We start from the raw sequence: 113,716 nt of genomic DNA on the forward strand, positions 1-113,716 counted from the left end.
AAGCGACACCGCGCTGTTGCACGCTTACGTCAGATCGACCTGCATGGCCTTGCCGGTGATTCTGTTGCTGGTCGGCTTTGGCGTCTGGTGGGTGGTGCGTCGCGGGCTCAGGCCGCTGCGGGCATTCAGGAAAGTCACCGCGCTGATCTCGGCCCGCGACCTGTCTCATCGCATGAAAGTGAAGGGCCTGCCTGACGAGTTGCGCGACCTGGCACATGCCGTCAACTTCATGCTGCACAGGCTGGACGGCGATGTGCAGCAATTGGCGCAGTTCTCGGACGACCTCGCGCATGAGCTGCGCTCGCCGATGAACAACCTGATGGGTCGGGCGCAGGTCACGCTGTCCAGACCGCGCCCGTCGGAGGAATACAAACAGGCGCTGGAATCCTGCAGCGAAGAGCTGGAGCGCATGTCGCGCATGATCAGTCAGATGCTGTTTCTGGCCAGCGTCAGCCAGCCCTCAGCGCCATTGCCGGTCGAGGTCATCGACCTTCGCGAGGAGGCAGACAAGGTCGCCGAACTGTTCTCCTCCTCGGCGGAGGATCGCGACATCACCCTGCAGGTTCATGGGCACGCCAGGGCGACCGGGGACAGGCTGATGATTCAGCGAGCGATTTCCAATCTGCTGTCCAACGCCATTCGCCATGGTCTGTCCGGCAGCGTCATTACCCTTACGCTTGCCACGCACGAAGATGAAGTGTCACTGGCGGTGCGCAATGCGGGGGATGGCATTGATGCCGAATACCTGCCGCGCCTGTTCGATCGTTTCTATCGGGTGCATGTCAGCCGCGCGCGACAGCAGGGCGGGACCGGGCTTGGGCTGGCGATTGTGCGCTCCATCATGAGCCTGCATGAAGGGCAGGTGACGGTGCAGAGCGAGCCGGGCCAATTCACCACGTTCAGCCTGATCTTTCCTAAACTGGTGTAATGCGTCAGGTTGGTGGTCGTTCTTCAAGAACCTTTCGCTGACCCCCTGCTCATAGTGTGTGAGCGGGTATTGCCCGGATGCTTCAGATGAAGCTGAACCTATAAGGATGGACGTATGACAGTTGCTTTCTGGTGCGTGCTGGTCGCGATCCTGCTGCCGATTATGTGTGCCGGTATCGCCAAGTTCGGCAGCGGCAAATTCGGCAGTGGGCATAATCATGATCCGCGTGCCTTTCTCGACAAGCTGGAGGGGTTCCCGCGCCGCGCGCATGCTGCCCAGTTGAACAGCTTTGAAGTGACCCCGGCGTTTGCCGCAGCGGTGATCATTGCGCACATTGCCGGTAACGCGCAGTTGGTGACCATTGATGTGCTGGCGGTACTGTTTATCACCAGTCGCCTGCTGTACATCATTTTCTACCTGGCCGATCTGGCCGCACTGCGCTCGCTTGTCTGGCTGGTGGGCATGGGCCTGATCATCGCGTTGTTCGGGGTATCGGCTTTCCCGGCCGTGTCCTGACAGGCTGTTCGCGACGCTGCCGATCATGCGCAGCGTCGCGACCTGATCAATCGTCTGGCTGGACTTTCTCGAGTTCGGTCTGCGCTTCCTGCAATTCCTTGCGCGAATCGGCGAGCTTGTCCTTGCGCTTGTTGATCTTCTCCGGATCGCCCTTTTCCATGGCCTTGTTCAGGTCGGTCTGACGGCGACTGACTTCCTGCTTGGCGTCGAGCACCTTTTGCTTGCGCTGTTTGATCAATGACGTTTCGGTGCAGTTGGCGTTGACCTCGGCGAGTGCCTTTTCAAGGCCGGCCTGTTCTGCCTTGTTGCCCTCGGTCTTGGCATCCTGAATCTTGCTGCTGATTTCCTGGCTTTTGATCTGGCATTCGGACGGCACCGGGGCCTGAGCGTCTGCGAACACGGTTGTGGCGAGCAGCGTGCAACTGGTGAAAAGAATCAGTGGTGATAAAAACTGCATATGAACTCCGTTTGAATACGGACAGAAAAATGAACGTCCGCTACTTAAAACCTGAAATGCTCTGTGCCTGCAATTGCTGGCTCAGTGCCTGTACCTGCGGGTCCTGAAAAAAAGCCCTGAGCCTGGTTGCGCGACCAGGACCGATGCCTGGCTCTGCTTGCCATTGCTCCACACTGCGTTCAGCCAGCTCGTGCCAGTTGTCGGGCAGTCTGGCGCCTCCGGTGGGCGGCAGTCCGATGGCCTTGAGCCATGTCTGAAACGGCCGTTCGCGTGCGGTCTGCAGGCTGTTGAGCAGTTTAGCGCTACTGCGTTCAGCGAAGCCGGGAATGTTAGCAAGCTCAGCATGATTCAGGGTCATCCAATCGAGTAAGCCCATGATTTGGCCGTTCTCGATAAGCGTGTTCCAGGTCCCTGGACCCACGCCGGGCAACGCCAGGCCTTTCTTGCCGCTGAGCCATGCCAGTCTGGCGCGGAACTGGCTTTCACAGCCCGGTGTGGCTTGCCAGCAGCTCAGTTCATGAAAGTCTTCGGCTCGCGGAATGATTATGTCGGCTCGTTCGGCAGCACGGGTCACCACCCCGTCGAGTCGTGGGATCGTCAACCCGGCCAGGCTCACGGCGATCTGATCGCCAGGCCTGATATCCAGTGTTTGCCAGCGCTGCAGCGAGCCCGTGCTGATGCGGCTGACGGTACGGTCGTCGAGGCGTACCGGGGTCAGCTCCAGCACCGGCGTAATTCTGCCGCTGCGGCCGATCTTGAAGTTGACCTTGCGCACCTCGGCCAGTGCCTGGGCGTAGGGATGTTTCCAGGCGGCGATCCAGTAAGGCGCACTGGCTTGCCAGCGTTGCGCGGGTGGACGTTGGCTTTGACGCATGATCACGCCATCGGTGGCGAACGGCAGGGGATTGCGATACCAATGCTCGCGCCAGCGTGCGGCCTTGGCGTAGTTTTCCAGTGGGTGCGAATAGGCCGCGCTGTCCTCAAAACCCATGGCTTGCAGGCCTGCGAGACGTTGCGCCATATCGCCAGGCCCGTTCGGCCAGTCCCAGACGAATAGCTCGATGGCGTCGGCCTGCTGCGGGCTGATCGTCTGCCGCGCCAGCAATCCCGCGACCTTGCTGCGCGCGTTGACGCTGCCGGATGCTGACTGAATATGGTCGTCCAGACGCCAGTACAGCTCGCCTTGCAATATTGCGGATTCAGGCTGGGGCAGTTGTTGAGGAATGGCCTTGATCAGTCGCGCCTGCGAGGTCCAGTCCTGCCCCTTGCGCCCATCACCACGACTGATCGCCTGCACAAGCTGGCCGTTTTCGTAGACCAGGGTGACGGCTACGCCATCGACCTTGGGTTGAATCCACAGATCGTTGCGGTCCTTGAGCCAGTCCTTGACGCTGCTTTCGTCGGCCAGCTTGTTGACGCCCGTGTGCGCCACGGGATGAGGCAACGGGCCGACTGCTGTCTTTAGCGGATCGGCCTCGGGGGTGGAAACGGCAAAGCACGAGCGCCACAGGTTCAGCTTCTGCCGCGCCTGATCGTAAAGCTCGTCCGGAATGGGTGAAATGCCCTGGCGGTGGTAGCTGTCGTCCCACGCAGCCATCTGCTGTTGCAAGTTTGTGACCTCGCTGCGCGCCTTGGCTGCAGGCCAGTCAGGGCATTGACTGGCATTGCCGAAGCCGGGCAGAAGAAACACAAGAGCGAACGTCATCAGGCGAATGGTGGGCAGCATCGAAGCATCCTTGCTTTAGGAATGGGCTCGATGAGGCTAGTCGTTGTCGCGTGGTGATGGGGCAGGGCTTGGTTACCGGGTTTTGCGATGGAGCAGGGCGGCATGTCCACGCAGAGTGCTCAGTGACTGCACCGGCGTCTTCGTGAGCAAGCTCACACGCCCTTCAGGCAGAAGCGCAGAGCATCGGGCACGATAGTTGATGTTATCGTTCCTCGCGCTCCCGCGTGGGAACGCAGTTCTCGACGCTCTGCGTCGTCAAGAGGACGCGGAGCATCCAGAAAGGCATGCGACGCAGAGCGCCGCACGATAGTCGGGCCTGCACCTGCCCTTCGTGAGCAAGCTCACTCCCACGCCCTTCGGGCAGAAGCGCAGAGCATCGGGCACGCACGATAGTTGAGGTTATCGTTCCTCACGCTCCAGCGTGGGAATGCAGTTCTCGACGCTCTGCGTCGTCAAGAGGACGCGGAGCGTCCAGAAAGGCATGCGACGCAGAGCGCCGCACGATAGTCGCGCCTGCACCTGCCCTTCGTGAGCAAGCTCACTCCCACGCCCTTCGGGCAGAAGCGCGGAGCATCGGGCACGATAGTTGAGATGATCGTTCCTCACGCTCCAGCGTGGGAATGCCTTGGGTGACGCTCTGCGTCACAAGTCTGCGGCGCGCCGCATTTTCTTGATCGGACTCGGACCGTCCATATCTCCAGACGAAAAAAAGCCCCGAAACGACCAGGTCGTCCGGGGCTTTTTTCTGGGTTTTTACAGGCCGGCAGCTGCGCGCAGGGCGTCGGCGCGGTCGGTTTTTTCCCAAGTGAAGGCGGTGAAGGTGTCATCGCCAACGGTCATTTCGACCGGGATACGACCGAAGTGGCCGTAGGCTGCAGTGGCCTGGTACATCGGGTGCAGCAGGTCGAGCATGGTGGTGATTGCGTAAGGACGCAGGTCGAAGTTGTCGCGGACCAGCTTGATGATCTTGTCATCGGACAGCTTGCCGGTGCCGAACGTGTTCAGCGAGATCGAAGTCGGTTGAGCGACGCCGATGGCGTAGGACACCTGGATCTCGCAACGCTCGGCCAGGCCGGCAGCGACGATGTTCTTGGCCACGTAACGACCGGCGTAGGCGGCCGAGCGGTCAACCTTCGATGGGTCCTTGCCGGAGAAAGCGCCGCCGCCGTGACGGGCCATGCCGCCGTAGGTGTCGACGATGATCTTGCGGCCGGTCAGGCCACAGTCGCCTACCGGGCCACCGATGATGAAGTTGCCGGTCGGGTTGATGTGGAACTGGGTGTCCTTGTGCAGCAGGTGCGCAGGGATGACGTGTTTGACGATCAGTTCCATCACGCCTTCGCGCAGGTCCTTGTACGACACATCCGGGTTGTGCTGGGTCGACAACACGATAGCGTCAACGCCGACCACCTTGCCGTTTTCGTAACGGCAGGTAACCTGGGATTTGGCATCCGGGCGCAGCCACGGCAGCAGGCCGGATTTACGCGCTTCGGCCTGACGCTGCACCAACTGGTGGGAGAAGGTGATCGGCGCTGGCATCAGCACGTCGGTCTCGTTGCTGGCGTAGCCGAACATCAGGCCCTGGTCGCCAGCGCCCTGATCTTCAGGTTTGCTGCGGTCAACGCCCTGGGCGATGTCTACCGACTGCTTGCCGATGATGTTCATCACGCCGCAGGTCGCGCCGTCGAAACCGACGTCGGAGCTGTTGTAGCCGATGTCGAGGATGACGTTACGCACGATGTCTTCCAGATCGACCCAGGCCGAAGTCGACACTTCGCCAGCGATGATCGCCACACCGGTCTTGACCAGTGTTTCGCACGCTACACGGGCGTATTTGTCTTCAGCGATGATGGCGTCCAGAACCGCGTCGGAAATCTGGTCGGCGATCTTGTCCGGATGCCCTTCGGACACGGACTCGGAGGTGAAAAGTGAGTATTCGCTCATCTCTACGGGTTTCCTTCATTTTACCGATGGTGAGTGTCGCCAGCCGGTCGCTGAAAATGGCGAACCTGGATCTGGAAACCATTACGTAAGCCTACATAGAGGCTTTCCCCGGGAACTAGCCCCGCAGCGATGGCCCAACGGGCCAGGTCTTCCTGCTCGAAACCTAACCAGAGATCGCCACAGGCCTCCCTGGCCCAACTCTGGTCATGACTACACAATTCTGTTACCAGCAGGCTACCGCCGGGTTTTACATGTTCGGCCAGTTGCCTCAAGGCTTCGGCCGGTACCGCGAAATGATGCAGCACCATGTTGAGGACGACGCAATCGGCACTGACTTTAGCGTCGGTCAGTGCATCGGCCAGCCTCAGCTCAACGTTAGCCAGCGCCCTGCGCTCGCAGACGCTACGCGCCAGGTCCAGCATCACCGGGCTGTTGTCCATCGCGATGACCTGACCGAAGCGCCGCGCCAGCTCAGGGAGGAAGCCGCCGTCACCGGGGCCTACTTCCAGAGCGGTTGCCTGCGCACCAAAGCTCAGTTTGTCGAGCAGGGTCAGCAGGCTTTCGCTGTACTGCGCCAAACCGGCGATCAGGTCCTGCTGGGCGCGAAACTTTTCTGCGGTACGGGCGAAAAAATCCTGACTGGCCAGTGCCCGTTGCCGATGCACCAAGCCGATACGGCTCTGTACCTCGTCCGGCAAGTCCAGCGTATCCACTTCGTCGAGCAACGCCGCATGCAGCCTGCCACCCGGCAGTTCGGTGTGGGGCAGGGCGCGCCGGTAGAAAATCGCGTTGCCTTCACGCCGTGTCGCGACCAGATCAGCCTGCGCCAGCACCTTGAGGTGATGGCTCATGCCGGACTGGCCGATAGCGAAAATCTGCGCCAGTTCCAGCACGCCGAACGAGTCGTTGGTCAGCACACGCAGCACGTTCAGCCGCAAGGGATCGCCGCCGGCCTTGCACAATGCAGAGAGGTCGTCGCATGCATCGTGGCGAATGGCAGGTACACGCAGGTTCATAGCTGCGCAGTCTAGAGAGCGATCCGGAGTGTCGCAAGGGCAATATCAAAAAGTTTTGATATTGCTCGATGGATGGCGCCGGTCAGGCGTTGTGAACTTGTCGTGCAGGCGGGTGATCCAGTCTTTGCGTGGCAAATAATGTCCGCAACCCCGGAAAAAAGCCTATGGTCGTCTATCTGTGATTGCCCCCGGCCTGTCCGTGAGGGAAAATGACCTTCTTTTTCTCAATCCTATTTCTTAATTCCCAGGAGATCAGCGATGCCAAGCCGTCGTGAGCGTGCCAACGCTATTCGTGCCCTCAGCATGGATGCCGTGCAAAAAGCCAACAGCGGCCATCCGGGTGCCCCCATGGGCATGGCGGATATCGCCGAGGTTCTTTGGCGCGATTATCTGAAGCACAACCCGGCAAACCCTGCGTTTGCCGACCGTGACCGTTTCATCATGTCCAACGGCCACGGCTCGATGCTGGTCTACTCGTTGCTGCACCTGACCGGCTACGACCTGTCCATCGACGACCTGAAAAACTTCCGTCAATTGCACAGCCGCACTCCGGGTCACCCGGAATACGGATACACGCCTGGCGTCGAGACCACCACCGGTCCGCTGGGTCAGGGCTTTGCCAACGCCGTCGGTTTCGCTGCTGCCGAGAAGACCCTCGCCGCACAGTTCAACCGTCCAGGCCACTCGATCGTCGATCACCATACCTACGTGTTCATGGGCGATGGCTGCATGATGGAAGGTATTTCCCACGAAGCGGCGTCGCTGGCCGGCACGTTGCAGCTGAACAAGCTGATCGCGTTCTACGACGACAACGGCATCTCCATCGATGGTGAAGTGGAAGGCTGGTTCACCGACGATACGCCTAAGCGTTTCGAGTCGTACGGCTGGTTGGTGATCCGCAATGTCGACGGTCATGACCCTGAAGAAATTAAGACAGCCATCGAAACCGCTCGCAAGAGCGACCAGCCAACGCTGATCTGCTGCAAGACCACCATCGGTTTCGGTTCGCCGAACAAGCAGGGCAAGGAAGAGTCCCACGGTGCGCCACTGGGTGCTGACGAAATCGCCCTGACCCGTGCCGCGCTGAAGTGGAATCACGGTCCTTTCGAAATCCCGGCTGATATCTATGCCGAGTGGAACGCGAAGGAAAAAGGTCTGGGGGCCGAAGCCGAGTGGGACCAGCGCTTTGCTGCCTATTCCGCCGCGTTCCCGGAGCTGGCCAACGACTTCATTCGTCGCATGAGTGGGCAATTGCCTGCAGATTTCGCTGAAAAATCAGCGGCTTATGTCGCTGAAGTCAACGCCAAGGGCGAAACCATCGCCAGCCGCAAGGCCAGCCAGAACGCACTGGGTGCACTCGGCCCGTTGCTGCCTGAAATTCTGGGTGGTTCGGCTGACCTTGCCGGATCCAACCTGACCATCTGGAAAGGCTGCAAGAGCATCACCGGCGAAGACCCTAACGGCAACTACCTGCATTACGGTGTTCGCGAGTTCGGTATGGGCGCCATGATGAACGGCATCGCCCTGCACGGCGGCTTCGTGCCTTACGGCGCAACCTTCCTGATCTTCATGGAATATGCTCGCAACGCGGTGCGTATGGCCTCGTTGATGAAGAAGCGCGTGATCTACGTATTCACTCACGACTCCATCGGTCTGGGCGAAGACGGCCCGACTCACCAGCCGATCGAGCAATTGACCAGCCTGCGTACCACGCCGAACCTGGACACCTGGCGTCCTGCGGATGCCGTGGAGTCGGCCGTGGCATGGAAACACGCTATCGAGCGTGACGATGGCCCGTCGGCACTGATCTTCTCCCGTCAGAACCTGACTCATCAGGCGCGTGACGAGAAGCAACTGTCATGCATCGCGCGTGGCGGTTACGTACTGCGTGATTGCGCTGCCGAGCCTGAGCTGATCCTGATCGCGACCGGTTCGGAAGTCGGTCTGGCTGTCCAGGCTTACGACAAACTGACCGAGCAGGGCCGCAACGTGCGCGTGGTGTCCATGCCATGCACCAGCATTTTCGAAGCTCAGGATGCTGCTTACAAGCAGGCGGTGCTGCCGTTGCAGGTCAGCGCGCGTATTGCCATCGAAGCGGCTCACGCCGACTACTGGTACAAATACGTAGGTCTGGAAGGGCGCGTGATCGGCATGACCACCTTCGGCGAGTCGGCCCCTGCGCCAGCGCTGTTCGAAGAGTTCGGGTTCACGCTGGAAAACGTCCTGAGCACTGCTGAAGAGCTGCTCGAAGACTGATCAGCTATGTGATGTTGATGTTGTGGGAGCGACCGGGGCGGCGATCCGCCTTGCTCGCGAAGGAAGCGCCTCGGTGAGTCAGGCAAACCGGGTGCTCCCATTCGCGAGCAAAGCGGATCGCCGCCCCTGTTGCTCCCACAGGTTTTATCGTTTACGCAATCAGATCCAGCCCCTGGCGAAAATTTCATGCCCCAGCCCCGCCCTTACAAAGTTGCTCTGAACGGTTACGGCCGTATTGGTCGTTGCGTTGTTCGCGCGCTGTGCGAGCGAGGGGCCAAGGCCGGGTTTGAAGTGGTTGCCATCAACGATCTGGCCGACATGGCCAGTCTTGAATACCTCACGCGCTTTGACTCCACACACGGCCGGTTTCCCGGCGAAGTGCGGGTCGAAGGGCAATACCTGCACATCAATGACCACCGGATCAAGGTCCTGCGCAGTGCGACGCCCGAAGGCATCGACTGGGCCGGTCTGGAAGTCGATCTGGTGCTTGAGTGTTCCGGTGTCTACAACACTCGCGAAGATGGCCAGCGCTTTCTGGAGGCCGGTGCGCCGCGGGTGCTGTTTTCCCAGCCGATGGCCAGCGAACGGGATGTCGATGCCACCGTCGTGTTCGGCATCAATCAGCACAAGCTGACTGGCCGCGAGCTGCTGGTCTCGGCCGCGTCGTGCACCACCAACTGCAGCGTGCCGCTGCTGCGCTTGCTGGATCAGGCCATCGGCCTGGAATACATGACTATTACCACCATCCACTCGGCGATGAATGATCAACCGGTGATCGACGCTTATCATCACGAGGATCTGCGCCGTACGCGGTCGGCTTTCCAGTCGATCATTCCGGTGTCCACCGGTCTGGCGCGAGGAATCGAACGGCTGCTTCCGGAACTTGCCGGCCGAATTCAGGCCAAAGCTGTTCGCGTGCCGACGGTGAATGTGTCCTGTCTGGACATTACGTTGCAGATGTCGCGAGACACCGATGCCGTGGAGATCAACCGTATCCTGCGTGAGGCCGCCACCAGCGGTCCGCTCAAGGGGCTGCTGGCCTACACGGAATTGCCGCACGCCAGTTGCGATTTCAACCATGACCCGCATTCGGCCATTGTCGATGCGAGTCAGACCCGCGTTTCCGGACCCCGGCTGGTCAATCTGCTGGCCTGGTTCGACAACGAGTGGGGCTTTGCCAATCGAATGCTCGACGTCGCCGATCACTTTCTGCGCGTCGCTGACCAATAACGGTAAAAAAACAGGAATGCTCATGACCGTCTTGAAGATGACCGACCTCGATCTGCAAGGTAAACGTGTACTGATTCGCGAAGACCTCAACGTCCCGGTAAAGGACGGCGTAGTCAGCAGTGATGCACGTATCCTCGCTTCGCTGCCGACCATCAGGCTGGCGTTGGAGAAGGGCGCGGCCGTCATGGTCTGCTCACACCTTGGCCGCCCGACCGAGGGTGAGTTTTCTGCCGAGAACAGCCTCAAGCCGGTTGCCGACTACCTGAGCAAGGCGCTGGGTCGTGACGTTCCGCTGGTTGCCGATTACCTGGAAGGGGTCGACGTGAAAGCGGGTGATGTCGTCCTGTTCGAGAACGTTCGCTTCAACAAGGGCGAGAAAAAGAACGCCGACGAGCTGGCGCAGCAATACGCAGCACTGTGCGACGTGTTCGTGATGGATGCCTTTGGCACCGCCCACCGTGCCGAGGGTTCTACTCACGGCGTGGCAAAATTCGCCAAGGTGGCAGCGGCAGGTCCGTTGCTGGCCGCCGAGCTTGAAGCACTGGGCAAGGCCCTGGGCGCTCCGGCCCAGCCGATGACCGCCATCGTGGCGGGCTCCAAGGTCTCCACCAAGCTGGACGTACTCAACAGCCTGAGCGGCATCTGCAATCAGTTGATCGTCGGCGGCGGCATTGCCAACACCTTTCTGGCTGCGGCTGGTCACAAGGTCGGTAAATCGTTGTACGAACCTGACCTGCTCGACACCGCTCGCGCCATCGCCGCCAAGGTCAGCGTGCCATTGCCGACGGACGTGGTGGTTGCCAAGGAGTTCGCCGAGAGCGCTGCCGCTACTGTCAAACTGATCGCTGACGTCGCCGATGACGATATGATTCTCGATATTGGCCCGCAAACTGCTGCGCATTTCGCCGAATTACTGAAATCTTCCGGGACTATCCTGTGGAACGGTCCGGTCGGCGTTTTTGAGTTCGATCAGTTCGGTGAAGGCACCAAAACGCTGGCCAAGGCCATCGCTGAAAGCCAGGCGTTCTCCATCGCGGGCGGTGGCGACACGCTGGCGGCCATCGACAAGTATGGTGTGGCAGAACAGATTTCCTACATTTCGACCGGTGGCGGTGCGTTCCTCGAGTTCGTGGAAGGCAAGGTTCTGCCTGCGGTGGAAATGCTCGAACAACGCGCCAAGGCTTGAGTGAAAGCCTTGGACAAGGAGTGGTCAATGGTCAGGGCGTTACCGTGGTTTCTCATCGCAGGTTTACTGGCCGGTTGCGCGGGCAAGCCTGCGGCTGAAGAGGTGGAGAGCGACTCCCCGACCCAACCGCTCCAGTTAAGCTGCTATCAGGCGGGCTGGCAGGCAGAAACGGTGCCGGTGATCTACAAGCGCGGCGGCCCCGAGGTGTGGGATCGTTACGAATTCATGCCGCGGACAGGCAATGTAGGGTGTCTGTGAGCCAGGTCTGAAACCCGTTGGCAACATTGACGGGCTTCAGCGGTCTTTAAAGGGTGGATATTTTTCCGGGAAAGGAGTTTCGCCATGAAGATCGCTGCCCTGGCTCTGATGAGCTGCATTGTACTGGCTGGTTGTACCGGTTCTGGCTCGCGTGCCAAGACCTGTCAGATATTCAGCCCGGCCGCCGTGAATGTGCCAACGACTGAAAACAGTCAACGGGTTGAGGCACATGTCACCGGTGAGCCGGCCGATGACCGAAAACAGGAACAGAACTGCCCCTGACAGTTGAAACGAACGGCACACGCCGCGTTTCGCAGGGCAGCCAGGAGACGTAATGAAAGGCGTGATTGCCCTCGGGGTGTTGGCAGTGCTTGGCGGTTGTTCGAGCATGAGTTCATCGCAGCAGAATGACCCTTGGAATCGCTGGGTATGTGACAGCAATGCAGAGGTCAACTGGCGCTACATCGACTCGGCCAAAAAGGAAGTCGATGTTCGTCTGAATCAAAGCGATCAGGTGTTCAGGCTCAAGGCTGAACCCGGCGCTGCCAGCGGTACGCTGTACAGCAACAATGTGTTGGCATTCGTCAACAAGGGTAGCGAGGGCCTGATCTATTGGGACGCTACCAACGATCTGATCGGTCGCGGCTGCAAGGCCAGATAAGTCGGATCTCGGGCACACACGCGCGGCCTTGTGGCTGAGCTTATAACTTGAATGGCAGCCGCCACTACGGCAGGCTTGCTCGACTAACGACCCTACCGGGAGAGACACAGACAATGGCACTTATCAGCATGCGCCAGATGTTGGACCACGCAGCCGAATTCGGCTACGGCGTTCCAGCTTTCAACGTAAACAACCTGGAACAGATGCGCGCCATTATGGAAGCGGCCGACAAGACCGACTCCCCGGTGATCGTCCAGGCTTCTGCCGGTGCCCGCAAATACGCCGGTGCGCCGTTCCTGCGTCACCTGATCCTCGCCGCGATCGAAGAATTCCCGCACATCCCGGTGGTCATGCACCAGGACCACGGTACCAGCCCTGACATCTGCCAGCGCTCGATCCAGCTGGGCTTCAGCTCGGTGATGATGGACGGCTCGCTGCGTGAAGACGGCAAGTCTCCGGCCGATTACGACTATAACGTCGACGTGACCCGTCGCGTTGTGTCCTTCGCTCACGCCTGCGGCGTTTCCGTGGAAGGCGAGCTGGGCGTGCTGGGCTCGCTGGAAACCGGCATGGCTGGTGAAGAAGACGGCGTGGGTGCGGAAGGCGTTCTGGATCACAGCCAGATGCTGACCGACCCGGAAGAAGCCGCTGACTTCGTCAAGCGCACTCAGGTCGATGCCCTGGCCATCGCCATCGGCACCAGCCACGGCGCTTATAAGTTCACCAAGCCGCCTACCGGCGACATCCTGGCGATCGAGCGCATCAAAGAGATCCACAAGCGCATCCCTAACACTCACCTGGTGATGCACGGTTCTTCGTCCGTTCCACAGGAATGGCTGAAAATCATCAACGAGTTCGGCGGCGACATCAAAGAAACCTACGGTGTGCCGGTCGAAGAGATCGTTGAAGGCATCAAGCACGGCGTGCGCAAGGTCAACATCGATACTGACCTGCGTCTGGCATCGACCGGTGCGATCCGCGAATTCATGGCCAAAAACCCGAGCGAGTTCGACCCGCGCAAGTACCTGGCCAAGACTGTCGTGGCCATGCGTGACGTATGTATCGCCCGTTATGAAGCATTCGGCACCGCTGGCAACGCCTCGAAGATCAAGCCGATCTCCCTGGACGCCATGTTCGAACGCTACGCGCGTGGCGAGCTGGATGCCAAGGTCAACTGAGTTGATTGAGCATTGAAGAAACCCGCAGAAATGCGGGTTTTTTTATGTCGGGTCAAAAGTAACTGCGCGGCGAATGAATGTGACGCGGAGCGTCACGAACTGCATTCCCACGCTGGAGCGTGAGGAACGATAATCCCCGCTATCGTGCGACGCTCTGCGTCGCATGCCGTTCTGGACGCTTTGCGTCCTCTCTCGAAAGGCTTAAACGCTCTTCATCACACCCGCACACGCCGCCTTGTATGCTTCGTGCTGATACTTGTTCAGGGTGTCGGGCAGGGCGAAGGTGTGTTTCTTGTTCTGCGCATTGACAGTCTGCGGCGAGATCAGCACCACGTTGCAATCAGACATCAGTTGAAAGATGGTTTCGATCTTGAAGGTGGTCGGCCCGCCAGCGAATTCGCCTTTCTTGCTGCGCTTCTTGATAACCACATGGCTGATGCCGTTTTCACGCACGAAACCGGCGAGTTGCGTGGAGAAGGCTTTGACGTTGGCGGCCTCGTCATCGTCCTCCAGCGCAAGCTTCTTGGTGGCGAGCGGCAAGTGCTCGATGCCGCCATTACGTCGAGTGGCGAGGGCGAAGATAGCTTCGCTGCCTTTGATTTCTACACCGCAAATAATCATGAGAAAACCTGATGAGCTCGTTCATATAAAGAGGCAGGTTATCTCATCGTAGACGTTATTCCTGCGCTATCGACTCCAGATACTCCGAGCGCTCGTCACTCATGCGCGCAATGCAGTCGTTTTCGCTGATAGTGAAGGCTTTGCTGCCTGCTGCAGAAGGGAAGACCTCAACCGCGCAGTCGGCGTCACGCAGCTTCTCCCAGGCTTGCTGAGCGGTCTTGAGTTTGCTGGTAAAGTCGTTGAACTGCGTCTTGTTGGCGACGAACTGCGACTGAACGCGCTTAAGCAGGTTGTCGAAGTTTTCCTTGAGCAACTGTTCGGCAGTGGTGCGGCTGTAGGCCGAGCATTCCAGGGTCTGCTTGTCGTCCTCGACACCGTCGCAGGGCGACGCGTCTGGATTCTGGGCGGCGTGTACGCCTGTCACGGCCGTCGTCATAAGGGCCAGGGTCAGCAAAAACGTTTTCATCGAGTCGCTCCGATCCATTGATAGGCTCGATTCTGTCTCAAGCGTGAGACATTGAACAGGTTTACGACATCGCCCGACGACTCGCCGTCCCCCTTTGTCGCATCTTGACGCTTTCGGCAAACCCCCTGTCGTTTTTGCACCCGGTTCCCCTGACCCTCCGGCATATGCTGACCCCATTAGCGCCGACAGCCGATTCGGCGCACCGCAATCAAAAAAGGGGACAGCCTGATGAGCCCAGCCGAATTACACGCCGACAGCATCGTTATTGACGGGCTGATCATCGCCAAGTGGAACCGCGAGCTGTTCGAAGACATGCGCAAGGGCGGCCTGACCATGGCCAACTGCACCGTGTCGGTGTGGGAGGGCTTTCAGGCGACCATCAACAGCATCTGCACCAGCCAGAAACTGATGCGCGAAAACAGCGACCTGGTCATGCCGGTGCATACCACAGCCGACATCCGCAAGGCCAAGGAACTGGGCAAGACCGGCATTCTGTTCGGCTTCCAGAACGCACACGCCTATGAAGACCAGATCGGCTACGTCGAGATCTTCAAGAAGCTCGGCGTCGGCATCGTGCAGATGTGCTACAACACCCAGAATCTGGTGGGCACGGGCTGCTACGAGCGCGACGGCGGGCTGTCGGGTTTCGGTCGTGAGATCGTCGCTGAAATGAACCGTGTCGGGGTGATGTGCGACCTGTCCCACGTCGGCTCGAAAACCTCGGAAGAAGTCATTCTCGAATCGAAAAAGCCGGTCTGCTACTCCCACTGTCTGCCCTCCGGCCTCAAGGAACACCCGCGCAACAAGTCCGACGCCGAACTGAAGTTCATCGCCGATCATGGCGGTTTTGTCGGCGTGACCATGTTCGCGCCGTTCCTGGCCAAGGGCATCGATTCGACCATTGACGATTACGCCGAAGCCATCGAATACGTCATGAACATCGTCGGCGAAGACGCCATCGGCATTGGCACTGACTTCACTCAGGGTCACGGCCAGGAGTTTTTCGAGTACCTGACCCACGACAAGGGCTACGCCCGCCGCCTGACCAACTTCGGCAAGATCATCAACCCGCTGGGCATCCGCACCGTTGGCGAGTTTCCCAATCTGACTGAAACGCTGCTCAAGCGCGGTCACTCCGAACGCGTGGTGCGCAAGATCATGGGCGAGAACTGGGTCAACGTTCTGGCCGACGTCTGGGGCGAGTAACCCGCCCGCCATACCTTATCGAATTGAACCCCCACGGCCCTTCGAGCGGTGGGTGTAGCCCGAATCATCTGGAGTTTGACCGCCATGGCTAAAATCGCCCCGCAACTGCCCATCGAAGTCGACAGCGAAACCGGCGTCTGGACCTCCGATGCGTTGCCGATGCTGTACGTGCCCCGGCACTTTTTCGTCAACAACCACATGGGCATCGAAGAAGTGCTGGGCGCCGATGCCTACGCCGACATCCTCTACAAGGCGGGTTACAAATCCGCCTGGCACTGGTGCGAAAAGGAAGCCGAATGCCACGGCCTGGAAGGCGTTGCGGTGTTCGAGCACTACATGAAGCGTCTGTCGCAGCGTGGCTGGGGCCTGTTCAAGATCCAGGACATCGACGTCGAGAAAGGAACTGCCAGTGTGAAGCTGGAGCACTCCTGTTTCGTGTACGTCTACGGCAAGGTCGGGCGCAAGGTCGATTACATGTTCACCGGCTGGTTCGCCGGGGCCATGGATCAGATCCTCGCTGCCAGTGGCAGCGCTGTGCGTACGGTTGCCGAGCAGGTTTACGGTGGTTCCGAAGACGGTCATGACGACGGTCTGTTTGTCGTCAAGCCGCTGTAAATCGAGGATCGGGTTATGGCTTTCGAAGCGATGTTCCAGCCGATCCAGATCGGCAAGCTCACCATCCGCAATCGCGTGCTGAGCACTGCGCACGCCGAGGTCTACGCCACCGATGGCGGCATGACCACGGATCGTTACGTGAAGTACTACGAGGAAAAAGCCAAGGGCGGCATCGGCCTGGCCATTTGTGGCGGCTCTTCAAGCGTGGCCATCGACAGCCCGCAAGGCTGGTGGAAATCGGTCAACCTGGCAACCGACAGAATCATCCCGCACTTCCAGAACCTTGCCGACGCCATGCACAAGCATGGCGCCAAGATCATGATCCAGATTACCCACATGGGCCGTCGCTCGCGCTGGGATGGCGATCACTGGCCGACCCTGATGTCGCCGTCGGGCATTCGCGAGCCGGTACATCGGGCAACCTGCAAAACCATCGAGCCCGAGGAAATCTGGCGGGTGATCGGCAACTACGCCAGTGCTGCGGCGCGTGCCAAGGCCGGTGGTCTGGATGGCGTCGAGTTGTCGGCGGTGCATCAGCACATGATCGACCAGTTCTGGAGCCCGCGGGTCAACAAGCGCACCGATGAATGGGGTGGCAGTTTCGAGAACCGCATGCGCTTCGGCCTGGAAGTGATCAAGGCGGTGCGCAAGGAAGTCGGCCCCGACTTCTGCGTAGGGTTGCGCATCTGTGGCGACGAGTTTCATCCCGATGGCCTAAGCCACGAGGACATGAAACAGATCGCCAAGTATTACGACGACACCGGCATGATCGATTTCATCGGCGTGGTGGGCTCGGGGTGTGACACCCACAACACCCTGGCCAACGTTATTCCGAACATGAGTTACCCACCGGAGCCGTTCCTGCACCTGGCTGCCGGGATCAAGGAAGTGGTCAAGGCCCCGGTGCTGCACGCGCAGAACATCAAGGACCCGAACCAGGCAACGCGAATTCTGGAAGGTGGCTATGTCGATATGGTCGGCATGACCCGCGCGCACATTGCCGACCCGCACCTGATCGCCAAGATCAAGATGGGCCAGATCGACCAGATCAAGCAGTGCGTCGGTGCCAACTACTGCATCGATCGCCAGTATCAAGGGCTGGATGTGCTGTGCATCCAGAACGCCGCCACGTCCCGCGAATACATGGGCGTGCCGCACATCATCGAGAAATCCGCCGGACCCAGGCGCAAGGTCGTGGTGGTCGGTGCCGGTCCTGCCGGGATGGAAGCCGCACGGGTCTCTGCCGAACGCGGACATGACGTGACCCTGTTCGAGAAAAAGGACTTCATCGGCGGGCAGATCACCACCGCATCGAAGGCACCGCAGCGCGACCAGATCGCCGGCATCACGCGCTGGTTCCAGCTTGAGCTGGCGCGCCTGAAAGTCGACCTGCGTCTGGGCACCGCAGCGGATGCGGCAACCATTCTCGATCTGCGGCCCGACATCGTGGTGCTCGCGGTCGGCGGTCACCCGTTTCTTGAGCAGAACGAACACTGGGGGGCGGCTGAAGGCCTGGTGGTCAGCAGTTGGGATGTGCTGGACGGCAAGGTGGCGCCCGGCAAGAACGTGCTGGTCTACGACACCATCTGCGAGTTCACCGGCATGTCGGTGGCCGATTTTCTGGCCGACAAGGGCTGCCAGGTCGAAATCGTCACCGATGACATCAAGCCGGGCGTGGCGATTGGCGGAACCTCGTTCCCGACCTACTACCGCAGCATGTACCCCAAGGAAGTGATCATGACCGGCGACATGATGCTGGAAAAGGTCTATCGCGAGGGCGACAAGCTGGTGGCGGTGCTGGAAAACGAATACACCGGCGCCAAGGAAGAGCGGGTCGTCGATCAGGTGGTGGTGGAAAACGGCGTGCGTCCCGACGAAGCGATCTACTACGCGCTCAAGGAAGGCTCGCGCAACAAAGGCCAGATCGATATCGATGCGCTGTTCGCCATTCAGCCACAGCCATCGTTGAGCCAGCCGGGTGACGGTTATCTGCTGTTCCGTATCGGCGATTGCGTGGCGCAGCGTAATACCCACGCGGCGATCTATGACGGCTTGCGGCTGTGCAAGGACTTTTAAGGCTCGCCTGTCTTTGATTCCGGCCGCAGGCCGTGGGAGCGAACGGGTTCGCGAATGCGATAGATCAGCCGACATGCGGGTTGTCTGATCCACGGTTTTTGCGAATCAACGAAGCGTCACCCGGACTGCAAGACCGCTTGGTACCTGGAGCTTCAGATGCTAGACACCCTTCTTCCGATCCTGCTGTTCAGCGCCCTGGCCCTTGCGGCGCTGGGCGCCTGGCGGCGGGCAACCCTGTGGCGCAACGGTCGGTCCTCGAAAGTCGATTGGCTGGGTGGTCTGCTGGCCATGCCCAAGCGGTACATGGTCGATCTGCATCACGTGGTCGCGCGTGACAAATACATCGCCAACACCCACGTGGCCACAGCGGGCGGAGCGGTGGCCTCGATTGTGCTGGCGATTCTGGTGCACGGTTTCGGTGTGCATAACCGCGTGCTTGGTTACGCACTGCTGTTGATGACGGCGGTGATGTTCGTCGGTGCGGTGTTTGTCTATCGTCGTCGTCTCAACCCGCCTGCGCGTCTGTCGAAAGGCCCGTGGATGCGCCTGCCGAAAAGCCTCATGGCGTTTTCCGCGAGCTTCTTTCTGGTCACGTTGCCAGTGGCGGGCATTCTTCCCGAGCACTTCGGCGGATGGGTACTGGTCGCTGTTCTCGGGCTGGGCGTGCTGTGGGGCGTAAGCGAACTGTTTTTCGGCATGACCTGGGGCGGGCCGATGAAGCACGCCTTCGCCGGGGCGCTGCACCTGGCCTGGCACCGGCGTGCCGAGCGTTTTGGTGGTGGACGTTCCACGGGCCTGAAACCTTTGGACCTGAACGATCGAACCGCACCGCTGGGCGTGGAGAAACCTCAGGACTTCACCTGGAACCAACTGCTGGGCTTCGACGCCTGCGTGCAGTGCGGCAAGTGCGAAGCGGCCTGCCCGGCGTTTGCCGCAGGCCAGCCACTCAACCCTAAAAAGCTGATTCAGGACATGGTGGTCGGTCTTGCCGGGGGCACCGACGCAAAATTTGCCGGCAGTCCCTATCCATCGCTGGACGGCAAAGGCAAGCCACTGGGCGAGCATGGTGGTAATCCGCATCAGCCCATCGTCAACGGGCTGGTGGACGCCGAAACGCTGTGGTCCTGCACCACGTGCCGAGCCTGTGTCGAAGAGTGCCCGATGATGATCGAGCACGTCGATGCCATCGTCGACATGCGCCGCCACCTGACCCTCGAAAAGGGCGCTACGCCGAACAAGGGCGCCGAGGTGCTGGACAACCTGATCGCCACCGACAACCCCGGCGGGTTTGCACCGGGCGGGCGAATGAACTGGGCGGCCGATCTGAACCTGACATTGCTCAGCGAGAAAAAAACCGTGGATGTGCTGTTCTGGGTCGGTGATGGCGCGTTCGACATGCGTAATCAACGCACCCTGCGCGCGTTCGTCAAAGTCCTCAAGGCGGCCGGGGTGGATTTCGCCGTGCTGGGCCTCGAAGAACGCGACAGCGGTGATGTGGCCAGGCGGTTGGGCGATGAAGCGACCTTCCAGATGCTCGCCCTACGCAACATTCAGACCCTGTCCCGTTACGATTTCAAACGTATCGTGACCTGCGACCCGCACAGCTTTCATGTGCTGAAAAACGAATATGGCGCTTTTGGCGGTGACTATCAGGTGCAGCATCACAGCACCTTCATGGCCGAGCTGGTGCGCAGCGGCGCCCTGACGCTGGGCCAGCACAAAGGCGCCAGCGTGACTTATCACGATCCGTGTTACCTGGGCCGTTACAACGGCGAATACGAGGCGCCGCGTGAAGTGCTGCGCGCGCTGGGGATCGAGATCAGGGAAATGCAGCGCTCGGGCTTTCGCTCCCGCTGCTGCGGTGGCGGCGGTGGCGCGCCCATCACTGACATTCCCGGTAGACAGCGGATTCCTGACATGCGCATGGACGACATTCGTGAGACGGCTGCCGAGCTGGTTGCGGTAGGTTGTCCACAGTGCACAGCCATGCTCGAAGGCGTTGTCGAGCCGCGACCACTGATCAAGGACATTGCCGAACTGGTCGCCGATGCGCTGATTGAGGAAGTTATCCCCAACACCCCAGCGCCTGCCAAACGTAAACCCGCGGAGGTGCTCTGTTGAGTGACATTATCCGCCGTGATCCGCGCGCCGAGTGGATTGCCCGTAATCGACTGCACCCACTGCATGCGGCCATGCAGCCGGCGCAGAGCCGCTGGATGGGGCCGAACGGCCTGATGCGCAAGAACGTGCATGGCCTGGGTTTTATCGGTCCCAACGGCATCAAGCGTATCGACCGCAGCGGCGCTCAGCAGGGCGGCACGGTCAAGCGTTCGGCCGCTGCCGACGTGCAGTTGCCGCTGCATAGCATCGTCGAGCCAGCGTTCCATATCACGGTGGTGCCCGATATGGTCGGCGGCCGTCTGAGCAGCCACGACCGCGACTTGCTGGGGCTGGCGCGTCAGCTGGCGGGGGCAGACGGTGCCGTGCTGGCGGTGGTGTTCGGCGAACACAAGGAAATTGCTTTCGACGTTGCTGGCGTGGATCGGTTATTGATTATCGACGGTGCCGGGTTCGACGGTTATTCACCGGAACAGCGCGTGCAGGGTTTGCGAGCTGTGGATAACCAGTTCAACCCGCGCCACTGGCTGCTGCCGGACAGCCGCACCGGCGGTGGCGAACTGGGAAGACGTTTTGCCGCCAGCATCGGCGAGCGACCTGCAACGCGGGTCTGGCAGGTCAAGGACCAGCTGTGCATAAGTCGCGCAGGTGCCGGTCGCGAAGACCTGGTTCGGCCTCTGGCCCGTCTGATTCTGGCCGCTGTAGAGTGCGCTGAACCGGTCAGCGATACCCGTCATGAGGTAGTGCCGGTCGAGTTGTCCACAGGCGTGGCGCGCAGCCTGCCGCGTATAGAGGACCTGGGAGCGGTTGCCGTCGATCCCGGAGCTATCCCCATGGCTGACGCCGAATTCATTCTGTCTGGCGGCAATGGTGTCAAAGACTGGGACCTGTTTCATCAGGCCGCTTCGGCACTCGGGGCCACCGAAGGGGCGTCGCGGGTCGCAGTGGACGATGGTTTCATGGGCCGCGAGCGGCAGGTAGGCGCGAGTGGCACCTGGGTGACCGCAAGGGTGTATGTCGCCGTCGGTATTTCCGGGGCCATCCAGCATCTGCAGGGTATCGGCGCCTGTGACAAGGTCATTGCGATCAATCTGGATGCGGGGTGCGACATGGTCAAGCGTGCAGATCTATCGGTCATCGGCGAGAGCGCCGAAGTACTTAAGGCGCTGATCGCCGCAGTCGAAGCCTGGCGCAGCGGAGGTAAGCGTGATGCAGCCTGAAGTGTCTGTGGATAAGCATGCGGTACAGATCATCAGTCTGGTGTCCATCGGGGCGCACCCGACATCAGGTCGTGCGCGCCGCGCCGAACAGGATGCGCGGGCCGTCGAGCTTGGTTTGCAGCTGGCTGGGGATAACTTGCAGGTACTGCACGCCGGCAATGCCGAAGAACCGGCGCTGCGCGCTTACCTTGGCATGGGGCTCAACGAGCTGCATGTGCTGGAGCAACCCGAGGGCGCCGATGCGCTGATTGCGTTGACTGACTACCTCCGGGATTCTGCCGCGCAGGTGGTGTTGGCCGGCAGTCAGGCTGAAACCGGTGAAGGGTCGGGGATGCTGCCCTTTCTGTTGGCTGAAAGGCTGGGCTGGCCACTGGTGACCGGTCTGGCTGAAGTCGAGTCGTTGAACAACGGCACCGCACTGGTGTTGCAGGCTCTGCCTCGCGGCCAGCGTCGCCGGCTGAAGGTTCGTCTGCCGTTTCTGGCCACTGTGGATAACGCCGCTCCCAAACCCCGGCAGAGCGCGTTCGGGCCTGCACAGCGTGGCACGCTGGACACCGAACTGGTTCAGGTCGTTGCCGATGAGTTATTGACCGACCAAGCGCTGCAGCCAGCCAGACCGCGGCCCAAACGCTTGAAGGTCATCAAAGCCAAGAGCGGCGCTGATCGCATGAAAGCCGCCACTGCCAAGGCCAGTGGCGGCGGGGGCCAAGTGCTCAAGGGGCTGCGCCCTGAAGAGGGCGCAGCCGCGATTCTGAAGCTGTTGATCGATGAGGGCGTCGTAAAGTAAGGCTAAGGTTTTGTGCTGCCCTCTTTGAGGGGCGGTTTGCCTTCTGCTCGGAGAGAGGCCGGAAGTAGGCATACGAAATACTTCCTTTCAGATCACCGCCATTGCTGACCTCGACTTTGACATCCGCGTTTTCGTAACGGCGGTTGAAACTCGAAATGGTGGTGGGTAGCACAATGGCTCGTTCGAACGTCACGCCTGTACGGCCTTGACCAATATTCTTTTCGGGAAGACTTACGCACAATCCCTGTGCGTGTGCCTGTGGATAATGTGTTCGTGAACGTCTGAAGGGCTTGTAGAACGCGGCTTTTGGAGTGGTGTTCAAAAAACGATCAATCTAACTCTTTATTTTCATTGCATTTTTTTGTGGATAAATGCGCGCTGCCATCTGCCAGCCACTGGGTTTGCCCACAATCTCTGTGCGCGTGCTTGTGGACAAGTTGTTTGTGATTGCCTGCAAGCCTTGTAAATAAAGGCTTTGGAGGTTTTGTATGAAAAATGATCAAAGCAGGGTTTTGCGTGCAGCGTTGGTTCATTCGGGTGGTTTTTCAGCCATTTTATACGTTGTCCACAGCAGGCCGGGTGATTGGGACGAAGTTGTACCCAAAGTCTGTTGGCGCTTCTGTGGATAAGGTGTTCGTGCTCGTCTGTAGCCCAATGAAATGAAGCTCTACAGAGATTTGGTTAAAAAACATACAGGCTCTGTGACTTAGGTGTTCCATGGTAAGTCATTGTTGTCCTGACTATTTCCAGGCCCATGAAAAAACGACTTACCCATAAACGCTTTTTGGGCGCTGTGGATAAGTCGTTCAGTTATGACATCGTCACCGTCTGTTTACGAGCCAGAGCCGGTACGCATGAGGCTCACTGCCATTCTTTGGGCCAGTCGCGGAAACCTCTGCCGCCTGCTTGCTCGGTCCAGGGCGCCCATAACGTCGGCACGGTGCCCGGCGCCCAGTCTGGTTGTGAATGGTGAGAATTGATGCAGATGTAAGAGGCACCCGCATGCATCACCTTATTCCCCTTCACGTAGTCAGTATCATCGTCCCATTCAGGCAATGCTTCGCTGGTCGAGGCCTGCACAACGTTGCTAGGCCCAGACAGTTCTAGATCTTTATCGCGTGCACCGACCAGATACTGATAGGTCTTGCCTGGGGTCAGGCCTCTGACGGTAAAAGTCAGTACGGTTGAATCGACGGTCACAGCAGGCGCGTCGAAACTGTAGACACGGTAGACGTCAACGGCAGTACCCCCGGCAGGTGCATCCCATGCCAGTGAAACACTGGTGGTGGTCTCACCTGTCTGACGCAAGTTGCCCGGTGGCGCAGGTCGATCATCGGACGCCTCGGAGTCTGTAGTGGCCAGAAGTTTTTCAGAGAGTCCTGAGCTGTTACCCATACTGTCGGTCGCGATGATGTGATAATCATAAAGGCGGCTTTGCAGAAGGCCTTCGTCGGTGAAGGGAGGAGCTTTGCCCTTGCCTATCGAAACACCCTTGCGGAACAGCTCATAGTGAAACGGACCGCTGGCATCCGTCGAAACACTCCAGTCCAGCGTTATCGATGTGGTGGTCCGCCCGGTTGCCCTGAAGTCGACAGGTAATGAAGGTTTATAGGGTTCCGAATCTGTTGTGATTTCTATCAGGTTGCTGACCTCTGACCATTGAAGTTCTTCGTCTCTTGCCACAACGCGGTATTTATACGTACGGCCCGGGGTGAGTTCTTCATCGGTAAACGCATACGTTTCACCGCTGAGCGCTGTAGTAGGCCAGCCGTCCCGGTCAATTTGATACCTGTTGATTGGGCTATCGCTGGTAGACGCTGTCCATGTCAGCGACACACTTTTATCGGTGACGCCTGACAGGCTCAAGACCGGTGCTGTCGGTTTCGCACCACCGCCGCTCCCTGCCTGTGTACTCACGCTGATCGCTGTGGAGAATGCCGAGGTGTTGTCCATGACATCAATGGCACGTACCTGGTAGCTGTAAGTGGTGCCGGGCTGAAGGCCGGTATCTTCAAAGTCAGGACGGCTCACCGTAAAGAAGAGAGTGCCGTTACGGAGCACTTCATATTTCAGAACCGGGTTCGTGCCTTCCGAAAGCGACCAGGCCAGTTTCACCGACGTTGGGGTTTGCCCGGTTGATCTGAGGTCAGTGGGCACTGAAGGCTTGTCCGGTACGGGCGTTTCACCACTGGTGAGATAACCGTAGCGGTTCACGAACTCCCAGCTGTATTCCTTGCCACCCTTGTCTTTCCCGGCATCCCAGTTGACCGACCAGGTCATCAGCCCGCGAATCGGGTTGCCGGCGTCTTCCAGCTCTTGCAGTGCATCCTTGACGTCCTGCGGATCAACCACGTAACCGGTGGCGGCGGCGTCATTGTTGGTCGGTAGACCAATGGCCAGCCTGTCTGCCGGAATTTTAGTGAAGCCACGCGTACCGTGGATCAAGCTGTCGGTCAGGTAGTAAAGAAACTCTTTCTTATGGGCGTCGTTGTTTTGAGTGACCCACAGGTTCAGCTCATCGACCCATATGCCATCGCCGCCCTGGTTGTAATACTGAGGCGCGATAAAGTCATAGATGTCTTCCAGCGCATTGATGTAAGCAAGGTAGGCACCGCCGGATCTCAGGGAGTCGAGAAAGGTTACAAATTCTTTCAGGAAAGGAAAATACGTCGTGATCTCTTTCAATATCGGCAGTTTTTTGCTGGCCCTCAGGTAGGGGAACTCGGGGGCCATACTGATAATGAAGTGCTTTCCTTCTGTCTCGTAATGTTCGCGCACCATCCTCAACGCAGCGGGTAATACGGTCCGGTTATCGGCAAAGGTAATAGCAGCTTGTTCAAGGTCGATATCCAGGCCGTCAAAGCCATAGGTTTCAACCAGACGAATAATTTCATAGGCCAGTGCATCTTCCTGACCGGTATATAGCTCAATATGCGCGTCAGCCCCGCCAAGAGAAATCAGCACCGCACGTCCTTGTGCATTCAGTGCTGCCACTTGGGCGCGAAACGCAGCATCGCTCAGGTTATAAGGCTTGAATGTAGGAATGCCGGCACCTTTCATGAAGGCCACTGCCACGACGTTATACGCTTCGGGTATGTCGGTCAGCGCCATCTCTTTGAACAGGCCTTGCTGGTAACCTTGACCGGGTTCGGAAGGCCAGTTATGCCAGAACCCCATGAGAATATTTTTGCCTCTTATGTCCGGCATGGCCGAGGCTGCATCGACTGTTTTATTTTTATATTGATTAATGTTTTTTGGGGTGAGCATGGTCCGTGTCTCCGTCCGTTGGATTGACTGCAACGGGAGTTGATCACGAAAGATTTTTTTGGGTAACTGTCAGAAATGACGGTATCGGCGCGAGGGTTTTTGTGTCGGCGTGGTCAGTTCAGACTCACTTCGTGAATGAAGTGAGTCTGACTTGATGGGTCGCGTTGGCGGGGGCAATCTCTATTCGTGATTCACCGCCACACCCTTCAAATAAGGCGCAGGTTCTGCGCCAAGGTTTTCCAGCATGCGCGAGCTGTACCAGTCGACGAAGTTGACCACGCCGAACTCATAGGTTTTCGAATAAGGGCCGGGTTGATAGGCGCTGGAGTTGATGCCGCGCTGATTTTCTTCGGCAAGACGACGGTCCTGATCATTGGTGGCGTCCCAGACCTGGCGCATACGCTCGACGTCGTAATCCACGCCTTCGACCGCATCCTTATGGACAATCCATTTGGTGGTGACCATGGTTTCCTGCGCGCTGATCGGCCACACCGTGAAGACGATGATGTGATCGCCCATGCAGTGGTTCCAGGAATGCGGCAAATGCAGAATACGCATCGAGCCCAGGTCAGGGTTCTGAATGCGGCCCATCAGTTTCTTGCAGCCGACCTTGCCGTCCATGGTCATCGATACGGTGCCTTTGAGCAGCGGCATGCGCACGATACGGTTACGCAGGCCGAAACTGGCGTGGGCGTACGGGATTTTCTCGGCTTCCCACGCAGCAGCAGACGCGGCCACATGATCCTTGAAGGCCTGATCGGCACGCGGGTCGGTGACGTCGTCCCATTCCAGCAACGTCTTGAGCAATTCAGGGTGCGAGCCGCCACAGTGATAGCACTCGCGGTTGTTTTCCAGCACCAGCTTCCAGTTGGCCTTTTCCATCAAGGTGGTTTGCACGGCCACCTTGGTATTCTCCATGTCATACGGTTCCATGTAGTGCCGCAGCGTCGACAGGAACTCGTCAATGGCAGGCGGGTTTTCCGCGAGGCTGATGAAAATGTAGCCACCTGCGGTCTTGACGTGCACCGGCTTGAGGCCGAACTGCTTCATGTCGAAGTCGTCGCCCATTTCAGTGCCCGCATACAGCAGACGACCGTCCAGCTCATAGGTCCACTGGTGATAGTGGCAAACCAGTTTGGCGACTTTGCCTTTCTCGGCAGTACACAGGCGCGAGCCGCGATGGCGGCATACGTTGTGGAATGCGTTGACGACACCGTCCGGGCCGCGCACGACCAGGATCGGGTTCTTGCCGATCTGCAGCGTCAGGTAATTGCCTTTGGTCGGGATTTCGCACGTCATCCCGGCAATCAGCCACTCCTTGTGAAAGATTTCCTGCATGTCGATTTCAAACAGTCGCTCATCACTGTAGAAAGGCTGCGGCAGCGAGTACGTGCGCTCGCGATTCTGCAGCATCTCGGCAGTGGCCTTGCGTGCAGGTTCCAGCGGATCGCCCAGGCTCAAGGTTGCGGTGACGTCCATCGATTAAATCCCTCATGACCGCGGCATGGGCGGCCTGCGAATGTGGCTGATACGGGTGTGATCGCGTTTCACGCATGACGATAGATCAGTCGACCATGCTTATGACCCTTGGTGGCGAGTGTGGAGCCGGGCGCGCAGCGAACCTTATCCATGGGCGACATGGCCGCATCCGTTCCCGACGCGACAGGCCTTGTTGCACGGGGCTGGTCGCGGTAAGTACGTGAATGTCGTTGATAGGTAAATGGCCGTCTCGCGCGTTACGCAGAATCCGCAGCATGAGAGGCCGACAGTCGGCCGTGGAGATCGAGTATGTCCCAAAGTTTCCTGAGCCCGGTCACGACCCAGACATGGGCCAACGGGCGTCACCTGGTACGTGTCGTCAAAGTCATCCAGGAAACCTGGGACGTGCGCACGTTCTGCTTCATGGCCGACCAGCCGATCATGTTCTTCTTCAAGCCGGGCCAGTTCGTGACCCTGGAGCTGGAGATCGACGGCCTGCCGATCATGCGCTCTTACACCATCTCCAGCTCGCCATCGGTGCCGTACAGTTTTTCTATCACCGTCAAACGCGTGCCGGGCGGCAAGGTTTCCAATTACCTGCATGACACGCTGATTGAAGGACAGGAGCTGGCGGTACACGGGCCGGTCGGGCTGTTCAACGCCATCGACTTCCCGAACCCGAAGATTCTCTACCTCAGCGGCGGGGTCGGCATCACGCCGGTGATGTCCATGGCGCGCTGGTTCTACGACACCAACGCCAACGTCGACATGGTCTTCGTGCACAGCGCGCGTTCACCGAAAGACATCATTTACCACCGCGAGCTGGAGCACATGGCCTCGCGGATCGACAATTTCAGCCTGCACCTGGTCTGTGAAAAGCATGGTCTGGGCGAGCCGTGGGCCGGTTATCGCGGCTACCTGAACCAGAAAATGCTCGAGCTGATGGCCCCGGACTTCATGGACCGTGAGGTGTTCTGTTGCGGACCGACGCCGTACATGACAGCGGTCAAGCGTCTGTTGCAGGAGAACGGCTTCAACATGGCGCAATACCATGAAGAGTCGTTCGGTGCGACGCCGCCCGAGGCCAGGGCAGATGCCGTCGAGCAGGCCGAAATCGCCGCCGACGCGCCCGACATCGACATCGCCGACCTGCATCAGGTGGAGTTCACCGACACCGGCAAGAGCATCCGCGTCGGGCCGGGCGAAACCGTGCATGCCGCCGCCGCCAAACTCGGCCTGATGATCCCCAAAGCCTGCGGCATGGGCATCTGCGGAACCTGCAAGGTCATGAAACTGAGCGGTGAAGTCGAGATGGAGCACAACGGCGGCATTACCGACGAAGATGTTGCAGAGGGGTACATTCTTTCCTGCTGCAGCGTGCCGAAGGGCGATGTGCGGATTGAGTACTGAGCACGCCTGAAACTGTGTGGCGCAAAGGGTCACGAACGGCATACCCACGCGGAGCATGGGTACGATAGACGTTCTTGAGGGCGCCTACCGGCTAAGATCCACTGTGACTCTGCTTATAAGCCGCCAGCGCGGGCAGCAGTTGCTGGTCGATGGCCTGGCGCACGGCGGGGAGGAGGGTGGCGCTGCCGGTCAGAAGTTGTTCTACCAGACGTCGCAAGGCGGTCGCGCGTTCGGCGTTGAGGCCGCAGACGGCGTTTGCGCAGGCTTGTTCAGCGGTTGCGCCGCCGGGGGCTTCGAAGCCCAGGGCTCTGAGCTGGCCGAGCAGGTCTTCCTGGTCAATCAAATCCGCGTGCATCATGACGTCTGTTCCTTTGATCGGGCTTGTTCCGATTCTGGAAGGACAACCGCCTGCGGGCAACCCCTGCCCGTCGTGCGTGGCAGGATTGGCTACAAGTGTGTCGTTTTCAGTTCATGCGGTCATTCGGTTTGCAGGTTGTCTATGGTTCTGTCGACCATGACCTTGGCCATTTCCACCAGGTGCATGATCGAAAGCGTCATGTCGCGCTGGGTGCCGGTCATGCTGTCGCTGAATTCACAGGCGCTGGTGGCGGCGCAGCGCAGCAGGTCGCTGGCATGCATCAGAGCGTCTTCCTGGCTGACGTTGGCGCTGACGGTGAAGAGGGGCGGATCGGGGACGATTTTTAGCATGTGATGTATCTCCTGGAGTTTTAGAAGACCATCACCGTCGGCTACTAATCGAGGGTGGTGATCATGCGCAGGTAGTAGCCCGGTCCAGGAACCCCGGTGCATCCAAAGATGCCCCACGCACGACCACCATAAAAGCGCAGGCCGTGAAAGGGCACCTGCACAAGGTGGCGCAATGCGCCTGGATAACGAGGGCTACTAATCCTCACCGCTGAATATGCAGCGACGGGCGCAGAGTAGAGATCGAAACAGGCAGGCACAAGGGGCCGGGAGTTTCTCGGAAATTTCCTTCAAGTGAAAGAGACCAGTCCCGCAAATTCGTTACAAATTCTTGTTCATTGCTCAGGTTTGCTAAACTGCGCAGCTTGCCAGGAGCTGCCATGAATTACCGTCACGCCTACCATGCCGGCAACCACGCCGACGTCTTCAAACACCTGACCCTGACTCGCCTGATCGCCCTGATGGCGCGCAAGGAGCAGCCGTTCGCCTATCTCGACACCCACGCCGGGCTTGGCCTGTACGACCTCAAAGGCGATCAGGCCACGCGCACCGGAGAATGGCTGGAGGGTATCGGCCGTCTGTGGAACGCCACGGACCTGCCTGCGCTGGCGTCCGACTATCTGCAAGTGCTGCACGACATGAACCCGGATGGCGAGCTGCGCTACTACCCCGGTTCGCCGGAGCTGGCCCGCCGCCTGACCCGCGAGCGCGAGCGTGTGCTGCTCAACGAGAAGCACCCCGAAGACGGGCGTCTGCTCAAGGAGAACATGAAAGGCGACCGCCGTGTGGCGGTGCATCTTGGGGAGGGCTGGCATGTCCCGCGCGCCTTGCTGCCTGTGGCGGAAAAGCGTGCCGTCATGCTCATCGACCCGCCATTCGAGCAACTCGATGAAATGAAGCGTTGCGCGGTTGCGCTCAAGGAAGCCATCGGGCGCATGCGTCAGACAGTGGCGGCGATCTGGTACCCGATCAAGGATACCCGCCTGCTGCGCCGCTTCTATCAGGACCTGGCAGAAACCGGCGCGCCCAAGCTGTTGCGCGTTGAACTGTTCGTCCATCCGCTGGACACACCGGCCAGCCTCAACGGTTCAGGCCTGGCCATCGCCAACCCGCCTTGGGGTCTGGAAGAAGAATTGCGCGAGCTGATGCCGTACCTCGCCCAGAAACTGGGCCAGACCCAGGGCGGCTGGAAGATGGACTGGTTGATTGCGGAGTAGGCTTGCCTGCATCCATCACTGCGTGCCCATGCGGAGCACTCAGCGTTGTACACAGATCCTGGCAAGCCCAGAAGACTGTGTAGGGCGTGTAGGTGCGTACCGTGCAACGCTTCGCTGGTTCGCGATCTGCCGGGAACCGGCAGCAAAACCGCTTGCCTCGGTGCGCCAGATACAGCCGAGGTGTCCGGTTTTGGGGCCGCTTCGCAGCCCATCGCGGACAAGTCCGCTCCTACGCCCTCCGGGCAGAAGCCCGTTTCCTGACGCCCCGGCAGGGGCGTGTCTCAAGCCGGCATGCACACACCCGTGCCGCCCAGCCCGCAGTAGCCCTGTGGGTTCTTGGCCAGGTATTGCTGGTGGTAGGCTTCGGCAAAGTAAACCGTCGGTGCCTGCTCGATTTCGGTGGTGATGCTGCCCAGACCGGCCTTTTTCAGTTCCGCCTGGAAGGTCTCTGCACTGGCTTTGGCGGCGTCGAGCTGCTCGGGAGTGGTGCAGTAGATCACCGAACGGTACTGAGTGCCGATGTCATTGCCCTGACGCATGCCTTGAGTCGGGTTGTGTACTTCCCAGAACACTTTGAGCAGGTCTTCGTAGCTGATTTTTGCTGGCTCGTAGACCACCAGTACCACTTCGGTGTGGCCGGTCAGCCCGGAGCAGACTTCTTCGTAAGTCGGGTTCGGAGTAAACCCGCCTGCGTAGCCGGCGACAGTGCTCACCACACCGTCCTGTTGCCACAGACGACGTTCTGCGCCCCAGAAGCAACCCATGCCGAAGATGGCGAATTCGACATTGCTCGAAAACGGCCCCAACAGCGGATTGCCGTTGACGAAGTGGGTTTCCGGAAGCGCCATTGGTGTTTCACGACCCGGCAGTGCTTGTTCGGCGGTAGGCAGTACGTTTTTGTTCACTAGAATTTCCGAGCGCAAAGTCATGAACCATATCCTCTCGTGTGGAGATCGGCAGCGGGGCCAGGACGGATGATCAATACAAATACATAGGTCCCGTTACACGCAGAAACAAGTGCTGCCGTGCAATAACAGGCGGACAGTGTGCCCGAGAGAGCGGGGTGCAGGGAAGGTTGTCAGGCGGATGGGCGACGAGGATAGCGCTTCAGCTTCTCGATCAGCTCTTCGCCGGGGATAGGTCTGTCGAACAGATAGCCCTGGCCGACATCGCAGCGATGGCGCCGCAGAAAGGCCAGCTGAGCCGCGGTTTCAATGCCTTCGGCAACCACTTTGAGCTTGAGGTTGTGAGCCATCGCGATGACCGCCGAGGTGATTTCCATGTCGTCTTCATCATCCGGAATATCGCGGATGAAGCTGCGATCGATCTTGATCACATCGATGGGGAATTTCTTCAGGTAACTGAACGACGAGTAACCGGTGCCGAAGTCGTCCATGGCCAGTGACAGGCCGAGTTTCTTCAGCGAGTCCAGTTGCTGGCGGGTGTCTTCTGTCGCTTCCAGCAACAGGCCCTCGGTCAGCTCCAGTTCCAGCAGTGAGGGGTCAAGCTCTTCTTCTTTGAGGATGGCGGCAATCGATGATACCAGTTCCGGGTCGGAAAACTGCTTGGGGGATACATTGATGGCTACCTGCAGGTTGCCGAACCCCGCAGCGGTCAGGTCCTTGCTCATGCGGCAGGACTGACGCGCGACCCATTTGCCGATGGGGATGATCAGACCGGTCTCTTCGGCCACGCTGATGAACTGGTCCGGTCGGATCATGCCTTTTTCAGGATGATTCCAACGCAACAGCGCCTCCATGCCCAGCAGACGACCCGTCAGCAGGCACAGCTTGGGCTGATAGAACACCTCGAGCTCGTTCTGGGTCAGGGCGCGGCGCAGGTTGTTTTCCACGAACAGCTTGTAACTGGCCTCGGCATTCAATGCTTCGGTAAACACCTGAACCTGATGTTTGCCGTTGGCTTTGGCCTTGTGCAGGGCCAGACCTGCGTTTTTCATCAGGGTCTGCGGGTCACGACCGTGCAGCGGCGCGCAGGCAAGACCCACCGAGCCGGTGACGCTGATCAGCTGATTGTCGACGAACATCGGCTTGTCCAGCGTGGCCAGCACTTGTGTGGCGGTGGCCTGTCCGGCTTCCTGATCGGTGTTGTCGATCAGTACGGCAAATTCGTTACTGGCAAAGCGCGCCAATACATCGGACGGGCTCAAGGTGTTGCGCAGGCGCCGCGCCAGGCTGATCAACAGTTTGTCACCGGTCTGGTGGCCGAGGCTGTCGTTGATGCGCTTGAAGTTATCGATGTCGACCAGCAACAGGCTCATCGGCGTATCGGTGTCGCGGGCAAAGCGTTCGTCCAGATTGCGGATAAAGGCCGGACGGTTGCCCAGATTGGTGAGGTTGTCGGTGTACGCCAGGCGCTCGATGCGCTGCTGGGCCAGCTTGCTCTGGGTGATGTCTTCGTAGATGCCGATATAGTGCGTCAGCTCACGATTGTCGCCATACACCTTGGAAATCGACAGCTGGCCCCAGTAGGGTTCGAGGTTCTTGCGCCGGCTTTTGAACTCGCCCTGCCAGCTGTTGCTGTTGGTCAGGCTGGAGTTGGCTTCCAGCAGCAACTGGTTGAGGTTTTCCAGTGCGGGCAATTCCGACAACTTGTGCCCGGAGACTTCCTCCGAGCTGTACTGGGTGATCGCCGTGAAACTCGGGTTTACGTACTCGACCACGCCATTGCAGTTGACCAGCAGAAAGGCGTTGGCGCTTTGTTCGACCGCGCGCTGGAACAGGTGTAGCGCGTTGGTCGCAGCCCGCCGGTTATGGTTGTTGATGACCTGCGCAAACTGGTCAGCCAGTTCGCCGGCGAAGGCGATCTCGTCGGACTGCCACTCGCGTGTCGTGCCGGACTCTTCCAGACACAGCACGCCGATCACCTGCCCGTCGATACGAATACTGGCATCGAGCACCGCTCTGGTTTCTCCAGGATTCAGGCTTTTGGCCATTTCGCAGGTGCGTGGGTCAGTCTGGATATTGCTGGCGTCGATCGCCCGGCTGGTATTCAGCGCTTGCAGGTAAGTAGGGTAGGGGCTGATATCCACCGGCGTGCGTGACTGATAGTCGCCGGTTTCACGGCTGTAGTCGGTGATCGGCTCAAGGCGTTTGTCGTTGAGGTTCCAGATACTGACATGGTCGACATCGTAGATATCACAAGCACTTTTGGTGATCAGCTCTGCCGCTTCGAGCAAGGTATTGGCCGTGGTGTAGCGGTGTCGGGTCAGGCGCAGGATCAGGTCCTGCTGGGCGCGCACGCGTTCCAGGTGGGCAAACTGGTCGCGCTGGGCGCGCTGGTTGAGTTCCAGTGCAATCTGCAGTCGCAGGTTGCGGGTTTCCAGATCGGAGTCCGTGACCGGTTCGCCAGTCGTGACAAGGTCTTCGACGATCAGAAAGTAACCACGTAACAGATGCCGGTTGTGCTGTTTGTACGCTTCGCCGATTTCCAGCAGGCCAAGGGGGCCTTTGGGGCTGTGAAGGGTGTAGCGGATCAGGTAATTCGGGGAAGAGGCCAGTTGCAGCTGGATGTCATCGTGCAGTTGATAACGTGCTTCCGGCTCCATGAGGCTGGCATAAGGGGATCCAATCAAGGCGCAAAGGTCAACAGCTGCCAGCCCGAACTGCCTTTCGCAATTCGGATCGAGAAACAATAGCGCCCAATTGGCTTCATTCAGCCGCTCGAAACGCAGCATGCCCAGGCGCGAAGGCACTGGCAATTGCGTCACTACCTCGGCTGCGGATCTACCGGCAGCATCGGTTTGGCTTTTCATGAACAAACTCGCTTCCGGAATACTAGTCGCGACGGGGATAAACCCCACTTTCGCGTATGGCAAGGTTGCATCATGCGGCCCATGCTTACAAGAGACCACAGTGGCTTAGTGCTATAAAAGTGTCGGCCGGTTGTCCAGGTTCTTCAATGTATCTGGTCGGATACTCAAATTCGTTGTTTTTTCGGGTAAAACCCCTGTTTTCCAGGGGAATTCGCTTTGCAGATTTGCTCCAGTTACGGGCTGTTGTCAATCAGGCTTTTGCCATCCTGGGCTCCTTTGCCGGCAATTGCAGGAAAATACCTGCCGCAAACATGGCCAGCACCCCGACACTCAGGAATGTCAGCTGAAATGCCCCCAGCAAGCTGCTGACCTCGCCGGTGGTAACTTCTTCGCTGAACCCCCCGAGCAAGGCTGCTGCGCTTGCCACGCCAAGACTCAGCGACAGCTGTGCCACCACCGAAAGCAGGCTGTTGCCACTCGCTGCACTGGGATCGTCCAGATCGATCAGGGTGACCGTATTCATGGCCGTGAATTGCAAGGAGTTGACGGCGCCGAGCAGTCCCAGATGGACCAGCAACACCCAGTATGGGGTTTGCACATCCACCAACGCCAGGCTGGCCAGGAGGATACCCAGCAGCAGTGTGTTGCCGGTCAGAATCATGCGGTAGCCCAGCCGCTCGATCAGCCAGCGGGCGATGGTCTTGGCGAACATGCCAGCGGCCGCCAGCGGCAACATGCTCATGCCTGCCTGAGACGGCGAATACCCCAGCGCCACCTGCAGCAGCAACGGCACCAGAAACGGCAGGGCACCGCTGCCCAGGCGGGCGAACAGGTTGCCCATGATGCCGACCGCAAACGTCCGGGTACGGAACAGTGAAGGGGCAAACAATGGCGATTCGATGTGCCCGGCACGCAGCCAGTACGCTGCCAGACAGCCCATTCCGGCAAACAGCAACAGCACCACGCGCATGTGCGGCAGGTGCAACTCGCCCAGGCCCTCCAGGGCAATGGTGATCAATACCATCGCCGCGCCAAACAGGATGAAGCCGACGCCGTCAAACCGTGTTCGACCGCCTCCCGGAAGATCAGGAATGAAGTGTTTGACGGCGTAGCAACCGAGGATGCCGACCGGAATGTTGATCAGGAAAATCCAGTGCCAGCTCAGGTACTCGACCATCCAGCCGCCAAGCGTCGGGCCCAGCAACGGACCCAAAAGGCCCGGCACGGTGATAAAGCCCATGATCCGCACCAGCTCCGATCGCGGATAGGCGCGCAATACGATCAGGCGCCCGATAGGCAGCATCAGCGCGCCCCCCAGCCCCTGAATCACCCGGGCGGCTACCAGCACGTTCAGTGACCAGGACAGCGCGCACAGCAATGATCCGAAACTGAACAGCAGGATGGCGCTGAAGAAGATGCGCTTGATCCCGAACCGGTCGGCGATCCAGCCCGAAGCCGGGATCAGCAGCGCAATGGTCAGCATGTAGGCGATGACCACCGACTGCATGCGCAGCGGGTCTTCCGCCAGTGAACGGGCCATGGACGGCAAGGCGGTGTTGAGAATCGTGCCGTCCAGGCTTTGCATGAAGAATGCGATGGCGATGACCCAGGGCATCCAGCGCAGGGTCTTTTCGTCCATGATCGGCGCTGCTGAGTTCGGCATAGGCTCCTGCTATAGCGTGAGGGTGAGTCGGCTGATCAATGCGCCCGGCAACTGGATTGAACCGGTCTGGCGCTGACTGTAGGTGCTCGATTGGAGAATCAGTTCCCTTTCTTTGGTCAAGTCCTCCAGTGCGCTGCCCAGCAGGCTGTAGGCGCTGTCATCGAAGCGCATGGTGCTCACCGGCGCGACGATCTTGCCCTCTTCGACCCAGAACGTTGCGAAGCGTGTCATTCCGGTAAGGCGCCCAGCGGCGCGGTCGGAGAAGTTCAGGTACCAGAGGTTACTGATGTAAAGCCCGGTGCCGAGCCTGGCGAGGATCTGATCCAGCTCCAGTGAACCGCCGGCAATGCTCAACGCGCTTGGGCCTTCGCCATAATCCGCGCCGTTGGCAGGCAGGTCGTATTCGGCTGCGCTGCTCGAATCCACCAGTCGATCGCGGGCTTGCCCGTCGACGATCAGTTTCAGGTCCTTGCGCGGGTAGCCTTCCCGTGAAAACGCTGGTGAAAGCGAACCGCTGACTTTTTCGTCGAAGTTGACCAACGGGCTGAAAGGCGTCTCGCCGTCATACAGCCTTTGCAACGGGCTGCGTTTACTGGCCAGTGACTGCGCGGAAAATCCGCCCCAGTTGAGCATGCCGATGACTTCGTCCAGAGCCGCTGGCGCCAGGTACGCGCGGTATTGTCCGGGCTTGAGCGCATGCAGCGGGCGGCCGAGAAATTCGAGCTGTTCGCGGGCTTGCTGAAAACGCTGCGCGAAGGCTTCGTCGCTCCAGTCGTGACCCGCGTAGTTGGCTTTCACTGCCTGGCCGTTTTCGTGAAACAGGCTCCAGTCGAAATTGAAGCTGTTGGCCTGGTGCCAGCCCTGCGCCCCCCACGAACTGGCGAAGCCGCGGTACAGCGGGCCTGCCGCATAGAAACCTACCAGGTCCAGATCGCCTGCCAGTTCGCTGATCTGCTCGACGACCCGGGCGCTGTCCGGCAGCGGCAAATCTTGAACGTTACTGCTTTGCCAGGCATTGGTGTTCGGCAACAGATAGGGATCCTTGGCCAGCGACGGCAGTGTTTCGCGCAGTTGTTGCAGGGCGTCGACAAGGCGCTGCTGGTCGGTCTCGGCGTCGCCGGACAAGGTCAGTTCCAGATTGGCATGCCGGCCGTCATCAATCAGTTTGAACGTTGCAATGACCTGCTGGACGCTCCCGGCCTGTCGAACCTGGCCGTGGTTGAACCGGATGAAGTCAGACGCCTCGGCGTCGTAGGCCAGAGTGAAGTGTTCCGTCGGGCTGATGGCAGCCTTGAGCACGGCGACCAGCGCCTCGAACTGCTGTTGGTGCGACATCAGGCATCTCCTCCAAACACATCGACATTGGCAAACACACACGCCGGAGAGGCATGGCCTACACGGATCACCTGGTTGGGTTCGCCCTTGCCGCAGTTCGGCGTGCCCAGCACTTTGAACGTGCTGGCATCACCCACTGCGCTGAGGTTTTTCCAGAATTGCGCGGAGATCGCCCGGTAATTGGGGTTCTTCACCACGCCCTTGAGCTCGCCGTTCTCGATCAACTGGCCCCATTCGCAGCCGAACTGGAATTTGTTGCGTGCGTCATCGATGGACCAGGAGCGATTGCTCGACATCAGGATGCCGTGCTCGATGTTACCGACCAGACTGTCCAGCGACTGGTCACCCGGTTCGATATTCAGGTTGGCCATGCGGTCGATGGGGGCACGGTTCCAGCTGGAGGCGCGGCTGTTGGCGACGCCTGCCAGGCCGCTGCGGTATTGCGACAGGGCACCGCCGAGCGGGCGCTGCAGCAGGCCGTCACGAATCAGGAACTGCTTGCTGGCTGACGTGCCATCGTCATCATGCGCGTAGCTGGCCAGTTGCTCGGGAATCTCCGGGTCGAAAGTCACGTTCAGCAGGCTGGAACCGTATTGCAGGGTGCCGAAGTCAGTCGTTTTGACGAAACTGGTGCCTGCGTAATTGCGCTCGTCACCGAGAATCCGGTCCAGCTCCAGGGGATGGCCGATGGACTCGTGAATCTGCAGGACCATCTGATCGGGCATCAGCAGCAGGTCGCGTGGGCCTGATGGCGTGTTGGGGGCGAGGATCAACTGCAACGCTTCGTCGGCGACGTTGGCGGCAGACCCGATCAGGCCACAACTGCTCAGCACTTCGATGCCACCTTGCTGGCCGAAGTTATGCCCGCCCAGGGTGCGCGTCTGGCTGTCGCGACCGTCGTAGGCCGTCACGCTCATGCCCGGAAACACAAAGCGCTGCGCCTGACGCAATTGCGCGCCCGCGCTGTTGAGGTAGATTTGCTCAACGGTTTCCAGGTCCAGTATGGCCTGCCAGTTGACCAGGCGTTCGTCTGCCGGGACCGCGCTGGACTCGGCCATCAGCAGGCCGATGCAATCGCTCAGCGGTGGAAAGGCTTGATCCATGTTTGGCGACAGGTAGTCAGCCTTTGCGCTCGAGACCGCTTGATCGCTCAGGTCCAGCAGCGCATGCGGTGCCAGACGGCGGGCCAGCGTTTCGGCCTGCTGCAAGGCAGCCTGCAAACCCTTCAGGGAGATGTCGTTGGTAGCGGCGTAGGCTTCAACGCCATTCAGGCGCACGGTCAGCATGGCGCCCTCGTCGCTGATCAGTGACGGCGGCTCGGCCACATTCTTGCGCACGCACAGGCGTTGGCCGGTGCGGTGCACGTAACGTACGGAAAAAAATTGCGCTTCACTCAGCAGAGCAGCGAAATGCTGCTTGAGCCGGGCGGAGAAATCGAACATGCAGACAAGCTCCTTCTTGAGGGTGGTCAGTGAAGTCCGGGCGGCCTTTTGAGCCGATTGCCGTTAAGGGGGAGATTACCCCCCACGATTGCCAAGCTGCACCTGCAAGCTTTGAGCCAGACGCTTCAGCCCTGCATCACCAGCTTGATATCGGCGGCCAGTTCACGCACGCGCTCTTCTTCGGTGTCCCACGAGCACATGAAACGTGCGCCGCCGTTGCCGATGAAGGTGTAGAAACGCCAGCCACGAGCGGTCAGTGCAGCAATGGCCGGCTCCGACAGTTGCAGGAACACGCCATTGGCCTGCACCGGGAACATCAGCTCCACGCCAGGAATGTCCTTGACCAGTTCGGCGAGCAGTTGCGCGCAGCGGTTGGCATGGCGGGCGTGTTTGAGCCAGGCGTCGTTTTCCAGCAGGCCGACCCACGGTGCAGACAGGAAACGCATCTTCGATGCCAGTTGCCCGGCCTGCTTGCAGCGATAATCGAAGTCTTCAGCCAGATCATGGTCGAAAAACAGAATGGCTTCGCCCACCGCCATACCGTTTTTGGTGCCGCCGAAGCACAACACGTCAACGCCGGACTTCCAGGTCAGTTCAGCCGGGGACGCCTCCAGAAAGGCGCAGGCATTGGAGAAACGGGCACCGTCCATGTGCAGATGCAGGCCCAGTTCCTTGCAGGTCGCGCTGATCGCCTTGAGTTCTTCCGGCTGATAGACGCCACCTACCTCGGTGGCCTGGGTCAGGGTCACGACGCGCGGCTTGGGGTAGTGAATGTCCTGACGCTTGAGCGCCACTTCACGAATCGATTCCGGGGTCAGCTTGCCGCCTGCGCTGCGGGCTGTCAGCAGTTTGGAGCCGTTGGAGAAAAACTCCGGCGCACCGCATTCATCGGTTTCGACGTGAGCCGTTTCCGAACAGATGACACTGTGGTAACTCTGGCACAGCGATGACAGCGCCAGCGAGTTGGCCGCCGTGCCGTTGAAGGCGAAAAATACTTCGCAGTCGGTTTCGAACAGTCGGCGGAAATCATCCGAAGCGCGTGCAGTCCATTGATCGTCACCATAAGCGCGTTGATGGCCCTTGTTCGCCTGCTCCATGGCCGCCCAGGCTTCAGGGCAGATACCGGAATAGTTGTCGCTGGCGAACTGTTGGCTTTGGTCTGTCATGGCCGATTCCTTATGGGCGATTATGGTGCGCACTGTAGCGACAATATAAGGTTCGGTCATGTGTTGGCTGCATGACGCAATTCCTCATTCAGGAGCAATATGGATCTTTCCAACCCGCCTTTTCTGCCCGGACGCAACAAGGCGCTGGACCTGCTCAAGTGGCTGGCGATGTTGAGTATGGTGCTTGACCACCTTCGCTATGTGGGCTGGTCAGTCGATTTTCTATACGTGCCGGGGCGTTTTGCCTTTCCCTGGTTCTGCCTGGCAATCGCTGTGAATCTTTCCCGGCGCAGCGCAGCCATCGTGGCCCCGCGGGTGCAATGGCGTTATCTGGGCTGGTTGCTGGTGTTTGCCGGGCTGGCGGAGATCCCCTATCGGCTGTTCATGGCTGACGCCACAGTGCTGAATGTAATGCCGACGCTGCTACTGGGGCTGGTGATCGCTCAGGGCTGGCAGCATCGCAATCCGACGACCCGAGTGATGGCCCTTGTCGCCTTGCTGCTGACGGCGATCTTCCAGAAATACCTGATGTTTGGCTTTGCCGGTGTGCTGCTGCCGCTGGTCTTTGTGCTGGTGCTGGAAAGAAGGCTTTGGTATGCGATATTTCCGGCGGTCTTTTGTCTGGCGGGTAATGCCTGGTCGCAGATGTTTGCCGGTGCGAGTTGGGGCGATCCGATTTCCATCGGTTCGATACTCACCTGCGTGTTGGCGCCTGTACTGGGCATCGCGCTGCTGCGGGCAAAGCCCGGATTCGCAGTGATCCCGATGCGGCGCTGGGCCTATGCGATCTACCCGCTGCACTTTCTGCTGTTGCTGGGCTTGCGAATGGTGGTGGGCAGGGTTTGATCGGGAGGACGCAGAGCGTCCGGAAAGGCATGCCAACGCAGAGCATTGGCATGAGAGTTAACGGGGTTCAGGCGCTTTGGTATCAGCTGTTGGGCAGCAGCCTGCAGGTGATGCTCTTGATGTAGCGCGTTTCGGCAATGGCCGGGTGTACCGGATGGTCCGGGCCCTGGCCGCCGCGCTCGAGCAGCTGGATGTTGCGGTCCAGATGGCGGGCGCTGGTCAGGAGGATGTTCTGCAGGTCGTCTTCCGGCAGGTGCATCGAGCACGACGCGCTGACCAGAATGCCGTCCTTGCTGAGCAGGCGCATGGCTTGCTCGTTCAGGCGACGGTAGGCGCCTTCGCCGTTTTTCATGTCTTTCTTGCGTTTGATGAATGCAGGCGGGTCGGCGACGATTACGTCGAAACGCTCTTCTGCGGCTTTCAGTTCCTTGAGCGCTTCGAAAACATCGCCTTCGATGCAGGTCATCTTTTCGGCAAAACCGTTCAGGGCTGCGTTGCGCTCCACGCCATCGAGGGCGAAGGACGACGCGTCGACGCAGGTGACGTCGCTGGCACCGAAAGCCGCTGCCTGAATGCCCCAGCCGCCGATGTAGCTGTACAGGTCCAGCACACGCTTGCCTTTGACATAAGGGGCGATGCGCGCCCGGTTCATGCGGTGGTCATAGAACCAGCCGGTTTTTTGCCCGGCCATGACCGGTGCTTCGAACTTCACGCCGTTCTCTTCCAGCGCAACCCATTCCGGCACCAGACCGAAAACGGTTTCGACGTAACGATTCAGGCCTTCCGCATCGCGAGCCGCCGAATCGTTCTTGAACAGAATGCCGCTTGGCTTGATGACCTGAACCAGCGCCGCAATGATGTCTTCCTTGTGGTTTTCCATCGTGGCCGAGGCCAGTTGAACGACCAGAATGTCACCAAAACGATCGACTACCAGACCCGGCAGCAGGTCGGAGTCGCCGTAGGTCAAACGGTAGAAAGGCTTGTCGAACAGGCGTTCACGCAGCGACAGCGCAACGTTGAGGCGATGGACGAGCAGCGACTTGTCGAGCGGCAGCTTGATGTCGCGGGACAGCAGACGTGCGCAGATCAGGTTGTTGGGGCTCATGGCGACGATGCCCAGCGGCTTGCCGCCCGCAGCTTCGAGGATGGCCTGATCACCGGCTGCAAAACCATGCAGTGGAGTGGCGGCTACATCGATCTCGTTGCTGTAGACCCACAGATGACCGGCGCGCAAGCGGCGGTCGGCGTTGGCTTTGAGGCGCAAGCTAGGCAGGGACATGACGTCGCTCCTGAAAAAAGAGCGGGATTATAGCGCGTCATCCCGGCGCTGGGCCGGGATGACTGCAATTAACTGACGGAATCTGTCAGGCAGACAGCGCTTCGATCAGTTTGCTGTTGAAGGCGGGGATATCATCGGGCTGGCGGCTGCTGATCAGCTTGCCGTCGGTGACGACTTCCTGATCGACCCATTTTGCGCCCGCGTTGACCAGGTCATCTTTCAGCGTCTTGAAGCTGGTCAGGGTTTTGCCTTTTACCAGGCCGGCCGAGATCAACAGCCAGCTGCCATGGCAGATCACCGCTACCGGCTTGCCCGCGGCCTCGATGTCCTTGACGATCTTTTGCGCGTCGCTGTCTATGCGGATGGTGTCGGAGTTCTGTACACCGCCCGGCAGCACCACGCCATGATAGTCACTGGCGTTGGCAGCCTTGAACGTGCCGTCGATCTTGAAGTCATCGGCAGGTTTGTCGTGATTCCAGCCTTTGACCTTGCCCTCTTCAGCGGAAAGGATTTCCACGGTGGCACCTGCTTGCTCCAGCGCTTCTTTCGGACCGGTCAATTCAACCTGTTCGAAACCGTCGGTTACAAGAATTGCTATGCGTTTGCCAGTCAGTGCTTCAGACATGGGATCCTCCAGTGTCGGGCTTAAGAGTAGCGTCTGGCAGGCCTTTTTGAAGCCGCCGTTTACGCCGTTAACACAACGTCCGAAGCTTCGTATAAGGCAAAGTTCCGAGAATATCTTCGTCTCGGGTGATGGACCGTTTCTCCGCAAGGGGTCAGAATCCAGTCATCAAGGTGAGTGAATTCCTATGTCCGAAGAGCTAAGCCCAGAACAGATCCAGCAAGCGTTGCAGGGCATCAGTGTGCCTCCGCAGCCGCAAATCATGGTGGATCTGCAGATGGAGCAATACATGCCCGATCCGGACCTGGGGGCGATTGCGCGATTGATCGCTCAGGATCCCGGGTTGTCCGGGGCGCTGTTGAAGATCGTCAACTCTCCACACTACGGCCTGTCCAACAAGATTGCCTCGATCGACAAGGCGGTAAACCTGCTGGGCAGTCGGACTGTGATCAACCTGATCAACGCGCAGTCGATCAGGGGCGAGATGACCGATGAAACCATCGTCGCGCTCAACCGTTTCTGGGATACGGCGCAGGATGTCGCGATGACCAGTCTGACCCTGGCCAAGCGCATTGGCTCGCAGACGGTGGACGAATCCTACGCTCTGGGCCTGTTTCACGACTGCGGCATACCGCTGATGCTCAAGCGTTTTCCCAACTACATGCCGGTGCTGGAAGAGGCCTACGCCAACGCGGGGCCCGATTGCCGCATCGTCGATACCGAAAACAGCGCCTTCGACACCAACCATTCGGTCGTCGGCTATTACACGGCCAAATCCTGGCGTCTGCCTGCACACGTTACCGACGCGATTGCCAATCATCACAACGCATTGGCGATTTTCCTGGACGATACCAGTCGCAATGCCACGCTCAAGAACCTCCTGGCTCCGCTGAAAATGGCCGAGCATATCTGCCAGTCCTATCGGGTGCTGGGCAATCAGGACGAGGATCACGAGTGGGAATGCATCGGTGCGCTGGTGCTGGACTACGTGGGCCTGTCCGAATATGACTTTGAATACCTGAGGGAAAGCATCCGCGAGCTGGGCGCGCGCTGATCCGGCGCCGCCCCGGCCTGTCCTTTCTGCACGACCGAGTTGTCCATGCCTGAATTACCTGAAGTCGAAACCACCCGTCGTGGCATTGCGCCGCATCTTGAAGGTCAGCGCGTCAGCCGCGTGATCGTGCGCGACAGCCGCTTGCGCTGGCCCATTCCCGAGGATCTGGACGTTCGCCTGTCCGGCCAGCGTATCGTGCAGGTGGATCGACGCGCCAAGTACCTGCTGATCCAGGCCGAGGTGGGCACCCTGATCAGTCACCTGGGTATGTCCGGGAATCTGCGTCTGGTCGAAGCCGGGCTTCCGGCGCTCAAACATGAGCACGTCGACATCGAACTGGAGTCCGGGCTGGCCTTGCGTTACACCGACCCGCGTCGTTTTGGCGCGATGCTCTGGAGTCTCGACCCTCACAACCATGAACTGTTGATCCGCCTGGGGCCGGAGCCGCTGACCGATCTTTTCGATGGCGAGCGTCTTTACGAGCGCTCGCGTGGCAAGTCGATCGCGGTCAAGCCGTTCGTCATGGACAACGCCGTTGTGGTCGGGGTGGGCAATATCTATGCGACCGAAGCGCTGTTCGCCGCCGGCATCGACCCGCGCCGCGAAGCGGGCAGTGTGTCCCGCGCGCGTTACCTGAAGCTGGCCATCGAGATCAAACGCATTCTGGCCTACGCTATAGAACGTGGCGGCACCACCCTGCGTGACTTCATCGGCGGTGACGGCAAGCCTGGGTATTTCCAGCAGGAATTGTTTGCGTATGGTCGTGGCGGTCAGCCATGCAAGGTGTGCGGTACGACGCTGCGTGAAGTCAAACTCGGCCAGCGCGCCAGCGTGTATTGCCCGAAATGTCAGCGCTGAAATACAGATGATAGGGGCTCTGGGCCATTTGCTTAACCCACAGCCCTGTTTATAGTGATGGCACCTTAATTATTTGCGACGCCTGAAGGATCAAGCCATGAGCCCGTTTCGTATTCTCGCTGCCGCGCTGGCGTTGTTCATCGGCCTGCAGGCGCTGCCAGCGGTGGCCGCCGATGTCACCACAGGCAGCGGCGATCCGGTCTACACCATTCAGAACCCACCTGCGTTTGCCATGATCGGTGACTTGCTGATTGCCCGACCCTTGTTGATCGCGGCCACCGTTATCGGTACAGGACTGTTCGTGATCGCTGCGCCTTTTGCGGCGGCAGGCGGCAACCTTGGGGCAACAGGCAAGGCGCTGGTGGTGGATCCGGGCAAGGCAGCCTTCGTTCGTTGTCTGGGTTGCACGGGCGACGGGTACGGCAAGCAGCAGTGAAGGCGTAATCAAGCCTTGCTGGTGATGAGCCGGTACTTGTCCATCAACTGCTCTTTGCTCTCGACGTGATTCTCATCCAGAGGGATGCAGTCGACCGGGCAAACCTGCTGACATTGAGGCTCGTCGTAGTGACCGACGCATTCGGTGCACAGGTTCGGATTGATCACGTAGATCTCCTCGCCTTGTGAAATCGCCTCGTTTGGGCACTCGGGTTCGCAGACGTCGCAATTGATGCAATCGTCAGTGATGATAAGGGACATGAATTGCTCCTGCCGCAGCCGACGCCGGGGCACATTAAAACCAATGCGGCGAATTGTGCCGCATTAGGCTTCGGGATGCACCTTCACATGCAGCGAGTCTAGCGCTTGAAGCGCTCGGTCAGCGCCTGGGCCACTGCAGGATGAACGAATTTGGTGATATCACCGCCCAACGCGGCGATTTCACGCACTAACGTCGAGGATATGAACGAGTAGCGCTCCGAGGGCGTCAGGAACAGGCTTTCGACGTCCGGTGCCAGCTGGCGATTCATATTGGCCAACTGAAACTCGTATTCGAAGTCCGATACGGCACGAAGTCCGCGCAGAAAGACGTTGGCATTCTGCTCCTTGGCAAAATGCGCCAGCAGGGTCGAAAAACCGACCACCTCCACATTGGGCAAGTGCTTGGTGACTTCGCGGGCCAGCTCGACGCGTTGCTCCAGAGGGAACAGCGGGTTTTTCTTCGGGCTGGCGGCAACCGCAATGACCACTTGGTCGAACAGGCGCGAGGCGCGCTCGACCAAATCTCCATGGCCCTTGGTAATCGGGTCGAAGGTGCCTGGGTACAACACTCGGTTCATCGCGTCGTCCTGGTCGGAGTCCGTTGTGGGACTCGGATGGTATCGCAGCCTTCCCGATGGGCCAAGCTGCGCGGCAGGTATCAAACGTCGTATTGCGCCGATTATCGGCCATGTTTATGTTGAAATCCCTGATTTTGGGGCTATTTAGCGCAGTCACAGCGGCTGGTCGGCCGATGAAAAACTTTGTAAGACGGACACTGATTGACGAGCGGGATGTCATCCGGATTTTCGATCTGTCCGGTCTTGGCCCGGGCGGGTGTGCCTGCGTCGACGTGACACCCTTATCGCTGCGATTCTGCCACCATCGCAGTATCAGCCTGCGCTAAGATTGCCATCACCTGATCAGCAAAGAGTGGCCTGGCCCAGCATGGCACCGCGTACCAAAACCCGTGAACGAATCGTGCAAACCAGTCTGGAACTGTTCAATCAGCAGGGCGAGCGTTGTGTGACCACCAATCACATCGCTGCGCACATGGAAATCTCGCCCGGCAATCTCTATTACCACTTTCCCAACAAGCAGGCGATCATCGCCGAACTGTTCTCCGAGTACGAGATGCTGATCGGCAGTTTCCTGACCCTGCCAGCCGACCGTGCGCCGACCATCGAGGACAAGCGCGATTACTTCCTGGCGATTATCGACGCCATGTGGCGCTACCGTTTTCTGCACCGTGATCTTGAGCACCTGCTGACCTCGGATGAGGAGCTGGCGCGGCGTTATCGGCGTTTTTCGTACCGCTGTCTGATGCAGGCGATGACCATCTACCGGGGATTCATCAAGGCGGGCATCCTGAAGATGGATGAGTCGCAGATCGAGTGGACCAGTCTTAACACCTGGATCGTCCTGACGTCGTGGGTGCGTTTTCTGTGCACCAATCGGGAAAACTCCACGCAGATCAACCAATCGGCTATTCGACGTGGCGTCTATCAGGTACTTATGCTCGAATCTGTTTTTGTCGCGCCTCAGGCTCGCGAAGCGTTCGATGCCCTGTGCAAGACGTTTCACGCGTCACTGCCCGAGGTTCTGATGTGAATTCCGGGACCGACGAGCAGCCAGCTTGTCGGTTCTCTGCCACAGGAGTGTGTCATGTCCATCGCGCAACTGATCAACCCTGAGCAACTGGCTGAACGCCAGAAAACTCCAGGCCTGGTGATTCTCGATTGCCGCTACGCGCTTGAAGATTCCGACTACGGCCAACGCAGTTACGCCCAGGGGCGTATCGAGGGCGCGTCTTTTGCCGATCTGAAGCGCGACCTCAGCGGGTCTGCTATCAAAGGCAAGACCGGACGTCATCCACTGCCCGATCCCGCCGCTTTGCTGCAATGCTTTCAGGCTTGGGGCATCAACGCCGACAGCGATGTTGTGCTGTATGACGATGGTCCGGGAATGTATGCCGCGCGGGCCTGGTGGTTGCTGGCCTGGATGGGCAAGCGCGAAGGCGTCTACCTGCTCGATGGCGGGCTGAAGGCCTGGCACGCTGCGGGGCTGCCGTTGAGCCTGGATGCGCCGAATCGTGAGCCCGGTCATTTCAGCGGCGAGCCGAACATGTCCATGGTGCTCAGCGGCAGTCGCTTGCAGGGTCGTCTGGGACGCCCGGAAATGACCCTGATCGATGCCCGTGCCGAAGCCCGCTTTCGAGGCGACGTAGAACCTATGGATCCGGTTGCCGGGCATATTCCCGGTGCGCAGTGTGCAGCCTGTACTGACAACCTCGGTCCCGATGGACGCTTTTTGCCGCCCGAACAGCTCAGGCAGCGTTTCGCTGAAAAGCTGCAGGGCCGCCCGCCGGAGAGTCTGGTCTCCTATTGCGGTTCAGGTGTCACCGCTTGCCACAACCTGTTTGCCCTTTGTCTGGCCGGCTATCCGCTGGCAACGCTGTATGCGGGATCGTGGAGTGAATGGATCACCGATCCTGAACGGGAAATCGCCACGGGCGCCGATTGATTCGTTATCAACTCGTGGGCGAGCCGTCGCGCGCCTGGGCGGCGCATAGCCACAGCGGGATGCGGCGTTCGAGGTAGTAACGCGGATTACGAAGCGAGCCTTCGACGAAGCCGACATGCCCGCCTTTGGTGTGCAGTTCGAATTCGGTGCAGGACGACAGCTCGCTGGGTTCGGGCAGGCTGTGAGGGAATACGAATGGGTCGTCGCTGGACTGGATGATCAGCGTCGGCGTCTGAATCTGGCCCAGGTAGTAGCGGCTGGACGCTCTGCGGTAATAATCCGTGGCATCGGTAAACCCATGCAACGGCGCAGTCACCCGGCCATCGAAGTCCCAGAAGGTGCGCATGTTCTCCAGTGAGCCCAGCGCGGCGAGTTCGGCCAGGCCCTCGCTGATGCCTTCATGCTGGAACCGATGCTGCTTGTAACGGATATAAGCCAGCATTTCGCGCATGAAGTGCCGCTGATAAACCCGCGAGAAGCCTTGGCCGATACGGTTGGCGCATTCGTCCAGACGGAACGGCACGGACACCGCCACGGCGCCCCGTAAATCACTATTGGCGCCGGATTCGCCGAGGTACTTGAGCAACACATTGCCGCCCAGCGAATACCCCACCGCATAAATCGGAGCCAATGGCCGCAGCGAGCGCAAATGAGCGATCACTTCGGCCAGGTCCTCGCTCGCGCCTGAGTGATAACTGCGCGACAGCAAGTTGGGTTCTCCCGAGCAACCGCGCCAGTTCAACGCCACACTCGGCCAGCCCTGCGCTGCCATGGCCTTTTGCAGGCCGGCAACATAGGGCGAGTTGGACGACCCGGTCAGGCCGTGCAGTACCAGCACCAAGGGTTTACCGGACTCATCCGGGCCATGCCAGTCCATGTCCAGAAAGTCCCCGTCCTGCAACCACAACCGCTCTCGCGTACGCGCCAGCAGCGTCGGCTTGCGCAGCAGCGGTCCCCAAAGCGTCTGCAAATGCGGATTGCCCATGCCGACGGCCGGGACGAATGGATTGGCATGGGACAGAAAGGTAGGGCGTGTGGACACGTGCTTGCTCAACGATCAGTTCAGGGGCTGAAGCTGTACGTTGCCACTAAGTGGTCCGGGATGTAAGTGGCTTGACGGTGTCGTTGCGTATAGGAATGCGTTTCGTGACGCTCTGCATCGCAAAAGAGTACGCACAGCGTCCAGAACGGCATGCGACGCGGAGCGTCGCACGATAGTCGAGGTTATCGTTCCGCACGCTCCAGCGTGGGAATGCCTTTCACGACGCTCTGCGTCGTCAACAGGACGCGGAACGTTCAGAGCTGCATGCCAAACGCGGAGCATTGGTTCGTGAGCTGTCAGCCCTGGCTCCGCTGCCACAACGCGTAATACACCTGACCAGCCTTTTTCTCGCGGTGCAATCGCCAGCTGCCCGGCAAGCCGGTGGTCGATGGCGGTGTTTCGCTTTCCGTGTAAATCCAGGCGGTGTCGGCCAGCCAGCCGTGGCTTTCCAGCAGGTTGCAGGCTGAAGCCAGCAGGCCCTGATGGAAGGGCGGGTCGAGGAACACCACGTCAAAGGGCGAGGCGGTGGCGGTTTCCAGGTGGCGCAGGGCGTCGGTCTGGGAGACCTGACCGCTGCTGCAGTTCAGCGCATCGAGGTTCTGGCGCAGGCTGGCGATGGCTGCCGCGTTGCTGTCCAGGGCCAGGCCCATGCTGGCGCCACGCGACAAGGCTTCGAAATACAGCGCGCCGCTGCCCGTGAAAACGTCCAGCACCCGGGCACCGGCGATGTAGGGTGCCAGCCAGTTGAACAGGGTTTCGCGCACGCGATCAGGTGTCGGGCGCAGGCCGGGGGCGTCGGGGAAGGTCAGGCGGCGGCTGCCCCATTCTCCGCCGATGATACGAAGCTGACCCAGGCCGTTGTGGCCCTTCGGACGTGGATTGGCCATCAGTGTTCCGGGACCCCTGCAGGTTGGCGGACGGGTTTGTCGGTCGGCGCCGGCAAGGGTTTTTGCTCGACGGTCGGACCCACCGTGACGATGACCATCTTGTCAGCGCTGAGGTGTTTGCTCATTGCCGCTTTCACCTGTTCGAAGGTCACGTTCTGCGCGGCGGCCATGTAGTCCTCGAGGTAGGTCAACGGCAGGTTGTAGAAACCGATGGCACCCAACTGGCCCACGATGGCCGAATTGCTGGCTGCAGTCAGCGGGAAGCTGCCGGTCAGTTCGCGCTTCACATCGTCGACTTCTTTCTGGGTCGGACCGTTGGCGAGGAAGTCGCGAACGATGTCCTGCACCAGCTTGAGGGTGTTTTCGCTCATTTCCGCACGCGTCTGCAGGCCGATCATGAATGGCCCCGCCACCTGCATGGCAGTGAAGCCGGAAGACACGCCGTAGGTCAGGCCGCGTTTTTCCCGCACTTCGGTCATCAGTCGGCTGCCGAAGCCGCCACCGCCCAATACCGAGTTACCCACGGTCAGTGCCGCGTAGTCCGGATCGTTACGGTCGATGCCCAACTGCGCGAGCATCAGGTGCGTCTGGTTGGAGACAAATTCGATGTGCGTGGTGCCTGCCTTGGGCTCGACCGGGTCAGCGACCTTGGCCAGCGCCGGGCCTTTGGGCAACGAGGCAGATACCTGTGCCGCGATGGCCTGCGCGTCGTCTCGCGACAGGTCTCCGACCAGAGCAATCACTGCATTGCCCGCTGCATAGCCTTTGGCGTGGAACGCCTTGAGCTGAGCCAGAGTGATGGCGTTGACGCTCTTGGCGTCGCCTTCGCTCGGGTGAGCGTAGGGGTGATCACCGTACAGACGATTGAACAGTTCCTTGCTGGCGATAGCGCCAGGGTTCTGCTTCTGAGTCTCGAAGCTGGCGATCAACTGGTTCTTGATTCGGGCCAGAGAATCGGCAGGGAAGGTGGGCTTGCCCACGACCTCACTGAACAGCTTCAGGGCCGGATCGCGCTTGTCCGCAGCACTCAGGCTGCGCAACGAGACCACCGCCATGTCACGGTAGGACCCGTTGCTGAAGTCGGCGCCCAGGCCTTCGAAGCCCTGGGCGATCGCGTTGACGTCCTTGCCTTTGATGCCCTCGTTGAGCATGGCGTTGGTCAGCAGGGCAATACCGGGGGATTTCTGGTCCTGGCTGCTACCGGCGGCGAACGTCAGGCGCATGTCGAACATGGGCAATTCGCGGGATTCCACGAACAGCACCCGGGCGCCCTCGGCGGTATTCCAGGTCTGGATGTTCAGGGGGCGACGGGCCGGAGCCTTGCCGTCCAGTTCCTTGAGGGTCTGCAGGTTGCTGCCCAGCGCGGGAGCGGCCTGGCCCTGCTCGGCAGGCGCGTCGTCGGCCAGGGCTGGCGGTGCGACAAAGGCGCCGAGCGAACCGGCCAGGATCAGGCCAAGCAGCGCATGACGTGGAGCATTGCGCGTGATCATTTGGCTTTCTCCTCAGGCAGAACGTGCGCAACGCTGAGGCGCTCACGGGTGAAATAGGTGTTGGCAGCTTTCTGGATGTCTTGCGGGGTTACGCTTTGCAGCGCCTCCAGTTCATTGTCCATCAGCTTCCAGGACAGGCCGACGGTTTCCAGCTCTCCGATCATGGTCGCCTGGCTGGTGATCGAGTCGCGCTCGTAGACCACACCGGCAATGACCTGAGCCCGGACACGCTCCAGCTCCTCGGCGGACGGTGCCTTGGTTTTCAGCTCATCGAGCAGGCGCCAGATCCCGGCTTCCACATCGGCCAGGGTTTTCTTCTTTTGCAGGTTGGGTGTGGCGCTGATCATGAACAGGCTGTCGCCGCGAGCGAACGCGTCGTAACGCGACGAGGCACCGGAGACCAACTCTTCGCCACGTTCCAGGCGCGAGGAAATGCGTGCGCTGTAGCCACCGTCGAGCAGCGCTGCGATCAGACGCAGGGCGTTCGCCGAGCGGGGATCTTCAGCGGTTGCGACACTCGGTACGTTGAAACCGTAGATCAGACTCGGCAACTGGGTTTTGACGTGCAGGGTGATCTTGCGCTCGCCTGGCTCGGCCAGTTCCAGTGGTTTTTTCGAAGGCGGTACATCGCGGCGCGGGATCGACCCGAAGAAGCGCTCTGCCAGGGCTTTGACTTCGTCCGGCTGCACATCACCGACGACCACCAGCGTGGCGTTGTTCGGCGCATACCAGGATTCGTACCAGTGGCGCAGTTCTTCGACCTTCATGCGCTCCAGGTCCGCCATCCAGCCAATGGTCGGCGTGTGATAGCCGCTGGCAGGGTAGGCCATTGCCTTGAAGCGCTCGAACGCCTTGCCCATTGGCTGGTCGTCAGTACGCAGGCGACGCTCTTCCTTGATGACCTCGATCTCGCGGCTGAATTCGTCGGCAGGCAATTTCAGGGTTGCCATGCGATCGGCTTCCAGTTCCAGCGCGACGTTCAGGCGGTCACGCGCCAGGACCTGGTAATAGGCGGTGTAGTCGTCGCTGGTGAACGCATTCTCTTCAGCGCCCAGATCGCGGAGAATCAGCGAGGACTCGCCCGGCCCGGTTTTGCTGCTGCCTTTGAACATCATGTGTTCAAGTGCGTGGGACAGACCGGTCTGGCCCGGCGTTTCGTAGCTGGAGCCGACCTTGTACCAGATCTGCGATACCACCACAGGAGCGCGGTGGTCTTCGCGAACAATAACCTTCAGGCCATTGTCGAGGGTGAATTCGTGAGTCGGTTGCGGATCAGCAGCCAATGCTGTCAAAGGCAGACAAATTGTGCTGAGCAGCAGGCCTGCGGCGCGGCGGGCTAGAGCATTCATTCGTAGTTTGAACCTGTAGGACGGCCCGCTTGAACTTAGCGTCGGCGGGCGCGGGGGTGTTAGGATACTGATCCGTTTGCTTCAGAGACAGCCTTCACTGGCCGATTGCGAGTGAAACCTGTCTGAAACGCAGGTAAAGGTAGCTGCACACGCGGCCGATGAGTGAACAAGAAGTCCTAAACGCAGTCTGTTTTGCATGTCAGAATTTTTCCGGGTCGCCCTCTGGCGCCCCGCAACCTTGAGATAGCCGTCCTCCATGTTTGGTTCCAACGACGACAAGAAGACCCCAGCCGAGGCTGGAGAGAAGAAAGGCCTGTTCGGGTGGCTGCGCAAGAAGCCGCAGCAAACCGAGTCGAAGCCAGCAGAATCATCCCCGACGCAACCCGACCCGATCGCCGATCAGGTTGCAGCGACGCCGCAGGTTGAGCCTCATGTTGCCTCGCAATCGGTGTCTGAAGTCACCGTCGAAGCGGCTGAGCCTGCCTCGCAACGTCATGTCGAGCCCGGTGCTCCGTCGCCCCAGCCCTGGCTGACCTTGCCGGTGACTGAAGAGCCGGTGGCATTGAGTGACGAGCGAGAGCCGCATGTCACGCCGGCCATCCCTGAACAGAACCATGCCCCTGTTGCGCCCGAACCGCGGGAGCCTGAACCCGTCATAGCGGAGCCGGTGGCGGATATCGTGCCGCTCGCGATGCCTGAGCCGGTCCTGGTTCAACCTGTTGCAGAGCCTGAGCCAGTGGTCGCGCAGGCAATGCCGCAACCTGTTCAGCCTGCTGCGCAAGCGGTTGCAGTGCCGGCGCCCGCACCGACACCTGAGCCAGAAACCGGCAAGGTCGGCTTCTTTGCGCGTCTCAAGCAGGGCCTGTCGAAGACCAGTGCCAGCATCGGCGAAGGCATGGCCAGCCTGTTTCTGGGCAAGAAGGCCATCGATGATGATCTGCTGGAAGAAATCGAAACCCGCCTGCTGACCGCCGATGTCGGCGTTGAGGCCACCTCGGTCATCATCAAGAGCCTGACTCAGAAGGTCGCGCGCAAGCAGTTGACCGACGCCCAAGCGTTGTACACCTCGTTGCAGGGCGAACTGGCTGCGATGCTCAAGCCTGTCGAGCAACCGCTGGTGATCAAGGCCGAACACAAGCCGTTCGTGATTCTGGTGGTCGGCGTCAATGGCGCGGGCAAGACCACCACCATCGGCAAGCTGGCCAAGAAGCTGCAATTGGAAGGCAAGAAGGTCATGCTGGCGGCGGGCGACACGTTCCGCGCTGCAGCCGTCGAGCAATTGCAGGTCTGGGGTGAGCGTAATCACATACCGGTCATCGCTCAGCACACCGGTGCCGACTCGGCTTCTGTCATCTTCGATGCCGTGCAGGCTGCCAAGGCTCGTGGCATCGACGTGCTGATCGCCGACACCGCCGGACGTCTGCACACCAAGGACAATCTGATGGAGGAGTTGAAGAAGGTTCGCCGCGTGATCGGCAAGCTGGACGCAGATGCCCCTCACGAAGTCCTGCTGGTCCTCGATGCGGGCACCGGGCAGAACGCTATCAATCAGGCCAAGCAATTCAACCAGACCGTCACGCTGACCGGGCTGGCGCTGACCAAGCTGGACGGCACCGCCAAGGGCGGCGTGATTTTCGCTTTGGCCAAGCAGTTCGGCTTGCCGATTCGCTATATCGGCGTTGGTGAAGGTATCGATGATCTGCGTACCTTCGAGGCCGAACCCTTTGTTCAGGCACTGTTTGCGGAGCGGGAGCGTCCATGATTCGATTCGAGCAGGTCGGTAAGCGCTACCCGAATGGACATGTCGGGTTGCATGAACTGAGCTTTCGAGTACGTCGCGGCGAGTTTTTGTTCGTCACCGGTCATTCCGGTGCCGGCAAAAGCACGCTGCTGCGCCTGTTGCTGGCCATGGAGCGTCCGACCACCGGCAAACTGATGCTGGCCGGTCAGGATCTTGGGCAAATCAGCAACGCACAAATCCCGTTTCTGCGTCGTCAGATCGGCGTGGTATTCCAGAATCACCAGTTGCTGTTCGATCGCACGGTGTTCAACAACATTGCGTTGCCCTTGCAGATCCTCGGCCTGTCCAAGCCCGAGATCGCCAAGCGGGTCGATTCGGCGCTTGAACGGGTAGCGTTGTCCGACAAGGCCGAGTTGTACCCGGGTGATCTCTCTACCGGTCAGCAACAGCGTGTCGGCATTGCCCGCGCCATTGTTCACCGTCCGGCCCTGCTGCTCGCCGATGAACCGACCGGTAACCTCGACCCACGGCTGGCGGCGGAGATCATGGGTGTGTTTGAAGATATCAACCGACTGGGGACCAGCGTGCTGATTGCCAGTCACGACCTGGCATTGATCGCCCGCATGCGTCATCGCATGCTGACCCTGCAGCGCGGTCGTCTGATCGGTGACGGGGAGGCCGGAGTATGAGTGCCACACGCAGCCCCAAGGTTTCAGAGCGCGTCGCGCCAAAAGCGGCCGATCCGCTACCGCCGAAACAGAAAAAGCAGCGCCACGACCACGATGACGATGGCCCTGATTTCAGTGCGCTGATGTCCGCCTGGCTGGAAAGCCATCGTTCCAGTCTACTGGACAGCCTGCGACGCCTGGGCAAACAGCCGATTGGCAGCTTTTTTACGTGTCTGGTGATGGCGATTGCCTTGAGCCTGCCGATGGGCTTGTCGTTGCTGCTGAGCAATGTCGAGCGTCTGGGTGGCTCATGGCAGCGCGCGGCGCAGATTTCGATTTATCTGAATCTGGATGCCAGTACTGCCGACGGCACGCGCCTGCGCGATGAAATCAAGGCGATGCCCGGTGTGGCAGATGCCGAGTACATCAGCAGCGAACAGGCATTGGGGGAGTTCAAGCAGCAGTCCGGGTTGGGCGAGGCGCTCAAGGAATTGCCGGAGAACCCGCTTCCGGGCGTGGTGCTGGTGACGCCGGACGAAGTGGACAAACCTGCGCTGGAAGCCTTGCGTACGCGACTCGCCGGACTACCTAAAGTAGAACAGGCGCAACTGGACCTGGTCTGGGTAGAAAGGCTGGCCGCGATCCTCAAACTGGGTGACCGTTTCGTTTTCGGCTTGACGGTTCTGCTGGTCTCGGCTTTGCTGTTAGTAATTGGTAACACAATTCGTCTACACATTGAAAACCGCCGCATCGAAATCGAAGTGATCAAGCTGGTGGGCGGTACCGACAGCTACGTGCGCAGGCCTTTCCTTTATATGGGCGCGCTGTACGGCTTCGGGGCGGGCATCCTGTCCTGGGGCGTTCTGGCTTATGGCCTGAACTGGCTGAACGGCGCGGTTGTCGGACTGGCAGGTCTCTATGGAAGTGACTTTGCGCTGGCCGGTGTGCCGATGGGTGATGGTCTTTCCCTCTTGCTTGGAGCGGTTCTGTTAGGGTATATCGGTGCCTGGATTGCGGTGGCCCGACATCTTCGTGAACTGGCGCCCCGGTAGAGCCACATTATTGTTTCACCAGACTGGCCTCTGAAAATCAAGGAACTTGGTTAGCGGTTCCGGGTCAATCTGGCTAATGCTGAACTGCACATAACCTGTGCGCTGGAGGTTTTTTCGTATGACCACTTCTTTGCAACCTGCTTATGCTCTAGTCCCGGGTGCGAACCTCGAGGCCTACGTGCACACGGTCAACAGCATTCCTTTGCTGACGCCCGAGCAGGAGCGTGAACTGGCTGAGAGTCTCTACTATGAGCAGGATCTGGACGCGGCCCGTCAAATGGTCCTCGCCCACCTGCGATTCGTCGTGCACATCGCGCGCAGTTATTCGGGTTACGGTCTGGCTCAGGCCGACCTGATCCAGGAAGGTAACGTCGGTCTGATGAAGGCCGTGAAGCGTTTCAATCCGGAAATGGGCGTGCGTCTGGTCTCTTTTGCCGTGCACTGGATCAAGGCTGAAATTCACGAGTTCATCCTGCGTAACTGGCGCATCGTCAAGGTCGCCACGACCAAGGCGCAGCGCAAGCTGTTCTTCAACCTGCGCAGCCAGAAGAAGCGTCTGGCCTGGCTGAACAACGATGAAGTGCATCGCGTCGCTGAAAGCCTGGGCGTCGAGCCGCGTGAAGTGCGTGAGATGGAAAGCCGTCTGACGGGCCATGACATGGCCTTCGACCCGGCAGCCGAGGCGGATGACGACAGCGCGTTCCAGTCGCCAGCCAATTATCTGGAAGACCACCGCTACGACCCGGCGCGTCAACTGGAAGACTCCGACTGGACCGACAACTCCACCGCCAATCTGCATCAGGCGCTGGACGTGCTGGACGAACGCAGCCGCGACATCCTCTACCAGCGCTGGCTGGCAGAAGAAAAAGCCACGCTGCACTACTTGGCGCAGAAGTACAACGTTTCTGCAGAGCGTATTCGCCAGCTGGAAAAAAGCGCGATGAACAAGCTCAAGACGTCGATTGCTGCGTAAGGTTACCTAGCAACGAAAAACGCCCCGAGACAATCGGGGCGTTTTTTGTTTGTGTATCAGCTATCGTGCGACGCTCTGCATCGGCATGCCGTTCTGGACGCTCTGCGTCCTCTTCTCCGAACTAGCGCCAGCCCATCACCAGCGACGACTGCTGTTCAACCCCTGCAAATACTCATCCCCACCCAATTGACGCATTTGCTGACGAATCCAGCCGGCGCGACGCGAGACGTAGCTGCTCGGGTGGCTGGCGCTCCACTGGCGCGGGTTGGGCAGGACGGCGGCGAGGTAGCTGGCCTGCTGGGCGGAAAGCGCGCTGGCGTTGGTGCGGAAGTGATGTTGCGCCGCAGCCTGGGCGCCGAATACACCTTCGTCCCACTCGACACTGTTGAGGTACACCTCGAGGATGCGCTCCTTGGACCAGAGCAGTTCGATCAGCATGGTGAACCAGGCTTCCAGCCCCTTGCGCAGGTAGCTGCGGCCGGACCACAGGAACAGGTTTTTCGACACCTGCTGGCTGAGCGTGCTGGCACCGCGTATCGAGCCGCCGCGCTCGTTGTGCAGGATGGCCGCTTGAATGGCGTCGACGTCGAAACCCCAATGCTCGGCAAACTTCTGGTCTTCGCCGGCAATGACCGCAATTTTCAGGTCGTCGGAGATTTTGTCCCACGGTTCCCAGTCGCGTTGCAGGTCGATAGGCTCGCCATCGACCCAGGATTCGACTTTACGCTCGACCATCAGCGCACTGCCCGGTGGCGGCACCCAGCGCAAAACCAGAACCACGAGAACACTGCCTGCGGCGAACCACAGCAGGGCTTTGACGATACGACGAAGAATAGACTGCAGCATAGAGATGGCTTGGCCGAACCCGTTGAGCGGGCCATTATACAGACCGTGCGCCTTTCGACGATTTTTCACTGGAGTTCCTGATGCTTCGTAGCTTTTTGATGCTGGCCGCTTTCTTCGGCTTCACCGGTGTCGCCCTGGGCGCATTTGCTGCCCACGGTCTCAAGGAACGCCTGAGTGCCGAGTATCTGGCGGTGTTCCACACCGGTGTGCTTTATCAGCTGATTCACGCGCTGGCCCTGCTCGGCGTGGCGATCCTGGCAACGCACATCCCCGGGCGCCTGATCACCTGGGCCGGATTCTCCTTCGCGGTCGGTATCCTGCTGTTTTCCGGCAGCCTCTACGCGCTGACCCTGACCGGTTTCAGTAAGCTGGGCATCATCACGCCGTTCGGTGGGCTGGCATTTCTGTTCGGCTGGTCGATGCTCGGTCTGGCGGCCTGGAGGCTGGGCTCACCTCCTTGAGCGCCTGCTCCCCGGAAAGCAGACCGCGCTTGAGACGAATGGCGTGGCTTTGCCTTGGTCATACCGGCTGATCGGGCTAGAATGCTGGCCCCCTAAAATGATGGCTGCTCTCGCATGCACATTCAGTTGAACGGCGAACCCTTTGAATTGCCCGATGGCGAAACCGTCGCGGCATTGCTGACCCGTCTGGACCTTGCAGGGCGCCGGGTCGCGGTGGAACTGAACCTGGATATCGTGCCGCGCAGTCAACATGCGGCGACCGTCCTGAGTGAAGGCGATCAGGTCGAAGTGGTTCATGCCATTGGCGGTGGCTAGTTCGCAATCCGCACTGCGCCCAACCCAATCTGCACGTTATGAGGATTTCCGATGAGCAATGTTCGCAGCGACAAGCCCTTCGTCCTGGCCGGTCGGACTTTCGAGTCGCGCCTGCTGGTAGGCACCGGCAAGTACATCGATATGGAACAGACCCGTCTGGCCATCGAAGCCTCGGGCGCCGAGATCGTCACCGTTGCCGTGCGCCGTACCAACCTGGGCCAGAACCCCGGCGAGCCGAACCTGCTGGACGTGCTGCCGCCTGATCGCTACACCATATTGCCGAACACCGCTGGCTGCTTCGATGCGACCGAGGCCGTGCGCACCTGCCGCCTGTCCCGCGAACTGCTCGACGGCCGCAATCTGGTCAAGCTCGAAGTGCTGGCCGACCAGAAAACCCTGTTCCCGAATGTGATCGAAACCCTCAAGGCCGCCGAGATCCTGGTCAAGGACGGTTTCGACGTGATGGTCTACACCAGTGATGACCCGATCATCGCCCGTCAGCTGGCCGAAATCGGCTGTATCGCGATCATGCCGCTGGCCGGCCTGATCGGCAGCGGTCTGGGTATCTGCAACCCGTACAACCTGCAGATCATTCTTGAAGAAACCAAAGTGCCGGTGCTGGTCGATGCCGGTGTCGGTACTGCCTCCGATGCCACCATCGCGATGGAACTGGGCTGTGAAGCCGTATTGATGAACTCGGCCATCGCCCATGCCCAGCAGCCGGTGATGATGGCCGAAGCCATGAAGCACGCCGTAATTGCCGGTCGTCTGGCCTACCTGGCCGGGCGCATGCCACGAAAACTCTATGCCAGCGCGTCTTCGCCGCTGGATGGCCTGATCAAGTAAGAGCCCGTTGATGACTGATTCGCACGTTCCGCACCCAGAGTCGCCTGCTGTCGAAGAAGGCGAAGAGCGCCCGCACCGCCGCATCAAGAGTTTTGTGATGCGTGCCGGCCGCATGACCGAAGGTCAGCAGCGCGGCCTCGATCAAGGCCTCCCGCTCTATGGCCTGTCGCTGACCGACACGCCTGTTGATTTCGATCAGGTATTCGGTCGCTCTGCGCCGCGTACGCTGGAAATCGGCTTCGGCATGGGCCATTCGCTGCTGGAAATGGCCGCTGCGGCTCCCGAGCACGACTTCATCGGTGTCGAGGTGCACTCTCCAGGCGTAGGCGCATTGCTCAACGGCGTACTCACCCAGGGGCTGACCAATGTGCGCGTCTACGATTGCGACGCCATTGAAGTGCTGAACCGCTGCGTTGCGGACAACAGCCTGGATCGACTGATGCTGTTCTTCCCGGACCCGTGGCACAAGAGTCGTCACCACAAGCGCCGTATCGTGCAGCCTGAATTCGCCGCACTGGTGCGCAGCAAGCTGAAGGCAGGCGGCGTGTTCCACATGGCCACTGATTGGGGCCCGTACGCGGAATACATGCTGGAAGTGATGAGCGTGGCGCCCGGTTATCGCAACCAGGCCGAAGACAACCAGTACGTTCCGCGCCCTGCGGAACGGCCGATCACCAAGTTCGAGCGCCGTGGCGAGAAGCTCGGACATGGCGTCTGGGATCTGAAGTTCGAGAAAGTCGACTGACCGGCTTTGCGGGTTGCTGACAACCCGCAATGTCGTGTCGCTTACTGAATCTCGTCCGGCTTGACGATCACCCAGTTCTTGTCCGCCGTGACCGGCAGCTTCTCCTTGGCCTGAGCTTCGGCATTGTCCTTGATCATGCCGTTCAGCTGGGTCATGTACTTGTCCTTGCGGTTGATCCACAAGTGCACGCCGCCCTTGCTCACGTCGACGCTGTGAAACAGCATGTAGCCGTCGCTTGTCGGGGTATCGCCGCCGACCAGGACCGGTTTTTTCCACTGGTCGATGTAGGTCAGAATGGCCGCCTGCTTGCCCGCCATCCAGGTTGCCGGTGTCCACAGGTATGGCGTCAGCTCCAGACCCATGTTGCTTTTCGGATCGTATTTACCCGCTGTGATCTGCTTGCGTGCCGTGGTTAGCTCGCCTGTTTTGCGGTCCTTGAGCAGCGTGCTCACGCCGATCACACTCTGCGGTTTGACGTTGTAGCCGTACTTCGGGTCGGCAGCGACCATACGCACCAGCTCTTCGGACGCGGCGGTCATCACATACACCTCGATGCCGTTTTCCATCAGCTTGTTGTACAGCTCGGTCTGCCCGGTGAATACCCGCGGCGGCTCGACATTGAGCTGCTTGACGGTATCGCCTTCGTAGTAGGTCGCAGGGATCGGTTTTTTCAGGGCCATCAGCTCATCGACATAGCCTTTGAGCTCCTGAAGCGTAAAGCCGGAAAACACCTGCGCGACCCACGGGTAGCAGACCATGTCGTCTATTTCGCAAAGACGATAGTAGTAGCTGAACAGGCTTTCCTTGTGCTCGGCGGTGTCTTTGAAGGGGATCAGCTTGAGCGAGGGGTCGAGTTTTTCGCGGGTGATCAGGCCTTTGTTTTCCATGTACGGCAGCAGCGACTCTTCGAGGTCGAAGCGGTAGCTGGTGTTGTCCATGTCGAAGACGGCGTAATTGCCCTTGTTGGCATTCGCCGCAATCATCGCGTCGAGCGCCTTGGCGGCAGGCTCGGGCCAATGCTTCAATTCGGTGGCCGCGATAGCCTGGCTGGCAAGCCCGAAGCAGACGGCAGCAGCCAACAGTTTTGGCACGAGTTTCATAGGCGATTTCCCCTTGTCGAAAAAACGAAGGGGCAGACCGTAACAAATTATTGTGAAGGCAAAAGTACGTCAGCGACCCGAAAAAGGCCAAATGACGCCGTTTGCCCCTTTATTTGCGACAGTGAAACCAAAAACGACACTTTTATTGCAGTTTTTCGTCAGTGGCCGCCATTGTGCCGAAAATTGCTGATCAGACGCGTTCCCACACTTCGAAGTTGTAGGCAGGCTTGTCATCGACGGCGGCGTTTTCGATGTTGGATACCAGCTCCCACTGCGCCGTATCGAATTCAGGAAACCACGCGTCGCCATCAGGGCTCAGTGCCACGCGAGTCAGGTACAGGCGATCCGCCTCGGGAAGGCCCTGGGCATAAAGCTGAGCGCCGCCGATCAGCATCACCTCCTCGACACCCTGTTCCTGCGCCCACTGCTCGGCGCGCACGACGGCGGCGTCCAGCGAAGCGAAGACTTCCGCGCCTTCAAGCTGCAGATCAGTCTGGCGGCTGACCACCAGGTTGAGGCGGCCAGGCAGCGGGCGACCCAACGAATCCCAGGTCTTGCGACCCATGATGATCGGCTTGCCGAGCGTCGTTGCCTTGAAGTATTTGAAATCCCCCGGCAAATGCCAGGGCATGGAATTGTCGACGCCAATCACTCGGTTTTCACCAAGGGCGGCAATCAGGCTGAGGGGGAGATGAGTTTTCATGCCGCGAGGATATCAGAGGTCGCAGGGCAGGCGAATGAACTGACATGCGCCGTGCTCAGTCCCATGACTGCGGTTATGCTCACCGCTGAATTCAATCAAGAGACACTGTGTGACTGCACTGACCCCCCTCGATACCCTCTGGCTGACCGAAGCCGTGCGCCTGCGTGAACAGCAGGCGGGCGTGCTGGATGATCAGGAAGCCAATCGCCGTGCCCGCGCTGCCGGCGGCGACCTGACTGCGCGCATTACCCACCGCGCCCTCGGCCTGGCGCAGCGCGACGGCATGCTTGGCGCACTGCACCACTGGAAGCAGGGCGCACGGCTGGCGTTGATTGCGCTGGCGGTGCTCTCGGTGATCAGTGGCGCGGGCCTGGCGTTCGCTGCAATGGGCGACGGGCAGGCAGCGGTCAATGTGTTCTGGGCGCTGGGCAGCCTGCTGGGGCTGAACCTTGTGCTGTTGCTGACCTGGGCGCTGGGCCTGATCTTCGCCGGGCGCAGTAACACCGGGCTGGGCCGAGTGTGGCTGTGGCTGAGCGAAAAACTCGCCCGTGACGCCCAGGCCGCGCAGCTTGCCCCCGCGCTGGTTTTGCTGCTGCAACGCCAGCGCTTGAACCGCTGGGCGCTGGGGCTGGTGGTTCACAGCCTGTGGCTGCTGGCGTTACTCACTGCGCTGGTGTTGCTGTTGATGCTGATGGCGACCCGACGCTACGGGTTTGTCTGGGAAACCACCATTCTGAGCAGCGACACGTTCGTCAGCCTTACCCAGACGCTCAGTACGATCCCGGCGTGGCTGGGGTTCAGTGTGCCGGACGAAACCATGATTCGCTCCAGCGGCAATGGCGCGTTGAGTATCGAGAATGCGCGTCAGGCCTGGGCGGCATGGCTGGTCGGTGTGCTGCTGGTGTACGGCATCGTGCCGCGTCTTTTGCTGGCCGGGTTCTGCCTGTGGCGCTGGAAGCAGGGCAGGGCAGCGCTGCGCCTTGATCTGGATTTGCCCGAATACCTTGAATTGCGTGAGCGCCTGATGCCCAGCAGCGAGCGCCTGGGTGTCAACGATGCCGAGCCTGCCGCACTGCATCAGGTGCAGTCCGGCGCAGGGGCGAGCGAAAGCGACGGCGCGTTGCTGGTGGCCATCGAGCTGGATGATCAGCAGGTCTGGCCGCCAGCGCTGCCGTCGGGTGTTGCTGATGCAGGTGTTCTCGACAGCCGTGAGTCGCGCCACAAGCTGCTGGAGCAACTGACCCAGTATCCGCCTGCGCGCATAGTGATCGCCTGCGACCCGCGCCGCTCGCCGGACCGTGGCAGTCTGGCGTTGATCGCCGAACTGGCACGCTGCGCCGGTGCAGCGCGCATCTGGCTGCTGCCCGCGCCTGCCAGGCAGAGGCTTGATCCCGAGCGCCTTGGCGACTGGCACGTCGCGCTGGATCAGCTGCAGTTGCCACACGCCGACAGTGCGCCCTTGAACTGGCTGGAGACAGGCCATGACTGAAGCAGACAGCACTCGTGCGATCAAGCTGGCGGTGGTCGGTCATACCAACGTCGGCAAGACCTCGCTGCTGCGTACCCTGACCGGTGATGTCAGCTTTGGCGAAGTGTCCCATCGCCCCAGCACGACTCGTCATGTCGAAGGCGCGCGCCTTTCTGTGGACGGCGAGGCCTTGGTCGAGCTGTACGATACGCCTGGCCTGGAAGACGCTATCGCACTGCTCGATTATCTGGAGCGCCTGGACCGTCCCGGCGAGCGTCTGGACGGACCGGCGCGACTGGCGCGCTTTCTGGAGGGCAGCGAGGCGCGCCAGCGTTTTGAGCAGGAGGCCAAAGTCATGCGCCAGTTGCTCGGCTCGGACGCTGGGCTGTATGTGATCGATGCACGCGAACCGGTACTCGCCAAGTACCGTGATGAGCTGGCGGTGCTGGCCAGTTGTGGCAAGCCACTGCTGCCGGTGCTGAATTTCGTCAGTGCACAGCAACACCGCGAGCCGGAGTGGCGCGAAGCGCTTTCACGCCTGGGGCTGCATGCATTGGTGCGCTTCGACAGCGTCGCACCGCCGGAAGACGGCGGTCGACGTCTCTATGAAAGCCTGGCGCTTCTGCTGGAAAGCGCGCGGCCGCGGCTCGAGCGTTTGATTGAGGATCAGGAAAAACAGCGCACGGCCAAACGTCACAGCGCTGCTCGCCTGATCGCCGAACTGCTGATTGATTGTGCTGCATGCCGGCGTAGCGTCGAGACCACTGCCGAGCAGGAGCAGCAGGCTGTGGAAGCGTTGCGCAAAGCGGTTCGCCAGCGCGAACAGCAATGTGTCGAGGCGCTGCTCAAGCTGTATGCGTTTCGCAAGGATGATGTGTCCAGCAGCGATTTGCCGTTGATGGACGGTCGTTGGGGCGATGATCTGTTCAACCCGGAAACCCTGAAGTTGATGGGCGTGCGCGTTGGCGGCGGGGTGGCGGCTGGCGCTGCGGCCGGGGCAGGGGTCGACCTGATGGTCGGCGGCGTAACGCTTGGCGCGGCGGCTTTGGTCGGCGCGATTGCTGGTGGTGCGTTATCCACGGCGCGCAGCTACGGAGGCCGGTTGCTCGGCAAGTTCAAGGGGCGCAGAGAGCTGACCGTCGATGATGCGGTACTGCGCCTGCTCGCCCTGCGTCAGCGCCACTTGCTGTTGGCGCTGGGTGTCAGGGGCCACGCTGCTCTGCACAGCATCGAACTGACCACACCGCAGGACAAGACCTGGCGCAAAGGCAAAATCCCCGAGCCCCTGAACCGCGCCCGCGCCCACCCGCAATGGTCCACACTCAACCCGCACGCCAAACCGAATCAGGCGGAGCGGCAGGAAGCGATTGATCAACTGGCGGATGTGGTTTTGCAGGATTGACTGTTCCAGCGCTGAAGACCGGACGCGGAGCGTCGCACGATAGTTGAGGATGAAGCTGAGCACGATAGTTGAGATATCGTTCCTCACGCTCCAGCGTGGGAATGCAGTGGGTGACGCTCCGCGTCACAAATCTGCGCCTTGACGCATCCTCCAGAACCCCCGCATTCAGGCGCTTTTCAGCTTGCCGTTTACCGGCGAAAACCCGCCAATTATTTTTATTGATTGATCGTTCAATAAAAAATCTTTAGACTGGTCTCACCGTTTTGGTACAACGATCACTGCAGACACCCGGGAGAATCGCGCCAATGCCCAAGGTCGGAATGCAACCCATCCGCCGCCAACAGTTGATCCAGGCCACGCTGACTGCGGTCGATCAGGTCGGTATGGGCGATGCCAGCATTGCGCTGATTGCGCGACTGGCAGGCGTTTCCAACGGCATCATCAGTCACTATTTTCAGGACAAGAACGGCCTGATAGCCGCCACGATGCGGCATCTGATGAACGCCTTGATCCAGAACGTCCGCGAACGCCGTCAGGCGCTGACCGAGGACAGCCCCAGGGCTCACCTGCAAGTGATCATCGAAGGCAACTTCGACGCCAGTCAGGTCAGCGGCCCGGCCATGAAAACCTGGCTGGCCTTCTGGGCGACCAGCATGCATCACCCTTCGCTGCACCGATTGCAGCGTATCAACGACCACCGTTTGTATTCGAACCTGTGCTGTCAGTTCCGCCGCACCTTGCCACTGGAACAGGCACGCAGCGCCGCCCGCGGGCTGGCAGCCCTGATAGACGGGTTGTGGCTGAGAGGCGCGCTGTCAGGCGATGCATTCGACACCGAGCAAGCGCAACGGATCGCTTACGAGTACATGGATTTCCAATTGGCGAAATCGGCGAGCTGAGGCTTTCGAAGCCCCTTACCGAACGACTGTAAAAGCCTGTTGCCGAACGAACCCGGCACACTGAAATCAGTCATCGCCCCCCCACTGAATTTGCGAGGACTTTATGGCCCGTTTTGAACTGCAGAAACTTTACATCGATGGCGGTTATGTCGATGCCAGCAACCCTGAAACCTTCGACGCCATCAATCCGGCGAACGGCGAAGTCCTGGCGCAGATCCAGCGCGCCGGCAAGGACGATGTCGAGCGCGCCGTCGTCGCCGCCGAAAAGGGCCAGAAAATCTGGGCCGCCATGACCGCCGTCGAGCGTTCGCGCATCCTGCGCCGTGCCGTCGACATCCTGCGTGAGCGCAACGATGAACTGGCCGCTCTGGAAACGCTGGACACCGGCAAGGCCATCTCCGAAACCCGCTACGTGGACATCGTGACCGGTGCCGACGTGCTGGAATACTACGCCGGTCTTGTACCCGCCATCGAAGGTGAGCAGATTCCGCTGCGCGACTCTTCATTCGTGTACACCCGCCGCGAGCCGCTGGGTGTGGTGGCCGGTATCGGCGCCTGGAACTACCCGATCCAGATCGCACTGTGGAAATCCGCCCCGGCGCTGGCCGCGGGTAACGCGATGATCTTCAAGCCGAGTGAAGTCACTTCGCTGACCACCCTGAAGCTGGCAGAAATCTACACCGAAGCGGGCGTACCGAACGGCGTATTCAACGTGCTGACCGGCAGCGGCCGTGAAGTCGGTACCTGGATCACCGAGCACCCGCGCATCGAGAAAGTCTCCTTCACCGGCGGCACCGACACTGGCAAGAAAGTCATGGCCAGCGCCTCGAGCTCGTCGCTCAAGGAAGTGACCATGGAGCTGGGCGGCAAATCACCGCTGATCGTATTCGACGACGCCGATCTGGACCGTGCGGCCGATATCGCGATGATGGCTAACTTTTACAGTTCCGGTCAGGTCTGCACCAACGGCACCCGCGTGTTCGTGCCGAACGCTCTGAAAGCCGAGTTCGAAGCGAAAATCCTCGAGCGTGTGAAGCGCATCCGCGCCGGCAACCCGGAAGACGAAACTATCAATTTCGGCCCGCTGGTCAGCTTCGAGCACATGGAAAGCGTGCTGGGTTATATCGCCAAGGGCAAAGAGCAGGGCGCACGTCTGTTGTGCGGCGGCGATCGCCTGACCGGCGGAGTGTTCGACAAGGGCGCGTTCGTTGCGCCGACCGTGTTCACCGACTGCACCGACGAGATGACCATCGTGCGTGAAGAAATCTTCGGCCCGGTGATGAGCATCCTCGGTTACGACACCGAAGACGAAGTGGTGCGCCGCGCCAACGACACCGACTTCGGTCTGGCTGCAGGCATCGTGACCCGCGACCTGAACCGCGCCCACCGCGTGATTCATCTGCTGGAAGCCGGTATCTGCTGGATCAACGCCTGGGGCGAGTCGGCGGCACAAATGCCGGTCGGCGGCTACAAGCAGTCGGGCGTCGGTCGTGAGAACGGCATCAGCTCGCTGGCCCAATACACGCGCATCAAGTCGGTACAAATCGAACTGGGCGATTACGCCTCGGTTTTCTAAACACGGTTTCAGTGGCACGCGGCAGGCCTCAAGCAGACGCACTCAAAAGCTGCCTGCCGCACCCCATTTTCACGAGTATCGCCTCGCTGCTTCTGCTTGCGGCCAAGGCTTGAAACTCGCAGCTCTATGAGGGAGCCTCTATGACGACTCAATCCGAATACGACTACATCATCATTGGTGCCGGCTCGGCCGGTAACACCCTGGCAGCCCGTCTCACCGAAGACGCAGGCGTCACCGTTCTGTTGCTCGAAGCCGGTGGCCCGGACTACCGGCTGGATTTCCGCACCCAGATGCCTGCCGCCCTGGCATTTCCGCTGCAGGGCCGTCGCTACAACTGGGCCTACGAGACCGAGCCAGAGCCGCACATGAACAACCGCCGCATGGAATGCGGCCGCGGTAAAGGCCTGGGCGGCTCATCGCTGATCAACGGCATGTGCTACATCCGCGGCAACGCGATGGACTACGACGGCTGGGCCAAGGAGCCGGGTCTCGAAGACTGGAGCTACCTCGACTGCCTGCCGTACTTCCGCAAAGCCGAAACCCGCGACATCGGCCCGAATGACTACCACGGTGGTGAAGGTCCGGTCAGCGTGACCACGCCCAAGGCGGGCAATAATCCGCTGTTCCACGCGATGGTCGAGGCGGGCGTGCAAGCCGGTTTCCCGCGCACTGACGACCTCAACGGTTATCAGCAGGAAGGTTTCGGTCCGATGGACCGCACCGTGACGCCTAACGGTCGTCGCGCCAGTACCGCCCGTGGTTATCTGGACGAGGCCAAGAAGCGCTCGACCCTGACCATCGTCACTCACGCGCTGACCGATCGCATTCTGTTCGAAGGCAAGCGTGCCGTCGGCGTGGCGTACCTGGTAGGCGACAGCGATACCCGCATCCAGGCCCGTGCCCGCAAGGAAGTGCTGCTGTGTGGCGGCGCGATCGCTTCGCCACAGATTCTCCAGCGTTCCGGCGTCGGCCCGGCCGAAGTGCTGAACAAGCTGGATATTCCGGTGGTTCATGACCTGCCGGGCGTTGGCCAGAACCTTCAGGATCACCTGGAGATGTACCTGCAGTACGCCTGCACCCAGCCGGTGTCGCTGTACCCTTCGCTGAAGTGGTGGAACCAGCCTGCCATCGGTGCCGAGTGGATGTTCCTCGGTACAGGTATCGGTGCGAGCAACCAGTTTGAAGCCGGTGGTTTCATTCGCTCCAGTGAAGCGTTCGAATGGCCTAACATTCAGTACCACTTCCTGCCGGTCGCGATTAACTACAACGGCACCAAGGGCGTTCAGGAACACGGTTTCCAGGCTCACGTCGGCTCCATGCGTTCGCCGAGCCGTGGCCGCGTGCAGGTCAAATCCAAAGACCCGCGCGAGTACCCGAGCATCCTGTTCAACTACATGGCCAGCGAGCAGGACTGGCAGGAGTTTCGCGATGGCATCCGCCTGACGCGCGAGATCATGCAGCAGCCGGCACTGGACCCGTACCGTGGCCGCGAAATCAGCCCCGGCATCGACGTGCAGTCTGATGAGGCACTGGACCAGTTCGTGCGTGAGCATGCCGAGACGGCTTATCACCCGTCCTGCTCGTGCAAGATGGGCACCGACGAAATGGCGGTTGTCGATGGTCAGGGTCGCGTGCATGGCCTGCAAGGCCTGCGTGTGGTCGATGCCTCGATCATGCCGATCATCACCACCGGTAACCTGAATGCACCGACGATCATGATCGCCGAGAAAATCGCCGACAAGATCCGTGGTCGCCAGCCGCTGCCACGCAGCACGGCCGACTACTTCGTCGCAGGCGACAAGCCGGCACGCGGCAAGCCGCTGCGCGAGATCAGCCACCAGGCCTGATCTAACGCCCAGGCGTCCTCCCGGGACGCCTGTCGTTGTGCATGCTCCAGCGTGAATGTATTTCACACTGGAGCATCGGCACGATAGTTACAGGATTCTTGTTCCTCACGCTTCAGCGTGAGACTGCATTTCCCGACGCTCCGCTTCGCAATGTGCGCTGAGCATGGGTACGAGCGCCCACTCGATTCAGACCCGCCTCCCGACAGACGCGAATTGCCACTACCCCTCCGCTCTGCCACAATCGCGAATGATTCTCTTTAGTTAGAACTTTCTCATCGAGGCCATTCGTGTCGTCAGTCCCAAGCACTCATAGCGAGATCGTTGTTGCGCTGTATCGCGATCATCGCGGTTGGCTGCTGGCCTGGCTCAGACGCAATGTCGCCTGCCCGCAACGTGCTCAGGATTTGAGTCAGGACACGTTTGTGCGCTTGCTGGGGCGCCATGAATTGCTCACGCCTAGAGAACCGCGTGCTTTCCTGGCAACCGTCGCCAAAGGCTTGATGTTCGATCACTTCCGACGCGCTGCGCTGGAGCAGGCCTATCTTGGGGAGTTGATGCAGGTGCCCGAGGCCGAGCAGCCCTCTCCGGAAGAGCAGATGCTGATTCTGGAAGACCTCAAGGCGATCGACAGCATGCTCGGCACACTGTCCAGCAAGGCGCGGGCAGCCTTTCTGTACAGTCGCCTCGACGGCATGAGTCACGCTGAGATTGCCGAGAGGCTGGGCGTTTCGGTCTCGCGCGTCAGGCAATACTTGGCTCAGGCCATGCGTCAGTGCTACGTGGCACTTTACGGTGAGCCGACGTGAACGCCAGACCGGTCTCTGCCCGCGTGCTCGATGCGGCCATCCAGTGGCAACTGAACATGGACAGCAACGACGGCAATGACGCCGAACTGGCGCGCTGGCTGGCTGCCGATGAAGAGCATGCCCGGGCCTGGAGCCAGTTGGGCATGGTCAATCAGCGCTTTGCTTTGCCCGCAGGTCCGGCACGCAAGGCATTGCAACAGTCGCCGGGAGCCCTGCGACACAGTTTGCGCAAGCTCGGTGGCGGTCTGGCCGGGGTGTTCATGGCCTTGGGTCTGGCATTGTTCGTCGGCGACCGCTATCTGCCGATAGATTACTGGCTTGCCGACCAGCGCACCGCCACCGGTGAACAGCGTGACGTGCGTTTGGCGGACAACACCCTGATTCGCCTTAACACCCACAGCGCAATCGATGTGCGCTTCGATGCGCAGCAACGTCGGGTCATTCTGCAGGACGGTGAAATACTGGTGCAGACCGGCGATCATGACGACCCGCGGCCCTTCATCGTCGAGACGGCGGATGGAAAGATGCGCGCTCTGGGAGCGCGTTTTCTGGTCCGGCGCGAGTCCGATGGAACACGGCTCAGCGTGTTGCAGTCGGCAGTTGTCGCCCACCCGCGCAATGCTTCCGGTGAACAGGTTCTGCGCGAGGGCCAACAGGTGCTGCTGACCCGCAACGGACTTGGCCCGTTGCTTGGCATGCCTTCCGGTGTCGACGCCTGGACGCGCGGCATGCTGGTGGTGGACAACGCGCGGCTGGCGGACATGCTCGCTGAACTGGGGCGTTACCGGGCAGGACATCTGGGCGTCGACCCGAAGGTGGCTGATCTGCGGGTTACCGGTACCTTCCCGTTGAAAGACACTGACCTGGCGCTCAAGGCGCTGCTGCCGACCTTGCCTGTGCAGATAGAACAACACACGGCGTGGTGGGTGTCCGTGCTGCCCAGGGATCAACAGCCCGGTAATCCTCCGGCAAAACTCTGAAACATACCCGTTCATGCAGACAGCGGATCGCCCTGACACTTTTTCGGTTTCGAGCGGCTTAGTCTTACAAGTCATTTCGGGGACGCGCGTAGCGTTGCGTCTCTTCGTCTGTGGATAAACCATGAAAAGCCAAACCGTGCGCCGCTGGTCCATCGTGCATACCTGGAGCAGCCTGATGTGCACCCTGTTCCTGTTGATGCTGGCTGTCACCGGCCTGCCGCTGATCTTTCATCATGAAATCGATCATCTGCTCGGCGACGCTCCGCATTACCGGGAGATGCCTGCCGACACACCACGCCTGGATCTGGAGCAACTGGCCAGGGCTGCCGAAGCGCATCGCCCCGGCGAGGTGATGCAGTATTTCGGCTGGGACGACGAAGACCCCAATGGCGTAATGGCAATCACCGCTGCAACCGCCGGCACCGAGCCCAATTCCTCGCACACCTTCGCCCTCGATGCGCGCACCGGTGAGGCGCTGGAGATGCCTTCTGCCAACGGCGGCTTCATGATGGTCATGCTGCGCCTGCATGTAGACATGTACGCCAACCTGCCCGGCAAATTGCTGCTGGCGTTCATGGGCTTGCTGTTTGTGGTGGCGATCGTTTCCGGGACCGTGTTGTATGCGCCGTTCATGCGCAAGCTGGAGTTCGGCCAGGTGCGGGTCAATAAATCCAGGCGTACGCGTTGGCTGGACCTGCACAACCTGATCGGCGTAGTGACATTGACCTGGGCGCTGGTGGTCGGCGTGACGGGAGTCATCAGCGCCTGTGCCGATCTGCTGATTGCCTCCTGGCGCAATGATGCGCTGGCGACCATGATCGCCCCTTACAAGGACGCGCCGCCATTGACCCAGCGCGCCCCGGCGACTCGATTGCTGGAAATTGCCGAATCCGCTGCGCCCGGCATGCAGGCCGATTTCATCGCTTTCCCCGGCACGCGCTTCTCCAGCGAGCATCATTACGCGGTGTTCCTCAAAGGCAATACACACCTGACTGCGCACCTCGCCACACCGGTGCTGATCGACGCGCAGACCCTGCAAGTCACCGCCGTGGTCGAACGTCCCTGGTATATGGACGCACTGGGCATGTCGCAACCTCTGCATTTCGGTGATTACGGCGGCATGCCGATGAAGATCCTCTGGGCAGTGCTGGACGTGCTGACCATCATCGTACTCGGCAGCGGCGTCTATCTGTGGTGGGTGAGGCGTCGTGCCGCGCGCTCGGTGAGCATGGTTCGGGCTCAGGTGGCGCAATGAGTTCCAGTCCATCGCGATTCTGGAGGACCTTTGCGATACCCGCCGTGATAGCGCTGCTTATCGGCGTCGGCTTGTTCGCCGCGCTGCTGGGTGATGGCTGGTGGGATACGCTGGCGTGGCTGGGCATGGGGACGGCTGCCCTGTTGAGCATCAAGGGCTTGCTGGTGCGGCGCGGCTGATTGAAACGCTGATTGCAGACGCGTCACAGGCTGACTAGTCTAGGATCCTGTCTCATTCGAGGAATACCCATGTCAGCGCCCACGATGACGTTGTACTTCAACGCGGCTTCACCCTTCGCCCGCAAGGTGATGGTGATGCTGCATGAAACCGCTCAGCTCGATCGCGTCGAGTTGCAGACCACAGTGCTGACACCGGTCAGCCCGTCTGCCGAGCTCAATGAAGACAACCCGGCCGGTAAACTTCCCGCGCTAAGGCTGGCTGACGGAAACGTCATTCACGACAGCCGGGTGATTCTTGATTATCTCGACCACCAGCACGTGGGCCTGCCACTGATCCCCCGGGAAGGCTCGGCACGCTGGAGGCGCCTGACCCTGGCTTCGCTGGCCGATGCGGTGTTGGATGCAGCGGTAATGATCCGCTACGAAACTGCCTTGCGTCCGCAGGAAAAACACTGGAACCAGTGGCTGGACAACCAGCAGCAGAAGATTGAGCGCTCGCTGCATTACTTCGAAAGCGACGCGGTCACCGAGCTCAGCACGTCCTTCGATGTCGCATCGATCAGCGTCGCCGCTGCACTTGGATATCTGGATTTCCGCCAGCCGGATCTGAACTGGCGCAGCACTTATCCGCGACTGGCCGCCTGGTATCTGGACGTCAGTCAACGCCCGTCGATGATCGCGACCCAGCCGCCGGTCTGAGTCAATCTGCGTCGCGACTCACGCTCATAACGGCCTACCCACGCGGAGCATGGGCACGATGGTGTTCTCGCGTGCGGCTATCGTTCCTCACGCTCCAGCGTGGGAATACCGTGGGTGACGCTCCGCGTCACAGATCTGCGCCGCGCCGCACAATCCGGATAGGACGCGGAGCGTCCAGAAATGCATACCCACGCGGAGCATGGGCACGATAGTTACAAGGTGATCGTTCCTCACGCTCCAGCGTGGGAATGCCGTGGGTGACGCTCTGCGTCACAGATCTGCGCCGCGCCGCACATTCCGGATAGGACGCGGAGCGTCCAGAAATGCATACCCACGCGGAGCATGGGCACGATAGTTACAAGGTGATCGTTCCTCACGCTCCAGCGTGGGAATGCCGTGGGTGACGCTCTGCGTCACAGATCTACGCTGCGCCGCACATCCCGGATCGGGCGCGGAGCGTCACACGATACTGAGGACTGTGGACAACCTCAGCAATCAGGCTCGTCAGCGGTATAACGGCGGGCCGGGTTGACCGCAGCGTCGAACTCACGCAACGCCTTGGCACCGATCAACAGCGGGAAGTTGAAGTGGCTGCGGTCCACCAGGTTGACCTCGACCGTACGCTTCTTGTCGCCCAGACACAGTTCCAGGTCAACGACAGGGCGCTTGGCGGGGTTGATGCTTTCGTCATCGTCGTCGTCACCTTCGGCGCGTCCCTTGATCTTGCTGATCCGCGAGACCTTGTGCTCATACACCTTGTCGTCCGCACCCTTGGTTGCCAGGCGGAAACGTACCCAGTCATCACCATCGCGTTTGAACAACTCGATGTCCTTTGCCGACAGCGAGGCGGTCAGTGCGCCGGTGTCCATCTTGGCCTTGAAGGTCTGGCCTATTTCCGCAACCTTGATGTTCTCGTAGCGACCATACAACGTCGGTTCAGCGGCCATGACCGGCAGGGCCAGCAAAGACAATAGCGCCAGGATCGGTTTCACGTGAGAGGTTCCTCGCAATAGTCAGCGCCTGATTGGCGCCCGTTTTTAGACAGCGAACCTACAGTAGGTTCGTCAGGATGAATATGACGTCAGCATAAAGGCCGAGACGTGAAACATTTGTAAGCACCTGTGTAATTGGCGTAAAACGCGTGGGTCTTTATTATTGCCGCCCCTGAACCTTCAAGAGTCCGTCATGCGCCGTCTGTTCACCGGCTGTTTTGTTGCCCTGCTGTTACTGATCAATACGCTGGTGCTTATCGGTCCGCTATTGATTTTTGCGCTGCTCAAACTGCTGTTCAGAGGCCGTATGCGCGATCGCTGTTCGGCTGCGGTGATGTGGATCGCCGAAACCTGGGCCGAGATCGACAAGGTCATCTTCGCCACCTGCATACCGACGCAGTGGGACATCCGTGGCGATGAAGGGCTGCGCGGTGACACGTCCTACCTGGTTATCAGCAATCACCAGTCGTGGGTGGATATCCCCGCGCTGGTCCAGGCACTCAACCGGCGCACGCCGTTCTTCAAGTTCTTCCTGAAAAAAGAGCTGATCTGGGTACCGTTGCTGGGCCTCGCGTGGTGGGGGCTGGATTACCCGTTCATGAAGCGCTACAGCAAGGCGTTCCTGGCGAAACATCCGCAGCTCAAGGGCAAGGACCTGGAAATCACCAAGGCCGCGTGTGAACTGTTCAAGCGTCAGCCGGTGACCATCGTCAACTACCTGGAAGGCACGCGCTTCACCACGGCCAAACATGCGGCCCAGGGCTCGCCTTATACCCATCTGCTCAAGCCCAAGGCCGGCGGCGTTGCCTTCGTGCTGGCGGCAATGGGCGAGCAACTCGATGCCATCCTGGACGTGACGGTCGTGTATCCCGATTCAGGCATTCCCGGTTTCTGGGACATGCTCTGCGGCCGGGTTTCCAACGTGATCGTCGACATCCGAACCCGCGAGCTGGACCCGGCGCTGTGGCAGGGCGATTACGAAAACGATCCTGCATTTCGCGAGAAAGTGCAGGGTTGGGTCAATCAGCTCTGGGACGAAAAGGATGCGCGTATTGCGGCGTTGCGGCTGGAGTTGCCTGGGCACTGACAGTTCTGACAGGTAGACGAGGCGAGACGGGCGGATGAAACTGGCCTTTAATGTTGCCGGAATCCGCCCTCATGTCATTGCCCCATGTTTCGCCGATCGGCCTATACCGTTACGACGCACTGAACCGACTGTCAAGCATCACCCCTGCGGGGCAGGAGGTCGTCAGGCGTTTCTATCGAAACAACCGCCTGACCACAGCAATACAGGGCACTTCCCACCATTCTGTCGTTCAGGCAGAGGGTCTTTTACTGGCGTTGCGCCGTGTGGAATCTGATCAGGTCCTGTTCGATCTGCTTGCGACAGATCAAGCCAACTCGGTGCTGCACAGCCTTGATGCCATGCGCAATCAGGCGTTTGTCTACAGTCCTTATGGCCTGCGATCCCTGCAAACATCCGCACTGAGCGTACCTGGTTTTACAGGGCAGACGATTGATCCGATCACTGGATATTACTTGCTGGGCAATGGACTTCGCGCATTCAACCCGACGCTGATGCGCTTTAACAGCCCGGATACGCTGAGCCCGTTTGGTGAGGGCGGGATAAATGGTTATGCCTACTGTGGAGGAAACCCTGTCAATAATGTCGATCCGACGGGGCGAGTATTTAAGGTGGTTGTAGCAGTTTTCAGTACGCGTACGATAAAGTCTGTAAAGCTGATCAGCGAGCAATTTAACGACGTGATTGAAACAGCCCGCAAAGGGTTGATCCCTGCGGTTGGCTCGTCGATGCCTCTGCAAGGCAGTAGAAAATGGCTTGATGACGCGCTTGAGCGATTCAATGACAGCCAGTCTTCCTTCATCAAAAACCTCCGTCAAGTGAATCGCCATTTTGCGACTCACGGAGACGGAAGGTTAAGTTTTGAGCAGGCCGAGTATTACGCGGGGCTGGCGTCGCAAGTGTATTCGGGGAAAAAAAGCGACCCGGCCGCCTTTGGGGCGGCTGCTATCAAATGGGCAAGGCAATTTCCTGAAGACCGCAGCACCGCCATGGTGGGTGTGGCCTTCAATTCAGCAGGTGCGTTGATCTCAGGCGCTGTGCAAAAAAAGCAGTACAAGACCGGAGATATATTGAGGAACGCTACACGTATAAGGTCCGGTTCAGCTCCCGGCACCCCATAACCCACTCAAACTCTGCAACGCCGAGCCACTGGCACCTTGCTGCCCCAGGTATTGCAGAATCAGCGGGGCAAACTGGCTGACCATCGTGCTGTCCATGCCCAACGCCTTGAAGGCGTTGTTCACATCACCCATGCTCTGCACGTTGCCCAGCGCGCTGTTGAGTATCGAACTATTGCCCGACTTGCCGCCCAGCAGGCTGCCCAGCCCGTTGGCGCCGCCCAGACTTTCCAGTGCGGAAGTGCCGGACATTTGCTCCAGGCCCGGGACCGATTTGGCCAACTGCGAATAATCGGTGCTGGTCAGTTTGTTCTTCGCCAGCCCGAGCAGCGCACCTGTCCCGCCAACCGCCTGTTCCGGGGTGACATTGAGCTGCGTACCGAGAGTATTGAGCAGCCCCGCGACTTCGGGTGCCGCCGTGGCTTTCTGATTGCCATTGGTGGCATTGGAGACCGCGTTCGCGGCGTCATTCAGATTGAAGGCAAATGCAGGGCTTGCAGCCGCTGCCATCAACGTTGCCAAAGCCATTGCGCGTGCAGTTTTCATTGCGTCACCTTTATCGAGCTCGAACCGCCCGTGAGTGGGCGATGAAGCACAGGGTTTGACTGGAGGAACAGAAGCTTGTTCCCAGCGCGCGGTAGCGAACAACGGCAGAGCCTGTATTTGCCCGGTGTCTGGCCCGTGTCGTCCGAAAACATCTATGTATTACCTCGTTTTTCCGCGAAACAGCATGGTGTCGGTCATTTGGAATGCACGGAGCATCAGCAATGACCGATACCCACACCTCATCATTTCCTTCCATGCCAACTGCCGGCCGGGAAAGGCTTCAGCACGTGCTGGCAACCGAAGGCAGCGAGCAACTGGCCGCCATTCTGCAACGGCCGCGGCCTGAAGGTTTCACGCTACTGGACGAGATCCAGGTACTTGGGGCTGCCAGCGTGTTCGGGCGATGGGCCGACGACATCGAGCTCCTGAACACCCTGAAATCAGTGCTGTTCGACGATGAACTGAACGTGCTCAGGGACAGCGCAGAACGCGTTACCCGTTCCGTCGCTTCGCCAGCCTTGGAGGCAGGCCCCGAGCACGAACTGGCCAAGGCGGCGCTCGATATTGCGCAGAGTCATCAGCGCGAGTCACATTCGCCGAGCATCCGAATCGAGCGCATAGACCGCACGCGGGGCGATTACCGCAGGTTGCTGAACACGCTGCGGGCACGAATGCGCGACGTGAAGACCGGCACCTGTATGACCAACAGAGTATTCATGACCGTGGCCGACGACTCGCCGCTGTTTGCCGGCGCCACTTTTGGCGGTTCGATATTGCAGCGGTTCAAGGCGTTGCTCAGGGCTATCGCCAGCGCGGGTCCGGCTGGCGAGGTCGATGACGATCTGTTGCCCGGGGTACGCCGTAAAGACCTGCGCTACGTTCTTGATCTGGTCAACACGTCTCGGGTGGACTTCAGGCAGTCTTTCACCTGTGTGCTGCATGTCAGGATGAATGAAGGCAGGCCGGTTTACTCGCTGCGACTGCAGGGCATCTCCGAGGGACGGCAACCTGCGCACGCCACGCTGTCTGACCTGCACCTGCGATTTATCCGTTTCACCGACTGCCTGGCCCGGTTGGTACCGCACCTTGAATCGGCAGATGCCAAGTGCATCCTGGCCATTCGCGACGATCAAACCGTCTCACTGCATGGTCTGCTCGATTACTACGGCGTCGACATTCCACTGGCTGCCACCCGCGACCATCTGCTGCAGGCGATCACTGCGCTGTTGCCCGGAGAGCGCGAAGCCCATCCTGCGGGAATGGCACCCGCGTTGCCTTTCACCCTCGCCGAACAGCAGCGTTTCATGCTCGATACCTCGCAGGTCTACACCTTTCGGCAGCACAAGGTTCAGGCGCACGGCACTGACGACTACGGTGTCATCGACCTTGAGCTGAAGAAAGAGATGCAGTGGCATCTTGGTCGATGCCGCACCTTGCTGAACAGTTACCGGCATTTTGGCGCGTCGCTGCAAGACAACGAAAACGCGCTGCTGACAATGCTCCAGCAAACCGGTGGCATCACGCTGAAACTGGTCGTTTACGACAGCGATGGCCACCACGACATCTACCGCGAGCAGCACACCGTCAATCCCTGGCGCGCGAAGGACCTTGCGGAATACTTCGACGCGGCGCGCCAGGAACTGTCGTCTTACATGATCAACACCATTCGCTATGGCGAAGCCGAGGGGGCGATCAATATTGAGCGGCTGATCGTGGAAGTGATCGTGCCCAATCCTGTCCAGCGTCGTCATCCGCTGGCCGATATCGACATCGAAGCCTTCGATATCCGCAGCAAAGAACCTCCGTTTCTATACGTGGATCCCCTGGCGCTGGGTGCTTATGACGTCATCAGGTCACGGTTCGTGGAGTTGACCGATGAGTTGCGCGAGGCGCAATGGAACGTCGGCCACTCTGTCACGTTGCTGCGTGCGGTCCGTCACCTGCTGGCACATTACCAGGAGGACCTGCCGGCGTTGCCGCACGCGCAGCGTCAGGCGGCCTATACCCGGCGCTTGAATGATGCCGTCAACACCTACTACAGAGTGATTGCGCAGAACCTCGAGGACCAACAGCGCCTGCAAGTCGTTCTGCAGCCGACCCAGCCGGAATTCGTGGCGCGTGAGCTATGCCGTTATCTGGGGTTGAATGAAGCCTGCTGGCCGGTGATTGCACGGTCTTCGTTCGATATCAGTTACCGGGCCGGCTGGATCAATACCGGTACGTTTTTCCGGCACGAAGAGTCGGTCGGTTATCGAACCCTGCTGAGTGTGGTGTATGACGAAGACCTGCGCCGCGAGCTGGCGCTTGCCGACAATCGTGATGAACGGCTCGGGCAACTGGCTCAGGCGCTCGCCGTTAAAACCCGTTACACGGCAAGTCTGGACGTGCTGCAAGCGAAGCTGACGGGTTTATTCGACGCGAACATTGCCTTCGTCAACAACGGCCACCTGCCTGCTCGACTGACCGCACCGCAGGCAGCGTTCAGGCTTGAGGCCGAGAACTACGCCATTCAGGCGACCGAAACCTATCGGATGCTGGAGGCCGAGCGGCTGGTGCTGGTATCCGGTACTGCCGCCGAGCGCCTGCAGATTCTGGAAGGGGTTGCGCTGGCGGACAGTGACAGGCCGGTTCATTGTATCGAGTTATTGAGCGCCGACGAGAAGGTCCGGCTTGAAGCCAGTGCTCTGGCGTTCAGGCAGATGTTGAGCGCCCGAGCGAACGACGATGACATTCAGAACATGTCGACCAGCGCGCAGCATGTGCTGCAGCTGGTGCATCAGGTCGGCGGATTGATTCCTGTGCTGGGCAACTTCATCAACCTGGGATTCGACATTTACGACGGCAATGATGAAGGCATCGCGCTGGATGCACTCAACATCATTGCCGAACTGGTGCTGTGCAAAATGCGCACGCTCCCTCCCAGAGTGGCGGGTGTGCTGATGCTGCAAGGCACCACTATCTGGACGATGAGCCAGCAGGTCCAGGCCCTCGGCGATTCGATCAAGGCCAACGACTACGAGGAGTCGGTGAAGAACTTCGGTTTTCTGCTGGTCGGTCTGCATTCGGCGCTGCATTGCGGCATATCGGCGGTGAAAGGGCTCCGGTCCGCGATACTGCATTATCAACAGACCGTCAGCGAGCGCGCTGTTTCTGACAGCTCTGATCTGAACGAAACGGCCCGACACAGCGAGCACGGCGATGCCATCGAACGCGAAGCCGAGGGCGCACACCTCGCGCGGCGTCGGCTATCCACAAGCAGCTCCTATTGGCGGGTCTCGGAGGATGGGCAGATCTCCGAGCGGCCGACGGGCCGGAAGGTCACGAGCCTCGACTGGAACGGCAACGCGATGGTCGAAGGTGGCGCTCGGGCGGTGCTGCTGGGTGGAATCAGCGAGAAGATTTACATGCACGGCCATGCCTGCCGGACAGTCAGCGGACTGACAGGGCCGGAATTGCGACCTCTGCATGCGCTGGACCTCGAAGCAGGTCAATGGCGCAGGCACCCGCAGTCAACGGTCGACGCCCCGCAGCTTTCACGTTTTGCCCACACCGAGGATTTTCCGCTTGGCTTCAGCGGTCGCCCGGAGCGTTTTCTGGCTCCCACCGACACAGTCAGCTGGTATGACAACTGCGTGGCGGCGCTTGAAACAGCCTCCGTGCGGGTCATCGACGCAGATGGCAGGGTAAGCCAGCAGAGCATGGCGCTTGGTGTGATCGAGCACAAATACGTCACCGAGCGTAATGGTCATGTCGAAGTACTCGAACATGCGGGCACCGATGTTGAGACGACCGCCTTCATTCGCGCCGACGGCAGCCGCATGGAAGTCGCCAGGGTGTTGCCTGCCATACCGGCCTACAAGCCTGAAATTCAGGCACAGATTGTCGCGGCTCAAGGCATGTTCGTGACCGTTCGAATAAGCGACACACTGCAAGGTCTGGTCGGCAGCAAGACCGTTGCGGGTGTTCTGGCGACGCTCAGTAATGGCAGCGGACAGGAACTGGTGATCGAAGCGGATCGCGGCGTTCACTATCGCGGCACGCTGCCCATCGAGCACTTCCTGGCGCTGGCGCCGGGCGAGACGTTACAGGACCAGCAGCCTGTTGCCCTGAGCCTGCAGAAAATCAGCCCGCACGCCGATCCCAAACGAGCGTTGCCTCAGCTGTGGCACGACCAGTCGGATTATCGCAACGGCATCGCCCATGATGACTTTGCACTGGAGCTGTTCTATGGCGCGAAGGCGGCGAACGAAGCCTATGTGCGCAACCCTCAATGGGTCGCCAGGAACATCGATGCTGTGGCCAAAATCAAATCGCGGCTGCCCTCGTCCATTACCACAGTGGAAAATCCGTTTTATGTACTCGATACCCCCGAGGAACTGGCCATTCTTTTTGCTGCGCGCAACCAGGCGGCCTTGGCCAATACCTTGCTGGGCCATACCGTTGAATGGGGAGCAGCATCGAGATCCAGAGAGTTACGCCTGGGGGAAAATATCCTCAGACAGCTTCGTCTGAACGAGCCGCTTCTGGCTGCTCAGGAAAACATTCCGCCGCTCGCCAGCGAGCGGAGCGCCTTCGTCAGTCAGCTTAAGGAGAAGCTGGCCCGCAACAACCTGATGATGGCAGAAGTCAGCCTGAAGTCAGGGGGAAAAGCCTGGTTCGCCCATTCGCCTGCCAGGCGTCTCGGCATGCTGGCAGGGCATCTGCACGACGAGTTTTACCTGAGTCATGCGGGGTCGATCATCGATCATATCGAAGCCTGTTTTACCGACCCGTCGAGAATTGAACGTATCGCCGTGCTGTCCCTTGATGACGTCCCGGAAGCCGATGCGCGACGCATTTTTCTCTCCTCGCAGCGCGGCTATACCTATGAGTCGGTCACCAGTCTGGAGCAGCCGGACGAGCATACACATCTGAGCGGTGCGCAATTGCAACTGCACATCGATGACGCCCTTTATCCCGAGCGGACCCGAGGTGTGGGGATTGCCAGCGCGATTGTCGATCTGACCGGTGCAGAAGCGCTCAGCAGCGGGCCAAAGCGTGGCAGTTACTCGATTGAGGGACGTGACTACATCAAGCTGGATAACGGCAGGATCTACCGCGCCGACTGGGATGAGCGCAACGGGGTGTTTCTGCTGGTACCACCGCAAGGCAGGTCGCGCGCCGAGACCCTGGCACTGCCCTGGGTGCGTCACATCGGCGGACATGAGTTCACGCTGATCAACCGTCCAGCGCTCAAGGGCGGCAATCTCATCGATCAGATGATCTGCAGGATCCGCACCCGGCGGCCGGCCGGTCGTTTGGCAACTCACGAGTCCCATTCCGCTCATGACACAGCGAGCGGAACGCTTCAGGTTCACCACGAAGACCTGCACATCATGAGCGACGACGTTCTGGTGCCCGGCAAGCTTAATGTGCCATCGAGCCTGTTCCACTCCATCGCAGCGGATCGTGACGGTTACGTGAGGCTGGAAGCCAGGGCAGCGGTGCCTGAAAGCTGCATCTCCAGCACAGAGTTCCTGGTATCGAAATATGCCGGAGGGCAAGTCGCGTTCGATTACAAGGGCGAGAGCCTGGGTGATCCGGCTCCAGTGGTGCCCAATGTCGAGGTCGTCGCCAGGCAGGATGGTCAGCTGGTGAGCCTGAATATCACCACAGCAGTGCTTGAGCCTTGGATAAATGCACGCGGCCACTCTGACTATTTTGTCGGCGAGCAGTCATTTCCCGAGATCGGCGAAGGTATCGGTTTCATCGAGCGAGGGGGGCTGGAAGGCAGCCCGTCATCGGACTACCCGTTTCATTTCATGTTCGTGGCGGGGAAAGTACTGGACCGGAACGGGCAGATTACCGGCGTGCTGGCCTCGGACTTGTCCGAGCCTGCACGTGAGCCTGATCAAAATGGAGTTACGCCGCAATTGCCCGCCAGACGGAACTGGAATCTGGGTCTTTTCCCTTCGATCGACAGCATGCGCGGGGTGCCGGAACCTGATAGCAATGCCTATGTGCAGGAGCATTACTACTCGGTATTGGTGAGGCCTGTGCGGCAGTAGGGCGCGTCCCCAGCGTTTTTCGTCCCGCAGGCGGAACAGCCTAGTAGTTCTGCTAGCTGGGCGGAAACAGAGACTCAGCCCAGACTTGCTGCCATGGTTGACTTCAAAGGAGTGAAACCATGGCTTCGTCCGGGCAATCCGTGCTCTGTGTCTACCGCTACGATCCATTGGATCGCCTGGCCGATTGCGCGCCTGCGGGGCAGGGCAGCACTCGCCTTTTTTATCAGAAGACACATCTGGCTACGCAGATTCAGGGGCAGGCCCAGCACACGCTTATGCGCACGGATGAGCATGTGCTGGCTTGCCTGAGTACAGAAAATAATCAGCGCGACGGCGCGTTGTTGGCGACGGATCAACAGCAGTCAGTGACCGCCGCTCAGGGGTTGGCGTTTGCCTACACACCTTACGGACATCGTCATCCTTCAGGCCGCGCAAGCCTGCCGGGCTTTACTGGCCAGCGGGTTGACCCGGTGACGGGGCACTATTTGCTGGGGAATGGGTATCGGGCGTTTAACCCGGTGTTGATGAGGTTCAACAGCCCGGACAGTCTGAGCCCGTTTGGTGAGGGTGGGGTGAATGCGTATGGGTACTGTGGGGGGGGATCCGGTTAATCGGGTTGATCCGACGGGGCACGTTAATACTCGAATACTGGCACTGATATTCCGAAATAGACAAGCTTTGGTCGCTGCGAAAAAAATCACTGAGCACCGCCATAGCGTTCTTGTGCCTGGCAGTCCAACCTCCTCGGGTTTAACGCGTACAGGAGGTGTTTCAGGGGCCAAAGGGCCCGCAGTTGTTCCAGATTTCATCAATAAACTGGCCCAACCTGAAAATGTGCCGGCTCATTTAAAAACTCGACGGCGTTTACCTGCGGTACCAAGCGACGCGCGGCTGCATACAAGATGGGCCGCCCCTAAGTCCTCAATAGCACCTCGTAATATCTACCACCTCCCAAGCGGAGTGGTGCGCCGTCCAAAGCGTATCGAGCTTCCCGCAACGCCATTCCAGCGGGTGCTCACTGGAGATCTGCCAATGGACACAATTTATGAGTACCCAAGACTTTCACGCTCTAAAGCACGTGCCTTGGAGGTAATTAGAAGAGGGGAAATGTTGCGGAGAGATCATTCTTACAGTAGTTCAGTAAGTGTTAACTTCAGGCAGTCAGATCCCACGTCTTCCGTGAATATTGCCGTGCGTTTTTAGAAAGGAAATTCGACTGGCGCTCTCAGGAAGCAGCGCACCTGCATAAAGTGCGCTGCTTTAAAAGATCGAAGATGGATCTACGCCCCGCCAAACAACCCATGCGGATCAATCACAAACTTCTTCGGCACGCCCGAATCAAACTCGCCATAACCCCGCGGAGCCTCATCCAGACTGATCACCTCGACACCCACTATGTCGGCGATCTTGATGCGGTCCCACATGATCGCCTGCATCAGCTGGCGGTTGTATTTCATGACGGGGGTCTGGCCGGTGTGGAAGCTGTGGGATTTGGCCCAGCCCAGGCCGAAGCGAATGCTCAGGCTGCCCATTTTTGCGGCGGCGTCCACGGCTCCCGGGTCTTCGGTGACGTACAGGCCGGGGATGCCGATCTTGCCTGCGACGCGCACCACGCCCATCAACGAGTTGAGAACGGTGGCGGGTGCTTCGGCCTGAGCGCCAGCATGGCCGTGACCGCGTGCTTCGAAGCCTACGGCGTCGATGGCGCAATCCACTTCAGGCTCGCCGAGCAGGGCAGCGATCTGTTCGTGCAGTGGCGTGTCCAGGGACAGGTCAGCAATTTCGAAGCCTTGGGCCTTGGCGTGGACCAGGCGTTTCGGGTTGACGTCGCCGACGATCACCACCGCCGCGCCCAACAAGCGCGCTGACGCCGCCGCAGCCAGGCCGACCGGGCCGGCGCCTGCAACATAAACCGTACTGCCAGGGCCAACCCCGGCAGTCACTGCGCCGTGGTAGCCGGTGGGCAGGATGTCGGACAGGCAGGTCAGGTCGCGAATTTTTTCCATCGCCGCGTCGCGGTCCGGGAGTTTGAGCAGGTTGAAGTCCGCGTAAGGCACCAGCACGTATTCAGCCTGGCCACCAACCCAGTCGCCCATGTCGACATAACCATAGGCACCACCGGGACGCGCCGGGTTGACCGTCAGGCAGACGCCGGTGTTCTGTTCCTTACAACTGCGGCAGCGGCCGCACGCCACGTTGAATGGCACGGAAACCAGATCACCGACTTTCAGATGCTCCACGTCGCGACCGGCTTCCAGCACCTCTCCGGTGATTTCATGACCGAGCACCAGCCCGGTCTGCGCCGTGGTACGGCCGCGTACCATGTGCTGGTCCGAGCCGCAGATATTGGTGGAGACCACGCGCAGGATCACGCCGTGTTCGATGCGCTTGCCGCGTGGGTCTTCCATTTTCGGGAAAGGAATTGATTGCACTTCGACCTTGCCAGCGCCGAGATACACTACACCGCGATTACCAGACATACATGTCACCTCGCTTTTATTGTGGTGGAGCAGAGAGAAGCCGTTGCAGCTATAAAACCACCGTCCTGTTGGCGTTGAGAAACACCCGCCGTTCGATGTGATAACCGACCGCACGGGCCAGTGTCAGTCCTTCGATGTCCCGACCCTTGGCGATCAGGTCTTCGGGATAGTGGCTGTGATCGACCACTTCCACGCCCTGGGCAATGATCGGACCTTCGTCCAGATCGTTGTTGATGTAATGCGCCGTGGCTCCGACCAGTTTTACCCCCTTGTTGTAAGCCTGATGGTAGGGCTTGGCGCCTTTGAAACCGGGCAGCAACGAGTGGTGGATATTGATCGCCTTGCCGTCCAGCTTGCGACACAGGTCCGGAGACAGGACCTGCATGTAGCGAGCAAGAATCACCAGTTCTGCACCAGACTCTTCAATGACCTGCCAGACTTTGGCTTCCTGCGCCGGCTTGTCGTTCGGGTCCAGTGGGAAATGGTAGTACGGAATGCCGTGCCAGCCAGCCAATGGCTCAAGATCAGGGTGATTGGACACCACCGCGACCACGTCCATGGACAGTTGATTGATACGCTGGCGGTAGAGCAGGTCATTGAGGCAGTGATCGGCTTTCGAGACCATGATCACTACTTTTGGCCGGTAGTTGGGCGCCGTGAGTTCGAAGATCATGCCGAACGTTTCACCGCGCTCGCTCAGCCCGGCCCTGAACGCCTGCTCGTCGAAAGCCTCGGGCTGACGAAATTCCACACGGATGAAGAAGCGTCCCGAGAGACGGTCATCGAAGGAGTGATGTTCTGTGACGTAGCAACCCTGCTCGAACAGAAAGCGCGTCACTGCGTCTACCGTACCCAGCATGCTGGGGCAGTCGGCGGTCAAAATCCATGTATCGGGCGCGCGGCTCATTGAATCAATGCTCCAGAGTATTTGTTATCCGCAAATATGACTGACAGTGCCAGCCTGTAGGCTTGGGCAGGACGCTGAGCGTCCGGAACTGCGTTCCCACGCGGAGCGTGGGAACGATAATCCAAGAGTCTTCATTGAGACCGACGCTACGGTTTCAGCCCCGGTTCCCGGCGCTTCACGCCTGAATGCTCAGCCCGTACTCGGCACTCGCATCCTGCAACCACAGCCACCAGTAATCCGAGAAGCTGCGGCGGACCAGCAGCTCCCAGGTGTCTTCACCGGTCCGGCGGATCACCAGTTGCGACTTGGCGAACACGGTGCCGACTGCCTTGCCCACCGGGAAGTTGTCCGGGTGCACGTCGTAGCTGGTGGACTTCATCAGTACCTGGCGCACCTTCGGCCCGCTCAGTTCTAGAATCGATTGCCCGCCGCTGACATTGACGATGGCGATGTGTTGCCCGCTCAGTTCGTCACGCAACTTCTGTTCTGCCGCGAACTCTTCGCCGCTCGGCACAATCAGCAGCCACTCATCCGGGCCAAGCCATTGCAGCGAGCTTTCGCCACTGATGACCAGCATCAGTGCGGCGGGCAGCTCCATGCCCAGCGCCTTGTGTACGCCTGCGGCGAAGGCCGGATCGTGGGCATTGCCACGAATCGTCAGATGGCCCAGCAGCTTTTTCTCGCGCAGGAAAACCCCCGGGCTGGCGCGCCCCTTGCCAATCAGGCTGTCGAGGTTTGCGTGGAACAGCGGCGACTCGGCTTTGACGTCGGTGGTCGGGCGCTGCTGGTAAACGTTGGCTGTGCTCATGATTCACCTGCTTGAATTCTGTGTGCTGCGGATGATCGGCTCACCGTGGACTACTCGACGTTCTGCCGCTCGCCCTTCGGATCGAAGAACACCGAAGAAACGATCTCGGCTTCGATCACGCTGCCATCGGCCAGAGGCGCGAAGACCCGCTCTCCCATGCGCGCCAGACCGCCTTTGACCACGCCCATCGCGAACGAATAGCCCAGCGAGTTGTGCGCGTAACTGGAGGTCACGTGGCCGACCATGCTCATCGGGATCGTCTGTTTGGTGTCGAACACCAGTTGCGCACCTTCCGGCAACCATTTGGCAGGGTCCACCGGCTTGAGGCCGACCAGTTGCTTGCGCTGTTCACGCACGCAGTCTTCGCGATTCATGCCGCGCCAGCCGATCCAGGAGAACGGCTTGGTACGACCGACACACCAACCCATGTTCAGGTCGTCGGGCGTCATCGAGCCGTCGGTGTCCTGACCGACGATGATGAAACCTTTCTCTGCGCGCAGTACGTGCATGGTCTCGGTGCCGTAAGGCGTCAGTTTGTACTGCTTGCCTGCCTCGGCGATCTTTTCCAGAACGCCCATGGCGTAGTCGGCCTGAATGTTGACCTCGTAGGACAGCTCACCGGTAAACGAGATACGGAATACGCGAGCTGGCACACCGGCGACCAGACCTTCCTTCCAGGTCATGAACGGGAAGGCTTCACGGCCCAGATCGATATCGGTGACTTCGCTGAGCAGCTTGCGGCTGTTGGGGCCGGACAGCGTCAGAGTCGCCCAGTGATCGGTCACTGAGGTGAAATACACTTTCAGGTCCGGCCATTCGGTCTGCTGATAGATTTCCAGCCATTGCAGGACCCGCGCTGCGCCGCCCGTGGTGGTGGTCATCAGGAAGTGGTTGTCGGCGAGACAGGCAGTGACCCCGTCATCGAAGACCATGCCGTCTTCCTTGCACATCAGGCCGTAGCGCGCCTTGCCCACGTCCAGCTTGGTCCAGGCGTTGGTGTAGATGCGGTTGAGAAACTCGCGTGCATCCGGGCCTTGAATATCGATCTTGCCCAGCGTCGAAGCGTCCAGCAGGCCGACGCTGTCGCGCACCGCCTTGCATTCGCGAGCGACGGCTGCAGGCAGGTCTTCGCCGTTCTTCGGGAAGTACCACGGCCGTTTCCACTGGCCGACATCCTCGAACTCGGCACCGTTTTTGACATGCCAGGCGTGCAGCGCAGTGAAACGCACGGGTTCGAAGATGTGTTTGCAATGACGCCCGGCTATCGCGCCGAAGGTCACCGGCGTGTAGTTGGGGCGGAACATGGTGGTGCCCATTTCCGGGATCGACACGTTCAGCGAACGCGCGGCGATGGCCAGACCGTTGACGTTGCCCAGCTTGCCCTGATCGGTGCCGAAACCCAGCGCGGTGTAGCGCTTGACGTGCTCAACCGACTCGAACCCCTCGCGGGTTGCCAGTTCGATGGCCGCTGCGGTCACATCATTCTGCAGGTCGACGAATTGCTTGGGTGCCCGAGCGGTGCCTTTCTCATGCGGCACCTGAAACAGCGCCAGCGTTGGCTCTTCCGCACGGCTGAGGGCTTTGGGCATCACGCCTTCGACCACCTTGAAGCCCGCTTCACTGGCAGCGCGCACGCCGCCTTCGAAACCATCGGCCAGACTGTCAGCCAGACTGTAGACGCCGTTGACGCCGCCTACGCAGATACGTTTCTGCGGTGCTTCGCCCGGCACGAAGCCGAGGATGTCCTCGCGCCAGACCGGCTTGCCGCCCAGGTGCGAGGCCAGGTGCACGATCGGGCTGTAACCGCCGGAGCTGGCGACCACGTCGCATTCAAGCCATTCGCCAGGGCTGGTCACGCTGTGCGTCTTGACGTCGATGGCGGCAACGCGGGCAGCCGTCACACGCTTGCTGCCACGGGCCTCGATGACCGCGCTGCCGGTCAGGATGCGAATGCCTTTGGCCCGCGCTTCTTCAACCAGCGGGCCGCGCGGGTTATGCCGTGCATCGGCAATCGCGACCACGTGCAGACTGGCGTCGAGCCAGTCCAGAGCGACGCGATAGGCGTGATCGTTGTTGGTGGAAAGCACCAGTTTCTTGCCCGGCGCCACGCCATAACGACGAACGTAAGTCGATACGGCGCCGGCCAGCATGTTGCCGGGCACATCGTTGTTGCCGTAGACCAGCGGACGCTCGTGAGTACCGGCGGCCAGCACCACACGCTTGGCACGTACCCGGTGCATGCGCTGGCGAACCATGCCGATCGGCGCGCGATCACCCAGGTGGTCGGTAAGGCGCTCATGAATGGTCAGGAAGTTGTGATCGTGGTAACCATTGACCGTGGCACGCGGCAGCAGGGTGACGTTGGGCAGGCTTTTCAGCTCGGCGACGACCGTAGACACCCACTCGGCGGCGGGTTTGCCGTCGAGGCTTTCACGGCTGTCGAGCAGGCTGCCGCCGAACTCTTCCTGTTCATCGGCAATGATCACTCGGGCACCGCTGCGACCTGCTGCCAGCGCGGCAGCCAGACCGGCCGGGCCTGCGCCGACGATCAACACGTCGCAGTGCTGGTTCATCGCATCGTAGCTGTCCGGGTCGTTTTCGGTCGGCGAGCGACCGAGGCCTGCAGCCTTGCGGATGTACTTTTCGTAAGTCATCCAGAACGATTGCGGGTACATGAAGGTTTTGTAGTAGAAACCCGGCGGCATCAGTTTGCCGCCGACCTTGCCCAGAATGCCCATGACATCGGTATTCACGCTCGGCCAGCCGTTGGTGCTGGTCGCGACCAGTCCGGCATAGAGCGCCTGTTGCGTGGCACGCACGTTGGGGATCTGCGTCGCTTCGGTCGCGCCGATCTGCAGCACGGCATTGGGCTCTTCCGAACCCGCTGCGAAGATGCCGCGCGGGCGAGAGTATTTGAAGCTGCGGCCGATGATATCGACGCCGTTGGCCAGTAGGGCAGAGGCCAGCGAGTCGCCTTCAAAGCCCTGGTAGGTCTGGCCGTTGAAGGTAAAGTTGAGCACCTTGCTGCGGTTGATGCGGCCGCCGTTGGGCAGGCGATGGGTCTGGCTCATACCTTTTCTCCCTGATCCGTGAACTGCGGCCTGGTACCGATCGGATAGGTCTCGAGAATCTCGTAGGTCACGGTATTGCGCGTCATGTTGAAATACTGGCGGCAACCGGCGGCGTGTATCCACAGTTCGTGATGCAGGCCGCGCGGGTTATCGCGAAAGAACATGTAATCGCCCCATTGCTCATCGGTGCAGGCACCGGGGTCCAGCGGGCGCGGGATATGCGCCTGACCGGACGGGTGGAATTCCTCTTCGGAGCGCAGTTCGCCACAGTGAGGACAGAAGATATGCAGCATGGTCGGGTTCTCCTGTTAGTGGGCTACGGCTGCAGCGCCGTGTTCGTCGATGAGTGCGCCGTTGTGGAAACGGTCGATGGAGAACGGCTTGGCCAGCGGGTGCATCTCGCCCTTGGCCAGGCTGGCGGCAAATACGTTGCCCGAGCCCGGCGTAGCCTTGAAGCCGCCTGTGCCCCAGCCGCAGTTGAAGAACATGTTCGGCACCGGGGTCTTGGAAATGATCGGGCAGGCGTCCGGCGTGGTGTCGACGATGCCGCCCCATTGACGGTTCATGCGCACGCGGGACAGTACCGGGAACATCTCGACGATGGCCTGGATGGTGTGTTCGATCACCGGGTACGAGCCGCGCTGGCCGTAGCCGACCCAACTGTCGATGCCGGCACCGATCACCAGGTCGCCCTTGTCGGACTGGCTGATGTAGCCGTGTACCGCGTTGGACATGATGACGCTGTCGATAATCGGCTTGATCGGCTCGGAGACCAGTGCCTGCAACGGATGCGATTCGATGGGCAGACGGAAGCCTGCCAGCTTGGCCATGTGCCCGGAGTTGCCGGCGGTTACCACGCCGACCCGTTTGGCACCGATGAAACCCTTGTTGGTTTCCACTCCGATGCACACGCCGTTTTCCTTGCGAAAGCCGATGACTTCGGTCTGCTGAATCAGGTCAACGCCCAGCGCGTCGGCCGCACGGGCGAAGCCCCAGGCCACCGCATCGTGACGGGCGACGCCACCACGGCGCTGAACCGTTGCGCCAATGATCGGATAGCGGGTGTTTTTCGAGCAGTCCAGGTACGGGATTTCCTCGGCGACCTGCTGGCCGTTGAGTAATTCGCCGTCCACGCCGTTAAGCCGGTTGGCGCTGACGCGGCGCTCGGAGTCGCGCATGTCCTGCAGGGTGTGGCACAGGTTGTAGACGCCGCGCTGGGAGAACATGACGTTGTAGTTCAGGTCCTGGGACAGGCCTTCCCACAATTTCATCGCATGTTCATACAGGTGGGCAGACTCGTCCCACAGGTAATTGGAGCGCACGATGGTCGTGTTGCGAGCCGTGTTGCCGCCGCCCAGCCAGCCTTTCTCGACCACGGCCACGTTGGTGATGCCGTGCTCCTTGGCCAGATAGTAGGCCGTCGCCAGACCGTGCCCGCCGCCGCCGACAATGACCACGTCGTAGACCTTTTTCGGGGTCGGCGTGCGCCACATGCGCTGCCAGTTTTCATGGTGGCTGAGGGAATGCTTGAGAAGGCCGAAGCCTGAGTAATGCTGCATGTGAGGCTACTCCTGACTCAGCGATAAACCGGAAAATCGGCGCACAGGGCGGCGACCTGGCTGGCAACGTCAGCCTCGACATCGGCATCACCGAGGTTGTCGAGGATGTCGCAGATCCAGCCTGCCAGCTCGATGCACTGGGTCACCTTGAAGCCGCGTGTGGTCACGGCCGGTGTACCGATGCGCAGGCCGGACGTCACGAATGGCGACTGCGGGTCGTTGGGCACCGAGTTTTTGTTGACGGTAATGTGCGCACGCCCCAGCGCCGCATCTGCGTCCTTGCCGGTCAGGCCCTGACGGATCAGGCTGACCAGAAACAGATGGTTGTCGGTGCCGCCGGAGACCACATCGAAGCCCCGATCGATGAACACCTGCGCCATCGCTTGTGCGTTGTCGATGACCTGCTGTTGATAGGCCTTGAAGGCGGGCTCCATGGCTTCCTTGAAACATACCGCCTTGGCGGCAATGACGTGCATCAGCGGGCCGCCCTGGCCACCGGGGAAGACGGCGGAATTGAATTTCTTTTCCAGCTCCTCGTTGGCCCTGGCCAGGATCAGGCCGCCGCGTGGGCCGCGCAGGGTCTTGTGGGTCGTGGTGGTGACCACGTCTGCGTAGGGCAACGGATTCGGATAAAGACCGGCGGCAACCAGACCGGCAACGTGCGCCATGTCGACGAACAGGTAGGCACCCACCTTGTCGGCGATTGCGCGGAAGCGCGGGAAGTCCAGGGTCTTGGAGTAGGCCGAAAAGCCGGCAATGATCATTTTCGGCTGGCATTCGACGGCAATGCGCTCGACTTCGTCGTAATCGATCAGCCCGGTCGCGGTGTCGATGCCGTACTGCACGGCGTTATAGAGTTTGCCCGAGAAGCTGACCTTGGCGCCGTGGGTCAGGTGACCGCCGTGCGCCAGGCTCATGCCCAACACGGTATCGCCGGCCTGGAGCAGCGCCAGATAGACCGCTGCGTTGGCCTGACTGCCGGAGTGCGGCTGAACGTTGGCGTAGTCGGCACCAAACAGTTGTTTGGCGCGTTCGATGGCCAGTTGCTCGACCTTGTCGACGTGCTCGCAACCGCCGTAGTAACGCTTGCCGGGATAGCCCTCTGCGTACTTGTTGGTCAGGCCGCTGCCCTGCGCCTGCATCACGCGTTTGCTGGTGTAGTTCTCCGAGGCGATCAGCTCGATATGGTCTTCCTGACGCTGCTCCTCGGCGTTCATCGCCGACAGCAGTGCATCGTCATAACCCTGAATCTGGTCTTGCTTGCTGAACATCGCGGATCTCCCAGCGGCGGCGCGGCGCCTGACTTGTCGTTCGGGCTGACAGAGCCCTCTGAGAGCGATGGTAGGGCCGGACCGAAGACGCCAAATGCCTATGGACGCCACACAAAGGTGCGTTTACGACATGGCGGCGGAGGGAGCAGAAATAGCGGAAGGGAGTTACCCGTGACAACGCTGCAGACGAAAAAAGCCCGCTCCCGGCTGGATGAGTCCAGCGCGGTTGAGCGGGCTTGTCGGTTTCAGGCCTTGTCAGCCGTGGTTTTTGCCCAGCAATGCGTGATACAGCTCGGTATCACCCAGAATGCCGACCACTTTATTGCCGTCCTGCAGGACCAGCTTGTTGCCGGTCTGGTAGCGGATCTGCAGCGCGTCGCGCATGCCAATGTTGGAATGCACAAGCGTAGGGCGTCGATCCAGGGTGGCGACGTCCTGACCGGGGGCCCAGTTCTGCAGATCGAGGGCCGTGGCACCTTGCCGCGCGCCTTTGATCACGTTGCCTTCGGCCAGATCGAGCCATGAGTCGCCGCTCGGGTCCAGGCACACCGAACCGTTGACGTGGGTGCACTCGTCGACGGTGCGCATCAGACTGCGACCGCACAGCACGTTCAATGGGTTGGTATGTGCAACGAAGGTGCGCACGTATTCGTCTGCCGGATTGAGCACGATCTGCTCTGGCACGCTGTATTGCACGATGCGGCCGTCTTTCATGATGGCGATCCGGCTGCCGAGCTTCAGTGCTTCATCCAGATCGTGGCTGACGAACACAATGGTTTTGCTCAGCTTGGTTTGCAGGGCGAGCAGTTCGTCCTGCAACCCCTGGCGGATCAGCGGGTCGAGCGCCGAGAACGGCTCGTCCATCAGCAGGATGTCGGCATCCATCGCCAAGGCCCGCGCCAGGCCCACTCGCTGCTGCATGCCGCCAGACAGCTCGTCGGGCTTCTTGTTGCGCCACTGGGTCAGGCCCACCAGCTCGAGTTTTTCATCCACCAGCTTGCGCCGTTCCTTTTCGGGGCGACCCTGCATTTCGAGGCCAAAGCTGATGTTTTCGCGCACCGTGAGCCAGGGCATCAGGGCGAATTTCTGGAAGACCATGGCAATGCGCTTGGTGCGCATCATTTTCAGTTCGGCCGCGCTGCAGTTGGCGATGTTGATCTGTGAGCCTTCATGCTCGACGAACAGCGAGCCACGGCTGACGGTATTGAGACCGTTGATACAGCGCAACAGGCTGGATTTGCCGGAGCCCGACAGGCCCATCAGCACGCAGATTTCGCCCTTCTCGATATCCAGGCTGGCGTTCTCGACGCCGACGATCTGTCCGGTTTTCTTGAGGATCTGGTCACGCGTGAGGCCTTCGTCGAGCAGCTTGAGGGCTTCACGCGGGTCCTTGGAGAAGATGACGTCTACCTTGTCGAATTTGATGATACTCATGCGTCGGACCCTACCTTGGCTTCGGGTTGTTTGCAGATGCGGTCGAGCATGATGGCCAGCAATACGATTGCCAGACCGGCTTCGAAACCGAGCGCGATGTCGGCTGTGTTCAGCGCGTTGACCACTGGCTTGCCCAGGCCGTCGGCGCCGACCAGGGCCGCGATGACCACCATCGACAATGACAGCATGATGCATTGGGTAATCCCGGCTGCAATGCTGGGCATCGCGTAGGGCAGTTCAATGCGTGTCAGCAACTGGCGGCGTGACGAGCCGAAGGCCTTGCCGGCATCCAGCAACTCCTGAGGCACATCACGGATACCCAGGTAAGTCAGGCGAATCGGCGCGGCAATGGCGAAAACCACTGTCGAGATCAGACCGGGTACCACGCCCAGACCGAACAGCGTGAGTGTCGGAATCAGATAGACGAAGGTGGGCACGGTCTGCATCAGGTCGAGCAACGGCCGGATGATGGTGTAGAACAGCGGCTTGTGCGCGGCAATGATGCCCAGCGGCACGCCGATGACGACACACACCAGTGTGGCGAAGAGCACCTGTGCCAGGGTTTCCATGGTCTCCTGCCAGTAATGCAGGTTGAGGATCAGCAGAAACGAAAGGATGACGAAAACCGTCAGGCCCCACTTGCGCTGGATGAAGTGCGCGAGGGCGGCGATAAGGCCGATCAGTACGAATGGATTGAACCAGGTCAGCGCGAAAGTGAACCCGTGGATCATCATTTCCAGTGTCGAGGCTATCGCGTCGAAGTAATCGGCGCCGTTGGCCGTCAACCAATCGACAAATGCGGCGATGTACTCGCCCAGAGGGATTTTATGGTCAGTCAGCATGATTTCGGGTGTCCGCTTGCGGAAGGTGAAGAGGGCAGCAGGCGGGTCAGCCCCGCCTGCTGTCGGCTTACTGGGTCAACTTGGCTTTGGCTGCCTCCAGGCCTGGCTTGCCATCGACGGTGGTCACGCCTGCGAGCCAGGTGTCGAGTACTTGCGGGTTTTTCTTGATCCACGCCTTGGCGGCGGCATCAGGCTTCATTTTGTCGTCCAGCACATTGCCCATCAGGCTGCTTTCCATGTCCAGCGTGAAGGACAGATTCTTGAGCAGCTGACCTACGTTGCTGCACTCCTGACTGTAGCCTTTGCGGGTGTTGGTGTAGATGGTCGCCTGGCCACAGTTGGGGCCGAAGAAGTCATCGCCGCCAGTCAGATATTTCATCTTGAAGCGAGTGTTCATCGGATGCGGTTCCCAGCCGAGGAACACCACATCGTTCTTGCGTTTCACGGCGCGGTCGACCTGCGAAAGCATTGCGGCTTCGCTGGATTCAACAACCTTGAAGCCTGCATCTTTCAGGCCGAAGGCGTTCTTGTCGATCATGCTCTGGATCAGGCGATTGCCGTCGTTGCCAGGCTCGATCCCGTAGATCTTGCCACCCAGTTCCTTCTTGAATTTGGCGATGTCGGCGAAGTCATGCAGGCCTTTGTTATAGAGCGCTTCCGGGACAGCCAGGGTGTACTTGGCGTTCTCCAGATTGGCACGCACGGTTTCGACGGTCCCTGCTTCGCGATAGGGCTTGATGTCGTTTTCCATGGTCGGCATCCAGTTGCCGAGGAACACGTCCATGTTCTTCCCGTCAGCCAGCGACTTGTAGGTCACCGGTACGGAAATCATGGTGGTCTTGGTCTTGTAACCCAGTGACTCGAGTACGGCGCTGGTTACCGCAGTAGTGACGGTAATGTCAGTCCAGCCTACGTCGGAGAAGTTGACCGTATGACAGGCCTCTGGCTCGGCTGCCTGAGCGAGCACCGGCATACAGAGCGTGGCGGCCAACAGCAACGATTTGGAACCTTTCATGGGTGGACTCCTGTGAGTTTCTTCTGGTCATCAGCAGGTGAACGCTGACGCGGCTTATGGGTTGGCGAGGCTTTTCGCGAAGCTCCATCACTGCGCCGGGCGATCGAGTCGGAACCGATCATGTAACAGGGAAAATCAAACGCCTACAGGGGGCGTCGTATCCAGTGCAGGAGGCGTCGTATCCAGTGCGCGCAAGGTCGCTTACAGATTCGTTGCATCGTACGCACGCCCGGTTGCAGTGTCGGAACTGCGAAAAAACGGCCAGTACGTTACACAGTCGCTGCGCAGTTCGGCAGCGGTCGGTTGGCAGGTCGGTGCCTGCGCGAACGCGGTCTTTTGGAGGGGGGTAACGCCGACAAGTTCATTATCGGGTCAGATCCGGCAGTGGTCATGCCCGGTCGCATGCCATTTTGGGCGGCTGCGCGCTTTTCGATCACGCGCCCTGCAGGCCGCCACTTTTTAGCGCGAACGCCTGCCCTCGGCAGGGTTTTATCGGGATGTGCCTTGAGTAGCACTTGGCGTGCGAAGGCCCCTTGGTCGTTTCCGCCAAGTGCTACCGAACTGCTCATCGAACTGCGCCTGCGGCGGCCTTGGCGTCGCTGACAGGTACGAGGGTCGCAGCCGGTTAGACGCTTCGCGACGTCGTTTTCAGGTGTTCTTGAATGAGCGATCAATTTCCGGCATGGGATTTGCGATGTCATCACCAGGCCCTGCAATGACGAGGGCTACAAGAAGAGCCTGTTCTGGGGCCAACCATTGCCATATGAGAGGAGATAGTGTGATGACATCGTTCAATCAAGGGACTCAACCCCAGAACCGCGCGCCACAGTCCATCGGCTTTCTGCTGCTGGATAACTTCACCCTGATCTCCCTCGCATCGGCGGTAGAACCCCTTCGCATGGCCAATCAGTTGTCGGGCCGCGAGCTGTATCGCTGGACCACGCTGAGTGTCGACGGCGGACAGGTCTGGGCCAGCGATGGTCTGCAGATCACGCCGGATGCGGCAATGCACAAGGCTCCTTTGCTCGACACGGTTATCGTCTGCGGCGGTGTCGGTATTCAACGCTCCGTCACGCGTGAACACGTCAGTTGGCTACAGAGCCAGGCACGTCAGTCGCGTCGTCTGGGCGCGGTGTGCACCGGCAGTTGGGCGCTGGCGTGCGCGGGCCTGCTGGATGGTTTCGAGTGCAGCGTGCATTGGGAATGTCTGGCTTCGATGCAGGAAGCCTTTCCACGGGTGTCGATGAGCACCCGGCTGTTCACGCTGGACCGCAACCGTTTCACCAGCTCGGGCGGCACCGCACCACTGGACATGATGCTGCACCTGATCAGTCGTGATCATGGGCGCGAGTTGTCGGCAGCCATTTCCGAGATGTTCGTCTACGAGCGCATTCGCAACGAACAGGACCATCAGCGCGTGCCGCTCAAGCACATGCTCGGTACCAATCAGCCGAAGCTGCAGGAAATCGTGGCGCTGATGGAAGCCAATCTCGAGGAGCCGATCGATCTTGACGAACTGGCTGTGTATGTCGCCGTTTCACGCAGGCAGCTGGAGCGGTTGTTCCAGAAATACCTGCATTGTTCGCCTTCGCGCTACTATCTGAAACTGCGCCTGATTCGCGCCCGACAACTGCTCAAGCAGACCCCGATGTCGATCATCGAAGTGGCGTCGGTGTGCGGCTTCGTGTCGACGCCGCACTTCTCCAAATGCTACCGCGAATACTTCGGCATCCCGCCGCGTGACGAGCGCGTAGGGTCCAACACCGCACAGCAGGTTGCCATGATGCCAATCCCGCAGGCCTTGGTGCTCGCCCCGTTGTCCGGGCCGATGTCGGCCTTGAGTCAGGCGCGTAATGAGTCGACGTTTGCGAGTGTGAGGCTTTAACCGCCCTGCTTCGCAAGAGGACGCAGAGCGTCCAGAAAGGCATGCGACGCAGAGCGCCGCACGATAGTCGAGAGCATCGTTCCGCACGCTCCAGCATGGGAATGCGGTTCCCGACGCTCTGCGCCGCACGATAGTCGAGAGCATCGTTCCTCACGCTCCAGCGTGGGAATGCGGTTCCCGACGCTCTGCGTCGCAAGAGGACGCGAGCGTCCAGAAAGGCGTGCCAACACGGAGCATTGGCACGAGAGTCAGGTACCTGCCTGCAATCAAAGCGCGAAGCGCGCCACCATGCCGTTGAGGTCGATTGCCAGTCGTGACAGCTCGGTGCTGGCTGCGCTGGTCTGGTTGGCGCCGTTGGTGGATTGTGCCGAGAGGTCGCGGATGTTGACCAGGTTGCGGTCCACTTCGCGGGCGACCTGTGCCTGTTCTTCGGCGGCGCTGGCGATGACCATGTTGCGTTCGTTGATTTCCTCCACGGCGCTGTTGATGGTGTTCAATGCCTGGCCCGCGCCCTTGGCGATGTTCAGGGTCGATTCGGCGCGTTCGGTGCTGTTGCGCATCGAGCTGACGGCCTGTTCCGTGCCGGTCTGAATACTGCTGATCATGCGTTCGATTTCGCTGGTCGATTGCTGGGTGCGATGGGCCAGGGCACGGACTTCGTCGGCGACGACGGCAAAGCCACGTCCTGCTTCACCGGCGCGCGCGGCTTCGATGGCGGCGTTCAATGCCAGCAGGTTGGTCTGGTCGGCCAGGCCGCGAATCACGTCGAGCACCTTGCCGATATCGCGCGATTCATTGGCTAGGCTGATGATCAGCTCGGCAGTGCCTTGCACGTCGCCACTCATGCGTTCGATGGCGCTGACGGTTTCCTGAACCAGGTCGCGGCCATCGCCCGCAGAGGTGGCCGCGCTGCGCGAGGCCTGCGAGGTGCTGGTGGCGTTGCGCGCAACTTCTTCCACGGCACTGGTCATCTGGTTGACCGCAGTGGCTGCCTGTTCTATTTCATCATTTTGCTGCACCAGCCCGCGTGCGCTTTCGTCAGTGACAGCATTCAGCTCTTCGGCTGCCGAGGCCAGTTGCGTGGCCGAGCCGGAAATACCCTGCAAGGTATCGCGCAGCTTGTCCTGCATGGTTTTCATGGCCAGCAGCAGACGACCGGCTTCATCGGTGCCATCGATACTGATCGGCCGGGTCAGATTGCCTTGCGCGATGGTCTCTGCTGCAAGCAGTGCGGTGGCAATCGGTGTGGTAATGCTCTTGATCAGCATCCAGGCAAACACTAGGGTCAGCAGGGTTGCGGCGATCAGCAGTCCGATCACCATATTGAATGCCGAGTCGTACTCGCTGGAGGCCTGTTCCTTGACCTCATTCAACTGTGCCGTATTGATCTCCACCAGTTTGCGCAGCACAACGTTCATCTGGTCGGAGTTGCTGACCATTTCGTTGTTGAGCAACTCCTGCAATTGGTCGATGTTGTTCGCACGGCTCAGCGTCTTCAGACGATCCTCAAGCTGGCGATACTGCCCCAGCAACTGCACGTACTGGCTATAGAGGTTGCGCTCTTCGGGCGCGCTGATCAGCTTTTCGTAAACGGTCTGAGCGTCAGTGATCTGCTTGTTGCGCATCGCCATCAGTTCGATGGTTTTCTGCTGGGTTTCCGGATCGCGATTGACCAGCAATCGGTAGGACAATACCCGCAGACGAATACTGACTTCAGCGAAGCGATCGAGGCTCTTGATGCTGGGCACGTTGCTGTCGGCCAGCACCTCGGTGGCGCCGCGGATCTTGCTCATCTGTGACAGTGCAAAGACGCCCAGAATCAGCATGAGGGTGCCGATCATGGCAAATCCAAGAAACGCTCGGGGCGCGATGTTCATATTTCGCAGGGACATAGAAAGCTTCCAGGGTCATTTACGCGTTCCATGCGATTTAGAGACGGGGATAAAGCCGTGAGTGGGGTGCCTATCGGACGTGCGACTGAAGTCTTGAGTTAATAGGCACGTATCGCCTGTGACTTAATCGTGACGAATTCTTCATTTCTCTCGCGGATCGGGCGCAACCCCTTGAAAAGACGGGGCGGGGGCTTTTTCTGCGATGGCAGTCTGCCCATTGGCTGCGCGCATTTGTCGCAGTTTCAGGCAGTCTGACGAACAGCAGGAACCGGATACCGAATACGCAGTCACAAGCCCCCTACGCGTCTACGTTATCGACATGTCGATGTCATGACAGAGCGGTATCGAAGCCTGAGCGCTGGTATGCGCAGCGACTTTTCTTTATCGTACGCGCCCGTTGAAATTTGCTCGAGAAATCAAAATGTTGGAAGCCTCCCTTAGCCAATTGGAACAACTTGTCGGCGATCTGGTGCAGCAGAACCAGGCCCTTCAGGAAACAAATGCACAGCTCGGTGCCGAGCTGGCAAAAGCCAAGGACGAGAACGAGAACTTGCAACTGAGTCTGATGGAGCAGGAAGAGAAGCATGGCAGCACTGCCGCGCGCATCCAGGCACTGGTTGATCGCGCGACCAGCGCAAGTGCTGTCGGCGCATGAACGTCGATGGCAGCGGTGTAACCGTCCTCACTATTCTGGGCAATGAGTACTCGGTCAAGGCGCCGGCTGGCGAAGACCTGACCCTCATGAAGGCCGCCGCGATGCTTAATGCGTCGCTGGCCGACACCAAGCGCAAATACCCGACGTTGATCGGTGACCGTCTGCTGGTCCTTGCTGCGCTGAACCTTTGTTCGCAGCAGATCGAGCTTGAGCAATTGCACAAGGTCGAGCTCAAGCGCTACCGGGAGCAGGTCGAAGCGACGGTGGATGTGATCGCCAAGACCATCGCCCCGAACTGAATGTGAGGCGCTGACGCAGTCGCAGTCAGAAAGAATGCGACTGTCTGCGTCTGCGCCATTGCCCGAGTGCTTCCTCCAGCCGCAAGGGGCTGTCGATCTGCTGGCGACGTGCATGGCTGAACAGGATCAGCGCCAGTTCTGCGGTGACCAGCGCATCAGCGCTGGCGTGGTGACGCTCTTCGGCGTGCAGACCAAAGAAACGGGTCCAGTCATCCAGCCCGGCATGACGCAGGTTGGCGTGCTCGCAGAGCATCGGAGCTATTTCGGCAGCGTCGAAAAACGGATGCTGCAAGCGATAGCCCAGGCTTTCCTTCAAGGCACGCGACAGCATGTGCTGATCGAATGGCGCGTGAAAGCCGAGGATCGGGCTGTCACCGACGAACTCCATGAAGTCCAGCAAAGCCTCGACCGGCTCACTGCCTGCGGCAATCGCACTGGGCGCCAGCCCATGAATCAGAACGGCGGGGCTGATCTTGTGGTCGACGCGCAACAGCGTGCGCTCGAACTGCTGGCCCAGATCGATGGCGCCGTCTTCAATCACCACCGCACCCATGGACAGCACCTGATCACGGTTCATGTTCAGGCCGCTGGTTTCCAGATCCAGCACGACCCAGCGCTGTTCATGCAGCGGTGTGCCGCTGAGGTTCGCGCACACCGGCAGTCGTTCGAGGCGCTCCAGTTGATGTGCATGCAAAGGCGTCTTTTTCGGCCGTGGCTTGAGCCATTCGAACAGATTCATAGTTGATAACGCAGGGTCAGGCTGGTTTGCAATCGCTGCGCCTGGCGAAACGATTCGCGCAGAATGCGCCGGTCCAGATGGTTGAGTGTGTCGGGGTCGATGCGGTTGGAATAAGCCAGATTCTGGCGACTCTGCAGCTGATGTTGCTGCATGCGGGTCTGCTGAATGAAGTGATAGGCCTCCTCATACGCAGCACCGTCGAGCGGGTCGATGACTTCGCGCTCGACCAGTTGGCGCAGGCGTTCCAGCGTGTTGCTCACGCCGATACCGTTGGCCAGTGCCAGCAGGCGCGCCCCGTCGACGAAGGGCGTCAGGCCTTCGACCTTGAGGTCCAGGGTGTCCTTTTCACTGCCTTTGCGGGCCAGCACGAAATCCTTGAAACGACCCACCGGCGGACGCTGGCGCAGCGCATTCTCGGCCATCATGCGCTGGAACAGCCGGTTGTCTGCGACCTGATCAAGAATGCCGCGGCGCAGTTGCTCGCCGCCGCTTTCATCACCCCAGACCACGCGCAGATCGAAATAGATACTCGAGGCCAGCAGGTTCTCCGGCGTCGCCTCGCGAATAAATGTCGAGAAACGCTGTGACCATTCAAGTTGCGACAGACACAGGTCGGGATTGCCGGCCATGATGTTGCCCTTGCACAGGGTAAATCCACATTGCGCCAGGCTCTGGTTGATGCGTTCGGCAATTGGCAGCAGTACTTTGCGAATCTGCTCTGCCTCTGCGGCATCGCGCGCTTCGAACAAAATGGCGTTGTCCTGATCGGTATGCAGCGTCTGCTCGCGACGGCCTTCGCTGCCAAAACACAGCCAGCTGAACGCAATGCCAGGGTCGCCTCTCTCTGCAAGTGTCAGCTCGATCACCCGGCATACGGTGTGATCGTTTAGCAGGGTGATGATCTGGGTTATCTGCGTCGAAGACGCGCCGTGGGCAAGCATGCGATCGACCAGCCGGACGATATCGCCGCGCAAGCCGGTGAGCGCTTCGATGCGTGGCGCGTTGCGAATGGTCCGCGCCAGGTGCACCAGGTCGACCCGTTGCAGGGAAAACAGATCCCGCTCCGACACCACGCCGCACAACCGCCCGTCCCGGACCAGGCACACGTGGGCGATATGGCGTCCGGTCATGGCGATGGCGGCGTCGAACGCACTGGCGTCCGGGCTAAGGTGGAACGGTGACAGACTCATGGTGTGCCTGACCGGCGCGCTGAAGTCGGCATTCACATCGGCAACCGCCTCACGCAGGTCGCGCAGGGTAAAGATACCCAGCGGCGCCTGCCGCTCGTCGACAATCACGATGCTGCCTACCTGCTGCTCATGCATCAGCTTCACGGCGTCGCGCATGGGCGTTTCCGGGCTGCACATCACCGGATGGCGCATGGCAAGTTCACCCAGCCGGGTGTTCAGAGAGTATTGCGTGCCGAGGGTTTCGACGGCGCGCTGCTGGACCTGCTGATTGACTTGATCCAGCAGGCTGCTGACGCCGCGCAGGGCAAAGTCGCGAAAGGTTGTGGAGAGCGCGAACAGCTTGATGAACGCTTGCTTGTTCAATTGCAGGCAGAAGGTGTCCTCGGCAGCCAGATGCTCGGTGCGGGTAGCACGCTCGCCGAGCAGGGCGGCGAGCGGAAAACACTCACCCGTGGTTATTTCAAATGTCGTTTCCGTACCGCCTTTGGCAGAATGCGGACGCTCGCCGACGATCCGACCCTGTTTGACGATGTAAAAGTGCTCCACCGGTCCGTCGCCAGGCTTGATGATGCTTTCACCGGCAGCGTAGAAGCGCAGCTGGCACTGCTCGACCAGATAGGCCAGGTGAGCGTTTTCCATCTGATTGAACGGCGGGAATTTTTGCAGAAACTGCATGGTGCCGTGTATGTTCTGCAGCACGGCTGTCTTGCCTGCCTGGGTGAAAGCATCTGCCTTGCTCATGGCCTGTTCCGCGTTCTTGTTATTGGTGCTCATGGTCGGCCGCTTGCAGCCAGGTGCCCATTGGACGTAAGTCTTACCTTGAACCCAGTGACACAGGTCGTGCTGGTTGCGACATAACTGATTTGACGAGCGCAATGGATTGCGAGCGGAGACTGGCCGGGATGCCGACGAAATGCATCGCAGATTGACCCGTATCTGCTGTCGGATTAGTTCAGGGAATGATGAGACTGCAATGATTGACCACGATATTCTGAGCGACGATGAGCGCGATGCCCTCCATGAGGTCATGCTCACGCCCGCCCGCGACGCCCCGCAACGGGTCCTGATCGTCGATGACGACAGCGACGCGCGAGAGCTGCTGGCCGAAATTCTAAGCCTCAATGACATCAGTTGCATGACTGCGCCCGGTGGCGATACTGCGCTGCAGATGATCCACACGCGTCAGTCCATCGGACTGCTGATCACCGACTTGCGGATGGCTCCTTTTGACGGGCTGGATCTGATTCGCAAGGTTCGTGAGTCGGATCGGGCCGAGCTGCCGATCATCATCGTGTCCGGCGACGCCAACGTGCGCGATGCCATCGATGCCATGCACCTGAACGTGGTGGACTTCCTTCTCAAACCGCTCAATACCAAGCAGTTGGTGAAGCTGGTCAAGCGGGAATTGGGGATAAGTTGAGGCAGTGAGCCCTTGCAGGTTCTGGCCCGGCAAGGACCAGAACCTGCAATTGCCCGGGCGGCGAGTTACAGGCCGTTGATGGCCTTGAACTCCCTGCGGCGACGGTGCAATACCGGCTCGGTGTAGCCGTTGGGCTGCCGGGTGCCTTCGATGACCAGCTCGACCGCCGCCTGGAAGGCGATGTTACTGTCGAAGTCGGGTGCCAGAGGGCGATACAGCGGGTCGTTGGCGTTCTGGCGATCCACCACCGGTGCCATGCGCTTGAGGCTTTCCAGGACCTGAGCTTCGCTGACAACGCCGTGACGCAGCCAGTTGGCCATGTGCTGGCTGGAGATGCGCAGCGTGGCGCGGTCTTCCATCAGGCCGATGTCATTGATGTCCGGCACTTTCGAACACCCCACTCCCTGATCGATCCAGCGCACGACATAGCCAAGAATGCCCTGCGCATTGTTGTCCAGTTCGTTCTGGATTTCTTCCGGCGTCCAGTCAGTATTCGGTGCCAGCGGAATGGTCAGAATGTCATCCACCGAGGCTTGCTCGCGCTGCGCCAGTTCGGCCTGACGGGCGAACACGTCGACCTTGTGATAGTGCAGGGCGTGCAGCGCGGCTGCCGTAGGTGAGGGAACCCAGGCGGTGTTCGCACCCGCCAGTGGATGAGCGATTTTCTGCTCCAGCATGGCGGCCATCAGGTCCGGCATGGCCCACATGCCTTTGCCGATCTGTGCGCGACCTTGCAGGCCGCATTTCAGGCCGATGTCGACGTTGGAGTTCTCGTAGGCAGCGATCCACTTCTCGGCTTTCATCTGCGCCTTGCGCACCACCGGGCCTGCTTCCATGGAGGTATGGATTTCGTCACCGGTGCGGTCGAGGAAGCCGGTATTGATGAACACCACGCGCTCGCTGGCGGCCTCAATGCAGGCCTTGAGGTTGACCGTGGTACGGCGCTCCTCGTCCATGATCCCGACCTTCAAGGTGTTACGCGGCAAACCCAGTACCTGCTCGATGCGCCCGAACAGTTCGTTGGTGAATGCAGCTTCCTCCGGGCCGTGCATCTTCGGTTTGACGATGTACATCGAGCCGCTGCGGCTGTTGCTGCGCGAGGTGCTGCCGTTGAGGTTATGGATGGCTGCAAGGCTGGTCAGCAGGCCATCGAGAATGCCTTCCGGCACTTCGTTGCCATGCTTGTCGAGTATCGCATCGATGGTCATCAGGTGACCCACGTTGCGAATGAATAACAGCGAGCGACCATGCAGCGTGACTTCGCCGCCCTCTGGCGTGGTGTAGACGCGGTCCGGGTTCATGGTGCGGGTAAAGGTTTCACCGCCCTTGGACACCGATTCGGCCAGATCACCCTTCATCAGGCCCAGCCAGTTGCGGTAGACAACCACTTTGTCGTCGGCATCGACGGCGGCGATGGAGTCTTCGCAGTCCATGATGGTGGTCAGCGCCGCTTCCATGAGAATGTCTTTCACGCCTGCCGGATCGGTCTGCCCGACCGGGCTGGCGGCGTCGATCTGCAGTTCGAAGTGCAGGCCGTTGTGCTTGAGCAGCAAGGCAAACGGTGCCAGGGCATCGCCTTGAAAACCGACCAGTTGGGCGTCATCGTGCAGGCCGGTATTGCTGCCACCCTTGAGACTGACGACCAGCTTGCCGTCGATCAGTTTGTAAGCCGTCGAGTCTGCATGTGAACCAGCTGCCAGAGGCGCAGCCTGATCAAGAAAGGCACGAGCGAACGCGATCACCTTGTCGCCACGCACCTTGTTGTAGCCTTTACCCTTTTCCGCGCCGCCTTCTTCGCTGATGGCGTCGGTGCCATAGAGCGCGTCATACAGCGAACCCCAGCGGGCGTTCGACGCATTCAGCGCAAACCGGGCGTTCATCACCGGCACGACCAGCTGCGGGCCGGCCATGGTGGCGATTTCTTCATCGACGTTTTGCGTGGTGATCTGGAAGTCCGCTGCTTCTGGCAGCAGGTAACCGATCTCCTGAAGGAAGGCTTTGTAGGCCGAGGCGTCGTGAGCCTGCCCGGCATGCGACTGGTGCCAGGCGTCGATTTTCGCCTGTAACTCATCACGTTTGGCGAGCAGTGCCTTGTTCTTTGGCGCAAGGTCGTGGATCAGTTGGTCCGCACCGGCCCAGAACGCAGTGGCGTCGACGCCGGTTCCGGGGGTGGCTTCGTTCTGCACGAAGTCGAACAGGACTCTGGCGACTTGCAGGTCACCGACTTGAACGTACTCAGTCATTGCACTTGCCTCACTCTGCTCAGCAGGGTCGAGCACACTCGGGGAGCGCTCTGTTATTGATTTTGGTGTCATGTAGTGCGCAATTCGGGATACTACATGAGCCGTCATCGCGTGAAAACGTCGCTGAATATGTCACTAAACGACTGGATATTCATATTGGGTCACGGTGATATTCATCGTGTTCCCAGAAACGCTCAGGATTGTTCCATAAAGCGTGGCAAACGGTACACGATTTACCGCGAGCGAGCTGCCCTTCGGGCATGCCTATACTCGTAAGACCGACGCTGTCTCCAAATCATCTGTGCAGAAAGAGGAATTGACCGTGGATCATCTCGTCGTAACGCTGGTTGCTCCCGACAAACCGGGTCAGGTCGAACGCATCGCACGCTGCATCGCCGAGCATGGCGACAACTGGCTGGAAAGTCGCATGTCGCGCATGGCCGGACAATTTGCCGGGATCCTCAAGGTAGGCGTCGAGGCAGAAAACTATGATGACCTGATCAAGGCCCTGAATGGTTTGTCAGCCCATGGCATCCGCATGTTGCTGGCCGAGAGCGTGGTCGAGACCACCGATACGACTCGAATGATCAGCATGGAACTGGTCGGCAACGACCGCCCCGGCATCGTACGCGACATCACCCGTTTGCTGGCCGGGCGGGGCGTCAATGTCGAACACCTGATTACCAACGTGTCCCCCGCGCCCATGAGCAGCGAACTGCTGTTCCACGCCGACGCGGTGTTGGGCGTCCCTCAGGACCTTTCACTGGATGACCTGCAGACGGCGCTCGAGACTCTGGCGGATGATTTGATGGTGGAGTTGGTGCTGGGGGCCAAGGAGTAAGTCCGATCACTGTTTTTATTCAGCTGCGGACTGCTTCTCGCTCCGGTACCAGTCTGACTTCTACACGTTGCCCCAGCGCTCTTGCTGCGCTGGCCAGCGTCGCAAGAGTCATTCCCGGATCGTTTTGATCCAGGGCCCTGTCCACTGCCGTCCGGCTTGTGTGCATGCGCTCGGCAAGGGCCTTCTTGGTCACCTTTTGCTGTTTCATGACTTCGGCGATCTGCCAAGAGATGACTCGCTTCAGAGCTGCGGCAGAAACCTCCTCGGCAAAACCTTGCTCGGCAAGGAAATCATCGAAGTCGGAGCCAATGTGCTCGTTCATTACCTTTTCCTCTTCAGTGCTGCCTTGCGCTGTCTGGCAGTTTCCAGATCGGCCGCGGGAGTTTTTTCGCTTTTTTTGATGAAGCCATGAAGCAAAACCATTGTGTGGGCTTCGATGGTAAACAGTACTGGTGCGATCTTTTCCTTCAAATCAATTCTGACTTCCCAAAGGTCTGGCTCCATTTTACGGACCACAGGCATACCTATTGGCCATCCGAACTGAACGGTCCTGATATCAGTGCCGACGGCCTTACGATCATCACGTGGCAGATCAATCAACCATTCACGTACAGGCTCAATGCCTGTTTCGGTTCGGAAAAACTTAACGATCAAAATAGGGGGAGGATTACTCATAGTTGGAGTGTGCCAAAAAATGTGCACAATTCAATGTTCGGAAAGCTGTCTCGGTTATCCAAGTTAACCGTGCACCTGCCTGTGGATAACCTGGGGGAATCGCGTTGCGCGTCACGTCGGCCGTGGCTTGGCGGCGATTGATCAAAAATCCAACAGTTTCAGGGGCTTGTGCACAGATAAGGTGAGTCTGCCTGTGGATAACCCTTGGAGAACCCTTTGCAGGCCACGGTTTGCGTGGCCTGCAAGATGTTGTCTGTTTTTTGATCAGTGACGGCCGCGGGATTTCAGCCAGATATCCACACTGTAGATCGCCAGCCCCGTCCAGATGAAAGCGAAGGTGATGATGGTGCTGGTGGTCAGGTGTTCGCCATACAGCAGCACAGCCAGCAGCAGGACGAGTGTGGGCGCGATGTCTTGCAGGAAGCCCAGGGTGGTGAACGGCAAATGGCGGGCGGCGGCGTTGAAGCACACCAGCGGTACCAGCGTCACCGGGCCTGCGGCGGCGAGCCAGATGGCTTGCGTGGTGGTCCAGAATTCCGGCTGGGCGCTCACGGCCGTCGGGTTGAGCGTCAGCCAGATCAGTGCCAGCGGCACAAGCATCCAGGTTTCGACCACCAGGCCGGGCAGGGCAGCGACCGGGGCTTGTTTACGGATCAGCCCATAGAACGCGAAGGTCAATGGCAGCGCCAGCGACACCCACGGCAGGCTGCCGACGTGCCAGACCTGCTGTGCGACACCCATCGCGGCGAAAGCGACCGCCAGCATTTGCAGGCGTCTGAGGCGCTCGCCCAGCAGCAACATGCCGAGCAGCACGTTGACCAGCGGGTTGATGTAATACCCGAGGCTGGCCTCCAGCATGCGCCCGTTGTTCACTGCCCAGACGTAGATGATCCAGTTGCTGGCGATCAGCGTGCCGCTCAGCGCCAGCACGGCCAGCCGTTGCGGATTGTCGCGCAGGTCGCGCCACCAGCCGGGATGCTTCCAGAACATCAGCACAATCGAGCCGAAGAGCGCCGACCAGAGCGCGCGATGGATGATGATCTCGATGGCCGGAACCGCGGCAATGGCTTTGAAGTAGATGGGGAACAGGCCCCAGATGATGTAAGCACTCAGGCCCAGAATGTATCCACGGCGTGGATTGGCAGCTTGCATGGAGCGTCCCTTAAATGCAGAAAATTCCGGTTTTATTGTGGAGTGATGCGGTTGATGGTTTTGATTGTACTGACGCTGTAGCGCTCGATGTTATACACAGGTTCGACCGATTCACGACATCTGTGCCGCGCCGCTTGCTCAGGATCGGACGCAGAGCGCCGCACGATAGTTGAGATTATCGTTCCTCACGCTCCAGCGTGGGAATGCCTTGGGTGACGCTCCGCGTCACAGATTTGCGCCGCACCGGACATTCAGGATCGGACGCAGAGCGTCCAGAACTGCATGCGACGCGGAGCGCCGCACGATAACCTGGGGCTCATCAGGTCAAAACAGTTTCAACGGCTCTTCATTCAGTGCTGCCATCTGCTCGCGCAGGGCCAGGATATGGTCGCCCCAGTAGAGCTCCGTGCCGAACCACGGAAAGCTGTGCGGAAACGCCGGGTCATCCCAGCGCCGGGCCAGCCAGGCGCTGTAGTGCATCAGGCGCAAGGCACGCAGCGGTTCAATCAGGGCCAGCTCGCGTGGATCAAAATCATGAAATTCGTTGTAGCCGTCCATCAGCTCCGACAGCTGACCCAGACGTTCCTGGCGGTCGCCGGCCAGCATCATCCAGATATCCTGGACGGCAGGGCCGAGGCGGCAATCGTCCAGATCGACGATGTGGAACATCTCGTCACGGCACATCATGTTGCCGGGGTGGCAGTCGCCATGCATGCGGATGTTGGTGTGCGGTGTGGCCGCGTAAACGTCTTCGACACGCTTGAGCAGGTCACGAGCCACTGACTCGTAAGCCGGCAGCAGGCTGCGCGGGATGCAGTCGTTTTGCAGCAGATAGTTGACCGAATCATGGCCGAAGTTCTTCACGCCCAGGGCTTCACGGTGCGCGAACGGTTTGGTCGAGCCGACGGCATGCAGACGCCCCAGTAACTGGCCCAGGCGATACAACTGATCGAGATTGCCTGGCTCCGGTGCTCGTCCACCGCGACGCGGGAACAGCGTGAAACGGAAACCGGCGTGCTCGAACAGGGTTGCGCCGTTGTGCACCATGGGCGCGACCACGGGCACTTCGACCTCGACCAGTTCAGCGGTGAAGCTGTGCTCTTCAAGGATGGCTTCGGTAGTCCAGCGCTGTGGGCGATAGAACTTGGCGATCAGCGGTTGGCCGTCTTCGATACCGACCTGATAGACGCGGTTTTCGTAACTGTTGAGCGCCAGGATACGGGCATCGCTGAGAAAACCGATGCTTTCGACAGCATCCAGGACCAGATCGGGAGTAAGTGTTGCAAACGGGTGAGCCATGACTACTCCTGCGCGCAGCAGGTTGCCGCGTCGGACCGCTGATGGTAACGCAGACCGGTCCCGCTTCGCCAAACCCCATCCGTTTAATCTGCCTTCGGGCTCTTTTGTCATCAAAAAGTCATGAGTCGTTAGCGAGATAGCCATGTTCGACGCCTAGAGTCGCCGTCAATGAGATCGATCTCAAGTGAGCGACAATGACTGATCTGAAAGAGGTAGCGCATCTGGCCGGGGTTTCCCGGGCTACTGCGGCACGTGCCTTCGCAAGCCCCGACGTCGTGCGCTCGGAAACCCGTGAGCGGGTATTCGCTGCGGCCCGCGCCTTGGGTTTTCGCCCCAATCGGCTGGGCCGCCAGTTGCGTCTGCAAACCACCAACCTGATTGGCGTGGTGGTGCCCAACCTGCTCAACCCGGTGTTTGCCGAACAGTTTCAGGCCATGGAGCGGGCGGCGCGGGCGCGGGGTTATAACCTGCTGCTGGCAACCACCGACTACACCGCAGAGCGTGAAAGCGCCGTAGTTGAGGAGTTGTTGCGTCAGCGGGTCGACGGGCTGGTGCTGACGGTGACCGACGCCGAGCACAACCGGGTACTGCAAAGCCTGATCAATGAAGACACTCCGTTCGTGCTGGCCTATCACCAGACCGGTAACCCGGATTACAGCGCGGTGTCTGTGGATAACCGGGCGGGCATGGTGCTGGCCACTCGTTACCTGATCGATGCAGGCCATCAGCGAGTCGCCATGGTCGCAGGCCCGGCCATGCAGTCCGACCGCGCCCGACTGCGTTATGAAGGCTATCGCGACGCCATGGCCGAGTGTGGGCTTGAAGCGCGACCAGTGATTGAAATGCCTGCTCATACAAGCGCCGATTTCGCTGCACTGGAACCCCCGTTACGTGGCCCGGACGCGCCCAGCGCGCTGGTCTGTTCCAACGATTTGCTGGCCATCAGCCTGATTGCCGAATTACGCCGCAACGGCTGGGGCGTTCCCGAGCGCCTGTCGGTGATCGGCTTCGACGGCATCGCCCTCGGCACGCAGATGCACCCGACCTTGTGCAGCGTGGTTCAGCCCATCGCCGAGCTGGCGCACATTGTCATCGACCAATTACTGGCACGGATTGCTGGCGCAGTACCTGTTTCTCATTGTCTGCCGTGCCACATCCGGCCCGGCGAAAGCACCCAGCCCTACCAGGAGATGCTTCATGCTCAGCCTCAGTAAAACCCTCGCGGCACTGCTGTTATGTGGTGCGGCCAGCCTCGCCCAGGCCGCCGAAACCGCCATCTGCTACAACTGCCCGCCCGAATGGGCTGACTGGGGAACGCAGCTCAAGGCGATTGCCGACAGTACCGGTGTCCAGGTGCCGCTGGACAACAAGAACTCCGGCCAGGCGCTGGCGCAGATCGTTGCCGAGCAGGCCGCACCGGTCGCTGACGTGGTCTATTACGGCGTGACCTTTGGCCTGCAGGCGCAGAAGGCCGGCGTGGTCGATACCTACAAACCCAAACACTGGGACGAGATTCCGGCAGGCTTGAAAGACCCTGAAGGGCACTGGTTCGCGATTCACTCCGGGACCCTCGGCATCATGGTCAACGTGGACGCACTGGGCGGTCTGCCGGTGCCGCAAAGCTGGGCGGATCTGCTCAAGCCCGAGTACAAGGGCATGGTCGGCTACCTCGACCCGTCCAGCGCGTTCGTCGGCTACGTGTCCGCCGTGGCGATCAACCAGGCCATGGGCGGCACGCTGGACAATTTCGGTCCGGCCATCGACTACTTCCAGAAACTGGCGAAAAACTCGCCCATCGTGCCCAAGCAAACCGCCTATGCACGCGTGCTGTCCGGCGAGCTGCCGATTCTGGTCGACTATGACTTCAACGCCTATCGCGCTCGCTACAAGGACAAGGCCAACGTTGCCTTCGTGATTCCCAAGGAAGGCACCATCGGCGTTCCCTATGTGATGAGCATGGTCGCCAAGGCGCCGCATCGTGCCAACGCCGAGAAGGTGCTGGATTTCGTGCTGTCCGATGAAGGTCAGGCGCTGTGGGCCAAGGCCTATCTGCGCCCGGTACGCTCGAAGATGCCTGCCGATGTTGCTGCGCAGTTCTTGCCGGACAGCGATTACGCCCGTGCCGGTGTGGTGGATTACCAGCACATGGCCGCCGTGCAGGAAGCCTTCGCCGCCCGTTATCTGCGTGAGGTGAAGTAATGTCGGCCTCGCCGGAACAAGCGCTGGCTCTGCGCAAGGGCGGATCTTTCAGGCTGCGGCTGCGCCCGACCGCTGCGGTGGCGCTGGCTCCGGCGATGGCCGTATTGCTGGCATTCTGGTTGCTGCCGCTGACCCACCTGATCATGCTCGGCACGCAAGGGTCCGATGGCAATGGCAGCGGTTACTGGCAGGTCCTGAGCAGTCCTCAGTACCTGGGCAGTCTGGCGCAAACCTGCCTGCTGGCGCTGGTGGTGACGCTCGCGGCGTTACTGGTCGGCGGCATCAGCGGTGTGTTTCTGGCCCGCAACCACTTCTTCGGACGCTCTGCGCTGGTGGCTTTGCTGACCTTCCCGCTGGCGTTTCCCGGTGTGGTGGTCGGCTTTCTGGTGATTCTGCTGGCCGGTCGCCAAGGTATCTTCGCCGCGCTCGGGTTGCACCTGGCGGGCGAGCGCTGGGTATTCGCCTATTCGCTGACCGGACTGTTCATCGGCTATCTGTATTTCTCGATTCCGCGAGTGATTCTGACGGTCATGGCGGCCTGCGAAAGTCTGGATCGCAGCCTTGAAGAAGCCGCGCATTCGCTGGGCGCGGGTCATTGGCGCGTGGTGTGCGATGTGATCGTTCCGGGGCTGGCACCCGCGCTGGTGTCCTGCGGCGCGATCTGCTTCGCCACGTCAATGGGCGCATTCGGCACGGCCTTTACCCTGGGCACGCGTCTGAACGTCACGCCGGTAGCGATCTACAACGTGTTCACCAATTACGCCAACTTCACGGTGGCCGCAGCGCTGTCGGTAATCCTCGGGCTGGTGACGTGGGCAGTGTTGTTGCTGGCCCGTCGCATGGTCGGTAAATCGGGAGTTCCCTTGTGAAACGTTCTCCGTTGTTTGCAGTACAACTGGCGTTCACGCTGTTGGTCTGCGCGTTCATG

100 protein-coding genes and 2 pseudogenes (2 of these 102 running past the window's edge) are annotated in these 113,716 nt (G+C 59.9%); 54 read left to right on the top strand and 48 right to left on the bottom strand.

Going from position 1 to position 113,716, the window contains the following annotated elements:
• Together PCPL58_RS04265 and PCPL58_RS04270 are read left to right on the top strand one after the other, a co-directional pair.
• Positions 1 to 928: the 3' portion of a heavy metal sensor histidine kinase gene (locus PCPL58_RS04265; protein ID WP_065348881.1), read on the top strand. Its footprint begins 464 nt before the window's first position; the window shows 928 of its 1,392 coding nt (coding positions 465–1,392); its start codon lies off the left edge, out of view; it ends in the stop codon at positions 926 to 928.
• Between the two features lie 114 nt (positions 929 to 1,042).
• Positions 1,043 to 1,444 (top strand): MAPEG family protein, encoded by a 402-nt coding sequence (locus PCPL58_RS04270; protein ID WP_003432473.1) that lies wholly within the window; start codon positions 1,043 to 1,045, stop codon positions 1,442 to 1,444.
• 46 nt (positions 1,445 to 1,490) lie between these two features.
• On the opposite strand, the gene PCPL58_RS04275 is transcribed toward PCPL58_RS04270, so the two are convergent.
• The 4 genes from PCPL58_RS04275 to PCPL58_RS04290 all read right to left on the bottom strand — a co-directional run bounded on the left by PCPL58_RS04275 (position 1,491) and on the right by PCPL58_RS04290 (position 6,587).
• The gene (locus PCPL58_RS04275; protein WP_003432477.1) at positions 1,491 to 1,901 is read right to left on the bottom strand and encodes a DUF1090 domain-containing protein; all 411 of its coding nucleotides are present in this window, start codon (positions 1,899 to 1,901) and stop codon (positions 1,491 to 1,493) included.
• 40 nt (positions 1,902 to 1,941) lie between these two features.
• On the bottom strand, positions 1,942 to 3,627 hold the full coding sequence (gene ligB / locus PCPL58_RS04280; protein WP_065348882.1) for an NAD-dependent DNA ligase LigB: 1,686 nt from the start codon (positions 3,625 to 3,627) through the stop codon (positions 1,942 to 1,944).
• A gap of 753 nt (positions 3,628 to 4,380) precedes the next feature.
• Entirely contained in the window at positions 4,381 to 5,571 is a 1,191-nt protein-coding gene (gene metK / locus PCPL58_RS04285; RefSeq protein WP_003372639.1) for a methionine adenosyltransferase, read from the bottom strand.
• Positions 5,572 to 5,591: 20 nt separating this feature from the next.
• A complete protein-coding gene (locus tag PCPL58_RS04290; protein ID WP_065348883.1) occupies positions 5,592 to 6,587 on the bottom strand; it encodes an ArsR/SmtB family transcription factor in 996 nt (331 codons plus the stop codon).
• Positions 6,588 to 6,845: 258 nt separating this feature from the next.
• On the opposite strand from PCPL58_RS04290, the gene tkt reads away from it, so the two are divergent.
• The 7 genes from tkt to fba all read left to right on the top strand — a co-directional run bounded on the left by tkt (position 6,846) and on the right by fba (position 13,356).
• Positions 6,846 to 8,843: a transketolase gene (gene tkt, locus PCPL58_RS04295; protein WP_065348884.1), complete on the top strand. Its 1,998-nt coding sequence runs from the start codon at positions 6,846 to 6,848 to the stop codon at positions 8,841 to 8,843.
• A 186-nt stretch (positions 8,844 to 9,029) separates the two neighbouring features.
• A complete protein-coding gene (epd, locus tag PCPL58_RS04300; RefSeq protein WP_003411999.1) occupies positions 9,030 to 10,073 on the top strand; it encodes an erythrose-4-phosphate dehydrogenase in 1,044 nt (347 codons plus the stop codon).
• 22 nt (positions 10,074 to 10,095) lie between these two features.
• A complete protein-coding gene (locus tag PCPL58_RS04305) occupies positions 10,096 to 11,259 on the top strand; it encodes a phosphoglycerate kinase (protein ID WP_003372628.1) in 1,164 nt (387 codons plus the stop codon).
• Positions 11,260 to 11,286: 27 nt separating this feature from the next.
• Complete coding sequence (locus PCPL58_RS04310; protein ID WP_010432320.1) at positions 11,287 to 11,517, top strand: putative periplasmic lipoprotein; 231 nt, start codon at positions 11,287 to 11,289, stop codon at positions 11,515 to 11,517.
• Positions 11,518 to 11,601: 84 nt separating this feature from the next.
• On the top strand, positions 11,602 to 11,799 hold the full coding sequence (locus PCPL58_RS04315; RefSeq protein ID WP_003372626.1) for a hypothetical protein: 198 nt from the start codon (positions 11,602 to 11,604) through the stop codon (positions 11,797 to 11,799).
• Positions 11,800 to 11,851: 52 nt separating this feature from the next.
• The gene (locus PCPL58_RS04320) at positions 11,852 to 12,178 is read left to right on the top strand and encodes an MliC family protein (RefSeq protein ID WP_065348885.1); all 327 of its coding nucleotides are present in this window, start codon (positions 11,852 to 11,854) and stop codon (positions 12,176 to 12,178) included.
• A gap of 113 nt (positions 12,179 to 12,291) precedes the next feature.
• On the top strand, positions 12,292 to 13,356 hold the full coding sequence (gene fba / locus PCPL58_RS04325) for a class II fructose-bisphosphate aldolase (protein ID WP_003372623.1): 1,065 nt from the start codon (positions 12,292 to 12,294) through the stop codon (positions 13,354 to 13,356).
• A 201-nt stretch (positions 13,357 to 13,557) separates the two neighbouring features.
• Here fba and PCPL58_RS04330 read toward each other — a convergent pair whose 3' ends face one another.
• Both PCPL58_RS04330 and PCPL58_RS04335 read right to left on the bottom strand, forming a co-directional pair.
• Entirely contained in the window at positions 13,558 to 13,977 is a 420-nt protein-coding gene (locus PCPL58_RS04330; RefSeq protein WP_003372607.1) for a DUF3010 family protein, read from the bottom strand.
• Positions 13,978 to 14,032: 55 nt separating this feature from the next.
• Entirely contained in the window at positions 14,033 to 14,443 is a 411-nt protein-coding gene (locus PCPL58_RS04335; RefSeq protein WP_003405168.1) for a lysozyme inhibitor LprI family protein, read from the bottom strand.
• A gap of 228 nt (positions 14,444 to 14,671) precedes the next feature.
• On the opposite strand from PCPL58_RS04335, the gene PCPL58_RS04340 reads away from it, so the two are divergent.
• From PCPL58_RS04340 to etfB, 6 genes are all read left to right on the top strand, one after another.
• Positions 14,672 to 15,649, top strand: coding sequence for a dipeptidase (locus tag PCPL58_RS04340; protein WP_065348886.1), 978 nt, complete (start codon positions 14,672 to 14,674; stop codon positions 15,647 to 15,649).
• An 84-nt stretch (positions 15,650 to 15,733) separates the two neighbouring features.
• The gene (locus PCPL58_RS04345; RefSeq protein WP_003432482.1) at positions 15,734 to 16,264 is read left to right on the top strand and encodes a DUF5943 domain-containing protein; all 531 of its coding nucleotides are present in this window, start codon (positions 15,734 to 15,736) and stop codon (positions 16,262 to 16,264) included.
• Positions 16,265 to 16,279: 15 nt separating this feature from the next.
• A complete protein-coding gene (gene dgcA / locus PCPL58_RS04350; RefSeq protein WP_003432483.1) occupies positions 16,280 to 18,340 on the top strand; it encodes a dimethylglycine demethylation protein DgcA in 2,061 nt (686 codons plus the stop codon).
• A 156-nt stretch (positions 18,341 to 18,496) separates the two neighbouring features.
• A complete protein-coding gene (gene dgcB, locus PCPL58_RS04355) occupies positions 18,497 to 20,461 on the top strand; it encodes a dimethylglycine demethylation protein DgcB (RefSeq protein WP_065348887.1) in 1,965 nt (654 codons plus the stop codon).
• Positions 20,458 to 21,678 carry an electron transfer flavoprotein subunit alpha gene (etfA, locus tag PCPL58_RS04360; RefSeq protein WP_065348888.1) on the top strand — a complete coding sequence of 407 codons (1,221 nt, stop codon included), beginning with the start codon at positions 20,458 to 20,460 and terminating at the stop codon, positions 21,676 to 21,678. The genes dgcB and etfA overlap by 4 nt, the downstream gene beginning before the upstream one ends.
• Positions 21,668 to 22,465, top strand: a complete 798-nt coding sequence (etfB, locus tag PCPL58_RS04365; protein WP_065348889.1) for an electron transfer flavoprotein subunit beta — start codon at positions 21,668 to 21,670, stop codon at positions 22,463 to 22,465. The genes etfA and etfB overlap by 11 nt, the downstream gene beginning before the upstream one ends.
• An 861-nt stretch (positions 22,466 to 23,326) precedes the next feature.
• Here etfB and PCPL58_RS04370 read toward each other — a convergent pair.
• Positions 23,327 to 25,732, bottom strand: coding sequence for a fibronectin type III domain-containing protein (locus PCPL58_RS04370; RefSeq protein WP_065348890.1), 2,406 nt, complete (start codon positions 25,730 to 25,732; stop codon positions 23,327 to 23,329).
• A 180-nt stretch (positions 25,733 to 25,912) separates the two neighbouring features.
• Complete coding sequence (gene gbcA / locus PCPL58_RS04375) at positions 25,913 to 27,211, bottom strand: glycine-betaine demethylase subunit GbcA (RefSeq protein ID WP_065348891.1); 1,299 nt, start codon at positions 27,209 to 27,211, stop codon at positions 25,913 to 25,915.
• A 309-nt stretch (positions 27,212 to 27,520) separates the two neighbouring features.
• Between gbcA and gbcB the strand changes: the two genes are divergently transcribed.
• Positions 27,521 to 28,621: a glycine-betaine demethylase subunit GbcB gene (gene gbcB, locus PCPL58_RS04380; RefSeq protein ID WP_003372583.1), complete on the top strand. Its 1,101-nt coding sequence runs from the start codon at positions 27,521 to 27,523 to the stop codon at positions 28,619 to 28,621.
• Between the two features lie 91 nt (positions 28,622 to 28,712).
• Here the strand turns inward: gbcB and PCPL58_RS04385 are convergent, their stop codons facing one another.
• Complete coding sequence (locus PCPL58_RS04385) at positions 28,713 to 28,979, bottom strand: hypothetical protein (protein WP_003393668.1); 267 nt, start codon at positions 28,977 to 28,979, stop codon at positions 28,713 to 28,715.
• Positions 28,980 to 29,098: 119 nt separating this feature from the next.
• Positions 29,099 to 29,329, bottom strand: a complete 231-nt coding sequence (locus PCPL58_RS04390) for a DUF6124 family protein (RefSeq protein WP_003432502.1) — start codon at positions 29,327 to 29,329, stop codon at positions 29,099 to 29,101.
• Positions 29,330 to 29,706: 377 nt separating this feature from the next.
• On the opposite strand from PCPL58_RS04390, the gene PCPL58_RS04395 reads away from it, so the two are divergent.
• Positions 29,707 to 30,543 carry a 23S rRNA (adenine(2030)-N(6))-methyltransferase RlmJ gene (locus PCPL58_RS04395; RefSeq protein ID WP_003432503.1) on the top strand — a complete coding sequence of 279 codons (837 nt, stop codon included), beginning with the start codon at positions 29,707 to 29,709 and terminating at the stop codon, positions 30,541 to 30,543.
• 281 nt (positions 30,544 to 30,824) lie between these two features.
• Here PCPL58_RS04395 and msrA read toward each other — a convergent pair whose 3' ends face one another.
• The 6 genes from msrA to PCPL58_RS04425 all read right to left on the bottom strand — a co-directional run bounded on the left by msrA (position 30,825) and on the right by PCPL58_RS04425 (position 39,921).
• Positions 30,825 to 31,472 (bottom strand): peptide-methionine (S)-S-oxide reductase MsrA, encoded by a 648-nt coding sequence (gene msrA / locus PCPL58_RS04400; protein ID WP_065348892.1) that lies wholly within the window; start codon positions 31,470 to 31,472, stop codon positions 30,825 to 30,827.
• A 149-nt stretch (positions 31,473 to 31,621) separates the two neighbouring features.
• The gene (locus PCPL58_RS04405) at positions 31,622 to 34,315 is read right to left on the bottom strand and encodes a bifunctional diguanylate cyclase/phosphodiesterase (RefSeq protein WP_003372574.1); all 2,694 of its coding nucleotides are present in this window, start codon (positions 34,313 to 34,315) and stop codon (positions 31,622 to 31,624) included.
• A 250-nt stretch (positions 34,316 to 34,565) separates the two neighbouring features.
• Positions 34,566 to 35,978 (bottom strand): multidrug transporter subunit MdtD, encoded by a 1,413-nt coding sequence (mdtD, locus tag PCPL58_RS04410; RefSeq protein ID WP_065348893.1) that lies wholly within the window; start codon positions 35,976 to 35,978, stop codon positions 34,566 to 34,568.
• A 9-nt stretch (positions 35,979 to 35,987) separates the two neighbouring features.
• On the bottom strand, positions 35,988 to 37,313 hold the full coding sequence (locus PCPL58_RS04415; RefSeq protein ID WP_065348894.1) for a TldD/PmbA family protein: 1,326 nt from the start codon (positions 37,311 to 37,313) through the stop codon (positions 35,988 to 35,990).
• Complete coding sequence (locus PCPL58_RS04420) at positions 37,313 to 38,755, bottom strand: TldD/PmbA family protein (RefSeq protein WP_065348895.1); 1,443 nt, start codon at positions 38,753 to 38,755, stop codon at positions 37,313 to 37,315. The genes PCPL58_RS04415 and PCPL58_RS04420 overlap by 1 nt, the downstream gene beginning before the upstream one ends.
• 125 nt (positions 38,756 to 38,880) lie before the next feature.
• Positions 38,881 to 39,921, bottom strand: a complete 1,041-nt coding sequence (locus PCPL58_RS04425; protein WP_003432507.1) for a threonine aldolase family protein — start codon at positions 39,919 to 39,921, stop codon at positions 38,881 to 38,883.
• A 99-nt stretch (positions 39,922 to 40,020) separates the two neighbouring features.
• On the opposite strand from PCPL58_RS04425, the gene PCPL58_RS04430 reads away from it, so the two are divergent.
• Positions 40,021 to 40,767: a TraX family protein gene (locus tag PCPL58_RS04430; protein ID WP_044309106.1), complete on the top strand. Its 747-nt coding sequence runs from the start codon at positions 40,021 to 40,023 to the stop codon at positions 40,765 to 40,767.
• 82 nt (positions 40,768 to 40,849) lie between these two features.
• Here PCPL58_RS04430 and PCPL58_RS04435 read toward each other — a convergent pair whose 3' ends face one another.
• Together PCPL58_RS04435 and PCPL58_RS04440 are read right to left on the bottom strand one after the other, a co-directional pair.
• Positions 40,850 to 42,046: a class I SAM-dependent rRNA methyltransferase gene (locus tag PCPL58_RS04435; RefSeq protein WP_003372549.1), complete on the bottom strand. Its 1,197-nt coding sequence runs from the start codon at positions 42,044 to 42,046 to the stop codon at positions 40,850 to 40,852.
• 85 nt (positions 42,047 to 42,131) lie between these two features.
• Positions 42,132 to 42,671 carry a type 1 glutamine amidotransferase domain-containing protein gene (locus PCPL58_RS04440; protein ID WP_065348896.1) on the bottom strand — a complete coding sequence of 180 codons (540 nt, stop codon included), beginning with the start codon at positions 42,669 to 42,671 and terminating at the stop codon, positions 42,132 to 42,134.
• Positions 42,672 to 42,909: 238 nt separating this feature from the next.
• Here PCPL58_RS04440 and PCPL58_RS04445 point away from each other — a divergent pair, with 238 nt between their 5' ends.
• From PCPL58_RS04445 to PCPL58_RS04455, 3 genes are all read left to right on the top strand, one after another.
• The gene (locus PCPL58_RS04445) at positions 42,910 to 43,722 is read left to right on the top strand and encodes an HDOD domain-containing protein (RefSeq protein ID WP_170846043.1); all 813 of its coding nucleotides are present in this window, start codon (positions 42,910 to 42,912) and stop codon (positions 43,720 to 43,722) included.
• A gap of 45 nt (positions 43,723 to 43,767) precedes the next feature.
• The gene (gene mutM / locus PCPL58_RS04450) at positions 43,768 to 44,580 is read left to right on the top strand and encodes a bifunctional DNA-formamidopyrimidine glycosylase/DNA-(apurinic or apyrimidinic site) lyase (protein WP_003372546.1); all 813 of its coding nucleotides are present in this window, start codon (positions 43,768 to 43,770) and stop codon (positions 44,578 to 44,580) included.
• A 97-nt stretch (positions 44,581 to 44,677) separates the two neighbouring features.
• The gene (locus tag PCPL58_RS04455) at positions 44,678 to 45,016 is read left to right on the top strand and encodes a hypothetical protein (protein ID WP_003372544.1); all 339 of its coding nucleotides are present in this window, start codon (positions 44,678 to 44,680) and stop codon (positions 45,014 to 45,016) included.
• An 8-nt stretch (positions 45,017 to 45,024) separates the two neighbouring features.
• Here the strand turns inward: PCPL58_RS04455 and PCPL58_RS04460 are convergent, their stop codons facing one another.
• A complete protein-coding gene (locus PCPL58_RS04460; RefSeq protein ID WP_065348897.1) occupies positions 45,025 to 45,276 on the bottom strand; it encodes a YfhL family 4Fe-4S dicluster ferredoxin in 252 nt (83 codons plus the stop codon).
• A 98-nt stretch (positions 45,277 to 45,374) separates the two neighbouring features.
• The gene (gene coaD / locus PCPL58_RS04465; protein ID WP_003348749.1) at positions 45,375 to 45,854 is read right to left on the bottom strand and encodes a pantetheine-phosphate adenylyltransferase; all 480 of its coding nucleotides are present in this window, start codon (positions 45,852 to 45,854) and stop codon (positions 45,375 to 45,377) included.
• A 367-nt stretch (positions 45,855 to 46,221) separates the two neighbouring features.
• Between coaD and PCPL58_RS04470 the strand changes: the two genes are divergently transcribed.
• Positions 46,222 to 46,884 carry a TetR/AcrR family transcriptional regulator gene (locus PCPL58_RS04470; RefSeq protein WP_003432509.1) on the top strand — a complete coding sequence of 221 codons (663 nt, stop codon included), beginning with the start codon at positions 46,222 to 46,224 and terminating at the stop codon, positions 46,882 to 46,884.
• 54 nt (positions 46,885 to 46,938) lie between these two features.
• Positions 46,939 to 47,796, top strand: coding sequence for a sulfurtransferase (locus PCPL58_RS04475; RefSeq protein ID WP_065348898.1), 858 nt, complete (start codon positions 46,939 to 46,941; stop codon positions 47,794 to 47,796).
• 7 nt (positions 47,797 to 47,803) lie between these two features.
• Here PCPL58_RS04475 and PCPL58_RS04480 read toward each other — a convergent pair whose 3' ends face one another.
• The 4 genes from PCPL58_RS04480 to PCPL58_RS04495 all read right to left on the bottom strand — a co-directional run bounded on the left by PCPL58_RS04480 (position 47,804) and on the right by PCPL58_RS04495 (position 52,564).
• Positions 47,804 to 48,838, bottom strand: a complete 1,035-nt coding sequence (locus PCPL58_RS04480; RefSeq protein ID WP_083188525.1) for a hydrolase — start codon at positions 48,836 to 48,838, stop codon at positions 47,804 to 47,806.
• 296 nt (positions 48,839 to 49,134) lie between these two features.
• Positions 49,135 to 49,725: a 16S rRNA (guanine(966)-N(2))-methyltransferase RsmD gene (gene rsmD, locus PCPL58_RS04485; RefSeq protein WP_065348899.1), complete on the bottom strand. Its 591-nt coding sequence runs from the start codon at positions 49,723 to 49,725 to the stop codon at positions 49,135 to 49,137.
• Positions 49,725 to 51,215: a M16 family metallopeptidase gene (locus tag PCPL58_RS04490; RefSeq protein ID WP_065348900.1), complete on the bottom strand. Its 1,491-nt coding sequence runs from the start codon at positions 51,213 to 51,215 to the stop codon at positions 49,725 to 49,727. The genes rsmD and PCPL58_RS04490 overlap by 1 nt, the downstream gene beginning before the upstream one ends.
• Positions 51,212 to 52,564 carry a M16 family metallopeptidase gene (locus PCPL58_RS04495; RefSeq protein WP_003372526.1) on the bottom strand — a complete coding sequence of 451 codons (1,353 nt, stop codon included), beginning with the start codon at positions 52,562 to 52,564 and terminating at the stop codon, positions 51,212 to 51,214. The genes PCPL58_RS04490 and PCPL58_RS04495 overlap by 4 nt, the downstream gene beginning before the upstream one ends.
• A gap of 256 nt (positions 52,565 to 52,820) precedes the next feature.
• On the opposite strand from PCPL58_RS04495, the gene ftsY reads away from it, so the two are divergent.
• The 4 genes from ftsY to rpoH all read left to right on the top strand — a co-directional run bounded on the left by ftsY (position 52,821) and on the right by rpoH (position 56,998).
• Positions 52,821 to 54,326 carry a signal recognition particle-docking protein FtsY gene (gene ftsY / locus PCPL58_RS04500; protein ID WP_058396367.1) on the top strand — a complete coding sequence of 502 codons (1,506 nt, stop codon included), beginning with the start codon at positions 52,821 to 52,823 and terminating at the stop codon, positions 54,324 to 54,326.
• On the top strand, positions 54,323 to 54,994 hold the full coding sequence (gene ftsE / locus PCPL58_RS04505) for a cell division ATP-binding protein FtsE (RefSeq protein WP_002555631.1): 672 nt from the start codon (positions 54,323 to 54,325) through the stop codon (positions 54,992 to 54,994). Before ftsY ends, ftsE begins: the two co-directional genes overlap by 4 nt.
• A complete protein-coding gene (gene ftsX / locus PCPL58_RS04510) occupies positions 54,991 to 56,025 on the top strand; it encodes a permease-like cell division protein FtsX (RefSeq protein ID WP_003372518.1) in 1,035 nt (344 codons plus the stop codon). The genes ftsE and ftsX overlap by 4 nt, the downstream gene beginning before the upstream one ends.
• 118 nt (positions 56,026 to 56,143) lie before the next feature.
• Positions 56,144 to 56,998, top strand: a complete 855-nt coding sequence (gene rpoH / locus PCPL58_RS04515; protein WP_065348901.1) for an RNA polymerase sigma factor RpoH — start codon at positions 56,144 to 56,146, stop codon at positions 56,996 to 56,998.
• 135 nt (positions 56,999 to 57,133) lie between these two features.
• Here rpoH and mtgA read toward each other — a convergent pair whose 3' ends face one another.
• A complete protein-coding gene (gene mtgA, locus PCPL58_RS04520; RefSeq protein WP_024661885.1) occupies positions 57,134 to 57,844 on the bottom strand; it encodes a monofunctional biosynthetic peptidoglycan transglycosylase in 711 nt (236 codons plus the stop codon).
• Between the two features lie 80 nt (positions 57,845 to 57,924).
• Here mtgA and PCPL58_RS04525 point away from each other — a divergent pair, with 80 nt between their 5' ends.
• From PCPL58_RS04525 to trmB, 4 genes are all read left to right on the top strand, one after another.
• Positions 57,925 to 58,305 (top strand): DUF423 domain-containing protein, encoded by a 381-nt coding sequence (locus PCPL58_RS04525; RefSeq protein ID WP_003372515.1) that lies wholly within the window; start codon positions 57,925 to 57,927, stop codon positions 58,303 to 58,305.
• A 114-nt stretch (positions 58,306 to 58,419) separates the two neighbouring features.
• Complete coding sequence (gene thiS, locus PCPL58_RS04530; protein WP_003372514.1) at positions 58,420 to 58,620, top strand: sulfur carrier protein ThiS; 201 nt, start codon at positions 58,420 to 58,422, stop codon at positions 58,618 to 58,620.
• A 51-nt stretch (positions 58,621 to 58,671) separates the two neighbouring features.
• Positions 58,672 to 59,466, top strand: coding sequence for a thiazole synthase (locus tag PCPL58_RS04535; RefSeq protein ID WP_003304387.1), 795 nt, complete (start codon positions 58,672 to 58,674; stop codon positions 59,464 to 59,466).
• A gap of 97 nt (positions 59,467 to 59,563) precedes the next feature.
• Entirely contained in the window at positions 59,564 to 60,211 is a 648-nt protein-coding gene (gene trmB / locus PCPL58_RS04540) for a tRNA (guanosine(46)-N7)-methyltransferase TrmB (protein WP_216818618.1), read from the top strand.
• A 41-nt stretch (positions 60,212 to 60,252) separates the two neighbouring features.
• Here trmB and PCPL58_RS04545 read toward each other — a convergent pair whose 3' ends face one another.
• Both PCPL58_RS04545 and PCPL58_RS04550 read right to left on the bottom strand, forming a co-directional pair.
• Positions 60,253 to 61,311, bottom strand: a complete 1,059-nt coding sequence (locus PCPL58_RS04545; RefSeq protein WP_065348902.1) for an HAD family hydrolase — start codon at positions 61,309 to 61,311, stop codon at positions 60,253 to 60,255.
• Positions 61,312 to 61,501: 190 nt separating this feature from the next.
• Positions 61,502 to 62,014 carry a dihydrofolate reductase gene (locus PCPL58_RS04550; RefSeq protein WP_065348903.1) on the bottom strand — a complete coding sequence of 171 codons (513 nt, stop codon included), beginning with the start codon at positions 62,012 to 62,014 and terminating at the stop codon, positions 61,502 to 61,504.
• A gap of 109 nt (positions 62,015 to 62,123) precedes the next feature.
• On the opposite strand from PCPL58_RS04550, the gene PCPL58_RS04555 reads away from it, so the two are divergent.
• From PCPL58_RS04555 to PCPL58_RS04600, 10 genes are all read left to right on the top strand, one after another.
• Positions 62,124 to 63,503 carry a DUF2868 domain-containing protein gene (locus PCPL58_RS04555; RefSeq protein WP_065348904.1) on the top strand — a complete coding sequence of 460 codons (1,380 nt, stop codon included), beginning with the start codon at positions 62,124 to 62,126 and terminating at the stop codon, positions 63,501 to 63,503.
• Positions 63,496 to 64,884, top strand: coding sequence for a DUF3482 domain-containing protein (locus tag PCPL58_RS04560; protein ID WP_003372506.1), 1,389 nt, complete (start codon positions 63,496 to 63,498; stop codon positions 64,882 to 64,884). Before PCPL58_RS04555 ends, PCPL58_RS04560 begins: the two co-directional genes overlap by 8 nt.
• 305 nt (positions 64,885 to 65,189) lie before the next feature.
• Positions 65,190 to 65,783: a transcriptional regulator BetI gene (gene betI, locus PCPL58_RS04565; protein WP_002555619.1), complete on the top strand. Its 594-nt coding sequence runs from the start codon at positions 65,190 to 65,192 to the stop codon at positions 65,781 to 65,783.
• A 103-nt stretch (positions 65,784 to 65,886) separates the two neighbouring features.
• Positions 65,887 to 67,359, top strand: coding sequence for a betaine-aldehyde dehydrogenase (gene betB, locus PCPL58_RS04570; protein WP_058396369.1), 1,473 nt, complete (start codon positions 65,887 to 65,889; stop codon positions 67,357 to 67,359).
• Positions 67,360 to 67,499: 140 nt separating this feature from the next.
• Positions 67,500 to 69,206 carry a choline dehydrogenase gene (gene betA, locus PCPL58_RS04575; protein ID WP_024661877.1) on the top strand — a complete coding sequence of 569 codons (1,707 nt, stop codon included), beginning with the start codon at positions 67,500 to 67,502 and terminating at the stop codon, positions 69,204 to 69,206.
• A gap of 287 nt (positions 69,207 to 69,493) precedes the next feature.
• On the top strand, positions 69,494 to 70,012 hold the full coding sequence (locus PCPL58_RS04580; protein ID WP_065348905.1) for an RNA polymerase sigma factor: 519 nt from the start codon (positions 69,494 to 69,496) through the stop codon (positions 70,010 to 70,012).
• Positions 70,009 to 70,992: a FecR domain-containing protein gene (locus PCPL58_RS04585; protein WP_065348906.1), complete on the top strand. Its 984-nt coding sequence runs from the start codon at positions 70,009 to 70,011 to the stop codon at positions 70,990 to 70,992. Before PCPL58_RS04580 ends, PCPL58_RS04585 begins: the two co-directional genes overlap by 4 nt.
• A 121-nt stretch (positions 70,993 to 71,113) precedes the next feature.
• Positions 71,114 to 72,247, top strand: coding sequence for a PepSY-associated TM helix domain-containing protein (locus tag PCPL58_RS04590; RefSeq protein ID WP_065348907.1), 1,134 nt, complete (start codon positions 71,114 to 71,116; stop codon positions 72,245 to 72,247).
• Positions 72,244 to 72,426, top strand: coding sequence for a hypothetical protein (locus PCPL58_RS04595; RefSeq protein WP_065348908.1), 183 nt, complete (start codon positions 72,244 to 72,246; stop codon positions 72,424 to 72,426). Before PCPL58_RS04590 ends, PCPL58_RS04595 begins: the two co-directional genes overlap by 4 nt.
• 69 nt (positions 72,427 to 72,495) lie before the next feature.
• Complete coding sequence (locus PCPL58_RS04600; protein WP_024661874.1) at positions 72,496 to 73,125, top strand: glutathione S-transferase family protein; 630 nt, start codon at positions 72,496 to 72,498, stop codon at positions 73,123 to 73,125.
• A gap of 488 nt (positions 73,126 to 73,613) precedes the next feature.
• Here PCPL58_RS04600 and rloA2 read toward each other — a convergent pair whose 3' ends face one another.
• Positions 73,614 to 74,117: a retropepsin-like aspartic peptidase RloA2 gene (rloA2, locus tag PCPL58_RS04605; RefSeq protein WP_003432546.1), complete on the bottom strand. Its 504-nt coding sequence runs from the start codon at positions 74,115 to 74,117 to the stop codon at positions 73,614 to 73,616.
• Between the two features lie 193 nt (positions 74,118 to 74,310).
• On the opposite strand from rloA2, the gene PCPL58_RS04610 reads away from it, so the two are divergent.
• Positions 74,311 to 75,204, top strand: coding sequence for an acyltransferase (locus tag PCPL58_RS04610; protein ID WP_003432549.1), 894 nt, complete (start codon positions 74,311 to 74,313; stop codon positions 75,202 to 75,204).
• Positions 75,205 to 75,275: 71 nt separating this feature from the next.
• A complete protein-coding gene (locus tag PCPL58_RS04615) occupies positions 75,276 to 76,322 on the top strand; it encodes an RHS repeat-associated core domain-containing protein (RefSeq protein WP_232002889.1) in 1,047 nt (348 codons plus the stop codon).
• Here PCPL58_RS04615 and PCPL58_RS04620 read toward each other — a convergent pair.
• Entirely contained in the window at positions 76,302 to 76,865 is a 564-nt protein-coding gene (locus PCPL58_RS04620) for a DUF2780 domain-containing protein (RefSeq protein WP_065348910.1), read from the bottom strand. The genes PCPL58_RS04615 and PCPL58_RS04620 overlap by 21 nt on opposite strands.
• Positions 76,866 to 77,086: 221 nt before the next feature.
• Here PCPL58_RS04620 and PCPL58_RS04625 point away from each other — a divergent pair, with 221 nt between their 5' ends.
• Positions 77,087 to 82,912 (top strand): hypothetical protein, encoded by a 5,826-nt coding sequence (locus tag PCPL58_RS04625; protein WP_065348911.1) that lies wholly within the window; start codon positions 77,087 to 77,089, stop codon positions 82,910 to 82,912.
• Positions 82,913 to 83,031: 119 nt separating this feature from the next.
• Positions 83,032 to 83,560 (top strand): annotated as a pseudogene (locus PCPL58_RS04630) (RHS repeat-associated core domain-containing protein); the annotation flags it as partial.
• 632 nt (positions 83,561 to 84,192) lie between these two features.
• Here PCPL58_RS04630 and fdhA read toward each other — a convergent pair.
• The 10 genes from fdhA to PCPL58_RS04680 all read right to left on the bottom strand — a co-directional run bounded on the left by fdhA (position 84,193) and on the right by PCPL58_RS04680 (position 96,299).
• Complete coding sequence (gene fdhA, locus PCPL58_RS04635; RefSeq protein ID WP_044344725.1) at positions 84,193 to 85,392, bottom strand: formaldehyde dehydrogenase, glutathione-independent; 1,200 nt, start codon at positions 85,390 to 85,392, stop codon at positions 84,193 to 84,195.
• Positions 85,393 to 85,441: 49 nt separating this feature from the next.
• A complete protein-coding gene (gene purU, locus PCPL58_RS04640; protein ID WP_044309126.1) occupies positions 85,442 to 86,299 on the bottom strand; it encodes a formyltetrahydrofolate deformylase in 858 nt (285 codons plus the stop codon).
• Between the two features lie 175 nt (positions 86,300 to 86,474).
• Entirely contained in the window at positions 86,475 to 87,107 is a 633-nt protein-coding gene (locus tag PCPL58_RS04645; RefSeq protein WP_058396378.1) for a sarcosine oxidase subunit gamma, read from the bottom strand.
• A gap of 50 nt (positions 87,108 to 87,157) precedes the next feature.
• Positions 87,158 to 90,178: a sarcosine oxidase subunit alpha gene (locus tag PCPL58_RS04650; protein ID WP_065348912.1), complete on the bottom strand. Its 3,021-nt coding sequence runs from the start codon at positions 90,176 to 90,178 to the stop codon at positions 87,158 to 87,160.
• Complete coding sequence (locus PCPL58_RS04655) at positions 90,175 to 90,471, bottom strand: sarcosine oxidase subunit delta (protein WP_003372476.1); 297 nt, start codon at positions 90,469 to 90,471, stop codon at positions 90,175 to 90,177. The genes PCPL58_RS04650 and PCPL58_RS04655 overlap by 4 nt, the downstream gene beginning before the upstream one ends.
• Positions 90,472 to 90,486: 15 nt before the next feature.
• Complete coding sequence (locus PCPL58_RS04660) at positions 90,487 to 91,737, bottom strand: sarcosine oxidase subunit beta family protein (protein ID WP_003411874.1); 1,251 nt, start codon at positions 91,735 to 91,737, stop codon at positions 90,487 to 90,489.
• Between the two features lie 17 nt (positions 91,738 to 91,754).
• On the bottom strand, positions 91,755 to 93,008 hold the full coding sequence (glyA, locus tag PCPL58_RS04665) for a serine hydroxymethyltransferase (RefSeq protein WP_003432565.1): 1,254 nt from the start codon (positions 93,006 to 93,008) through the stop codon (positions 91,755 to 91,757).
• A gap of 255 nt (positions 93,009 to 93,263) precedes the next feature.
• A complete protein-coding gene (choV, locus tag PCPL58_RS04670) occupies positions 93,264 to 94,442 on the bottom strand; it encodes a choline ABC transporter ATP-binding protein (RefSeq protein WP_044309129.1) in 1,179 nt (392 codons plus the stop codon).
• Positions 94,439 to 95,287 carry a choline ABC transporter permease subunit gene (gene choW / locus PCPL58_RS04675; protein WP_170846044.1) on the bottom strand — a complete coding sequence of 283 codons (849 nt, stop codon included), beginning with the start codon at positions 95,285 to 95,287 and terminating at the stop codon, positions 94,439 to 94,441. The genes choV and choW overlap by 4 nt, the downstream gene beginning before the upstream one ends.
• 64 nt (positions 95,288 to 95,351) lie before the next feature.
• Positions 95,352 to 96,299, bottom strand: a complete 948-nt coding sequence (locus PCPL58_RS04680) for a choline ABC transporter substrate-binding protein (protein ID WP_065348913.1) — start codon at positions 96,297 to 96,299, stop codon at positions 95,352 to 95,354.
• 781 nt (positions 96,300 to 97,080) lie between these two features.
• On the opposite strand from PCPL58_RS04680, the gene gbdR reads away from it, so the two are divergent.
• Positions 97,081 to 98,184: a choline metabolism transcriptional regulator GbdR gene (gbdR, locus tag PCPL58_RS04685; RefSeq protein ID WP_003432573.1), complete on the top strand. Its 1,104-nt coding sequence runs from the start codon at positions 97,081 to 97,083 to the stop codon at positions 98,182 to 98,184.
• 266 nt (positions 98,185 to 98,450) lie between these two features.
• Here the strand turns inward: gbdR and PCPL58_RS32555 are convergent, their stop codons facing one another.
• Positions 98,451 to 99,323 (bottom strand): methyl-accepting chemotaxis protein, encoded by an 873-nt coding sequence (locus PCPL58_RS32555; RefSeq protein ID WP_404944133.1) that lies wholly within the window; start codon positions 99,321 to 99,323, stop codon positions 98,451 to 98,453.
• Positions 99,306 to 100,076: pseudogene (locus tag PCPL58_RS32560) on the bottom strand (MCP four helix bundle domain-containing protein); the annotation flags it as partial. The gene PCPL58_RS32555 and the pseudogene PCPL58_RS32560, both read right to left, overlap by 18 nt.
• A 421-nt stretch (positions 100,077 to 100,497) precedes the next feature.
• On the opposite strand from PCPL58_RS32560, the gene PCPL58_RS04695 reads away from it, so the two are divergent.
• Together PCPL58_RS04695 and PCPL58_RS04700 are read left to right on the top strand one after the other, a co-directional pair.
• Entirely contained in the window at positions 100,498 to 100,731 is a 234-nt protein-coding gene (locus PCPL58_RS04695; RefSeq protein WP_003316169.1) for a hypothetical protein, read from the top strand.
• Positions 100,728 to 101,030, top strand: coding sequence for a cell division protein ZapA (locus PCPL58_RS04700; protein ID WP_003316170.1), 303 nt, complete (start codon positions 100,728 to 100,730; stop codon positions 101,028 to 101,030). The genes PCPL58_RS04695 and PCPL58_RS04700 overlap by 4 nt, the downstream gene beginning before the upstream one ends.
• Positions 101,031 to 101,055: 25 nt before the next feature.
• Here PCPL58_RS04700 and PCPL58_RS04705 read toward each other — a convergent pair whose 3' ends face one another.
• A complete protein-coding gene (locus tag PCPL58_RS04705) occupies positions 101,056 to 101,769 on the bottom strand; it encodes a 3'-5' exonuclease (RefSeq protein ID WP_065348914.1) in 714 nt (237 codons plus the stop codon).
• Positions 101,766 to 103,700, bottom strand: a complete 1,935-nt coding sequence (locus PCPL58_RS04710; protein ID WP_065350997.1) for a putative nucleotidyltransferase substrate binding domain-containing protein — start codon at positions 103,698 to 103,700, stop codon at positions 101,766 to 101,768. The genes PCPL58_RS04705 and PCPL58_RS04710 overlap by 4 nt, the downstream gene beginning before the upstream one ends.
• A gap of 232 nt (positions 103,701 to 103,932) precedes the next feature.
• On the opposite strand from PCPL58_RS04710, the gene PCPL58_RS04715 reads away from it, so the two are divergent.
• Positions 103,933 to 104,379 carry a response regulator gene (locus tag PCPL58_RS04715; RefSeq protein WP_003372457.1) on the top strand — a complete coding sequence of 149 codons (447 nt, stop codon included), beginning with the start codon at positions 103,933 to 103,935 and terminating at the stop codon, positions 104,377 to 104,379.
• A gap of 65 nt (positions 104,380 to 104,444) precedes the next feature.
• Here the strand turns inward: PCPL58_RS04715 and PCPL58_RS04720 are convergent, their stop codons facing one another.
• The gene (locus tag PCPL58_RS04720) at positions 104,445 to 106,622 is read right to left on the bottom strand and encodes a malate synthase G (RefSeq protein ID WP_065348915.1); all 2,178 of its coding nucleotides are present in this window, start codon (positions 106,620 to 106,622) and stop codon (positions 104,445 to 104,447) included.
• 322 nt (positions 106,623 to 106,944) lie between these two features.
• On the opposite strand from PCPL58_RS04720, the gene PCPL58_RS04725 reads away from it, so the two are divergent.
• Entirely contained in the window at positions 106,945 to 107,463 is a 519-nt protein-coding gene (locus PCPL58_RS04725; RefSeq protein ID WP_065350998.1) for a glycine cleavage system transcriptional repressor, read from the top strand.
• A 19-nt stretch (positions 107,464 to 107,482) separates the two neighbouring features.
• Here PCPL58_RS04725 and PCPL58_RS04730 read toward each other — a convergent pair whose 3' ends face one another.
• From PCPL58_RS04730 to PCPL58_RS04745, 4 genes are all read right to left on the bottom strand, one after another.
• A complete protein-coding gene (locus PCPL58_RS04730; protein ID WP_003372448.1) occupies positions 107,483 to 107,785 on the bottom strand; it encodes an XRE family transcriptional regulator in 303 nt (100 codons plus the stop codon).
• A complete protein-coding gene (locus PCPL58_RS04735; protein WP_065348916.1) occupies positions 107,785 to 108,138 on the bottom strand; it encodes a type II toxin-antitoxin system RelE/ParE family toxin in 354 nt (117 codons plus the stop codon). Before PCPL58_RS04735 ends, PCPL58_RS04730 begins: the two co-directional genes overlap by 1 nt.
• Positions 108,139 to 108,402: 264 nt before the next feature.
• On the bottom strand, positions 108,403 to 109,290 hold the full coding sequence (gene rarD / locus PCPL58_RS04740) for an EamA family transporter RarD (RefSeq protein ID WP_065348917.1): 888 nt from the start codon (positions 109,288 to 109,290) through the stop codon (positions 108,403 to 108,405).
• A gap of 324 nt (positions 109,291 to 109,614) precedes the next feature.
• The gene (locus tag PCPL58_RS04745) at positions 109,615 to 110,589 is read right to left on the bottom strand and encodes a serine/threonine protein kinase (RefSeq protein ID WP_065348918.1); all 975 of its coding nucleotides are present in this window, start codon (positions 110,587 to 110,589) and stop codon (positions 109,615 to 109,617) included.
• 194 nt (positions 110,590 to 110,783) lie between these two features.
• On the opposite strand from PCPL58_RS04745, the gene PCPL58_RS04750 reads away from it, so the two are divergent.
• The 4 genes in view from PCPL58_RS04750 to PCPL58_RS04765 are tightly spaced (each overlapping or abutting the next) and all read left to right on the top strand, a layout consistent with a single transcriptional unit that may run on beyond the window.
• Positions 110,784 to 111,803 carry a LacI family DNA-binding transcriptional regulator gene (locus tag PCPL58_RS04750; protein WP_065348919.1) on the top strand — a complete coding sequence of 340 codons (1,020 nt, stop codon included), beginning with the start codon at positions 110,784 to 110,786 and terminating at the stop codon, positions 111,801 to 111,803.
• Complete coding sequence (locus PCPL58_RS04755; RefSeq protein WP_004654786.1) at positions 111,787 to 112,788, top strand: ABC transporter substrate-binding protein; 1,002 nt, start codon at positions 111,787 to 111,789, stop codon at positions 112,786 to 112,788. Before PCPL58_RS04750 ends, PCPL58_RS04755 begins: the two co-directional genes overlap by 17 nt.
• The gene (locus PCPL58_RS04760; RefSeq protein WP_024661938.1) at positions 112,788 to 113,657 is read left to right on the top strand and encodes an ABC transporter permease; all 870 of its coding nucleotides are present in this window, start codon (positions 112,788 to 112,790) and stop codon (positions 113,655 to 113,657) included. The genes PCPL58_RS04755 and PCPL58_RS04760 overlap by 1 nt, the downstream gene beginning before the upstream one ends.
• Positions 113,654 to 113,716: the start of an ABC transporter permease gene (locus PCPL58_RS04765; RefSeq protein WP_003432594.1), read on the top strand. It continues 732 nt past the right edge of the window; the window shows 63 of its 795 coding nt (coding positions 1–63); its start codon is at positions 113,654 to 113,656; the stop codon falls past the right edge of the window. The genes PCPL58_RS04760 and PCPL58_RS04765 overlap by 4 nt, the downstream gene beginning before the upstream one ends.

The sequence above is a fragment of the Pseudomonas cerasi genome (genome assembly GCF_900074915.1).
Taxonomy (GTDB): Bacteria; Pseudomonadota; Gammaproteobacteria; order Pseudomonadales; family Pseudomonadaceae; genus Aquipseudomonas; species Aquipseudomonas cerasi.

What these genes read in the sequence shown, in the direction of transcription:
- PCPL58_RS04270 (WP_003432473.1), top strand. Translation starts at nt 1,043, where the DNA reads ATGACAGTTGCTTTCTGGTGCGTGCTGGTCGCGATCCTGCTGCCGATT.
- PCPL58_RS04275 (WP_003432477.1), bottom strand. Translation starts at nt 1,901, where the DNA reads ATGCAGTTTTTATCACCACTGATTCTTTTCACCAGTTGCACGCTGCTC.
- ligB (WP_065348882.1), bottom strand. Translation starts at nt 3,627, where the DNA reads ATGCTGCCCACCATTCGCCTGATGACGTTCGCTCTTGTGTTTCTTCTG.
- metK (WP_003372639.1), bottom strand. Translation starts at nt 5,571, where the DNA reads ATGAGCGAATACTCACTTTTCACCTCCGAGTCCGTGTCCGAAGGGCAT.
- PCPL58_RS04290 (WP_065348883.1), bottom strand. Translation starts at nt 6,587, where the DNA reads ATGAACCTGCGTGTACCTGCCATTCGCCACGATGCATGCGACGACCTC.
- tkt (WP_065348884.1), top strand. Translation starts at nt 6,846, where the DNA reads ATGCCAAGCCGTCGTGAGCGTGCCAACGCTATTCGTGCCCTCAGCATG.
- epd (WP_003411999.1), top strand. Translation starts at nt 9,030, where the DNA reads ATGCCCCAGCCCCGCCCTTACAAAGTTGCTCTGAACGGTTACGGCCGT.
- PCPL58_RS04305 (WP_003372628.1), top strand. Translation starts at nt 10,096, where the DNA reads ATGACCGTCTTGAAGATGACCGACCTCGATCTGCAAGGTAAACGTGTA.
- PCPL58_RS04310 (WP_010432320.1), top strand. Translation starts at nt 11,287, where the DNA reads ATGGTCAGGGCGTTACCGTGGTTTCTCATCGCAGGTTTACTGGCCGGT.
- PCPL58_RS04315 (WP_003372626.1), top strand. Translation starts at nt 11,602, where the DNA reads ATGAAGATCGCTGCCCTGGCTCTGATGAGCTGCATTGTACTGGCTGGT.
- PCPL58_RS04320 (WP_065348885.1), top strand. Translation starts at nt 11,852, where the DNA reads ATGAAAGGCGTGATTGCCCTCGGGGTGTTGGCAGTGCTTGGCGGTTGT.
- fba (WP_003372623.1), top strand. Translation starts at nt 12,292, where the DNA reads ATGGCACTTATCAGCATGCGCCAGATGTTGGACCACGCAGCCGAATTC.
- PCPL58_RS04330 (WP_003372607.1), bottom strand. Translation starts at nt 13,977, where the DNA reads ATGATTATTTGCGGTGTAGAAATCAAAGGCAGCGAAGCTATCTTCGCC.
- PCPL58_RS04335 (WP_003405168.1), bottom strand. Translation starts at nt 14,443, where the DNA reads ATGAAAACGTTTTTGCTGACCCTGGCCCTTATGACGACGGCCGTGACA.
- PCPL58_RS04340 (WP_065348886.1), top strand. Translation starts at nt 14,672, where the DNA reads ATGAGCCCAGCCGAATTACACGCCGACAGCATCGTTATTGACGGGCTG.
- PCPL58_RS04345 (WP_003432482.1), top strand. Translation starts at nt 15,734, where the DNA reads ATGGCTAAAATCGCCCCGCAACTGCCCATCGAAGTCGACAGCGAAACC.
- dgcA (WP_003432483.1), top strand. Translation starts at nt 16,280, where the DNA reads ATGGCTTTCGAAGCGATGTTCCAGCCGATCCAGATCGGCAAGCTCACC.
- dgcB (WP_065348887.1), top strand. Translation starts at nt 18,497, where the DNA reads ATGCTAGACACCCTTCTTCCGATCCTGCTGTTCAGCGCCCTGGCCCTT.
- etfB (WP_065348889.1), top strand. Translation starts at nt 21,668, where the DNA reads ATGCAGCCTGAAGTGTCTGTGGATAAGCATGCGGTACAGATCATCAGT.
- PCPL58_RS04370 (WP_065348890.1), bottom strand. Translation starts at nt 25,732, where the DNA reads ATGCTCACCCCAAAAAACATTAATCAATATAAAAATAAAACAGTCGAT.
- gbcA (WP_065348891.1), bottom strand. Translation starts at nt 27,211, where the DNA reads ATGGACGTCACCGCAACCTTGAGCCTGGGCGATCCGCTGGAACCTGCA.
- gbcB (WP_003372583.1), top strand. Translation starts at nt 27,521, where the DNA reads ATGTCCCAAAGTTTCCTGAGCCCGGTCACGACCCAGACATGGGCCAAC.
- PCPL58_RS04385 (WP_003393668.1), bottom strand. Translation starts at nt 28,979, where the DNA reads ATGATGCACGCGGATTTGATTGACCAGGAAGACCTGCTCGGCCAGCTC.
- PCPL58_RS04390 (WP_003432502.1), bottom strand. Translation starts at nt 29,329, where the DNA reads ATGCTAAAAATCGTCCCCGATCCGCCCCTCTTCACCGTCAGCGCCAAC.
- PCPL58_RS04395 (WP_003432503.1), top strand. Translation starts at nt 29,707, where the DNA reads ATGAATTACCGTCACGCCTACCATGCCGGCAACCACGCCGACGTCTTC.
- msrA (WP_065348892.1), bottom strand. Translation starts at nt 31,472, where the DNA reads ATGACTTTGCGCTCGGAAATTCTAGTGAACAAAAACGTACTGCCTACC.
- PCPL58_RS04405 (WP_003372574.1), bottom strand. Translation starts at nt 34,315, where the DNA reads ATGAAAAGCCAAACCGATGCTGCCGGTAGATCCGCAGCCGAGGTAGTG.
- mdtD (WP_065348893.1), bottom strand. Translation starts at nt 35,978, where the DNA reads ATGCCGAACTCAGCAGCGCCGATCATGGACGAAAAGACCCTGCGCTGG.
- PCPL58_RS04415 (WP_065348894.1), bottom strand. Translation starts at nt 37,313, where the DNA reads ATGTCGCACCAACAGCAGTTCGAGGCGCTGGTCGCCGTGCTCAAGGCT.
- PCPL58_RS04420 (WP_065348895.1), bottom strand. Translation starts at nt 38,755, where the DNA reads ATGTTCGATTTCTCCGCCCGGCTCAAGCAGCATTTCGCTGCTCTGCTG.
- PCPL58_RS04425 (WP_003432507.1), bottom strand. Translation starts at nt 39,921, where the DNA reads ATGACAGACCAAAGCCAACAGTTCGCCAGCGACAACTATTCCGGTATC.
- PCPL58_RS04430 (WP_044309106.1), top strand. Translation starts at nt 40,021, where the DNA reads ATGGATCTTTCCAACCCGCCTTTTCTGCCCGGACGCAACAAGGCGCTG.
- PCPL58_RS04435 (WP_003372549.1), bottom strand. Translation starts at nt 42,046, where the DNA reads ATGTCCCTGCCTAGCTTGCGCCTCAAAGCCAACGCCGACCGCCGCTTG.
- PCPL58_RS04440 (WP_065348896.1), bottom strand. Translation starts at nt 42,671, where the DNA reads ATGTCTGAAGCACTGACTGGCAAACGCATAGCAATTCTTGTAACCGAC.
- mutM (WP_003372546.1), top strand. Translation starts at nt 43,768, where the DNA reads ATGCCTGAATTACCTGAAGTCGAAACCACCCGTCGTGGCATTGCGCCG.
- PCPL58_RS04455 (WP_003372544.1), top strand. Translation starts at nt 44,678, where the DNA reads ATGAGCCCGTTTCGTATTCTCGCTGCCGCGCTGGCGTTGTTCATCGGC.
- PCPL58_RS04460 (WP_065348897.1), bottom strand. Translation starts at nt 45,276, where the DNA reads ATGTCCCTTATCATCACTGACGATTGCATCAATTGCGACGTCTGCGAA.
- coaD (WP_003348749.1), bottom strand. Translation starts at nt 45,854, where the DNA reads ATGAACCGAGTGTTGTACCCAGGCACCTTCGACCCGATTACCAAGGGC.
- PCPL58_RS04470 (WP_003432509.1), top strand. Translation starts at nt 46,222, where the DNA reads ATGGCACCGCGTACCAAAACCCGTGAACGAATCGTGCAAACCAGTCTG.
- PCPL58_RS04475 (WP_065348898.1), top strand. Translation starts at nt 46,939, where the DNA reads ATGTCCATCGCGCAACTGATCAACCCTGAGCAACTGGCTGAACGCCAG.
- rsmD (WP_065348899.1), bottom strand. Translation starts at nt 49,725, where the DNA reads ATGGCCAATCCACGTCCGAAGGGCCACAACGGCCTGGGTCAGCTTCGT.
- PCPL58_RS04490 (WP_065348900.1), bottom strand. Translation starts at nt 51,215, where the DNA reads ATGATCACGCGCAATGCTCCACGTCATGCGCTGCTTGGCCTGATCCTG.
- PCPL58_RS04495 (WP_003372526.1), bottom strand. Translation starts at nt 52,564, where the DNA reads ATGAATGCTCTAGCCCGCCGCGCCGCAGGCCTGCTGCTCAGCACAATT.
- ftsY (WP_058396367.1), top strand. Translation starts at nt 52,821, where the DNA reads ATGTTTGGTTCCAACGACGACAAGAAGACCCCAGCCGAGGCTGGAGAG.
- ftsE (WP_002555631.1), top strand. Translation starts at nt 54,323, where the DNA reads ATGATTCGATTCGAGCAGGTCGGTAAGCGCTACCCGAATGGACATGTC.
- ftsX (WP_003372518.1), top strand. Translation starts at nt 54,991, where the DNA reads ATGAGTGCCACACGCAGCCCCAAGGTTTCAGAGCGCGTCGCGCCAAAA.
- rpoH (WP_065348901.1), top strand. Translation starts at nt 56,144, where the DNA reads ATGACCACTTCTTTGCAACCTGCTTATGCTCTAGTCCCGGGTGCGAAC.
- mtgA (WP_024661885.1), bottom strand. Translation starts at nt 57,844, where the DNA reads ATGCTGCAGTCTATTCTTCGTCGTATCGTCAAAGCCCTGCTGTGGTTC.
- PCPL58_RS04525 (WP_003372515.1), top strand. Translation starts at nt 57,925, where the DNA reads ATGCTTCGTAGCTTTTTGATGCTGGCCGCTTTCTTCGGCTTCACCGGT.
- thiS (WP_003372514.1), top strand. Translation starts at nt 58,420, where the DNA reads ATGCACATTCAGTTGAACGGCGAACCCTTTGAATTGCCCGATGGCGAA.
- PCPL58_RS04535 (WP_003304387.1), top strand. Translation starts at nt 58,672, where the DNA reads ATGAGCAATGTTCGCAGCGACAAGCCCTTCGTCCTGGCCGGTCGGACT.
- trmB (WP_216818618.1), top strand. Translation starts at nt 59,564, where the DNA reads ATGCGTGCCGGCCGCATGACCGAAGGTCAGCAGCGCGGCCTCGATCAA.
- PCPL58_RS04545 (WP_065348902.1), bottom strand. Translation starts at nt 61,311, where the DNA reads ATGAAACTCGTGCCAAAACTGTTGGCTGCTGCCGTCTGCTTCGGGCTT.
- PCPL58_RS04550 (WP_065348903.1), bottom strand. Translation starts at nt 62,014, where the DNA reads ATGAAAACTCATCTCCCCCTCAGCCTGATTGCCGCCCTTGGTGAAAAC.
- PCPL58_RS04560 (WP_003372506.1), top strand. Translation starts at nt 63,496, where the DNA reads ATGACTGAAGCAGACAGCACTCGTGCGATCAAGCTGGCGGTGGTCGGT.
- betI (WP_002555619.1), top strand. Translation starts at nt 65,190, where the DNA reads ATGCCCAAGGTCGGAATGCAACCCATCCGCCGCCAACAGTTGATCCAG.
- betB (WP_058396369.1), top strand. Translation starts at nt 65,887, where the DNA reads ATGGCCCGTTTTGAACTGCAGAAACTTTACATCGATGGCGGTTATGTC.
- betA (WP_024661877.1), top strand. Translation starts at nt 67,500, where the DNA reads ATGACGACTCAATCCGAATACGACTACATCATCATTGGTGCCGGCTCG.
- PCPL58_RS04590 (WP_065348907.1), top strand. Translation starts at nt 71,114, where the DNA reads ATGAAAAGCCAAACCGTGCGCCGCTGGTCCATCGTGCATACCTGGAGC.
- PCPL58_RS04595 (WP_065348908.1), top strand. Translation starts at nt 72,244, where the DNA reads ATGAGTTCCAGTCCATCGCGATTCTGGAGGACCTTTGCGATACCCGCC.
- PCPL58_RS04600 (WP_024661874.1), top strand. Translation starts at nt 72,496, where the DNA reads ATGTCAGCGCCCACGATGACGTTGTACTTCAACGCGGCTTCACCCTTC.
- PCPL58_RS04610 (WP_003432549.1), top strand. Translation starts at nt 74,311, where the DNA reads ATGCGCCGTCTGTTCACCGGCTGTTTTGTTGCCCTGCTGTTACTGATC.
- PCPL58_RS04615 (WP_232002889.1), top strand. Translation starts at nt 75,276, where the DNA reads ATGTCATTGCCCCATGTTTCGCCGATCGGCCTATACCGTTACGACGCA.
- PCPL58_RS04620 (WP_065348910.1), bottom strand. Translation starts at nt 76,865, where the DNA reads ATGAAAACTGCACGCGCAATGGCTTTGGCAACGTTGATGGCAGCGGCT.
- PCPL58_RS04625 (WP_065348911.1), top strand. Translation starts at nt 77,087, where the DNA reads ATGACCGATACCCACACCTCATCATTTCCTTCCATGCCAACTGCCGGC.
- fdhA (WP_044344725.1), bottom strand. Translation starts at nt 85,392, where the DNA reads ATGTCTGGTAATCGCGGTGTAGTGTATCTCGGCGCTGGCAAGGTCGAA.
- purU (WP_044309126.1), bottom strand. Translation starts at nt 86,299, where the DNA reads ATGAGCCGCGCGCCCGATACATGGATTTTGACCGCCGACTGCCCCAGC.
- PCPL58_RS04645 (WP_058396378.1), bottom strand. Translation starts at nt 87,107, where the DNA reads ATGAGCACAGCCAACGTTTACCAGCAGCGCCCGACCACCGACGTCAAA.
- PCPL58_RS04650 (WP_065348912.1), bottom strand. Translation starts at nt 90,178, where the DNA reads ATGAGCCAGACCCATCGCCTGCCCAACGGCGGCCGCATCAACCGCAGC.
- PCPL58_RS04655 (WP_003372476.1), bottom strand. Translation starts at nt 90,471, where the DNA reads ATGCTGCATATCTTCTGTCCTCACTGTGGCGAACTGCGCTCCGAAGAG.
- PCPL58_RS04660 (WP_003411874.1), bottom strand. Translation starts at nt 91,737, where the DNA reads ATGCAGCATTACTCAGGCTTCGGCCTTCTCAAGCATTCCCTCAGCCAC.
- glyA (WP_003432565.1), bottom strand. Translation starts at nt 93,008, where the DNA reads ATGTTCAGCAAGCAAGACCAGATTCAGGGTTATGACGATGCACTGCTG.
- choV (WP_044309129.1), bottom strand. Translation starts at nt 94,442, where the DNA reads ATGAGTATCATCAAATTCGACAAGGTAGACGTCATCTTCTCCAAGGAC.
- PCPL58_RS04680 (WP_065348913.1), bottom strand. Translation starts at nt 96,299, where the DNA reads ATGAAAGGTTCCAAATCGTTGCTGTTGGCCGCCACGCTCTGTATGCCG.
- gbdR (WP_003432573.1), top strand. Translation starts at nt 97,081, where the DNA reads ATGACATCGTTCAATCAAGGGACTCAACCCCAGAACCGCGCGCCACAG.
- PCPL58_RS32555 (WP_404944133.1), bottom strand. Translation starts at nt 99,323, where the DNA reads ATGAAAACCATGCAGGACAAGCTGCGCGATACCTTGCAGGGTATTTCC.
- PCPL58_RS04695 (WP_003316169.1), top strand. Translation starts at nt 100,498, where the DNA reads ATGTTGGAAGCCTCCCTTAGCCAATTGGAACAACTTGTCGGCGATCTG.
- PCPL58_RS04700 (WP_003316170.1), top strand. Translation starts at nt 100,728, where the DNA reads ATGAACGTCGATGGCAGCGGTGTAACCGTCCTCACTATTCTGGGCAAT.
- PCPL58_RS04705 (WP_065348914.1), bottom strand. Translation starts at nt 101,769, where the DNA reads ATGAATCTGTTCGAATGGCTCAAGCCACGGCCGAAAAAGACGCCTTTG.
- PCPL58_RS04710 (WP_065350997.1), bottom strand. Translation starts at nt 103,700, where the DNA reads ATGAGCAAGGCAGATGCTTTCACCCAGGCAGGCAAGACAGCCGTGCTG.
- PCPL58_RS04715 (WP_003372457.1), top strand. Translation starts at nt 103,933, where the DNA reads ATGATTGACCACGATATTCTGAGCGACGATGAGCGCGATGCCCTCCAT.
- PCPL58_RS04720 (WP_065348915.1), bottom strand. Translation starts at nt 106,622, where the DNA reads ATGACTGAGTACGTTCAAGTCGGTGACCTGCAAGTCGCCAGAGTCCTG.
- PCPL58_RS04730 (WP_003372448.1), bottom strand. Translation starts at nt 107,785, where the DNA reads ATGAACGAGCACATTGGCTCCGACTTCGATGATTTCCTTGCCGAGCAA.
- PCPL58_RS04735 (WP_065348916.1), bottom strand. Translation starts at nt 108,138, where the DNA reads ATGAGTAATCCTCCCCCTATTTTGATCGTTAAGTTTTTCCGAACCGAA.
- rarD (WP_065348917.1), bottom strand. Translation starts at nt 109,290, where the DNA reads ATGCAAGCTGCCAATCCACGCCGTGGATACATTCTGGGCCTGAGTGCT.
- PCPL58_RS04745 (WP_065348918.1), bottom strand. Translation starts at nt 110,589, where the DNA reads ATGGCTCACCCGTTTGCAACACTTACTCCCGATCTGGTCCTGGATGCT.
- PCPL58_RS04750 (WP_065348919.1), top strand. Translation starts at nt 110,784, where the DNA reads ATGACTGATCTGAAAGAGGTAGCGCATCTGGCCGGGGTTTCCCGGGCT.
- PCPL58_RS04755 (WP_004654786.1), top strand. Translation starts at nt 111,787, where the DNA reads ATGCTCAGCCTCAGTAAAACCCTCGCGGCACTGCTGTTATGTGGTGCG.
- PCPL58_RS04760 (WP_024661938.1), top strand. Translation starts at nt 112,788, where the DNA reads ATGTCGGCCTCGCCGGAACAAGCGCTGGCTCTGCGCAAGGGCGGATCT.